This is a genomic window from Stenotrophomonas sp. 112478_Sma, assembly GCF_056479905.1.
Genome location: NZ_CM151072.1, coordinates 478,019 through 591,206, shown reverse-complemented (window position 1 = coordinate 591,206; position 113,188 = coordinate 478,019). Strand labels below are relative to the sequence as shown.

The 113,188-nt window shown below is 67.2% G+C and carries 101 protein-coding genes and 1 riboswitch (2 of these 102 cut by a window edge); of the genes, 45 read left to right on the top strand and 56 right to left on the bottom strand.

The features are described from left to right. On the bottom strand, nt 1-2,663 hold the 5' portion of the coding sequence (locus ACZK08_RS02660; protein WP_065182830.1) for an ESPR-type extended signal peptide-containing protein. It extends 5,794 nt beyond the left edge of the window; 2,663 of the gene's 8,457 nt are visible here — the first part of the coding sequence; it begins with the start codon at nt 2,661-2,663; the stop codon falls past the left edge of the window. Between the two features lie 441 nt (nt 2,664-3,104). Further along, on the bottom strand, nt 3,105-6,989 hold the full coding sequence (purL, locus tag ACZK08_RS02655) for a phosphoribosylformylglycinamidine synthase (RefSeq protein ID WP_065175848.1): 3,885 nt from the start codon (nt 6,987-6,989) through the stop codon (nt 3,105-3,107). 1,132 nt (nt 6,990-8,121) lie between these two features. Between purL and ACZK08_RS02650 the strand changes: the two genes are divergently transcribed. After that, entirely contained in the window at nt 8,122-10,221 is a 2,100-nt protein-coding gene (locus ACZK08_RS02650) for a glycosyl hydrolase family 18 protein (RefSeq protein WP_053516938.1), read from the top strand. A gap of 119 nt (nt 10,222-10,340) precedes the next feature. Here the strand turns inward: ACZK08_RS02650 and ACZK08_RS02645 are convergent, their stop codons facing one another. Continuing rightward, nucleotides 10,341-11,132 (bottom strand): DsbC family protein, encoded by a 792-nt coding sequence (locus ACZK08_RS02645; RefSeq protein WP_065182489.1) that lies wholly within the window; start codon nt 11,130-11,132, stop codon nt 10,341-10,343. A 101-nt stretch (nt 11,133-11,233) separates the two neighbouring features. Next, entirely contained in the window at nt 11,234-12,211 is a 978-nt protein-coding gene (gene xerD, locus ACZK08_RS02640) for a site-specific tyrosine recombinase XerD (protein ID WP_065182490.1), read from the bottom strand. Between the two features lie 56 nt (nt 12,212-12,267). Between xerD and ACZK08_RS02635 the strand changes: the two genes are divergently transcribed. Beyond that, nucleotides 12,268-12,759 (top strand): RDD family protein, encoded by a 492-nt coding sequence (locus tag ACZK08_RS02635; protein ID WP_065182491.1) that lies wholly within the window; start codon nt 12,268-12,270, stop codon nt 12,757-12,759. A 41-nt stretch (nt 12,760-12,800) separates the two neighbouring features. Here the strand turns inward: ACZK08_RS02635 and lptG are convergent, their stop codons facing one another. Together lptG and lptF are read right to left on the bottom strand one after the other, a co-directional pair. Continuing rightward, complete coding sequence (lptG, locus tag ACZK08_RS02630; RefSeq protein WP_065182492.1) at nt 12,801-13,907, bottom strand: LPS export ABC transporter permease LptG; 1,107 nt, start codon at nt 13,905-13,907, stop codon at nt 12,801-12,803. After that, nucleotides 13,904-14,986 (bottom strand): LPS export ABC transporter permease LptF, encoded by a 1,083-nt coding sequence (gene lptF, locus ACZK08_RS02625; protein ID WP_053516945.1) that lies wholly within the window; start codon nt 14,984-14,986, stop codon nt 13,904-13,906. Before lptF ends, lptG begins: the two co-directional genes overlap by 4 nt. A gap of 104 nt (nt 14,987-15,090) precedes the next feature. Between lptF and ACZK08_RS02620 the strand changes: the two genes are divergently transcribed. The 4 genes from ACZK08_RS02620 (at nt 15,091) to ACZK08_RS02605 (ending at nt 20,878) form a co-directional block, all read left to right on the top strand. Further along, the gene (locus ACZK08_RS02620) at nt 15,091-16,569 is read left to right on the top strand and encodes a leucyl aminopeptidase (protein ID WP_065182493.1); all 1,479 of its coding nucleotides are present in this window, start codon (nt 15,091-15,093) and stop codon (nt 16,567-16,569) included. Between the two features lie 82 nt (nt 16,570-16,651). Then, nucleotides 16,652-17,077: a DNA polymerase III subunit chi gene (locus ACZK08_RS02615; RefSeq protein ID WP_004154132.1), complete on the top strand. Its 426-nt coding sequence runs from the start codon at nt 16,652-16,654 to the stop codon at nt 17,075-17,077. 72 nt (nt 17,078-17,149) lie between these two features. Further along, nucleotides 17,150-19,993, top strand: a complete 2,844-nt coding sequence (locus ACZK08_RS02610) for a valine--tRNA ligase (protein WP_065182494.1) — start codon at nt 17,150-17,152, stop codon at nt 19,991-19,993. 63 nt (nt 19,994-20,056) lie between these two features. After that, complete coding sequence (locus ACZK08_RS02605; protein WP_065182495.1) at nt 20,057-20,878, top strand: EamA family transporter; 822 nt, start codon at nt 20,057-20,059, stop codon at nt 20,876-20,878. 75 nt (nt 20,879-20,953) lie between these two features. Here ACZK08_RS02605 and rimI read toward each other — a convergent pair whose 3' ends face one another. The 3 genes from rimI to pssA are packed head-to-tail and all read right to left on the bottom strand — an operon-like array spanning nt 20,954 to nt 22,715. Further along, nucleotides 20,954-21,451, bottom strand: coding sequence for a ribosomal protein S18-alanine N-acetyltransferase (gene rimI / locus ACZK08_RS02600; RefSeq protein ID WP_065182496.1), 498 nt, complete (start codon nt 21,449-21,451; stop codon nt 20,954-20,956). Beyond that, entirely contained in the window at nt 21,448-21,942 is a 495-nt protein-coding gene (locus ACZK08_RS02595; protein WP_065182497.1) for a hypothetical protein, read from the bottom strand. The genes rimI and ACZK08_RS02595 overlap by 4 nt, the downstream gene beginning before the upstream one ends. Then, nucleotides 21,939-22,715 (bottom strand): CDP-diacylglycerol--serine O-phosphatidyltransferase, encoded by a 777-nt coding sequence (gene pssA / locus ACZK08_RS02590; protein WP_053516952.1) that lies wholly within the window; start codon nt 22,713-22,715, stop codon nt 21,939-21,941. Before pssA ends, ACZK08_RS02595 begins: the two co-directional genes overlap by 4 nt. A gap of 80 nt (nt 22,716-22,795) precedes the next feature. Between pssA and ACZK08_RS02585 the strand changes: the two genes are divergently transcribed. From ACZK08_RS02585 to ACZK08_RS02575, 3 genes are all read left to right on the top strand, one after another. Next, nucleotides 22,796-23,173, top strand: a complete 378-nt coding sequence (locus tag ACZK08_RS02585) for a DUF4124 domain-containing protein (RefSeq protein WP_065182573.1) — start codon at nt 22,796-22,798, stop codon at nt 23,171-23,173. Between the two features lie 460 nt (nt 23,174-23,633). After that, nucleotides 23,634-25,325, top strand: coding sequence for a proline--tRNA ligase (locus ACZK08_RS02580; protein ID WP_053516953.1), 1,692 nt, complete (start codon nt 23,634-23,636; stop codon nt 25,323-25,325). 222 nt (nt 25,326-25,547) lie between these two features. Continuing rightward, nucleotides 25,548-25,928, top strand: a complete 381-nt coding sequence (locus ACZK08_RS02575) for an H-NS histone family protein (RefSeq protein WP_053516955.1) — start codon at nt 25,548-25,550, stop codon at nt 25,926-25,928. Nucleotides 25,929-25,982: 54 nt separating this feature from the next. Here ACZK08_RS02575 and ACZK08_RS02570 read toward each other — a convergent pair whose 3' ends face one another. Continuing rightward, nucleotides 25,983-27,242 carry a threonine/serine exporter family protein gene (locus ACZK08_RS02570; protein ID WP_065182498.1) on the bottom strand — a complete coding sequence of 420 codons (1,260 nt, stop codon included), beginning with the start codon at nt 27,240-27,242 and terminating at the stop codon, nt 25,983-25,985. A gap of 92 nt (nt 27,243-27,334) precedes the next feature. Between ACZK08_RS02570 and ACZK08_RS02565 the strand changes: the two genes are divergently transcribed. Genes ACZK08_RS02565 through ACZK08_RS02550 form a run of 4 tightly spaced genes read left to right on the top strand, consistent with a single transcriptional unit; the run spans nt 27,335 to nt 30,853 of the window. After that, nucleotides 27,335-28,456, top strand: coding sequence for an ABC transporter permease (locus tag ACZK08_RS02565; protein ID WP_053516957.1), 1,122 nt, complete (start codon nt 27,335-27,337; stop codon nt 28,454-28,456). 1 nt (nt 28,457) lies between these two features. Then, a complete protein-coding gene (locus ACZK08_RS02560; protein ID WP_053516958.1) occupies nt 28,458-29,285 on the top strand; it encodes an ABC transporter ATP-binding protein in 828 nt (275 codons plus the stop codon). A 3-nt stretch (nt 29,286-29,288) separates the two neighbouring features. Beyond that, nucleotides 29,289-30,215 (top strand): MlaD family protein, encoded by a 927-nt coding sequence (locus tag ACZK08_RS02555; RefSeq protein ID WP_053516959.1) that lies wholly within the window; start codon nt 29,289-29,291, stop codon nt 30,213-30,215. Continuing rightward, the gene (locus ACZK08_RS02550; RefSeq protein WP_065182499.1) at nt 30,212-30,853 is read left to right on the top strand and encodes an ABC-type transport auxiliary lipoprotein family protein; all 642 of its coding nucleotides are present in this window, start codon (nt 30,212-30,214) and stop codon (nt 30,851-30,853) included. The genes ACZK08_RS02555 and ACZK08_RS02550 overlap by 4 nt, the downstream gene beginning before the upstream one ends. Nucleotides 30,854-30,861: 8 nt before the next feature. Here the strand turns inward: ACZK08_RS02550 and ACZK08_RS02545 are convergent, their stop codons facing one another. From ACZK08_RS02545 to rfbB, 7 genes are all read right to left on the bottom strand, one after another. Next, nucleotides 30,862-31,449: an alpha-ketoglutarate-dependent dioxygenase AlkB family protein gene (locus ACZK08_RS02545; RefSeq protein WP_053516962.1), complete on the bottom strand. Its 588-nt coding sequence runs from the start codon at nt 31,447-31,449 to the stop codon at nt 30,862-30,864. Between the two features lie 48 nt (nt 31,450-31,497). Beyond that, the gene (locus tag ACZK08_RS02540) at nt 31,498-32,130 is read right to left on the bottom strand and encodes a CoA transferase subunit B (protein WP_065182500.1); all 633 of its coding nucleotides are present in this window, start codon (nt 32,128-32,130) and stop codon (nt 31,498-31,500) included. A gap of 1 nt (nt 32,131) precedes the next feature. Beyond that, nucleotides 32,132-32,863, bottom strand: coding sequence for a CoA transferase subunit A (locus ACZK08_RS02535; protein WP_053516964.1), 732 nt, complete (start codon nt 32,861-32,863; stop codon nt 32,132-32,134). 90 nt (nt 32,864-32,953) lie between these two features. Then, nucleotides 32,954-33,853 (bottom strand): dTDP-4-dehydrorhamnose reductase, encoded by a 900-nt coding sequence (rfbD, locus tag ACZK08_RS02530; protein ID WP_065182501.1) that lies wholly within the window; start codon nt 33,851-33,853, stop codon nt 32,954-32,956. Further along, nucleotides 33,850-34,407, bottom strand: a complete 558-nt coding sequence (gene rfbC / locus ACZK08_RS02525; RefSeq protein WP_053516966.1) for a dTDP-4-dehydrorhamnose 3,5-epimerase — start codon at nt 34,405-34,407, stop codon at nt 33,850-33,852. Before rfbC ends, rfbD begins: the two co-directional genes overlap by 4 nt. Further along, nucleotides 34,404-35,291 carry a glucose-1-phosphate thymidylyltransferase RfbA gene (gene rfbA / locus ACZK08_RS02520; RefSeq protein ID WP_053516968.1) on the bottom strand — a complete coding sequence of 296 codons (888 nt, stop codon included), beginning with the start codon at nt 35,289-35,291 and terminating at the stop codon, nt 34,404-34,406. The genes rfbC and rfbA overlap by 4 nt, the downstream gene beginning before the upstream one ends. Nucleotides 35,292-35,305: 14 nt before the next feature. After that, the gene (gene rfbB, locus ACZK08_RS02515) at nt 35,306-36,361 is read right to left on the bottom strand and encodes a dTDP-glucose 4,6-dehydratase (protein WP_065175347.1); all 1,056 of its coding nucleotides are present in this window, start codon (nt 36,359-36,361) and stop codon (nt 35,306-35,308) included. A gap of 259 nt (nt 36,362-36,620) precedes the next feature. Here rfbB and ACZK08_RS02510 point away from each other — a divergent pair, with 259 nt between their 5' ends. The 5 genes from ACZK08_RS02510 (at nt 36,621) to ACZK08_RS02490 (ending at nt 42,668) form a co-directional block, all read left to right on the top strand. After that, nucleotides 36,621-37,367: an electron transfer flavoprotein subunit beta/FixA family protein gene (locus tag ACZK08_RS02510; RefSeq protein WP_053516970.1), complete on the top strand. Its 747-nt coding sequence runs from the start codon at nt 36,621-36,623 to the stop codon at nt 37,365-37,367. Continuing rightward, nucleotides 37,367-38,308, top strand: a complete 942-nt coding sequence (locus ACZK08_RS02505; protein WP_065182502.1) for an electron transfer flavoprotein subunit alpha/FixB family protein — start codon at nt 37,367-37,369, stop codon at nt 38,306-38,308. Before ACZK08_RS02510 ends, ACZK08_RS02505 begins: the two co-directional genes overlap by 1 nt. Nucleotides 38,309-38,451: 143 nt before the next feature. Further along, complete coding sequence (locus ACZK08_RS02500; RefSeq protein WP_053516973.1) at nt 38,452-39,810, top strand: phosphohexomutase domain-containing protein; 1,359 nt, start codon at nt 38,452-38,454, stop codon at nt 39,808-39,810. Between the two features lie 14 nt (nt 39,811-39,824). Further along, nucleotides 39,825-41,234 carry a mannose-1-phosphate guanylyltransferase/mannose-6-phosphate isomerase gene (locus tag ACZK08_RS02495; protein ID WP_065175349.1) on the top strand — a complete coding sequence of 470 codons (1,410 nt, stop codon included), beginning with the start codon at nt 39,825-39,827 and terminating at the stop codon, nt 41,232-41,234. 36 nt (nt 41,235-41,270) lie between these two features. Next, on the top strand, nt 41,271-42,668 hold the full coding sequence (locus tag ACZK08_RS02490; protein WP_231107788.1) for a UbiA family prenyltransferase: 1,398 nt from the start codon (nt 41,271-41,273) through the stop codon (nt 42,666-42,668). Nucleotides 42,669-42,777: 109 nt separating this feature from the next. On the opposite strand, the gene ACZK08_RS02485 is transcribed toward ACZK08_RS02490, so the two are convergent. The 15 genes from ACZK08_RS02485 to ACZK08_RS02415 all read right to left on the bottom strand — a co-directional run bounded on the left by ACZK08_RS02485 (nt 42,778) and on the right by ACZK08_RS02415 (nt 61,820). After that, a complete protein-coding gene (locus ACZK08_RS02485; protein ID WP_065182503.1) occupies nt 42,778-43,914 on the bottom strand; it encodes a glycosyltransferase family 4 protein in 1,137 nt (378 codons plus the stop codon). Nucleotides 43,915-43,916: 2 nt separating this feature from the next. Then, nucleotides 43,917-44,264 (bottom strand): EamA family transporter, encoded by a 348-nt coding sequence (locus ACZK08_RS02480; RefSeq protein WP_065182504.1) that lies wholly within the window; start codon nt 44,262-44,264, stop codon nt 43,917-43,919. A gap of 61 nt (nt 44,265-44,325) precedes the next feature. After that, on the bottom strand, nt 44,326-46,524 hold the full coding sequence (locus tag ACZK08_RS02475) for a hypothetical protein (protein WP_065182505.1): 2,199 nt from the start codon (nt 46,522-46,524) through the stop codon (nt 44,326-44,328). A gap of 94 nt (nt 46,525-46,618) precedes the next feature. Continuing rightward, nucleotides 46,619-47,521, bottom strand: coding sequence for a GDP-mannose 4,6-dehydratase (locus ACZK08_RS02470; protein WP_053516979.1), 903 nt, complete (start codon nt 47,519-47,521; stop codon nt 46,619-46,621). Next, complete coding sequence (gmd, locus tag ACZK08_RS02465; protein WP_053516980.1) at nt 47,505-48,539, bottom strand: GDP-mannose 4,6-dehydratase; 1,035 nt, start codon at nt 48,537-48,539, stop codon at nt 47,505-47,507. Before gmd ends, ACZK08_RS02470 begins: the two co-directional genes overlap by 17 nt. After that, nucleotides 48,536-52,216, bottom strand: a complete 3,681-nt coding sequence (locus ACZK08_RS02460; protein WP_065182506.1) for a glycosyltransferase — start codon at nt 52,214-52,216, stop codon at nt 48,536-48,538. The genes gmd and ACZK08_RS02460 overlap by 4 nt, the downstream gene beginning before the upstream one ends. Beyond that, complete coding sequence (locus ACZK08_RS02455) at nt 52,213-53,634, bottom strand: FkbM family methyltransferase (RefSeq protein ID WP_053516982.1); 1,422 nt, start codon at nt 53,632-53,634, stop codon at nt 52,213-52,215. Before ACZK08_RS02455 ends, ACZK08_RS02460 begins: the two co-directional genes overlap by 4 nt. A 9-nt stretch (nt 53,635-53,643) precedes the next feature. Further along, entirely contained in the window at nt 53,644-54,906 is a 1,263-nt protein-coding gene (locus ACZK08_RS02450; protein ID WP_053516984.1) for an ABC transporter ATP-binding protein, read from the bottom strand. Further along, nucleotides 54,903-55,697: an ABC transporter permease gene (locus ACZK08_RS02445; RefSeq protein WP_111186692.1), complete on the bottom strand. Its 795-nt coding sequence runs from the start codon at nt 55,695-55,697 to the stop codon at nt 54,903-54,905. The genes ACZK08_RS02450 and ACZK08_RS02445 overlap by 4 nt, the downstream gene beginning before the upstream one ends. A 37-nt stretch (nt 55,698-55,734) precedes the next feature. After that, on the bottom strand, nt 55,735-57,033 hold the full coding sequence (locus ACZK08_RS02440; protein WP_231107784.1) for a glycosyltransferase family 4 protein: 1,299 nt from the start codon (nt 57,031-57,033) through the stop codon (nt 55,735-55,737). A gap of 8 nt (nt 57,034-57,041) precedes the next feature. Beyond that, entirely contained in the window at nt 57,042-58,214 is a 1,173-nt protein-coding gene (locus tag ACZK08_RS02435; protein ID WP_065182508.1) for a cystathionine gamma-synthase, read from the bottom strand. Nucleotides 58,215-58,337: 123 nt separating this feature from the next. Beyond that, complete coding sequence (locus ACZK08_RS02430; protein ID WP_053516986.1) at nt 58,338-59,708, bottom strand: pyridoxal-phosphate dependent enzyme; 1,371 nt, start codon at nt 59,706-59,708, stop codon at nt 58,338-58,340. Nucleotides 59,709-60,012: 304 nt separating this feature from the next. Continuing rightward, complete coding sequence (locus ACZK08_RS02425) at nt 60,013-60,249, bottom strand: HP1242/YdcH family protein (protein ID WP_053516987.1); 237 nt, start codon at nt 60,247-60,249, stop codon at nt 60,013-60,015. Between the two features lie 324 nt (nt 60,250-60,573). Further along, complete coding sequence (locus ACZK08_RS02420) at nt 60,574-61,458, bottom strand: OmpA family protein (RefSeq protein ID WP_065182509.1); 885 nt, start codon at nt 61,456-61,458, stop codon at nt 60,574-60,576. Then, complete coding sequence (locus ACZK08_RS02415; protein ID WP_053516990.1) at nt 61,455-61,820, bottom strand: DUF4398 domain-containing protein; 366 nt, start codon at nt 61,818-61,820, stop codon at nt 61,455-61,457. Before ACZK08_RS02415 ends, ACZK08_RS02420 begins: the two co-directional genes overlap by 4 nt. 121 nt (nt 61,821-61,941) lie before the next feature. On the opposite strand from ACZK08_RS02415, the gene ACZK08_RS02410 reads away from it, so the two are divergent. The 3 genes from ACZK08_RS02410 (at nt 61,942) to ACZK08_RS02400 (ending at nt 65,921) form a co-directional block, all read left to right on the top strand. Then, entirely contained in the window at nt 61,942-63,069 is a 1,128-nt protein-coding gene (locus tag ACZK08_RS02410) for a PilT/PilU family type 4a pilus ATPase (RefSeq protein WP_053516991.1), read from the top strand. Nucleotides 63,070-63,160: 91 nt separating this feature from the next. Beyond that, nucleotides 63,161-64,444, top strand: coding sequence for a putative DNA modification/repair radical SAM protein (locus tag ACZK08_RS02405; RefSeq protein WP_065182510.1), 1,284 nt, complete (start codon nt 63,161-63,163; stop codon nt 64,442-64,444). Further along, nucleotides 64,425-65,921 carry a UdgX family uracil-DNA binding protein gene (locus tag ACZK08_RS02400; RefSeq protein WP_065182511.1) on the top strand — a complete coding sequence of 499 codons (1,497 nt, stop codon included), beginning with the start codon at nt 64,425-64,427 and terminating at the stop codon, nt 65,919-65,921. Before ACZK08_RS02405 ends, ACZK08_RS02400 begins: the two co-directional genes overlap by 20 nt. Before the next feature lie 32 nt (nt 65,922-65,953). Here ACZK08_RS02400 and maiA read toward each other — a convergent pair whose 3' ends face one another. Both maiA and ACZK08_RS02390 read right to left on the bottom strand, forming a co-directional pair. After that, nucleotides 65,954-66,622: a maleylacetoacetate isomerase gene (maiA, locus tag ACZK08_RS02395; RefSeq protein WP_065182576.1), complete on the bottom strand. Its 669-nt coding sequence runs from the start codon at nt 66,620-66,622 to the stop codon at nt 65,954-65,956. A 14-nt stretch (nt 66,623-66,636) separates the two neighbouring features. After that, complete coding sequence (locus ACZK08_RS02390; protein WP_065182512.1) at nt 66,637-67,626, bottom strand: fumarylacetoacetate hydrolase family protein; 990 nt, start codon at nt 67,624-67,626, stop codon at nt 66,637-66,639. A gap of 927 nt (nt 67,627-68,553) precedes the next feature. On the opposite strand from ACZK08_RS02390, the gene ACZK08_RS02385 reads away from it, so the two are divergent. After that, the gene (locus ACZK08_RS02385) at nt 68,554-69,966 is read left to right on the top strand and encodes a DEAD/DEAH box helicase (protein ID WP_065175363.1); all 1,413 of its coding nucleotides are present in this window, start codon (nt 68,554-68,556) and stop codon (nt 69,964-69,966) included. A gap of 114 nt (nt 69,967-70,080) precedes the next feature. Here ACZK08_RS02385 and ACZK08_RS02380 read toward each other — a convergent pair whose 3' ends face one another. Continuing rightward, the gene (locus ACZK08_RS02380; protein WP_065182513.1) at nt 70,081-72,675 is read right to left on the bottom strand and encodes a M14 family zinc carboxypeptidase; all 2,595 of its coding nucleotides are present in this window, start codon (nt 72,673-72,675) and stop codon (nt 70,081-70,083) included. Nucleotides 72,676-72,748: 73 nt separating this feature from the next. Then, entirely contained in the window at nt 72,749-75,388 is a 2,640-nt protein-coding gene (locus ACZK08_RS02375; protein ID WP_065182514.1) for a TonB-dependent receptor plug domain-containing protein, read from the bottom strand. Between the two features lie 193 nt (nt 75,389-75,581). Between ACZK08_RS02375 and queD the strand changes: the two genes are divergently transcribed. Then, nucleotides 75,582-75,944, top strand: coding sequence for a 6-carboxytetrahydropterin synthase QueD (queD, locus tag ACZK08_RS02370; RefSeq protein ID WP_053518296.1), 363 nt, complete (start codon nt 75,582-75,584; stop codon nt 75,942-75,944). A 115-nt stretch (nt 75,945-76,059) separates the two neighbouring features. After that, nucleotides 76,060-76,413, top strand: a complete 354-nt coding sequence (locus tag ACZK08_RS02365) for a phasin family protein (protein ID WP_065182515.1) — start codon at nt 76,060-76,062, stop codon at nt 76,411-76,413. An 829-nt stretch (nt 76,414-77,242) separates the two neighbouring features. Here ACZK08_RS02365 and ACZK08_RS02360 read toward each other — a convergent pair. Together ACZK08_RS02360 and ACZK08_RS02355 are read right to left on the bottom strand one after the other, a co-directional pair. Next, nucleotides 77,243-78,718: a sensor histidine kinase gene (locus ACZK08_RS02360; protein WP_053518293.1), complete on the bottom strand. Its 1,476-nt coding sequence runs from the start codon at nt 78,716-78,718 to the stop codon at nt 77,243-77,245. Next, nucleotides 78,715-79,434 carry a response regulator transcription factor gene (locus ACZK08_RS02355; protein WP_065182516.1) on the bottom strand — a complete coding sequence of 240 codons (720 nt, stop codon included), beginning with the start codon at nt 79,432-79,434 and terminating at the stop codon, nt 78,715-78,717. Before ACZK08_RS02355 ends, ACZK08_RS02360 begins: the two co-directional genes overlap by 4 nt. Before the next feature lie 143 nt (nt 79,435-79,577). On the opposite strand from ACZK08_RS02355, the gene msrB (ACZK08_RS02350) reads away from it, so the two are divergent. The 4 genes from msrB (ACZK08_RS02350) (at nt 79,578) to ACZK08_RS02335 (ending at nt 84,274) form a co-directional block, all read left to right on the top strand. Beyond that, nucleotides 79,578-80,156, top strand: coding sequence for a peptide-methionine (R)-S-oxide reductase MsrB (gene msrB / locus ACZK08_RS02350; RefSeq protein ID WP_053518289.1), 579 nt, complete (start codon nt 79,578-79,580; stop codon nt 80,154-80,156). Then, a complete protein-coding gene (locus tag ACZK08_RS02345) occupies nt 80,156-81,925 on the top strand; it encodes a cytochrome c biogenesis protein DipZ (protein ID WP_065182517.1) in 1,770 nt (589 codons plus the stop codon). The genes msrB (ACZK08_RS02350) and ACZK08_RS02345 overlap by 1 nt, the downstream gene beginning before the upstream one ends. Before the next feature lie 14 nt (nt 81,926-81,939). Next, on the top strand, nt 81,940-82,677 hold the full coding sequence (msrA, locus tag ACZK08_RS02340) for a peptide-methionine (S)-S-oxide reductase MsrA (RefSeq protein ID WP_065182518.1): 738 nt from the start codon (nt 81,940-81,942) through the stop codon (nt 82,675-82,677). 154 nt (nt 82,678-82,831) lie between these two features. Then, complete coding sequence (locus tag ACZK08_RS02335) at nt 82,832-84,274, top strand: aminotransferase-like domain-containing protein (protein ID WP_065182519.1); 1,443 nt, start codon at nt 82,832-82,834, stop codon at nt 84,272-84,274. Between the two features lie 34 nt (nt 84,275-84,308). On the opposite strand, the gene bioD is transcribed toward ACZK08_RS02335, so the two are convergent. Then, nucleotides 84,309-84,995, bottom strand: a complete 687-nt coding sequence (gene bioD / locus ACZK08_RS02330) for a dethiobiotin synthase (RefSeq protein WP_065182520.1) — start codon at nt 84,993-84,995, stop codon at nt 84,309-84,311. A gap of 67 nt (nt 84,996-85,062) precedes the next feature. Between bioD and ACZK08_RS02325 the strand changes: the two genes are divergently transcribed. Together ACZK08_RS02325 and ACZK08_RS02320 are read left to right on the top strand one after the other, a co-directional pair. Next, nucleotides 85,063-85,545: a GAF domain-containing protein gene (locus tag ACZK08_RS02325; protein WP_053518280.1), complete on the top strand. Its 483-nt coding sequence runs from the start codon at nt 85,063-85,065 to the stop codon at nt 85,543-85,545. After that, nucleotides 85,542-85,904 (top strand): TfoX/Sxy family protein, encoded by a 363-nt coding sequence (locus ACZK08_RS02320; protein ID WP_065182521.1) that lies wholly within the window; start codon nt 85,542-85,544, stop codon nt 85,902-85,904. Before ACZK08_RS02325 ends, ACZK08_RS02320 begins: the two co-directional genes overlap by 4 nt. A 15-nt stretch (nt 85,905-85,919) precedes the next feature. Here ACZK08_RS02320 and ACZK08_RS02315 read toward each other — a convergent pair whose 3' ends face one another. Further along, nucleotides 85,920-86,498, bottom strand: a complete 579-nt coding sequence (locus tag ACZK08_RS02315; protein ID WP_065182522.1) for a histidine phosphatase family protein — start codon at nt 86,496-86,498, stop codon at nt 85,920-85,922. A gap of 152 nt (nt 86,499-86,650) precedes the next feature. Then, a riboswitch (cobalamin riboswitch) is annotated at nt 86,651-86,872 on the top strand. 116 nt (nt 86,873-86,988) lie between these two features. Between ACZK08_RS02315 and btuB the strand changes: the two genes are divergently transcribed. Continuing rightward, complete coding sequence (gene btuB / locus ACZK08_RS02310; protein WP_065182523.1) at nt 86,989-88,830, top strand: TonB-dependent vitamin B12 receptor; 1,842 nt, start codon at nt 86,989-86,991, stop codon at nt 88,828-88,830. 27 nt (nt 88,831-88,857) lie between these two features. On the opposite strand, the gene gph is transcribed toward btuB, so the two are convergent. Continuing rightward, nucleotides 88,858-89,526 carry a phosphoglycolate phosphatase gene (gene gph / locus ACZK08_RS02305; RefSeq protein ID WP_053518272.1) on the bottom strand — a complete coding sequence of 223 codons (669 nt, stop codon included), beginning with the start codon at nt 89,524-89,526 and terminating at the stop codon, nt 88,858-88,860. Between the two features lie 62 nt (nt 89,527-89,588). Further along, complete coding sequence (locus tag ACZK08_RS02300) at nt 89,589-90,518, bottom strand: LysR family transcriptional regulator (RefSeq protein WP_065175376.1); 930 nt, start codon at nt 90,516-90,518, stop codon at nt 89,589-89,591. Nucleotides 90,519-90,627: 109 nt separating this feature from the next. Here ACZK08_RS02300 and ACZK08_RS02295 point away from each other — a divergent pair, with 109 nt between their 5' ends. Next, on the top strand, nt 90,628-91,266 hold the full coding sequence (locus ACZK08_RS02295) for an NAD(P)-dependent oxidoreductase (protein ID WP_065175377.1): 639 nt from the start codon (nt 90,628-90,630) through the stop codon (nt 91,264-91,266). Nucleotides 91,267-91,313: 47 nt separating this feature from the next. After that, entirely contained in the window at nt 91,314-92,225 is a 912-nt protein-coding gene (locus ACZK08_RS02290; protein WP_065182524.1) for an MBL fold metallo-hydrolase, read from the top strand. Nucleotides 92,226-92,238: 13 nt separating this feature from the next. On the opposite strand, the gene dinB is transcribed toward ACZK08_RS02290, so the two are convergent. Beyond that, a complete protein-coding gene (gene dinB, locus ACZK08_RS02285) occupies nt 92,239-93,333 on the bottom strand; it encodes a DNA polymerase IV (RefSeq protein WP_065182525.1) in 1,095 nt (364 codons plus the stop codon). A 190-nt stretch (nt 93,334-93,523) separates the two neighbouring features. On the opposite strand from dinB, the gene fabA reads away from it, so the two are divergent. Then, nucleotides 93,524-94,039, top strand: a complete 516-nt coding sequence (fabA, locus tag ACZK08_RS02280; RefSeq protein ID WP_053518264.1) for a 3-hydroxyacyl-[acyl-carrier-protein] dehydratase FabA — start codon at nt 93,524-93,526, stop codon at nt 94,037-94,039. After that, entirely contained in the window at nt 94,039-95,247 is a 1,209-nt protein-coding gene (gene fabB / locus ACZK08_RS02275; RefSeq protein WP_065182526.1) for a beta-ketoacyl-ACP synthase I, read from the top strand. Before fabA ends, fabB begins: the two co-directional genes overlap by 1 nt. A gap of 313 nt (nt 95,248-95,560) precedes the next feature. On the opposite strand, the gene ACZK08_RS02270 is transcribed toward fabB, so the two are convergent. The 3 genes from ACZK08_RS02270 to ACZK08_RS02260 are packed head-to-tail and all read right to left on the bottom strand — an operon-like array spanning nt 95,561 to nt 98,009. Then, the gene (locus ACZK08_RS02270) at nt 95,561-96,250 is read right to left on the bottom strand and encodes an HAD family hydrolase (RefSeq protein WP_053518260.1); all 690 of its coding nucleotides are present in this window, start codon (nt 96,248-96,250) and stop codon (nt 95,561-95,563) included. Beyond that, nucleotides 96,247-96,948 (bottom strand): pseudouridine synthase, encoded by a 702-nt coding sequence (locus ACZK08_RS02265; protein WP_065175382.1) that lies wholly within the window; start codon nt 96,946-96,948, stop codon nt 96,247-96,249. The genes ACZK08_RS02270 and ACZK08_RS02265 overlap by 4 nt, the downstream gene beginning before the upstream one ends. Next, entirely contained in the window at nt 96,945-98,009 is a 1,065-nt protein-coding gene (locus tag ACZK08_RS02260; protein ID WP_065182527.1) for a class I SAM-dependent methyltransferase, read from the bottom strand. The genes ACZK08_RS02265 and ACZK08_RS02260 overlap by 4 nt, the downstream gene beginning before the upstream one ends. A 159-nt stretch (nt 98,010-98,168) precedes the next feature. On the opposite strand from ACZK08_RS02260, the gene ACZK08_RS02255 reads away from it, so the two are divergent. Continuing rightward, nucleotides 98,169-98,432: a hypothetical protein gene (locus tag ACZK08_RS02255; protein ID WP_053518254.1), complete on the top strand. Its 264-nt coding sequence runs from the start codon at nt 98,169-98,171 to the stop codon at nt 98,430-98,432. A 73-nt stretch (nt 98,433-98,505) separates the two neighbouring features. Here ACZK08_RS02255 and ACZK08_RS02250 read toward each other — a convergent pair whose 3' ends face one another. Next, nucleotides 98,506-98,799, bottom strand: coding sequence for a DUF3247 family protein (locus ACZK08_RS02250; protein ID WP_053518253.1), 294 nt, complete (start codon nt 98,797-98,799; stop codon nt 98,506-98,508). Nucleotides 98,800-98,843: 44 nt separating this feature from the next. Then, nucleotides 98,844-100,829: a hybrid sensor histidine kinase/response regulator gene (locus ACZK08_RS02245; RefSeq protein ID WP_065175384.1), complete on the bottom strand. Its 1,986-nt coding sequence runs from the start codon at nt 100,827-100,829 to the stop codon at nt 98,844-98,846. Between the two features lie 248 nt (nt 100,830-101,077). On the opposite strand from ACZK08_RS02245, the gene ACZK08_RS02240 reads away from it, so the two are divergent. Then, the gene (locus ACZK08_RS02240) at nt 101,078-101,644 is read left to right on the top strand and encodes a DUF3016 domain-containing protein (RefSeq protein WP_053518248.1); all 567 of its coding nucleotides are present in this window, start codon (nt 101,078-101,080) and stop codon (nt 101,642-101,644) included. A gap of 104 nt (nt 101,645-101,748) precedes the next feature. Here ACZK08_RS02240 and alr read toward each other — a convergent pair whose 3' ends face one another. Then, nucleotides 101,749-102,819, bottom strand: a complete 1,071-nt coding sequence (alr, locus tag ACZK08_RS02235) for an alanine racemase (protein ID WP_053518246.1) — start codon at nt 102,817-102,819, stop codon at nt 101,749-101,751. After that, on the bottom strand, nt 102,798-104,102 hold the full coding sequence (locus ACZK08_RS02230) for a D-amino acid dehydrogenase (protein WP_053518245.1): 1,305 nt from the start codon (nt 104,100-104,102) through the stop codon (nt 102,798-102,800). The genes alr and ACZK08_RS02230 overlap by 22 nt, the downstream gene beginning before the upstream one ends. Before the next feature lie 149 nt (nt 104,103-104,251). Between ACZK08_RS02230 and ACZK08_RS02225 the strand changes: the two genes are divergently transcribed. After that, the gene (locus tag ACZK08_RS02225; protein WP_053518243.1) at nt 104,252-104,731 is read left to right on the top strand and encodes a winged helix-turn-helix transcriptional regulator; all 480 of its coding nucleotides are present in this window, start codon (nt 104,252-104,254) and stop codon (nt 104,729-104,731) included. Between the two features lie 46 nt (nt 104,732-104,777). Here ACZK08_RS02225 and ACZK08_RS02220 read toward each other — a convergent pair whose 3' ends face one another. Both ACZK08_RS02220 and ACZK08_RS02215 read right to left on the bottom strand, forming a co-directional pair. After that, a complete protein-coding gene (locus ACZK08_RS02220) occupies nt 104,778-104,972 on the bottom strand; it encodes a lana protein (protein WP_065182528.1) in 195 nt (64 codons plus the stop codon). Nucleotides 104,973-105,112: 140 nt separating this feature from the next. Further along, nucleotides 105,113-105,487 carry a hypothetical protein gene (locus tag ACZK08_RS02215; RefSeq protein WP_053518240.1) on the bottom strand — a complete coding sequence of 125 codons (375 nt, stop codon included), beginning with the start codon at nt 105,485-105,487 and terminating at the stop codon, nt 105,113-105,115. A 140-nt stretch (nt 105,488-105,627) separates the two neighbouring features. On the opposite strand from ACZK08_RS02215, the gene msrB (ACZK08_RS02210) reads away from it, so the two are divergent. The 5 genes from msrB (ACZK08_RS02210) to ACZK08_RS02190 all read left to right on the top strand — a co-directional run bounded on the left by msrB (ACZK08_RS02210) (nt 105,628) and on the right by ACZK08_RS02190 (nt 108,897). After that, a complete protein-coding gene (gene msrB / locus ACZK08_RS02210) occupies nt 105,628-106,095 on the top strand; it encodes a peptide-methionine (R)-S-oxide reductase MsrB (protein WP_053518238.1) in 468 nt (155 codons plus the stop codon). Nucleotides 106,096-106,187: 92 nt separating this feature from the next. Further along, nucleotides 106,188-107,042, top strand: coding sequence for a flagellar motor stator protein MotA (gene motA / locus ACZK08_RS02205; protein ID WP_053518236.1), 855 nt, complete (start codon nt 106,188-106,190; stop codon nt 107,040-107,042). A gap of 3 nt (nt 107,043-107,045) precedes the next feature. Then, on the top strand, nt 107,046-107,984 hold the full coding sequence (gene motB / locus ACZK08_RS02200; RefSeq protein WP_053518234.1) for a flagellar motor protein MotB: 939 nt from the start codon (nt 107,046-107,048) through the stop codon (nt 107,982-107,984). Between the two features lie 126 nt (nt 107,985-108,110). Beyond that, nucleotides 108,111-108,608, top strand: coding sequence for a hypothetical protein (locus ACZK08_RS02195; protein WP_065182529.1), 498 nt, complete (start codon nt 108,111-108,113; stop codon nt 108,606-108,608). A 13-nt stretch (nt 108,609-108,621) separates the two neighbouring features. After that, complete coding sequence (locus tag ACZK08_RS02190; protein WP_065182530.1) at nt 108,622-108,897, top strand: DUF4031 domain-containing protein; 276 nt, start codon at nt 108,622-108,624, stop codon at nt 108,895-108,897. Between the two features lie 46 nt (nt 108,898-108,943). Here the strand turns inward: ACZK08_RS02190 and ACZK08_RS02185 are convergent, their stop codons facing one another. Continuing rightward, complete coding sequence (locus ACZK08_RS02185) at nt 108,944-109,486, bottom strand: DUF6630 family protein (protein ID WP_053520273.1); 543 nt, start codon at nt 109,484-109,486, stop codon at nt 108,944-108,946. Nucleotides 109,487-109,575: 89 nt separating this feature from the next. On the opposite strand from ACZK08_RS02185, the gene ACZK08_RS02180 reads away from it, so the two are divergent. Further along, nucleotides 109,576-109,824: a DUF3297 family protein gene (locus tag ACZK08_RS02180; protein WP_053520274.1), complete on the top strand. Its 249-nt coding sequence runs from the start codon at nt 109,576-109,578 to the stop codon at nt 109,822-109,824. A 62-nt stretch (nt 109,825-109,886) separates the two neighbouring features. On the opposite strand, the gene ACZK08_RS02175 is transcribed toward ACZK08_RS02180, so the two are convergent. From ACZK08_RS02175 to ACZK08_RS02165, 3 genes are all read right to left on the bottom strand, one after another. After that, nucleotides 109,887-111,530 (bottom strand): Na+/H+ antiporter, encoded by a 1,644-nt coding sequence (locus ACZK08_RS02175; RefSeq protein ID WP_053520275.1) that lies wholly within the window; start codon nt 111,528-111,530, stop codon nt 109,887-109,889. A 122-nt stretch (nt 111,531-111,652) separates the two neighbouring features. Next, a complete protein-coding gene (locus ACZK08_RS02170) occupies nt 111,653-112,441 on the bottom strand; it encodes a dioxygenase family protein (RefSeq protein WP_065182531.1) in 789 nt (262 codons plus the stop codon). Nucleotides 112,442-112,472: 31 nt separating this feature from the next. Continuing rightward, nucleotides 112,473-112,883: a DoxX family protein gene (locus tag ACZK08_RS02165; protein WP_065182532.1), complete on the bottom strand. Its 411-nt coding sequence runs from the start codon at nt 112,881-112,883 to the stop codon at nt 112,473-112,475. Nucleotides 112,884-112,977: 94 nt separating this feature from the next. On the opposite strand from ACZK08_RS02165, the gene ACZK08_RS02160 reads away from it, so the two are divergent. After that, nucleotides 112,978-113,188: the 5' portion of a LysR family transcriptional regulator gene (locus ACZK08_RS02160; protein ID WP_065182533.1), read on the top strand. 671 nt of this gene lie beyond the right edge of the window; only the first 211 of its 882 coding nucleotides appear in the window; it begins with the start codon at nt 112,978-112,980; the stop codon falls past the right edge of the window.

The following is a 113,188-nucleotide window of genomic DNA, read 5'->3' as shown; positions in this document are numbered from 1 at the left end:
AATGCGCTGGCGCCACTGGCGGTGGCCCAGCTGTAGCCGCCGACGGCGGTGCTGTCGTCGCTGCTGGCGAACGCACTGTCGCCCACGGCGACCGCGTAGCTTCCGGTCGCACGCGACTTGCCACCGGCAGCCACGCTGTTGTCGCCGGTGGCTTTGGCCGCGCTGCCGAAGGCATTGCCCGACGCACCCGTTGCCTGCGCACCATTGCCGACGGCGGTGGCATCGGCGCCGGCGGTGGTGCCGACACGTTCCGGTTGACCGTCATCGCCGATGATCGGCTGGTTGTACTGGTCGTAGGCCTGGCCCAGTCCACCGATGGCGACCCCGCCGTTGCCACTGGCACTGCTGTTGCGACCGATGGCGACGCTGTCATCGCCCACGGCGGAAGCACCCGCGCCCTGGGCGACGGCACCGGCGCCGATCGCGTTGCTGGACGAACCGGCGGCCACCGCACCCTCTCCCTCGGCAAACGCACCGGCATCGCTGCCGGCTTCCGGCTGGGCCTGGAAGTAATGGGCGGTGGTATCCGCGGTGCTGGCCACGGCGTCCAGCTGCGCCTTGTTCACTGCATCGGTGGCTTCACTGCCGGCAGCGACGCCGGTGATCTGCCGCTCGTTGCCGGCACTGCCCACGGCGACGCTGTTGTCACGGATGGCTTCAGAGTTCGCGCCCAGGGCGACACTGTTGGCGCCGCGCGCCGTGGCGTAGTAGCCGACCGCCGTGCTCTGCGCGCCGCTGGCCCAGGTCTGCGCGCCCAGCGCGCTGGCCCCTTCTCCGGGTGCGTAGGCGAAGTAGCCGATGGCCGTGGCTTCGGCGCCGGAGGCTTCGGTCAGGCTGCCGTTGGCCACGGTCCGGTCACCGCTGGCGATCGCGCCGGCACCCACAGCGGTGGCGGCTTCGCCGCTGGCCTGGGTCTGCACGAAGAAGCCCAGGCCGGGAATCAGGTCAGCCGGGCCACCCACGGCCACGCTGCTGGTGCCGGTCGCGTTGCTCTGGGTGCCGACTGCGGTGGCGTAGTCGCCGATGGCGTTGGCCACCGCGCCGAATGCGGAGGACTGCGCGCCGGCCGCATAGGCACCCACGCCATAGGCGGACGCAGCGAAGCCAGCCGCCTCTGCGCTGGCACCGACCGCAGTGCCGCCGACGCCAGCACTGGTCGCGCCGGTCTCCACCGGCACGCCGCCGTTGGTGATGAGCGGATTGCCGTTCTCGTCGACGGCGGCGCCACCCACCGCGACGCTGCCGGGTCCTGCAGCCTGCGCGTTGTTGCCGAACGCGGCGCTGTTCTGTCCGGCGGCCAGGGCGTTGTTGCCGACCGCCGTGGCGTTCTGCGCGACCGCGGTGGCGCCGGCGCCGACTGCGGTGGTGCCATCGCCAAGCGCGTTGGCCGCTTCACCGGCAGCCAGCGCGTCATCGCCTGCGGCCAGCGCACCGGCGTCGCTGTTGCTGCTGCCGGTGGCCTGGAAACGCTTGGCCGTGGCATCGGCCACGGCCGCGACGTCCCGGAGTTGGCCGACATTGGCCGCATCGGTGTCTTCGGTACCCGCCGCGACACTGGTGATCTGCCGGGTCAGACCGTACTCGGCCGCGCCCACCGATACCGTATCGACCCGGTCGGCCAGCGAGCCGGCGCCCAGCGCCACACTGCCGGTGGCAACCGCTGCCGAGTTCGAACCCAGCGCGGTGCTGTATTCACCCACGGCGGTGCTGAACGCACCGACCGCGATCGATGCTTCATTGGCGGCCGTTGCGCCACGACCCACGGCGGTACTGCCCGGGCCCATGGCCACGGCTCCGCCACCGACCGCCGTTGCGCCGTCCGCACTGGCCTCGGACAACGCGCCCAGTGCGGTCGCTGCGCCGTTCTCGCTGGCCGCAACAGCGCTGGCACCGACGGCGGTATCTCCCAGCCCGAGCGCAACGGCACTCTGGCCGACGACGACGCTGGCATCACCGATGGCCAACGCGTTCTGGCCGAACGCACTGGCGCCCAGACCGGCGGCCACGGCCTGTGTGCCGACGGCCGTAGTGGCGTTGGCCAGCGACTGGCTGCCGCTGCCGACCGCAATCGCGCCCTGCCCTTCGATCTTCGCCGCGTCGCTGTCATCACCGGCGCCGTCGGCCTTGAAGTAGCGACTGCTCTGGGCTGTCGCTTCGGCCAACGCCGCCTGCGTGGCCCGCGCCTGTGCATCCAGCTGCGCCTTGTTCACCGCATCGGTTGCCTCGGTGCCAGCGGCGACGTGGGTCACCTGCCGTTCCTTGCCCGCATCACCGACGGCAACGGTATTGGCACGCGTTGCTTTCGAGCCGGCGCCCAGCGCCACGCTGTTGGCACCGGTTGCACGGCTGCCGGTGCCCACGGCGACCGCATTGGTGCCGGTGGCCGAGGCGCTGCCATCCACCAGGCACTTGTCGACGATCGAGCTGTTGAGCACCACGCAGTTGGCGTTGCCGCCGATCTCCACCGACTGTGCAGAGGCGACGCCGGTCATGCCCAATCCCAGTGCCAGCGCCAGTGCGGCAGCCAGTACAAAGGGCCTGGCCTGTGTCGCATCGCGGCGTTGGTCGACGACCCCGCCGCAACTGTCGGACGAGGCCAGTTCCGAGGCCACGACCAACTGACCCAGTGCTTTGTTCCAGACCTTGCGATAAATCCGATTCATCGGTACGGCTCCTGATTGGACTGGTTTTGGGCAAAGCAACGCCACCGCCGGACCTTCTGGTCCAACGTCCCCTGGGGGCGTTTATTCGCGTGATTTACTGCGGGGTATTGCCGAACGGCGCGCAGCGACAGAAAACCGAGCGCGTGCGCCAAGCGGTTACTGCGGGATGAATGGTTCTGAAACGGGGTTCAAGTGTTAACGGCAACTTTCCATATCGTCAAGACTTTGACACAGCAAATCACATTGCCGTGAAGCAGTTCACTCTTTCACGCGTTTATCAACCGATTTTGTTAGTTGCACGTGACGATTGTCTGGCGCATGGAAATGCATGTAACTCATGGTCGCGACAGGAGTTTCATCCACGCAAAGAAAAACCCGCCGGCAATGCGGCGGGTTTTTCCATACGCATCGGCATCGACGCCTGCGCGAAGCGGTGCGCGATCAGCCGCACCACACCCGGGCATTGCGGAACATCCGCATCCACGGTGAATCACCCTGCCACTCGGCCGGCGCCCAGCTCAGATTGAGTGCGCGCGGGGTGCGCTCCGGATGCGGCATCATAATGGTGACGCGCCCGTCCGTGCTGGTCAGGCCAGTGATGCCATCCGGTGAGCCGTTCGGATTGAGCGGATACTGCTGGGCGATGGCACCGTTGCCATCGATGTAGCGCAGCGACACGCGCGCAGCGGCCTGGTCGACGGCGTTGTCGAACACCGCCTGGCCTTCGCCGTGCGCCACCGCCACCTGCAGGCGGGAACCGGCCATGCCACGCAGCAGGATCGACGGCGATTCCACTACTTCCAGCAGTGCGGTGCGGGCCTCGAACTGCTCGCTGGCATTGCGGCGGAACTGCGGCCAGTGTTCGGCGCCGGGGATGATGTCCTTCAGCTGGCTCATCATCTGGCAACCGTTGCATACGCCGAGGGCAAAGCTGTCCTGGCGCTCGAAGAACGCCGCAAAGGCATCGCGCAGCGCGCTGCGTTCCAGGATCGAGGTCGCCCAGCCACGGCCGGCACCCAGCACATCGCCGTAGCTGAAGCCGCCACAGGCGACCAGGCCGGTGAAGTCCTGCAGGGCCACGCGCCCCTCGATCAGGTCGCTCATGTGCACGTCGAACGCGCGGAAGCCTGCACGTTCGAAGGCGTTGGCCATCTCGATCTGGCCGTTGACGCCCTGTTCGCGCAGTACCGCCACGCGCGGACGCGCACCGGTGCTGATGAACGGCGCCGCCACATCCTCGTTGAGGTCGAAGCTCAGCTTCGGCTTCAGGCCCGGTGCGTTGAACGCGCGGGCGACATCGCGCTCGGCATCGGCGCTGGCCGGATTGTCGCGACGCTTCTGCATGGCATGGGTGACCGACCACCACGCATCGAACAGCTGCTCCCAGCGCCACTCGGCCAGGTTCTCGCCTGCCAGCGATACGCGCACCACCGGTGCGGTGGTCGGCCTGGCGATGCGCTGCGCGCATTCGGTAAGGGCGTGGCGCTCGACCAGGTCGGCAAAAGCGGCGCGATCTTCGCGGGCGATCTGCACCACCGCACCCAGTTCCTCATTGAACAGGCTGCGGAACGGGTCATCGCCCCACGCGTCGAGGGCGATATCCAGGCCCAGGCGCGAGGTGAACGCCATTTCGCACAGCGCGGCGAACGCGCCGCCGTCGCTGCGGTCATGGTACGCACGCAGCAGGCCGGACTGGCGCGCATCCCGGATCAGTTCGAAGAAGGCACGCAGGCGCTGCGGGTCGTCCAGGTCCGGCGCGGCACCGGCGAAGGCCGGCAGCTCGCCGTGGTCGGCGTGCACCTGCGCCAGGATCGAGCCGCCCAGGCGCTGCTTGCCAGCACCGAGACCGATCAGCCACAGCTCGCTGTCGACGTCGCGATCAAGCAGAGGCGTCAGCTGCTGGCGCACATCGGCAACCGGCGCGAACGCCGAGATCACCAGCGACACCGGCGACACGCTCTTGTGTGCCTCGCCCTGGTCATGCCACTGCGCCTGCATGGACAGCGAGTCCTTGCCGACCGGGATGCTGATGTCCAGCTGCGGGCACAGTTCCATGCCCACGGCCTTCACTGCGTCGTACAGCAGCGCGTCTTCGCCCGGATGGCCGGCAGCAGCCATCCAGTTCGCCGACAGCTTGATGCCATCCAGCGCATCCACCGGGGCCGCGCACAGGTTGGTCAGCGCTTCGCCCACGGCCATGCGTGCCGACGCCGCGGCGTCGAGCAGGGCCAGCGGCGTGCGCTCGCCGATCGACATCGCCTCACCGGCCACGCCATCGAAATCAGCCAGGGTGATGGCTACGTCGGCCACCGGCAGCTGCCACGGGCCGACCATCTGCTCGCGGGCGGTCAGGCCGCCAACGCTGCGGTCACCGATGGTGACCAGGAAGTTCTTCGAGGCGACGGTCGGGTGCGCCAGCACGCGCAGGCCGGCTTCCTGCAGATCCAGGCCACCGGTCTTCAGCGCCGGCCAGCGCGGTGCCGGCGGGTGCGCCGTGTCGCGGTGCATTTTCGGCGGCTTGCCGAACAGCACGTCCATCGGCAGGTCGATCGGTGCGTCGGCGGGAACATGGCCCGGCACCGCGCCGTACGCCACCACCAGATGCTCCTCGGCGGTCGCCACGCCCACGGCGGCGAACGGGCAGCGCTCGCGCGCACACAGCGCGGCAAACTCGGCCAGTCGCTCCTGCGCGACGCCAAGCACGTAGCGCTCCTGCGATTCGTTGCACCACAGCTGCATCGGCGACAACGACGGATCGTCGGTGGGCACCTTGCCCAGGTCGATGATGCCGCCCACGTTCGAATCGTGCAGCAGCTCGGGAATCGCGTTGGACAGACCACCGGCACCGACGTCATGGAAGAACTTGATCGGGTTGTCGGCACCCATCGCCACGCAGCGGTCGATGACCTCCTGGCAGCGGCGCTCCATCTCCGGGTTGTCGCGCTGCACGCTGGCGAAATCCAGGTCTTCGGCGCTTTCACCGGAGGCCACCGAGCTGGCCGCACCGCCACCCAGGCCGATCAGCATCGCCGGACCGCCGAGCACGATGACCGCATCACCGGCCTGCAGCGGGATCTTGTCGACCTGGATACGGTCGATCGCACCGAGGCCGCCGGCCAGCATGATCGGCTTGTCGTACGCACGGACCAGGTCAGCGCCTTCAGGCAGCTCGAAGCTGCGGAAGTAACCGAGCAGGTTCGGGCGGCCGAACTCATTGTTGAACGCAGCGCCGCCGAGCGGGCCGTCGGTCATGATCTCCAGCGCCGGCGCCATCCGCGGATTCAGCGCGCGCGGCGCTTCCCACGGCTGCGGCAGCTCGGGGATGCGCAGGTGCGAGACCGAGAAGCCGGTCAGGCCGGCCTTCGGCTTGCCGCCGCGGCCGGTTGCGCCTTCGTCGCGGATTTCGCCACCGGCACCGGTGGACGCCCCCGGGAACGGCGCGATCGCGGTCGGGTGATTGTGGGTTTCAACCTTGATCTGGAAGGCGCTGGGCACCTGCGGCTCGCGGCGGTACTCGCCACTGGCCGGATCCGGACGGTAACGCGACGCCGGATGGCCTTCGATCACCGCAGCGTTGTCGCTGTACGCGCTCAGGGTGTGCTGCGGCGTCTGCTGGTGGGTGTTCTTGATCATGCGGAACAGCGAGCGTTCCTGCGCCTGCCCGTCGATGGTCCAGCTGGCGTTGAAGATCTTGTGCCGGCAGTGTTCGGAATTGGCCTGCGCGAACATCATCAGTTCCACGTCAGACGGGGAGCGCCCCAGCGCGGTGAAGCGCTCGCGCAGGTAGTCGATCTCGTCCTGGGCCATGGCCAGGCCAAGGCGCTGGTTGGCGGCTTCCAGCTGCGCCACCGGAACGCGCTCCAGCTCACCGCGGGCCGGCGCCGAGAACAGGGCCTGGCCCTGCTCGACGTGGTCCAGCACCGACTGCGTCATCGGGTCGTGCAGCACCTTCACCAGCGACTGCTGGGTGGCGGCATCGTCCGGCCAGCCCAGCACGTCGATACGCAGGCCGCGCTCGACCCGGCTGACCGGCTGACCGGCCCCGCGGACCAGTTCGGTGGCCTTGCTCGACCACGGCGACAACGTTCCCAGACGCGGCACCACGATGCGGCTGACGGCCCCTTCGGCGACCGTCCCGGCCTGCGGCTGTGCTTCCAGGATGCGGCACAGAGTGGCCTGATCGGGCACGGCCGAGCCTTCCGGCTGCACGAAGTAGACGTGCCAGGCACCACTGATGCGCAGGGAGGGAGCGATGGACTGCAGGCGGGATTCAAGACGTTCGCGGCGGAACGGCGACAGGGCGGGCGCGCCCTCGAGGACCATCATGTCCGGGGAACCGTAGTTGGGAAACGGGCCCGATATTGTACCGGAAGCGGGGGATGGGCTTGGGCCGGGCTGCGCCCGGCACCCGCCGAAGCCAGGACAACGGCAACGGCCAAAGCGAAAGCTGGGTTCCGATGGGATGGCGGGGTGGGTCCGGTGGCGGGGGACGCCGTGAACCCGTCCCTGGGGGCTTGGCCGCGGCATCCATGCCGCGGACACCCCCGCCACCGGACCCACCCCGCCTTCGACGGATTTCCGCGATCTGTATTCGGTCCACGCCATGCGCGGATGCTCCGCGGCAGTGCCGGCCGAATGAAGAGCGAAGCGACCGGCTCTTGCTTTTGATTTTGTTCTGTCGTTCGTGGCTGGCTGCGCAGGAACCTGTCAGAGGCCGGGTGGGTGGGGTCAGGCGGGGTGTCCGCGGCATGGATGCCGCGGCCAAGCCCCCAGGGACGGGTTCACGGCGTCCCCGCCTGACCCCACCCACCCGGCCAACCCCCAGAAATCCGCTGTAAGCGCCCCCCCCCCCAGCCACGAGGGGGCTCCGCCGTTGGCCGCCGACCGCGCGCCAGCGCGTTCCGCCCGAATCCCGGAACCATGCGCTTGCTCGCGGATGCTTCGCGGCAGTGCCGGCCGCTGGCCGGCAACCAGGAAATTTCAGGATTCAGGCAATGAAGAGCGAAGCGACCGGCTCTTGCTTTTGATTTTGTTCTGTCTTTCGTGGCTGGCGGCGCAGGAACCTGTCCGTGGCCGGGTGGGTGGGCTGCGCAGGGGCGTAAGCGCCATGGATGGCGCGCCCGAGCCTACAGGGACGTATTCACGGCGTCCCCTGCGCAGCCCACCCACCCGGCCACCCCCCAGAAGTCCGCTGTAAGCGCCCCCAGCCACGAGGGGGCTCCGCCGTTGGCCGCCGACTGCGCGCCAGCGCGCTCCGCCCGAATCCCGGAACCATGCGCTTGCTCACGGATTGACCACGCAATTGATGACAACGTTGTCCCCACCTGGCGCCGGACTCTCTCCCCGGCCTCCCAGGTGCCTCCGTCCGGCCCCTCCCGTCGCCTTCCCCGGCGACGCCCGGACCTGCGTCACGCGCGGCGCCATCGGGGCCCGCGCGCCCTTTGATCGGAGACACACCATGTACGACCCGATTGTGCGCAGTGCCGAACGTTCCACCCGAAGCTGTCGTCCCCGCCGCCTGGCCTGGCTGCTTGCCCTGGCCGCCGGTGCCGCCAGCCTGCCGGGCCTGGCCCAGGCCGCCAGCTGTGCCGGCGTGGCCGAATGGGACCAGGCCAAGATCTATCGCGCCGGCGACACCCTGCAGAAGGGCGGCGTGCTGTACCGGGCAAACCAGGACATCTGGAATGCCCCGCCAGACCATCCGGCCGGTGCGCCCTACTACACCAACCTCGGTGCCTGCGATGGCGGCGGCGTCAACCAGCCTCCCGTGGTCAGCCTGACCTCACCGGCCAATGGCGCTACTTTCAGCGCCGGCAGCACCATCAACGTCACCGCCAACGCCAGCGACCCGGACGGCAGCGTCAGCAAGGTGGAATTCTTCCGCGACGGCAGCTCGATCGGCGTGGATACCAGCGCTCCCTACAGCGCCAGCTGGGCCAATGCCAGCGCCGGCAGCCACACCCTGCGCGCGGTGGCCACCGACAACAACAACGCCACCACCAGCACCCCGACCATCACCATCACCGTCAACGCCGCCAGCGGCGATACCACCGCACCCAGCGTGCCCGGCGGGCTGGCGGTGGGCACCCGTACCGCCAGCAGCATCGCGCTGAGCTGGAGTCCGTCCACCGACAACGCCGGTGGCAGCGGCGTGGCCGGTTATGATGTGTACCGCAACGGCAGCCTGGTCGGTTCTCCGTCCAGCACCAGCTACGTCGATGGCGGCCTGACCGCATCCACCACCTACCGCTACCGTGTGCGTGCCCGCGACAACGCCGGCAATGCGTCCGCCCAGGGCACGGAAATCAGCGCCACCACCCTGGCCGGCGACGGTGGCGGCACCGGCAAGCGGGTCATCGGCTACTTCACCCAGTGGGGCATCTACGGCCGCAACTACCGGGTGAAGAACATCGACAGCAGCGGTTCCGCCGCGCGGCTGACCCACATCAACTACGCCTTCGGCAACGTGCGCAACAACCGCTGCGAAGTGGGCGTGACCCAGCCGTCGGATCCGAACAGCGGCGCCGGTGGCGATGCGTTCGCCGACTACACCAAGGCCTTCAGCGCCGCCGAGAGCGTCAGTGGCAGCGCCGATACCTGGGACCAGCCGCTGCGCGGCAACTGGAACCAGCTCAAGCAGCTCAAGGCCAAGCATCCGGGTCTGAAGGTGCTGATCTCGCTGGGCGGCTGGACCTGGTCGCGTGGATTCTCCAGCGCGGCCCGTCCGGAGAACCGCCAGGCCTTCGTCGCCTCCTGCATCGACGCCTACATCAAGGGCAACCTGCCGGTGACCGACGGCGCCGGCGGCACGGGCGCAGCGCTGGGCGTATTCGACGGCATCGACATCGACTGGGAATACCCCGTGGCCTGCGGCATCGAGTGCGGCAAGCCCGAGGACAACGCCAACTTCACCGCACTCATGGCCGAGTTCCGCCGCCAGCTCGATGCGGTGCGTCCGGGCCTTCTGCTGACCGTGGCGGTGGGTGCCGGCATCGACAAGATACGCGTCACCGACCCGGCGGCCTATCACCCGTACCTGGACTACATCAACGTGATGACCTACGACTTCCACGGTGCGTGGGATGCAAGGACCAATCACCAGTCGGCACTGTTCGATTCGCCGAATGATCCGTCCACCGGCGACCAGAAGCTGTACAACAGCAACGACGCCATCGAGGCCTTCATCAGCCGGGGTGTGCCGGCCGCCAAGCTCAACCTGGGCATCGGCTACTACGGACGTGGCTGGACGGGCGTGGCCAATGCCAACAATGGCCTGTACCAGACCGCCTCAGGCGCCGCACCGGGCACCTATGAGGCCGGCATCGAGGACTGGAAGGTGCTGAAGAACCTGGCCTGGCCGGGCTACACCGACAACACCGCCGGCGCCACCTGGATCTACAACGGCAGCACGCTGTGGAGTTTCGACACTCCGGCCAACATCACCCGCAAGATGGGCTACGTGAAGACCCAGGGCCTGGGCGGCGCGTTCGTCTGGGAATTCAGTGGTGACGATGCGCAGGGCACGCTGACCAAGGCCGTCAGCGATGGTCTGAAGTAAGGAAAAGGCCGGGGGCGCCGTGCGCCCCCGGCCTTGACCGGATGAGGCATCCGCCGGGCATGGCCCGGCGCTGCCGTGGACGGGCGGGTAGCGCCGGGCCATGCCCGGCGATATCCCGGTCAGCGCTGGGCCGACAGCTTCTCCAGCGCCGCACGCAGCTGCGCCGGCGGCAGGTAGCCGCCCAGCTGGGTGCCATCGGGCGCGAAGATCGCCGGGGTACCGTTCACCCCCAGCTGCTGTCCGAGCGCGTACTGCATCGCCACCGGATTGGTGCAGTTCTTCGCCGGCACGGTTCCGCCACGCTTGGCATTGGTCAGCGCCTGGCGGCGATCGGCTGCGCACCAGACCGAAATCATGTCGGTGTAATCCTTGCTGCCCAGTCCCATGCGCGGGAAGGCCAGGTACTCGACGCTGATGCCGTTGCGGTTGAGTTCGGCGATGTCCTGGTGCAGCTTGCGGCAATAGCCGCACTCGATGTCGGTGAACACGCTGACCGTGTACTTGGCGTTGGGCGCGGCGAACACGATGCGGTCGCCGTGGTTGGCCTTGGCCAGCAGCGTGCGACGGTAACCGAGCAGGCCCTCGCTGTTGGCCGGCCCCTTGGCGCGGGTGTCATAGGGCTGCGACTGGAACAGGTAGCGGCCGTCGTCGGAGACATACAGCAGCTGACCGGAGACCACCACCTCGCGGAAACCGGGGAAGGGCGCGGCGCCGATGTAATCCACTTCGAAACCGGGGTTGAGCGCGGTCAGCGCGGCGCGCACTGCCTGCTCTGCCGGACCATTGGCAGCCGGGGTGGCCCGGGCGGAGGCGGCGGCAGGCGCCTTGGCCGCAGGGGCCGGCGGAGCCGGCTGGGCGCAGGCCGTCAGGCTGAGCGCGCCGAACACGGCGGCGATGGCGAATCGGAGCATGGAGCATTCCGCAGCAGAAGAGGACCACCGATTCTGACACAGCCGCCCGGGGCGGCGCCGTGGCCCGCTGACGGAAGCCGGACGGGGTTCATCCAGGTCGCTCAACCACGGGGATGGTGGCGGGCGTGCAGCTTCTGCAGGTGTTCACGCGCCACCAGCGTGTAGATCTGGGTGGTCGACAGCGAGCTGTGGCCAAGCAGCATCTGCAGCGCACGCAGGTCCGCGCCACGGTTGAGCAGATGGGTGGCGAAGCTGTGCCGCAGGCCATGCGGGCTGATGCGAGCCGGATCGATGCCGGCGACCTGCGCGTGGCGCTTGACCAGATGCCAGAACGCCTGCCGCGTGAGCGCGTGCAGCCGGGGCTCGATGAACAGCGGCGTCTGCCCATCGGCGAGTGCCTGCACCCTGCCCTTTCCCACCAGCTGCGGCCGTGAATCCTGCAGGTAACGCTCCAGCCAGTGCTGTGACTCCTCGCCCAGCGGCACCAGCCGCTCCTTGCTGCCCTTGCCGGTCACCCGCAGCACGCCCTGCCGCAGGTTCACCGCCGTTGCCGGCAGCAGTACCAGTTCGCTCACGCGCAGGCCCGCGGCATACATGAGCTCCAGCATGGCCCGATCGCGCAGCCCCAGCGGACTGCCGACATCCGGCGCGGCCAGCAACGCATCGATCTGGCTTTCGGCCAGCGCCTTGGGCAGCAGTCGTGGCAGCTTCGGCGGATCCAGCAGAGCGCCGGGGTCCTCGCTGCGCTCGCCGCGACGCACGCCATCGGCGAAGAACGCACGCAGCGCCGACAGCAGGCGCGCATTGCTCCGTGGCGACCAGCCATGGCGCGTGCGCCAGGCCAGGTAGTCGAACAAGCCGGCGCGTTCGACGCCGGCCAGGCCCCCTTCGCGGCCGTCCAGCCAGCGTGCCAACCCTTCCAGATCGCGACGGTAGCTGTCCAGGGTGGCCCTGGCCAGACCGTTCTCCGCCCAGATGGCATCAAGGAAGCGCTGGATGCGCATGCTGTCGTCGGCACGCAGTGCAGGCAGTTGCTGGACCAGCTGACGGCGCTCGGCGGGGGTGGAAATGACGGCCATGCGCGGAGGATACGAGGGTGACTGCGGACGCGGCCAGCTTTGCGTATGCTCGGCGCATGTCCAGCCCTGCCACCGACGTGTCTTCCACCGCCACGCGCGAGGCGCAGCGCCCCCGTGCGCTGCTGCTGTGGCGCGTGCTGGCGATGGTCTACGACGCGCTGCCCGTGCTCGCGCTGTGGATGCTGGCCGGCACGGCGTTCACCCTGGCCTACACCTTCAGTGGCCATGCACAGCGCGAGAACATCGCGCCCTTCAGTGCCTGGCAATGGCTGTTGTGGGCGGTGTGCTGGGTCGTCACCGGGGCCTATGCAACCGCCAGCTGGCGCCGGGGTGGGCAGACCCTTGGCATGCGGCCGTGGCGGCTGAAACTGGTGTCGGCCGACGGCACCGCGCTGCGGCGCGCGCAGCTGTGGCTGCGGTTTGCGGTGGCAACGCTGTCGCTGCTGCTGGGCGGGCTGGGCTTCTGGTGGGCCCTGCTGGATCGCCAACGCCTGGCGTGGCACGACCGTGCCAGTGGCACGCGTCTTATGCGGATGCCCAAGCGCTGAAGTGTCCTGCTGGCGCCGGGCATGGCCCGGCGTTGCCGGAATCAGCCCGATTTCCGCCGGAACAGCAGGCCTGACACCACCAGCATCACGATCGGCGGCAGCGCGTAGGCGATGCGGTAATCAAACTTCAGTGCGCCGGCCATGCGCCCGAAGAACAGCTGCAGCAGCCAGAAGCCCAACGCGAACAGGATGCCGAGGAACAGGCGCTTGCCCATGCCACCACTGCGCAGCGAACCAAACGCGAACGGCACGGCGGCCAGGCACAGCGCCAGTACGTTCACCGGATAGAACCAGCGGCTCCAGTACACATCCTCGAAATCACGCGCATCCAGGCCGTTGCGCTCGCGATAGGCGATGCTCGTGCTCAGTTCGGACACGCTCAGGTTGCGCGGCTTGGCGATACCGGTCGCCAGTGCCGCCGCGTCCAGCTTGGAATTCCAGGGCTCGCGCGCCACTTCCTCGCGCGTTGCCGAGCGCTCGCCGAAGGTATCGCGGCGCACGCCGGTCAATACCCAGCCGTCCTTGTCATGTTCGGCAGTGGCGGCGTGGGTCAGGGATGCGATCCGCCCGTCTTCGGCGATCCGGTACAGGCGGACGTCACGCAGGATCAATCGCGTTCCCGTGTTGCCGAGCAGCTGTTCCTCACCGCTCTGCGCGTTGAGGAAGGTATCGCCTTCGCGTGCCCACATGCCGGAATAACGGGCCACGGCCATGTCCTGGCCCCATTTGGCACTCATCTTCAGCGAATCGGCACGGTTCTGCCCCCACGGGCCCAGCGTCTCGGCGCTGAACACCATCACTGCGGTCAGCAACGACAGGGCAATCGCCACCGACACGCTCAGGCGTTTGCGGGACAGGCCCAGCGCACGCAGCGCGGTCAGTTCGGAGGTCGCCGCCAGCTGGCCCAGCCCCATCAGCGCGCCGATCACCGCCGCGGTCGGGAAGAAGGTGTAGGCGCGGCGTGGCACCGTATACAGCACCCACGCCGCGGCGTGTCCCAGGGTGTAGCCGTTCTTGCCGATGTCCTTGAACTCGCCGGAGAAGGCCATCACCACGTCCAGGCCGGTCAGCACCGCCCAGGTCAACAGCACGGTGCCGAACACCGCCCGCCCCAGGTAGAAATCGAACCGCATCGGTCGCAGCATCATGCGCGGGCCCCCTTGGGCAGGCTCATGCGTCCATCACGCGCATACATCCAGACCGCGAACGCCAGCAGTGGCAGGGTCAGCCACCACAGGCCCAGCATCGCCGGCAGCTTGCCACTGGCGATCCAGCCGGCGCCGATGAACGTCAGGTTGGTGCCGACCATGTAGGCCAGCAGGGCCAGCATCATGCGCCCGTAGCGCTGCTGGCGCGGCGAGCTGCGCCCCAGCGGCACGGTCAGCAGCGCGAACGCCAGGGCGATCAGCGGCGGGGCCAGCCGGCGATGCAGTTCGGCCTGGGCCTGGGTGCGGCCGTCGCCCAGCAGCTGCAGGGTCGACATCAGTTCCGGATCGTCATCCTTGCGGGTCTGCGCACCGTCAGGCAGGGCCACATCGTTGCGGGCGAAGGTGGCCAGCCGGTAATCCAGCGCACCGGCCAGCGGACCCTCGACCTGGTGGCCCTTGTCCAGTTCCAGGAAGCGCTGCCGCTCGCCCTCGAAGTACATGCGGCCGCTGGCGGCAGAGACCACTTCCAGCCGGTCGTCCTTGGCACGCTGCAGGAACACCTTGCCCAGCTGGGTGCCATCGGGCGAAATCGAGGACAGGTAGACCACGCCGCCGTTGGGCAGCGGGGTGAAGCGCCCGGGTTCCAGGCCTGCCATCAGTACGCTGCGGTTGGCGTCCTGGATCATCTGCTCGGCGGTGCGTGAGGCCCACGGCCCCAGCCACAGCGAACAGGCGCCCACCACCGCCACCACCGGCACCACCAGCATCAGCAGCGGCCGCAGCAGGCGCCTGGGGCCCACGCCGATGGCAGTGATCACCGCCATTTCGGAGTCGCGGTAGAGGCGGGCGATCGCCAGTAGCAGGCCCAGCATCAACGCCAGCGGCAGGATCAGCGGCATGTAGACGATGAACTGCAGCGCCAGCTGCGAGAACAGCAGCCTGGCCGGCAGGCGCCCGTCGGCGATGTTGCCGAGGATGTCCACCAGCACGCCGCCCACGCTGACCACCAGCAGGACGATCAGGGTGGCCAGGAAACTCTGGACGAAATCGCCCAGCAGGTAGCGGTCGAGCTTCAACATGGGGCGGTGGTTTAAACTCTGGGGTTCGTTCGCGGTGCCGCCCAGTCTAGCGTCTGGGCGTAAACGGTCCGCGATTGTACGGACTTGCCAATGGAATCTGCTCAATGGCTCTCGAATTCACCCTGAACCACCTCGCCCCGGCCGCCGCCCCCGTTGACTGCCTGGTGGTCGGCGCATACGCCGACCATACCCTGACTCCGGCCGCACAGGCGCTGGATGCCGCCAGCGGCGGCCGCCTGTCGGCCCTCGCCCAGCGCGGCGACCTGTCCGGCAAGACCGGTGCCACCAGCCTGCTGCACGACCTGCCGGGCGTGGCAGCGCCGCGCGTGCTGGTGGTCGGGCTGGGTGAAGCCGCCCGCTTCGGCGTGCCGCAGTACCTGAAGGCCGTAGGCGACGCCGTTCGCGCGCTGAAGGCAGGCGCCACCCGCAGCGCGCTGTTCACCCTGTCTGAAGTGGCTGTGAAGGAGCGCGATGCGGCTTGGGCGATCCGCCAGGCAGTGATCGCCGCCGATCACGCGGCGTACCGCTACACCGCCACGCTGGGCAAGAAGAAGGCCGATGATGCCGGGCTGGCCCAGCTGGCCATCGCCGGTGACGACGCGCAGGCCCTGGCCCAAGGCCAGGCCATCGCTGCCGGTGTCGAGTTCGCCCGCGAGCTGGGCAACCTGCCGCCGAACTACTGCACCCCGGCCTACCTGGCCGAAGTCGGCGTGAAGTTCGCCAGCGAGCATGACGGCGCCGAGGCCGAGATCCTCGACGAGACCCAGATGGAAGCCCTGGGCATGGGCTCGCTGCTGGCCGTGGCCCGTGGTTCGGCCAATCGCCCGCGCCTGGTCGTACTGAAATGGAACGGTGCCGGCGACGCCAAGCCCTATGTGCTGGTCGGCAAGGGCATCACCTTCGATACCGGTGGCGTCAACCTGAAGACCCAGGGCGGCATCGAGGAAATGAAGTACGACATGTGCGGCGGCGCCAACGTCATCGGCACCTTCGTCGCTGCGGTCAAGGCCAGGCTGCCGGTGAACCTGGTGGTGGTGGTGCCGGCCGTGGAGAACGCCATCGATGGCAACGCCTACCGCCCGTCCGACGTCATCACCTCGATGTCAGGCAAGACCATCGAAGTCGGCAACACCGACGCCGAAGGCCGCCTGATCCTGTGCGATGCGCTGACCTACGCGCAGCGCTTCGAGCCGGCCGCGCTGGTCGACGTCGCCACCCTGACCGGCGCCTGCATGGTCGCCCTCGGTCACCAGACCGCGGGCCTGATGAGCAAGCACGACGACCTGGCCAACGAGCTGTTGGCCGCCGGCGAGCACGTGTTCGACCGCGCCTGGCGCCTGCCGCTCTGGGATGAGTACCAGCCGATGCTGGATTCGACCTTCGCCGACGTCTACAACATCGGCGGCCGCTGGGCTGGCGCCATCACCGCCGGCTGCTTCCTGTCGCGCTTCGCCGAAGGCCAGCGCTGGGCTCACCTGGACATCGCCGGCGTCGCCAGCGACGAGGGCAAGCGTGGCATGGCCACCGGCCGCCCGGTCGGCCTGCTGAGCCAGTGGCTGCTGGACCAGGCCGCCCGCGCCTGATGCTGTACCAGACCCTGGCCGGCCACCGCCGGTCAGGGCCTCGCCCGGCCAGACCGGGCCCCCGCCTGTTCCGGACCCTGCCATGCCCCGCGCCGACTTCTACCTGATCGCCAAGCCCCGTTTCCTGACCGAGCCGTTGCGCCTGGTCTGCGAGCTGGCACGCAAGGCCAACGATGCCGGCCTGTTCACCCTGGTGCTGGCGCGCGACCAGGCCCAGGCCGAGGAACTGGACGAACTGCTGTGGGCGTTCGATGACGATGCCTACATCCCGCATCAGATCGCCGGCGAGGACATGGACGAGGAAGAAGCGCTGGTGCTGATCGCCGTGCCCGGCACCGAGGCGCCGGCCCGCCCGCTGGTGATCAACCTGCGCGACGACCCCTGGCTGGGCCAGTGCGAGCGCGTGCTGGAAGTGGTCCCGGCCGACCCTGAAGCGCGCGAACCGCTGCGCGAACGCTGGCGCCAGTACAAGGCCGCCGGTTACGACCTGAACAAGCACGACATGTGAGCGCCCCGCGGCCCCCTTGATGGGCCACCCCTGCGCCCTGATCCTTCAACGATTACCTCCTGGTTCCCCCGCATGACCCAACTCGCCTCCAGCTACGACCCGAAGTCCTTCGAGACCGACCTCTACGAGGCCTGGGAGAAGGCCGGCCACTTCAAGCCGTCCGGCCAGGGCGAGCCGTACACCATCCTGCTGCCACCGCCGAATGTGACGGGCACGCTGCACATGGGACACGCCTTCCAGCAGACCCTGATGGATGCGCTGGTGCGTTACCACCGCATGCGCGGCTACGACACGCTGTGGCAGGTCGGCACCGACCACGCCGGCATCGCCACCGAGATGGTGGTCAGCCGCAACCTGGCGCTGGAAGGCAAGGGCGAAACCCGTGACTCGCTGGGCCGCGAAGGCTTCATCGGCAAGGTCTGGGAGTGGAAGCAGCAGTCCGGCGACACCATCGAACGACAGATGCGCCGCCTCGGCACGTCGGCCGACTGGTCGCGCAGCACCTTCACCATGGACCCGCAGCCCTCGGCGGCGGTGATCGAGGCCTTCGTGCGCTGGCATGAGCAGGGCCTGATCTACCGCGGCCAGCGTCTGGTCAACTGGGATCCGGTGCTGAAAACCGCCATCTCCGACCTGGAAGTGGAGAGCGCCGAAGAAGACGGTTTCCTGTGGTCGATCGCCTATCAGCTCGATGACGGCCTCAGCTACGAGCACGTCGAGCGCGACGCCGACGGTAACGAAACCCTGCGCGAGACCCGCGATTACCTGGTGGTGGCCACCACCCGCCCGGAGACCCTGCTGGGCGACACCGCCGTGATGGTGCATCCGGAAGACGAGCGGTACGCGCACCTGATCGGCAAGACCGTGGTGCTGCCGCTGACCGGCCGCCGCGTGCCGGTGATCGCCGATGATTACGTGGACCGCGCGTTCGGTACCGGCGTGGTCAAGGTCACGCCCGCGCATGACTTCAACGATTACCAGGTCGGGGTGCGCCACAGCCTGCCGATGATCAACCTGTTCACTCCGGTGGCGGCGCTGAATGAGAACGCCCCGGAACGCTTCCAGGGCCTGGACCGCTATGAAGCACGCAAGGCCGTGCTGTCCGAGCTGGAAGACCTGGGCATCCTGGTCGAGACCAAGGCGCACAAGCTGCAGGTGCCGCGCGGCGACCGCACCGGCCAGGTGATCGAGCCGTACCTGACCGACCAGTGGTTCGTGAAGATGGACGAGCTGGCCAAGCGCGGCCTGGAGCTGGTCGAAGGTACCGATGGGAAGCCGGGCAGCATCTCCTTCGTGCCGCCGAACTGGATCAACACCTACCGTCACTGGATGGCCAACATCCAGGATTGGTGCATCAGCCGCCAGCTGTGGTGGGGCCACCGCATTCCGGCGTGGTTCGACGCTGCCACCGGCACCTGCTACGTCGGTCGCAGCGAGGATGAGGTGCGGGCAAAGCACGAGCTCGGCAGCGATGTCGTGCTGAACCAGGAAAGCGACGTGCTGGAAACGTGGTTCTCCTCCCAGCTGTGGCCGTTCTCCACCCTGGGCTGGCCGAACGAACAGGCCATGGCCGAGCGTGGCTTCGACCGCTACCTGCCGTCGTCGGTGCTGGTCACCGGCTTCGACATCATCTTCTTCTGGGTGGCCCGCATGATCATGGCCACCGACAACCTGACCGGAAAGATTCCGTTCAAGGACGTCTACTTCACCGGCCTGATCCGCGACGGACAAGGCCAGAAGATGTCCAAGAGCAAGGGCAACGTGCTCGACCCGCTGGACATCATCGATGGCATCAGCATCGATGACCTGGTCGCCAAGCGCACCGGCGGCCTGATGCAGCCGAAGATGGTGGAGAAGATCGAGAAGGCCACGCGCAGGGAGTTCCCGGACGGCATCGCCGCCCACGGGGCCGACGCGCTGCGCTTCACCATCGCGGCGCTGGCCACCCATGGCCGCGACATCAAGTTCGACATGAACCGTGCCGAAGGCTACAAGAACTTCTGCAACAAGCTGTGGAATGCCAGCCGCTTCGCGCTGATGAACACCGAAGGTGCGGCGTTCAGCGGCGTGCCGGCACCGCGTACCGATGCCGAGCGCTGGATCCTTGCACGCCTGGCGGCCACCACCGCTGAAGCGCAGGGCCACTTCGCCGCCTACCGCTTCGACCTGCTGGCGCAGTGCCTGTACGAGTTCGCGTGGAATGCGTTCTGCGACTGGTTCCTCGAACTGAGCAAGCCGGCGCTGAGCGGCAGCGACGCAGCGGATGCCGAAAGCACCCGCCACACCCTGCTGTATGTGCTGGAAGCCCTGCTGCGCCTGCTGCACCCGTTGACGCCGTTCATCACCGAACAGCTGTGGCAGCAGCTCGCCCCGCGCCTGGGCCTGGCCGAAACCACGCTGTCGCTGCGCCCCTACCCGACCGCAGCCGAGTTCCAGGGCGATTTCGCCCAGGCCGAGGCCGACGTCGAATGGCTCAAGGCGGTGATCAGCGCGGTGCGCCGCGTGCGCAGCGAACTGAACGTCGCACCGTCCAGGCTGGTGCCCCTGCGCCTGCAGGCCGGCCAGCAGCAGGATCGTGCCCGCGTCGAACGCTTCAGTGCGTCGCTGTCGTTCCTGCTGAAGCTGGACAGCGTGCAGTGGCTGGGCGAAGGCGAAAGCGCTCCGCCTGCGGCCGCCGCCATCGTCGGTGAGTTGAAGCTGCTGGTGCCGCTGGAAGGCCTGGTCGATCTGGATGCCGAACGTGCACGCCTGGACAAGGAGATCAAGCGCGTGGAAGGCGAGCAGGAGAAGAGCGAAACCAAGCTGGCCCGGTTCACCGACAAGGTGCCGGCTGCGGTGGTCGAGCAGGAGCGCGTGCGCCTGGCCGACTGGAACACCCAGCTGGCCGGCCTGCGCGAACAACGCGCGAAGCTGTAACAGCCGACCGGCGGGTGCGGATCCAGGTCCGCACCCGCCCAGGTCTTTTGGCATCATCAGAGGATGCCGCTTTCGATCTTCCTGCTGGTTCTCGCCGCTGCCGCGCTGCATGCCAGCTGGAACGCCATCGTCAAGCGTGGCGCCGACAAGCTCCTCGGCACCGTGCTCGTCACCGGCGGCGCCGCACTGCTGTCCGCCGCGCTGCTGCCTCTCCTTCCTCTGCCGGACGTGACCAGCTGGCCGTGGCTGGCGGCCTCGGTACTGCTGCAGGTGGTCTATTACGCGCTGGTCGCGCGCTGCTATCAGCAGGTGGACATGAGCCTGGCGTATCCGCTCATGCGCGGTTGCGCACCGATCCTGGTCGCGCTGGCTGGCACCGTGCTCGGCGAATCACTGCCCGCAGCGGCGTGGCTGGGCGTGGCGCTGGTCAGCAGCGGCATCCTGGCCATGGCACTGGGCGCGCGCGCAGGCCAGCTCGGCCTGCCGCTGCTGACGGCGACGATGATCGCAACCTACACCCTGGTCGATGCGCACGGCGCGCGCCTGTCGGGCAGCCCGCTGGCCTACACGTTGTGGCTGTTCCTGCTGTCGGGCATCCCGCTGCCGCTGTGGGCGCTGTACACCCGCCGCAGCGCGGTGCTGACCTATGCGCGCCAGCATTGGCCGCTGGGCCTGGCCGGCGGCGTGGGCACCACCGCGTCCTACGCGATGGCACTGTGGGCGATGACCCAGGTACCGGTCGCGATGGTGTCGGCCCTGCGCGAGTCATCGATCCTGTTCGCCCTGCTGATCTCGGCATTCCTGCTGCGCGAACGGATACCGCGCGTGCGCTGGCTGGCGGCGTCGCTGATCGTCAGCGGAGTGATGGCCCTGCGGCTGGCGTGAGCCACACGTGCCCGCCAAGGTTGGCACCTGCCGCCAGCGCCCGGCCGTACCGGCGGGCAACGCGGCGCATCCCGGTTACAGCGGCGGCATCGTCTGCAGGTCGCCATCGACCAGCTCGATCGCCATCACCACCGCGTCCTCGCGTCCCTGCGCGGCCGGGTAATAGCGCGGACGCCGGCCGATCTCGTTGAACCCTTCGCTGTGATACAGCGCCAGCGCCGGCGCATTGGACGGGCGCACTTCCAGGAACACACGCTGGGCACCGCGATCACCAGCCAGCTGCACCAGCGCACGCAGCAGCTGCCGCCCCAGCCCGCGTGACTGAACCAGCGGATCGATGCAGATGTTCAGCACATGCGCCTCGTCGGCAGCGATGCTCAGCACGCCGTAGCCGAGCAGCTGGCCATCGCGCTCCATTGCCAGACCGGGATAACCCGCACGCAGGCAATCGATGAAAATGCCGCGGGTCCACGGGAAGGGATAGCCACGCACCTCGATCGCCATCACCTCGGCAAGATCGCTCTCGCGCAGCGCCCGCAGGCGCACCGGACCGGGCTGGCTGACCGCACTCACGGCGCGCCCCGCTTGCGCAGGGCGCGCAGCTGCGGCCACAGCGCGCGCTTGGCGGCTGGATCACGGCGCAGCTGCTCCAACGGCCAGCTGTCCATCAGCGCCTGCGTCGCGGCATCGTTCGGATTGCAGCCGGACGCGCGCAGCAGCGCGATCTGCAGGCGATCAGGCAGACGTACCGCCGGCTGCCGGGTGGTGCCCGCCGAGGCTGCGCGTGCCGCCTGCGGTTCGGTTGCCGACACCACGGCGGGCGCGGTGCGAGGCGGCGGCGACGGACTCCGCGGCTGGCGCGGTGCCGGCTCCACCGCTGCCGGTTCGGGCTGGCGTGACGGAGACTGCGCTGCCGGGCTGGCCGCATCGGCGTCGGCCACGCTCAGCTGCAATGCAGCGTCCAGCTCCGCGGCGAGCTGGCCGTCGTGATAGACGGTATAGCCCATCGCCTGCAGCCAGGCCTGCTGAGCCGGTGACCACAGCACGGGCAGATCCTGGCTCACGCGGCCTCGGACTTCTTGCGCAGGCGCTGCACCGCCCACATCACCGGGCCGGACAGGGCATACAGGATGCCCACGGCGAACAGGACGCGCGGCAGGTCGATCACCGCGATCGCGATGGCCATCGGTACCAGTGCCAGGACCAGGAACGGCACCCGGTCGGAACGGGAATCCTTGGCGGCACCGCCCTTGAAGCTCCAGAAGCGGATGCGGCTGACCATCAGCAGCGCAGCGACCAGCGTCACCGCCAGCGCCACATAGCGCAGCTGATTGCCATCCCAGCCCAGGTTGCCATCGGCGAAGGCCCAGACGAACGACATCATCAGCCCGGCAGCGGCCGGGCTGGCCAGGCCGACGAACCAGCGCTTGTCCACCACCGCGACCTGGGTATTGAAGCGGGCCAGACGCAGCGCCGCGCATGCGGCGTACAGGAAGGCCACGGCCCAGCCGACACGGCCCAGCAGGGGATCATCGAATTTCAGCCAGGACAGCGACCAGTGGTACATCACCAGTGCCGGCGCCATGCCGAAGCTGACCAGGTCGGCCAGCGAGTCGTACTGCACGCCGAACTCGCTGCTGGTGCCGGTCAGGCGCGCGACACGGCCATCCAGGCCGTCCATCACCGCCGCCACGAACACCGCGATGCTGGCATTGACGAAATCCCCGTTGGCAGCGGCGATGATCGCGTAGAAGCCCGCGAACAGGCCCGCAGTGGTGAACAGGTTGGGCAGCAGGTAAATCGTGCGCGAACGCGGCGGCGGTGTGATCGGGTCCATGGAATCCAGTTTAATCGACTTGCCAGCGGTCGGTGCCAATGCTGCAATCGGCGTTCTACGCCCATTCCGCGGAGTTTGCCATGCGTGCCCTGTCCTGCCTGGGATGCCTGCTGCTGTTGGCCAGTACCAGTGCCATGGCCGGCCCCGTCTACAAGTGGAAGGACGCCAACGGCGTCACCCAGTATTCGGAAACCCCACCAGCAGGCAGGACCTACGAGACCCGGGCGCAGGCGCGCTCGGCGCCATCGGCTGACAGCGCCGAACGCCCGGCCGCACCCGTACCGGAGCAGTGCAGCACCGCCCGTGCCAACCTGGCCCTGCTGGAGGGCTCCGGCCAGGTGATGCAGGACACCGACGGCGACGGCAAGGGCGACACCGTACTGACCGCGGAGCAGCGCACCGCGCAGAAGGGACTGGCTGAAGCCAGCATCAAGGCCTACTGCCCGGCAGCCAGCTAAGGGGTTGGCAGGGCTGCGCCCTGCACCTGCTTCAGGCAACGGCAACGTCAAATGCCAAAGCGGCTCTGGTTTTCTGCTGGTCTGGCGGGGCGGTGTGGGCTGGCAGGACACGCCGTAAACCCATCCATGGGGCTACATGGAATCAAAAATGGGGTCAGATCCGTTTCCGCAGGAAAACGGATCTGACCCCAAGGCATGTCCTGACAGGTCGCAGAGATCTGTCGAAGGCGGGGTGGGTCCGGTGGCAGGGGTGTGAGCGGCATGGATGCCGCGACCAAGCCCCCATGGACGGGTTTACGGCGTCCCCTGCCACCGGATCCACCCCGCCATCCCACGCGAAGCCCGCTGTTGCTGTGGCAGTTGAAGTTGCCTGAAGCAGGTGCAGGGCGCAGCCCTGCCGATACCCTCCCCCCGCCCGGGCTGGCAGAATAGGGATCTCTGCCGTAGACCGAAGCCGACGATGCGCCTCTCCCAGTTCCACCTGCACACCACCAAGGAAACCCCCAGCGACGCGGAGCTGACCAGCCACCGCCTGATGCTGCGTGCGGGCATGATCCGCAAGCTCGCCTCCGGCCTGTACACCTGGTCGCCGCTGGGACTGCGCGTGCTGCGCAAGGTCGAACGCATCGTACGGGAGGAAATGGATCGCGCCGGCGCCGTGGAGTTCCAGATTCCGACCATCCAGCCCAAGGAGCTGTGGGAGCAGACCGGCCGCTGGCAGAAGTTCGGGCCGCAGCTGCTGAAGATCAAGGATCGCAAGGACCAGGTGTTCTGCTACAGCCCGACCGCCGAGGAAGCCGCATGCGACTTCGCGCGCAGCGAACTGTCCAGCTACAAGCAGCTGCCGGTGAACTTCTATCAGATCCAGACCAAGTTCCGCGATGAGATCCGCCCGCGCTTCGGCGTGATGCGTGCACGCGAATTCCTGATGAAGGACGCCTATTCGTTCCACCTGCACGATGAGTGCCTGGTGCGCGAGTACGAGAACATGAAGGCCGCCTACAGCCGCATCTTCACCCGGCTGGGCCTGGACTTCCGCATGGTGCAGGCCGATTCCGGCGCGATCGGTGGCGACGCGTCGCAGGAATTCCATGTGATCGCCGATTCGGGCGAGGACGCGCTGGTGTTCTCCACCGGCTCGGACTACGCGGCCAACATGGAAGCGGCGATCGCCGCGGAACCGGCACCGCGCGCGGCAGCCGGCGAGACGATGCGCAAGGTCGAGACCCCCACCCAGAAGACCTGCGAGGACGTTGCCGCCCTGCTCGGCATCGCCCTGCAGCGCACGGTGAAGTCGGTGGCGCTGATGACCGCCGAAGGGTTCGTGCTGGTGCTGGTCCGTGGCGACCACGAGGTCAACGAGATCAAGCTGGGCAAGGTTGCCGGCCTGGAAGAGCAGCGCTTTGCCAGCGAAGCGGAGATCGCCGAGTACCTGGGCAGCGTGCCCGGCTTCCTCGGCCCGGTTTCACCGGCCAAGGCGATCCGCGTGGTGGCCGACCGCGAAGTGGCGGCGATGTCCGATTTCGTGGTCGGTGCCAATGAAGCGGGCTTCCACCTGGCTGGAGTCAACTGGGGCCGCGACCTGCCGGAACCGGAAGTGGTCGATATCCGCAACGTGCGTGCCGGTGACCGTGCGCTGGACGGCGGCGAGTTGAAGATCGCCCGTGGCATCGAAGTCGGCCACGTGTTCCAGCTTGGCCGCAAGTACGCCGAAGCGCTGGACGCGACCGTACTGGACGAGAACGGCAAGGCCGCAGTGATGGCAATGGGCTGCTACGGGATCGGCATCTCGCGCGTGGTCGCTGCCGCGATCGAACAGAATCATGACGATGCCGGCATCATCTGGCCGGACGCGATGGCGCCGTGGCAGGTGGTGGTGTGCGTCATCAACCCCAAGGGCGATGCCGCTGTGGCCGAAGCCGCTGCCGGCCTGCTGCAGGAACTGCGCGATGCCGGTCTCGATGCCGCGCTGGATGATCGCGGGCTGCGCCCGGGTGCGATGTTTGCCGACATGGAGTTGATCGGCATCCCGCATCGCGTGGTGGTCAGCGAGCGCGGCCTGGCGGCCGGCACGTACGAGTACCGCTCGCGACGTGCCAGCGAAGCCGAAAGCCTGGATAAGGCTACCCTGCTGCAACGCCTGCAGGGTTGAGTGACCGGACCGGGGCATGCCCCGGTCTTTTTCTTTGTACCGGCGGTGGGCCGGTGAATATGCAGCTGGACATAATCCGGTCAAAATGGTCACGATGCAGTCTGTCCATCGCCATACCCTGACCTGCATGATTTGTACTGGATTTAATTCATCATTATCCTGTGCGCCGACGCCACGGACCGGCTCGTCCCTGTCCCTTATTAGTTTCCGGAGTAACCGTAGATGAGCATCGACCTGACCGGCCTGTCGGCACGCGAGCTGGGCGCATTGATCCGCACCGCGAAAAAGCAGCAGACCATCGTCGCCAAGCGTCGCCCGATCGCCAAGGTGCGGGCCCAGCTGAGCAAGCTGGCCAAGACCGAGGGTTACACCATCGAGGAGTTGTTCGGTACCGCTACCACGGCTGCCAAGCCACGCGCCCGCAAGGCAGCGGCGCCGTCCAAGACCGCCGGCCGCAAGCTCGGCAAGGTCGCCCCGAAGTACCGGAACCCGGCCAACCCGAAGGAAACCTGGACCGGCCGTGGCAAGCAGCCGCGCTGGATGGCCGAGCTGACCGCCAAGGGCAGCAAGAAGCCGGAAGATTTCCTGATCAAGAAGGCCTGAGGCCGGATCGGAAAGAATGAAGAACGCCGGCGCAAGTCGGCGTTCTTCATTCCATCACAACGTCTTGCGCGCCGGCATCAAGAGGTTGCCGAACAGCAGGCCCGCCACCAGCGCCATCACCACGTTGAGCACGGTCAGGAACACGCTCTGGCCGGCACCGACATCCTGCTGCTGGACGAGCGTCAGCACGCCACGCAGGCTGGTGCTGCCAGGGACCATCATGATGATGCCCGGCAGGCGGATGATCGCACCCGGACGCCCGGCCAGCCGACCGAACAGGTTGCCGCCGGCGGTCAGCACCATCGCCGACAGGAAGATGCCTGCCGGTGCCCCCCAGGCGTGCCCGCCAAACTTGGAAATGGCATAGCCGGCCACGGACGCGGCAATCACCCAGGGATAATCGCGACGGCTGGCCTTGAACAGCATCGCGAAGGCGAAGGCCGCGGTCAGCAGCGACCCCCACTCCACCCACGGTCCCTGCGGTCGCGAGGCACGGATCACCGGGTCCAGGCCCAGCACATCGGCCAGGGTCACCGCGATCATCGCGCCGACGCTCAGTTTCATGATCGTGGTCAGCGCACCGGCAAACCGCGCGGTGCCTGACACCCAGTGCTGGCTGGCCAGTTCGTTGACCGCATTGGTCAGCGACATGCCGGGCAGCAGCACCACCAGCGAGGCGATGATCACCGTGTTGAGGTTGAGCGCGCCGACAAACGAAGCGATCAGGGTGGCAACCAGGCCGGCCAGCAGCGCGGCCAGCGCCTCGGCGGCCTCGCGGGTCGCCGGGCGACGGTCGGTGACCATGCCGAGCAAGCCGATCATCAGGCCGATGACACCGGCGGTGGCGATGTCCAGCCAGGGCAGCTTCCACATGCCGGCGACACCGGCCGCGCCGAGCGTGAACGAGAGGATGGTGCGGAGCTTGCCGCGACGGCCGGGATCCTTGTCCAGCTGACGCAGCGCGGTGTGCCCCTGCGCGATGCTCATCCGCCCGTTGGCCACTTCCTCGGCGATCCGGTCGGCGACACTGAGCTTGTGCAGGTCGTTCTCGCCCGGTGCCAGGCGGATCACGCGGGTGATGTCGCTGGAGCCGATCGCCTGGGCCGGGTCGCTGAAGCTGAGGATGATGCCGGTGGGGTTAGACCACGGTTCACAATCGAGATCGAGCTGTTTTGCCAGTGCGACCACGGCCGTTTCCAGACGCTGGGCCGTGGTGCCGTAGCTGTGGAGGCGGCCGGCGATCTCGGAAACGAAGGCCACGCGCTGCGCGTAGGTGGCCTGGGGCGTGGGGATCGTGTGAGCGTCTGCGGACATGCGCCGTAGTATTACCTAGGCCGGGCCCCGCCGGAGGAATTCATCCTGGTTCAACGCGAAGCACAATACAGAACGGTTATGCTGCGACCCGAATGGCCCACGTGACCCAGAACCTCGCCCCCCAGCTCGAACAGGACGCCCACGACCCCGGGCTGATCCGCCTGTCCGGCCACTGGACCTTGAAGACCGCGCTGGCCGCGGCCGAGGTGCTGCGCGCCGTTCCCGACAAACTGACCGGCATTGACGCCACGGGCATCGAGCAGCTCGATTCGGCCGGCGTACTGCAGCTGTTGCGCGTGGCCCATCGCGCCGACCTCGGCGAGGATGCGCTGCAGTTCCGGCCGGATCACCAGGCACTGGTGTGCACCATCGAGGAAGTGGCCGACGACCGGCCCAAGCCCAAGCGCGACTTCGGCGTGCTGGCCGCGCTGGAACGGCTGGGCGTCAGCATGCATGGCACCGGCCACAACATCGTGGCCCTGGCCAGCTTCCTCGGCGAGGCGATGGTCAAGACCGCTCGCCTGGTCAAGCAGCCGCGGCGCTTCCGCCTCACCGCCACCGTGCATCAGATGGAGCAGGTGGGCCTGGACGCCGTGCCGCTGGTGGCGCTGCTGTCCTACCTGGTCGGTGCGGTGATCGCGTTCCTGGGCTCGACCATCCTGCGCGACTTCGGCGCGGAGATCTACGTGGTCGAGCTGGTCAACATCGCCTTCCTGCGCGAGTTCGCCGTGCTGCTGACCGCGATCGTGCTGGCCGGCCGCACGGCAAGCGCGTTCACCGCGCAGATCGGCGCGATGAAGGCCCGCGAGGAGATCGATGCGATGCGCACGCTGGGCCTGGACCCGATCGACCTGCTGGTACTGCCGCGCCTGTTCGCGCTGCTGGTGACCCTGCCGCTGCTGACCTTCATCGCGATGATTGCCGGCCTGGCCGGCGGCATCACGGTCGGCGCGTTCGATCTGGACATTCCGCCGCAGATGTACATCGCGCGGATGCACGACACGATGGAGGTGCGGCACATGCTGGTCGGCCTGTCCAAGGCGCCCGTCTTCGCGGTGGTGATCGGCCTGATCGGCTGCCTGGAGGGCCTGAAGGTCACCGGCACCGCGCAGTCGGTCGGCGAGCGCACCACATCCAGCGTGGTGCAGACCATCTCGCTGGTGATCATCATCGACGCCTTTGCGGCGTTGTGGTTCATGCATATGGACTGGTGACATGAACACGACCTCCGGTTCCGGCACCTTCGAGATGCGTGATGACGATGGCCATGACCTGGCCATCCGCGTGCGCGGGCTGGTCAACCGCTTCGGCAGCCAGACCGTCCATGAGGACCTCGACCTGGACGTGCGGCGCGGCGAGATCCTCGGCGTCGTCGGCGGCTCGGGCACCGGCAAGTCCGTGCTGATGCGCTCGATCCTGGGCCTGCGCGTGCCGGATGAAGGACAGATCGAAGTGCTCGGCCGCGATGCGCGTGCCGACGATGCCGAAAGCCGGCTGCATATCGAGCGCAACACCGGCGTGCTGTTCCAGGATGGCGCGCTGTTCTCCTCGCTGACCGTCGGCGAGAACGTGCAGGTTCCGCTGAAGGAGCATCATCGCGACCTTCCCGAACGCTGGCACTACGAGCTGGCACTGCTGAAGGTGAAGCTGGCCGGCCTGCCCGCCGATGCGATCAACAAGCTGCCCTCGCAGCTGTCCGGCGGCATGCGCAAGCGTGCCGGCCTGGCCCGCGCGCTGGCACTGGACCCGCCGCTGCTGTTCCTGGACGAACCGACCGCCGGCCTGGACCCGATCGGCGCGGCGGCCTTCGACCGGCTGATCAAGACCCTGCAGGAAGCGCTGGGCCTGACCGTGTTCCTGATCACCCATGACCTGGACACGCTTTACGCCATCTGCGACCGCGTCGCCGTGCTGGCCGACCACAAGGTGATCGCCAACGCACCGCTTGCGGAAATCGAGAAACTGGATCATCCGTGGATCCAGGAATACTTCCACGGACCACGTGCGCGTGCCGCGCGTGGTGAACAGATCGAGAGTGCCTGAGCCATGGAAACCAAAGCCAACTACGTGCTGATCGGCGCGTTCACCCTGATCACCGGCCTGGCCCTGCTGGCCTTCGGCCTGTGGGCGGCCAAGTACTCATCCGACCGCACCTGGCAGGAATACCGCGTGGTGTTCCGCGAGGCGGTGACCGGCCTGTCGGTCGGCAGCCCGGTGCAGTACAACGGCATCGCGGTCGGCTCGATCATCGAGCTGAACCTGGTACCGGACGATCCGCGCCAGGTGGTGGCGCGCATCCGCCTGAACTCCACCACGCCGGTGAAGACCGATACCCGTGCCAAGCTGGCGATCACCAGCCTGACCGGTCCGTCGATCATCCAGCTCAGCGGCGGCACGCCGCAGTCGCCGGCACTGACCACGGTCAACAAGGACCCGGCGCCGATCATCCCGACCACGCCTTCGGCACTGCAGAACATCACCGATGTGGCCAACCGCATCGTCGAGCGCATGGACCAGATCCTCAGCGATCGCAACGTGGCGTCGATCAACGCGACCCTGGCCAACCTGGAAACCATCAGCGGCGGACTGGCCGACCGCGACCAGGGCACACAGGCGCTGCTGCTCAGCGCGCGCGATGCCGCACGCAGCCTGGACACCACGCTGAAGACCACCAACGGCACCATCGAGCGCCTCGACAGGAACCTGGTGCAGCAGCTGCCGGGCATCATCGACAAGCTCGACGCTACCCTGGTCAAGCTCGATTCGGCTGCCGGCAATGCCGATTCGATCCTTGGCGAGAACCGCGCCGCGATCAACAGCTTCGCCAATGACGGGCTCGGCCAGCTGGGCCCGACCCTGACCGAACTGCGTGGCCTGATCCGCGACCTGCGCCGGGTCAGCGACCGCCTCGAGAACAACCCCGCGCGCTATCTGCTCGGCCGCGATGCCCCGAAGGAGTTCGAACCCAAATGAGCCCGATCCTCTTCCCGCGCCTGCTGCTGCCAGGCCTGGCCCTGGCGCTGCTGTCGGGCTGCTCGATCCTCGGCAGCGGCGACAAGAATCCCGTCACCCTGTACTCGCCTGCCGTGCAGGTGAAGGTCGATCCCAGCTGGCCCCAGGTCGCCTGGCAGCTGGTGCTGGCCAAACCCAGCGCGGCGCGCATGGTCGACAGCCCGCGCATCAACGTGCGTCCCACGCCATCGGAGCTGGAGATCTACAGGGGCGCCAGCTGGGCCCAGCCGGCCACCGACATGATCGAGGACACGCTGCTGCGCGGTTTCGAGGACTCCGGCCGCATCAACGGCGTGGCCCGCACCGCCGCCGGTATCCGCGCCGATTACAAGCTGTCCACGGACATCCGTCGTTTCGAATCGGACTACCAGGGCCAGACCACGCCGACGGTGGTGATCGAACTCAATGCCAAGCTGATCCACGTGGCCGACCAGCGCGTGGTCGCTGATCGCACCTTCCGTCAGGCGCAGCCCGTTGGCAGTACCGATGTGCCGGCGGTTGCGGCGGCGTTCGAACGTGGCCTGCAGCAGATCGCGCAGGACGTGGTCGGCTGGACGCTGGTCAGTGGGCAGAACGACAGCGCCGCAGCACCGCGCTGATCCCTCGCTCAGCGCGGCGTGATCCAACGGAATGTCAGGTTGATCCGCTCGCCCTGGGCCCGCGCCATCTTCGGCAACGCGTGCTGATAGAAGCGCTGGGTGCTGCCGGCCATCAACAGCAGATCGCCATGGCCCAGCAGGAACTCCGCCTTGCGTGCCGGCTCGTCGCGTCGTCGCAGCAGGAAACGCCGCGCCGCACCCAGGCTCAGTGAAGCGATCACCGGCGCCGGTCCCAGTTCGGGTTCGTCGTCGCTGTGCCACCCCATGTAATCGCCACCATCGCGGTATCGATTGAGCAGCACGCTGTTGAACCGGCCGATACCCTCTTCCTGCAATCGCACGCGCAGCGCCTGCAAAGCCGGCAGCCAGGGCCGCGGGACGAACTCGGCGCCGGAATACCGGTAGCGCGCCTGCGGATCGCCGATCCAACTGCTCAGCCGCGGCGAATCCACCCAGTGACCGAACATCCGGATGCGGTGCACATCCCAGGCCACCTGTTCGCCCAGTGTCCGCTGCAGCGCATCCGCCCGATCCGGCAGCAGCCAGCCCGGAACATGACGGACGTCGGCATCGGGCAGCTCGTGTGGAAACAGCATCGGGATCGCCAGGCAGTGTCGGGGCGGCACGAGGCCGCCCCGCCGGACTCAGGCACGCCGGAACGGCACGCCGGTCTTTTCCTTCAGTTCGTCCTCGCCAACCCCCGGCGCGGTCTCCACCAGCAGCAGACCGGCATCGGTCACGTCGAACACAGCCAGATCGGTGATGATGCGGTCGACCACGCCCACGCCGGTCAACGGCAGCGTGCATTCGGCCAGCACCTTGTGCTCGCCGTTCTTCGCGGTGTGCTCCATCAGCACCACCACGCGCTGCACGCCGGCCACCAGGTCCATCGCGCCGCCCATGCCCTTGACCATCTTGCCGGGCACCATCCAGTTCGCCAGATCGCCCTTGTCGGTCACCTGCATCGCGCCAAGAATGGCCAGGTTGATGTGGCCGCCACGGATCATGGCGAAACTGTCATGGCTGCCGAAGTAGCTGGCACCGGCGCGCGCGGTCACGGTCTGCTTGCCGGCGTTGATCAGGTCGGCATCGACCTCGGCTTCGGTCGGGAACGGGCCGATGCCAAGCAGGCCGTTCTCGGATTGCAGCCACACGTCCACGCCTTCGGGAATGTGGTTGGCGACCAGGGTCGGCAGGCCGATGCCCAGGTTCACATAGGCACCGTCGGTCAGTTCACGGGCGGCGCGGGCCGCCATCTCATCGCGGGTCCACGCCATGTCAGTTGCCCTCCGCACGCACGGTGCGCTGCTCGATTCGCTTTTCAGGATGCGCGTTGTGCACGATGCGATGAACATAGATCCCCGGCAGATGCACCTGGTCCGGATCAATCGCACCGACCGGCACCACCTCTTCCACTTCGGCGATGCACACCTTGCCGGCCATCGCGCAGGCCGGATTGAAATTGCGCGCGGTCTTGCGGAACACCAGGTTGCCGGCTTCGTCGGCCTTCCACGCCTTCACCAGGGCAACGTCGGCACGCAGCGCGGTTTCCAGCACATAGTGCCTGCCGTCGAATTCGCGGGTCTCCTTGCCTTCGGCCACCACCGTGCCGTAGCCGGTGGCAGTGAAGAAGGCAGGAATTCCGGCGCCGCCGGCACGCAGGCGCTCGGCCAGGGTGCCCTGTGGATTGAATTCCAGCTCCAGCTCACCGGCCAGGAACTGGCGCTCGAACTCCTTGTTCTCGCCCACGTACGACGAAATCATCCTGCTGATCTGGCGTGTTTCCAGCAGCTGGCCCAGGCCGAAGCCATCGACACCGGCGTTGTTGGAGATCACGGTCAGGCCCTTGACTCCACTGTCGCGCAAGGCTGCGATCAGTGCCTCGGGTATGCCACACAGGCCGAAGCCGCCGACGGCCAGTGTCTGGCCATCGGCGACCACGCCCTCCAGCGCCTGGGCCGCGCTGGCATAGCGCTTGCTGCGCTTGCCGCCGGTATTGGACTTGTCCATCGCTTTGCTGTCCCACACGGTAAGGATGCCCGCATTCTAGCGGCACACCCGCGTCCGGCTGGGATGCGCCGCAGCAATTGCGGCGTGCCCTCAGCCGCGCGCGATCGCGGCCATGACCTGCTTCAGGCCGTCCTGCCACGGCGGCAGCACGATGCCCAGCGCCCGCTGCAGGGCCCTGTTGTCCAGCACCGACCAGGCCGGCCGCCGCGCCGGGTTCGGATATTCGGCACCCGGAATCGCTTCAACCACCGGCACCCTGTGCAGGACACCGGTTGCCAGCGCTTCGGCGAAGATCGCTTCAGCGAAGCCGTGCCAGCTGGTCTGGCCACTGGCGGTGAGGTGCCAGGTGCCGGAGAGCGCGGCAGGATGCTGCAGCGCGAGCGCGGTGACATCGGCGATCAGCGCAGCCGGCGTCGGCGTGCCGATCTGGTCGGCCACCACACGCAGATGGTCGCGCTCTGCGCCGAGGCGCAGCATCGTGCGCAGGAAGTTCGCGCCGTGCTCGGCATACACCCATGCGGTACGGAAGATCAGGTGGCGGCCACCGGCAGCGCGCACGGCGTCTTCGCCATCGCGCTTGCTGGTGCCATACACACCCAGCGGCGCGGTCGGCTCGTCCTCGCGATAGGGCGCGGAACCTTCGCCGTCGAACACGTAGTCGGTGGAGTAATGCACGAACGGCACGCCCTGCGCCTGGCACCAGCGCGCGATCACGCCCGGGGCCTGCGCATTGGCGGCGAAGGCGGCCTCGATGTCCCGCTCGGCGCGATCCACGGCGGTATAGGCCGCCGCATTGACCACCACCGATGGCTGCACGCGATCCAGCAGCGCCGGCAGGCTCCCGGGCTGGCCGAAGTCCGCCGTCTCGCAGGGGCTGCCATCAGGCAGCCGGCCACTGCGGGTGGTGGCGACCACCGGCCCCAACGGCGCCAGCGCGCGCAGCAGCTCCTGGCCGACCTGGCCGTTGCCACCCAGCACGAGAACCGTCATGGCGCGAAGACCGGCAGACGTTCCTCGGCGATGTCCTTCAGGAACGGCGCATGTTCGTCCTTGGGCGAGAGCGTCGGTGCGCCCACCGGCCAGTCCACTGCGATGTCCGCGTCGTTCCAGCGCACTCCAGCATCGGCTTCCTTCACGTACACATCGGTACACAGGTAGTGGAACAGCGCGGTGTCGGACAGCACGGCAAATCCGTGCGCGAAGCCTTCCGGAATCCAGAACTGGCGCTTGTTCTGCGCGCTCAGCACCACTGCTTCCCACTGGCCGAAGGTGGGCGATCCGCGGCGGATATCGACGGCCACGTCGTACACCTCGCCTTCCAGCACGCTCACCAGCTTGCCCTGCGGTCGCGGCCACTGGTAATGCAGGCCGCGCAGCACGCCCTTGCTCGATGAGGAGACATTGCTCTGCACGAAGCGGTCGGGCAGGCCCAGCTGGCCGAATCGCGCCGCATTCCAGCCTTCGAAGAAGAAGCCGCGCTCGTCACCAAACACCGCCGGTTCAATCACCACGCATCCCGGCAACCGGGTTTCAATCACTTTCACGGAACCACTCCACGCAATGCGAGTGTGTGCAGGTACTGGCCGTAGCCATTCTTGATCAACGGGGCAGCCAGCGCTTCCAGCTGCTCGGCATTGATCCAGCCCTGCCCGAACGCCACTTCTTCCGGACAGCAGACCTGCAGGCCCTGGCGCGTCTGGATGGTCTCGATGAAGTTGGACGCTTCCAGCAGCGACTGGTGAGTGCCGGTATCCAGCCATGCATAGCCACGCCCCAGCGCCTCCAGATGCAGGCTGCCCGCACCGAGATAGCGCTGATTGAGATCGGTGATTTCCAGCTCGCCGCGCGGCGAAGGCCTCAGCTCGGCCGCATAATCGCTGGCGTTGCCATCATAGAAATACAGGCCGGTGACCGCGTAGTTGGAACGCGGGTTCTGCGGCTTTTCGACCAGGCCGACAACCCGGCCGTCCTTGTCGAATTCGGCCACGCCGTAACGCTCGGGATCGTTGACCCAGTAGCCGAACACGGTCGCGCCATCGGTGCGGGCGTCGGCCCGCCGGAGCACGTCGCGCAGGCCGTGGCCATGGAAGATGTTGTCGCCGAGGACCAGGCAGCTGGGCTTGCCGGCGACGAACTCGCGGCCGATCAGGTACGCCTGCGCCAGCCCATCCGGACTGGGCTGCACGGCGTACTGGATGTCCATGCCCCACTGCGAGCCATCACCCAGCAGCTGCTGGAACAGGGCCTGCTCATGCGGGGTGTTGATGATCAGCACTTCCCGGATGCCGGCCAGCATCAGCACGCTGAGCGGGTAGTAGATCATCGGCTTGTCGTACACGGGCAACAGCTGCTTGCTGACGCCCTTGGTGATCGGATACAGCCGGGTGCCGGTTCCGCCGGCGAGGATGATGCCCTTGCGCTGGGTCATGACGTCTCCTGGGTTCAGGCCGTAGTGCCGATGCGCTGCAGGCGGTAGCTGCCGTCAAGCACGCCCTCGACCCAGTCCTGGTTCTCCAGGTACCAGTCAACAGTGAAGGCGATGCCCTGCTCGAACGTGTGCGCCGGCTGCCAGCCCAATTCGTTCTTCAGCTTGCTGGCATCGATCGCATAGCGACGGTCATGGCCGGGGCGATCGGCAACATGGGTGATCTGGCTGCTGCGCGGCTGCCCGTCAGCGCGCGGACGGCGCTGGTCCAGCAGGGCGCAGATCGCATGCACCACCTCGATGTTCTGCCGTTCCGAATTGCCGCCCACATTGTAGGTCTCGCCCACCCGGCCCTTGGCCAGCACGGTGCGGATCGCCTCGCAGTGATCTGACACGAACAGCCAGTCACGCACCTGCCTGCCGTCGCCGTAGACCGGCAGCGGTTCGCCGGCCAGCGCCTTGGCGATCACCAGCGGGATGAGCTTTTCCGGGAAGTGGTAGGGGCCGTAGTTGTTGGAGCAGTTGGTGGTCAGCACCGGCAGCCCGTAGGTGTGGTGGAACGCACGCACCAGGTGATCGGACGCGGCCTTGGACGCCGAGTACGGCGAGTTCGGCGCGTACGGGGTGGTCTCGCTGAACGCGCCGGTCTCGCCCAGCGTGCCGTACACCTCGTCGGTGGACACATGCAGGAAGCGGAACGCTGCGCCGCGCTCGGCCGGCAACGCCTTCCAGTAGTCGCGCACCGCTTCGAGCAGGCCCAGGGTCCCCACCACATTGGTCTGGATGAAGGCCCCGGGGCCATCGATGGAGCGGTCGACGTGGCTCTCGGCCGCGAAGTTCAGCACCGCATCGGGCTGATGCTCGGCGAGCAGGCGGGCGACCCGCTCACGGTCGCCGATGTCCCCGTGCACGAACACGTGGTCCGGATTACCTTCCAGGCTGGACAGCGTCTGCAGGTTGCCGGCGTAGGTCAGTGCATCGAGGTTGACGACCTTGACGCCACGGGCCACGGCCTCGAGGACGAAATTGCCGCCAATGAACCCGGCGCCGCCGGTGACAATCCAAGTTGGCACTACCCGTTACTCCTGTTCGATCAAGGCTCCCGCGCCGCCTGGCAGTCGGGTGCAGCGCAGCAGGATACATCGGGCCCACCTTTACCACTGCCTCTGACGGGTGAACAGAGCCCCTTCCCTGAGAGAGCATTAGTGCGCCGCAGCACAACCATACGCATTCGCATGGTTGCCCCAAGCCAGCTAGAATCGGGATCCCACCCCCGAACCGGTTGCTGTCAGGACCGGACGTTCTCCCTGTTACTGAAGGACCCCGTACCAGATGAAAATCCTCGTCGCATACAAGCGCGTGGTGGACTACAACGTCCGCATTCAGGTCAAGCCGGACGGTTCCGGCGTGGTCACCGATGGCGTCAAGCTGTCTCCCAATCCTTTCGATGAAATCGCCCTGGAAGAAGCCCTGCGCCTGCGCGACAAGGGCATCGCCACGGAGGTGGTGGTGGCCACCATCGCCCCGGCCGACGCCCAGGCGCATCTGCGCAACGGCCTGGCCATGGGCGCCAACCGTGCCGTGCACGTGGTCACCGACCAGGCCATCCAGCCGCTGACCGCCGCGCGCACCCTGCTCAAGCTGGTCGAGAAGGAGCAGCCGGACCTGGTGATCCTCGGCAAGCAGGCCATCGACGATGACGCCAACCAGACCGGGCAGATGCTGGCCACGCTCTGGGGCCGCCCGCAGGCGACCTTCGCCAGCAAGCTGGACATCGCCGATGGCAAGGCCACGGTGACCCGTGAGGTCGACGCCGGCCTGGAAACACTGGAAGTGGATCTGCCGGCGGTCGTCACCACCGACCTGCGTCTGAACGAGCCGCGCTTCATCAAGCTGCCGGACATCATGAAGGCCAAGGCCAAGCCGCTGGAAACCCTGCAGCTGGCCGACCTCGGCGTTGAAGCCGCCGACACCTTCAAGACCACCCGGTACGCTGCGCCGTCCAAGCGCAGCAAGGGTGTAATGGTCAAGGACGCGGCCGAACTGGTGGCCGCACTCAAGCAGAAGGGGTTGCTGTAATGAGCAAGATTCTCGTCATCGCCGAGCACCACGACGGCAAGCTCAACGCCGCCACCGCCAAGACCGTCAGCGCCGCCGCTGCCATCAGCGGTGCCAGCATCGACGTGCTGGTGCTGGCCGCCGATCCGACGGCCGTCGCCGCCGAGGCCGCCAGGATCGCCGGCGTCGCCAAGGTCCTGACCGTGGCCAACGCCGCCAACGCACAGGCCCTGGCCCAGGTGCTGGCGCCGCAGATCGCACAGCTGGCCAAGGGCTACAGCCACGTGTTCGGCCCGTCCACCACCTTCGGCAAGGACCTGATGCCGTGCGTGGCCGCCCTGCTGGGTGTCAACCAGGTCTCCGACCTGATGGCCGTGGAAGGCAGCCACACCTTCAAGCGCCCGATCTACGCCGGCAACGCCATCATCACTGTGGAAGCCCCGGCCGACCAGGTCGTGGTCGCCACCGTGCGTGCCGCGTCGTGGCCGGAAGCCGCGCAGGGCGGCAGCGCTGCCATCGAAGCGGCCAGCGTCGATGCGGCACTGCCGACCCACACCCGCTTCGTCGGCCTGGCCGCCGGTGCCAGCGACCGTCCGGACCTGCAGAGCGCCAAGCGCGTGGTCTCCGGTGGCCGTGGTGTCGGCTCGGAAGAGAACTTCAAGGTCGTCTTCCAGCTGGCCGACAAGCTCGGCGCCGCCGTCGGCGCCTCGCGCGCCGCCGTCGATGCCGGCTACGTGCCCAGCGACCTGCAGGTCGGCCAGACCGGCAAGATCATCGCGCCGGAGCTGTACGTGGCCGTCGGCATCAGCGGTGCGATCCAGCACCTGACCGGCATCAAGGATGCCGGCACGATCGTGGCGATCAACAAGGACGGCGATGCGCCGATCTTCGAGATTGCCGATATCGGCCTGGTCGGGGATCTGTTCACGATCCTGCCCGAACTCGAGGCCGCGCTGGGCTGAGCGCCCGCCCGGGGTGCCGCGTAATCAACAGGTTACGCGGCATTCCCTTCCTTCTGGGGCCCGCAGGGACGCTGGCCTGGCTCACCCGTCCTTGCAGTGCCTGTCGCTATAATCCGGGGTCAACCCGTGTAAGGACTGCATTGATGACGCTCCCGTGTTTCAAGGCCTATGACATCCGTGGCCGCGTTCCGGATGAACTGGATGAACGCCTTGCCCGCCGCATCGGCGCCGGCACTGCCGCGTTGCTGGGCCCGGGACCGGTGGTGGTGGGACACGATATCCGCCTGAGCAGCCCTGCCCTCCTGCAGGCCGCCATCGAAGGCCTGACCGCCAGCGGCCGCGATGTCATCGACATCGGCATGTGCGGTACCGAGGAGGTCTATTTCCAGACCTTCCACCGCAAGGCCGCCGGCGGCATCATGGTCACCGCCAGCCACAACCCGATGGACTACAACGGGATGAAGCTGGTGCGCGAGGAGTCCAAGCCCATCAGCGGCGATACCGGCCTGTTCGACATCCGCGACTTCGCCGCCTCGGAGGCGCCGCTGGGAACCGGCCAGGGCGAGGTCCGCCAGGACACCGACAAGTCCGCCTACATCCAGCACCTGCTCGGCTACGTCGACGTGGCCGGCCTGAAGCCGCTGAAGATCGTCACCAACCCCGGCAACGGTGGCGCTGGCCTGGTGATCGACGAACTGGCGCCGCACCTGCCGTTCGAGTTCATCCGCATCCAGCACGAGGCCGATGGCAGTTTCCCGAATGGCATCCCCAATCCGCTGCTGCCGGAGAACCGTGCGGCAACGCGCGATGCCGTGCGCGCGCACGGTGCCGATTTCGGCATCGCCTGGGACGGCGATTTCGATCGCTGCTTCTTCTTCGACGCCGACGGCAACTTCATCGAGGGCTACTACCTGGTCGGGCTGCTGGCGACGGCGCTGCTGGCCCGCCAGGCGGGCGGCAAGATCATCCACGACCCGCGCCTGACCTGGAACACCGTGGAAATGGTCGAGCAGGCCGGCGGCGTGCCGATCATGAGCAAGACCGGGCATGCGTTCATCAAGGAGCGCATGCGTGCCGAAGATGCCATCTACGGCGGCGAGATGAGCGCCCACCATTACTTCCGCGAGTTCGCCTACTGCGACTCGGGCATGATCCCGTGGCTGCTGATCGCGCAGCTGGTTTCCACGACCGGCAAGTCACTGGGCGAGCTGGTGGCCGATCGCATGAAGGCCTATCCGTGCAGCGGCGAGATCAACTTCCGTGTTGACGATGCCAAGGCGACCGTGGCGCGTGTGCTGGCGCATTTCCAGCAACAGCAGCCGGTACTGGACCATACCGATGGAGTCAGTGCGGATTTCGCCGACTGGCGCTTCAACCTGCGCAGCTCCAACACCGAGCCGCTGCTGCGCCTGAACATCGAAACCCGTGGCGATGACGCCCTGCTGCGCGAACGCATCGCCGAGCTGACCGCCCTGATCGGCGGCACGCCGGCAAACCATTAACCGAAGGACGCACCATGAATCCCATCGTTCCCGTCATTCTTTCCGGCGGCTCTGGCACGCGTCTGTGGCCGCTGTCGCGCGAAGCGTATCCGAAGCAGTTCCTGCCGCTGGTCGGCAACGACACGATGCTGCAGGCGACCTGGAAGCGCGTTGCGTCGATTGCCGGCGCGGCACCGATCGTGGTCGCCAACCAGGAACACCGTTTCATGGCGGCCGAGCAGCTGCGCGAATGCAAGGTGCTGCCGCAGGCGCTGATCCTCGAGCCGGTCGGCCGCAACACCGCGCCGGCGATCGCCATCGCCGCGCTGCAGGCACTGTCGGCCGGCGATGACGCGCTGCTGCTGGTGCTGCCGTCGGACCACGTGGTCCGCAACGAGGCGGCGTTCCATGCCGCGGTCAAGCAGGCCGCCGTCGCGGCCGAATCCGGCAAGCTGGTCACCTTCGGCATCGTGCCGACGGCGCCGGAGACCGGCTACGGCTACATCAAGGCCGCCACCGGTGAAGGCGTGCGTGCCGTCGACCGCTTCGTCGAGAAGCCCGACCTGGCTACCGCCGAACAGTACGTGGCATCCGGCGAGTACTTCTGGAACAGCGGCATGTTCCTGTTCAAGGCCTCGCGCTACCTGAAGGAACTGGAGACGCTGCAGCCGGCGATCCTCGCCGCCTGCCGCAATGCGCTCGACAAGGCCGCACGCGACAACGACTTCATCCGCCTCGACGCCGAGGCCTTCGCTGCCAGCCCGAACGACTCGATCGACTACGCGGTGATGGAAAAGACCGCCGATGCCGCCGTGGTGCCGCTCGACGCGGAATGGAATGACGTCGGCTCGTGGTCGGCATTGTGGGAAGTGTCCGACAAGGATGCCGACGGCAACGCCTGCCATGGCGATGTCATCGCCCTGGACTGCAAGGACAGCTATGCCTATGGCAACCGCCTGATCGCGATGGTCGGCCTGCAGGACGTGGTGGTCGTGGAGACCGACGACGCCGTGTTCGTCGGCCACAAGGACCGCGTGCAGGACGTCAAGGAGATTGTCGGCCGGATCAAGCGCGAGGGCCGCAGTGAAGCTGCCGCGCACCGCAAGGTGTACCGTCCGTGGGGCGCCTACGATTCCATCGACAACGGCGACCGCTTCCAGGTCAAGCGCATCACCGTCAAGCCGGGCGCGACCCTGAGCCTGCAGATGCATCACCACCGCGCCGAGCACTGGATCGTGGTCAGCGGCACGGCCGAGGTGACCCGGGGCGACGAGGTCATCCTGCTGTCGGAAAACCAGAGCACGTACATCCCGTTGGGCGTCACCCATCGCCTGAAGAACCCGGGCAAGCTGCCGCTGGAGTTGATCGAAGTGCAGTCGGGCAGCTACCTGGGCGAGGACGATATCGTTCGTTTCGAAGACCAGTACGGCCGCGCGGGAGGCTGATCGGTGAGTGCTTCGGGTGCCGGCCGTTCGAGGCCGTTGTGTGTTGATCTGGACGGCACCCTGCTGCGCAGCGACCTGTTGTACGAGACCTTCCTGAGGATGCTGGCACGGCAGCCCTGGATGCTGTTCGTGCTGCCGTTCTGGCTGCTGCGTGGCAAGGCGCACCTGAAGCACCAGCTGGCGGTGCACGGTGCCGGCGATCCGGCACTGCTGCCGTATGACCCGCGCGTGGTCGAACTGCTGCGGACCAGCAGTGATCGCAGGCGGGTCCTGTGCACGGCATCGGACGCGGCACTGGTGGAGCCGATCGCGCGCCATCTGGGCGTGTTCGACGACGTGTTCTGCAGCGATGGACACACCAATCTTGCCGGCCATCGCAAGGCCGATCTGCTGGTGGAGCAGTTCGGCGAGCGCGGTTTCGACTACATGGGCAACGCGCGGGTCGATCTGGCCATCTGGAAGCACTCGCATTCGGCCTGGGTGGTCAACGCCAGTGCCGGTGTCGCCCGCGCTGCGGCGCACTGTTCGGAGCTTGCCGCCCACTGGCCCCGCGAAGGCGGCGGCCCACGCGCCTGGCTCAAGGCGATGCGTGTCCACCAGTGGCTGAAGAACGTGCTGGTATTCGTGCCATTGCTGGCGAGTCATCGTTTCCTGGAGCTGGAGACCACGCTCAACGCGGTGCTGGCGTTCATGGCCTTCGGGCTGTGCGCATCCGGCGTGTATCTGTTCAATGATCTGCTGGACCTCGACTCGGACCGGCAGCATCCGCGCAAGCGCAAGCGCCCGTTCGCCTGTGGCCGGCTGGATCTGCGTTCGGGGCTGCTGGCCACGCCGGTACTGACCCTGGCCGGCTTCCTGCTGGCGGCCATTGTCGCCCCTGGATTCCTGCTGGTACTGGCCATCTATTTCTGCCTCACCCTGGCCTATTCCCTGCGGATGAAGCAGGTGGTGATGATCGATGTGGTGATGCTGGCCGCGCTCTACACCATCCGCATCGTCGGCGGTGCCGCGGCAATCGACGTCACGCTTTCGTTCTGGCTGCTGACCTTCTCGATGTTCATCTTCCTCAGCCTGGCCATGCTCAAGCGCTACACCGAACTGCGCATGACGCTGGCCAGCGGCAAGGAGAAGCCCAGCGGGCGTGGCTACCACGTCGAGGACCTGGGACTGGTACAGGCCCTGGGTACCGCGTCGGGCATGGCGTCGGTACTGGTGCTGTGCCTGTACATCAACGCGCCGGAAAGCCAGGAGCTCTACGGGCATCCGCTGTTCCTGTGGCTGCTGTGCCCGGTCCTGCTCTACTGGATCTGCCGGACCTGGCTGCTTGCCCACCGTGGACAGATGCATGACGACCCGGTCGTGTTCGCAGTGAAGGATCCCGGCAGCCTGATCACGGTGCTGGTGGGTGGCCTGTCGGTACTGGCGGCAATCTGAATCAGGCACATGACCGCTGCGCCACCGGCGCGCAGCCTGTCATTCAAGCACGGGGAATGACGGTTCCATCGCTGCCCGCAGGCAGCGGTGGCAATCCAGCCAGGCGGGATCAGGCCGGACGCTCGGGCCCGGTGCGATCCAGCAGCATGGCTTCCTGCAGGTCGTAGAAGCGCCGCAGCGGATAGGCCTGCAGTGCGCGTGCGCGTACCTCGGCACGGCTTGCCGCATCGCGGCTGGCCATCAGGCGCAGCATCGCTGCCGCCAGTGCCGGCGCATCGCCGACCGGCACCACTTCGCCATTGCCGGTGTTCTGCACGATGGTGCGCACGCCCGGCAGGTTCGACGCGATCACCCGTGAACCACTGAGCATTGCCTCCAGCTGCACCATGCCGAACGCTTCATAGCGGTTGACGCTGGGCAGTACCAGCACATCGAGCTGCGCATAGAACGCCTGCAGTTCCTGTTCGCTGACGCGACCGCGCACGTCCACCGCATCCCCCAGCGCGGCGATGCTGCCGTGGATGGCATCCATGATGCCGCCGCCGGCGATGTTGTGGGTATCGCCGACCAGCACCAGGCGGACACGGTCGCCATGCAGGGCATGGACCTGGCTGAAGGCGTCCAGCAGGACAGGCAGGCCTTTCTCGGCGACGAAGCGGCCCACGAAACCAAAGCGGAACACCCCGTCGGTGCTCGCCGGGCGATCCTGCCAGGGCATCGCCTTCATCGGTGCCAGCACTTCATGCTGCTTGTGGCGGATGCCGGACAGCCAGGCCGAGGAGCTGGCGTAATCGTGGGTAAGCACCCCGACATCACGGGCGCGCCGCGTGGCCAGCCAGCAGGACACACGGGTCACGTTCACCGCCAGCCGGTCCAGCAGTCCACCGACCACGGCCATGTCGCACTGGTAGTTCACCACCAGCTTGCGGGCGGGGACCAGCAATGACAGCAGGCCCGATTCCAGCATCGGCATATGCAGGTTGACCACATCATGCTGCCGCGCCAGTCGGCGGAACCAGGTGATGAACTTCCAGCTCAGGACGCCTTTGTGCATGCGGGCGAACACCGGTGCGCGCACCACGCGCACGCCGTTGATGGTCTCTTCCACCGGCAGGGATGCATCGTGCTGGGTGGTGAGCACGGTGACCTCGTGGCGATGGGACAGGTCCTCGGCGAGCATCCGCGCGAATTCAGTCACCCCGCTCATATAGGGCGTGTAGTAGGTCAGGACGATCAGGATCTTCATGCTCAGCTCGCGCTCACCAGGACCACGCCCAGCACGATCAGGCCGATGCCGGCCATCCGCAGTGGACCGATGTGCTCGCCCAGGAACAGCACGGCAAGCACCGGTGTCACTACGTAGGTCAGGGCGATCATCGGCTGCAGCTTGGTCAGTGGCATGTACTTGAGCAGCACCACCCACGACACCAGCGGGATCATCTGCAGGATGAAGCCGGTCACCAGTGGCAGGTTGAACGCGGACGTCAGCATCGGCAGGATGCCGTCGGAATAGGTGACACGCCCTGCCCCGACCTTCAGCAGGACGGTTCCACAGGCGCCGAGGATGACCAGGCCGAAGACGATCAGGAGTTGCATGGGAGACCTCTTGCGCCGTGGCCGTGGCCCGACGCTGTTCGATGGATGATTGCGAAGACCGTCATTCTGCCGGCTCGGCGGGCACGCCGCAGCTGATGCGGGCGTGGGACACGCTGGCGAACAGAGGCCGGGGATCGGTTGATAGACCCAACGCCTGCGGCGACGCAACCGGCCAATCCGGCGCGAGGACGACCACCGAGCTGCCGCCGGCCAACGACAAACTGACCTCGCCCTGGTGCCCGTCGACGGTTGCTGCTTCCACACCGTTGACGGTCACATGGATACGTCCCTCGGCGGGTGGCTGCAGCAGATCCAGATCAACCTGCAGTCGTGCGTCCGCACATCCTTTGGGCACGAAGGTTTCAAGGCTGAAGGCGCCGCGGGTCCAGCAGTGATCCTGTTCGCAGGTGTGCCAGCCCGTACCCGCCTGGGCCAGCGGCAACTGACCGGACTGCAGCGAGAACAATGCGAATGTGGGATCTTCCAGGAGCGGGGCAGTACCCGGCGGCAGCGCTGGGCCCGTTCCGGGCTGCCTGAGTACCAGCAGCCAATCGGGTGATTCGGCAGCGCGCAGGCTGTCATTGAACAGGGCATCGCTGTACCCCACCGGAGCGTCGCCACGGTCGGCAATGCGCGCGCGCACCCCGCGCCGATGCAGCTCCAGCACAGCAAAGTCCTGCTTGACGTAGCGCTCCGGCCCGTTGACCCCGGACGTGTCGATGACAACCTCATCTCCCTTCTGCGGCAGCCTGATCGCTTCCGAGAGGGCATGGGTGATACCCGAAGGCACATGCGAGACCAGGATCGATCGCGAACGCACGGCGTAGGCCGCCGACAGCGCCCCCAGCGTCGCCATCAGCAGCAGTACCACACCTGTGCGGCCGCGACGGCGCGCATGGCGCAGCAGAAGCCAGCTCAACAGCGCCACCCATGCCGGCCCGAGCACCTGCACCAGCTTGTGCTCGCCGTACTGATAGCCATGGCTCTGCACATAGGCAACCAGCACCATGCTGGCTGCCAGCAAGCCGACGAAGAACCGCCAGCGTCCCTCCCGGATGGAAAGCCATGCAGTGGACACCATCAGCACCAGCCCGAGCATGATGGCTTCCGGATTCACGGCAGGTTCGCCGGTCATCAACAGGCCGGCGAAGGGAGCCGACAGCCACCAACCCCAGAAGGGCTGCCGGATGTACCAGCTGGGCCACGACGACTGCGCGACGATGCCACTGACCTGGGCATAGGATGCCATCAGCTCGGGCAGCATCCGGTTGAGGACGATCGCGCAGGCCAGCATCGCCAGCAGGCCGCCCAGCAGGAACACCCGCCAGGAACGCAGCCACATGGCCGTCACCAGTACGGCCAGGGCCACGATCATGCACGCATGCACCGCCGCTTCGCCGTATGCCATGCCGGTACAGCCCGCGGCTGCACCCAGCATGATCCACTTTGCACCCAGCGACTGCATCGGCGTAAGTGCCCATAGCACGATCATCATCAGCAGGGCGCCCGCCATCGCCGTACCGATGTTCTCGTTGACCACCGCAAGCATCATGCCGGTACCCAGCATGCACAGCACCGCCAGCAGGAAGGCCACCGCGGTTCCCCGCGGCCAGCGACGCGCGCCGCCGAAGCGGCCTGCCATCGAGGGCAGCATGCCGAGCACCGGGAACAGTGCGGCGGTGCCGATCATCGCCCGCACCTGGTTTGGGCCTGCCTCCGGCACGAAGCTGGACGCCAGTGCCAACAGGCTGTACGCCCCATTGCGCTGCACGATGCAGCCGTTGCCGATGAACTGCATGCCCTGACCGCATTGCCCCAGCGCCCACTCGCGGGCCACCGTGGCCTGCTCGACCCAGAGCGGGTGTTGCATGGCCCATTTGGCACCGCCGTAGAAGAACACCAGATCATGATTGGTGCCTTCAAGCATCCACAGATGCCGGGAGGCGAACATGAGATTCCACCATGCGACCAGCAGAACGCCCGCAAGCAGACTGATCGTGAACGCCCAGATCGACGCATGGGCGAGCGGATCGGCGAAGCCACGGCGAAGCGCCACGAGGGCTCCCACGGCCCCGCTGATCAGGAAACAGGGAAACACCACGTAGCCGGGCAGCCACGCATTGGCATTCATCAACAGAGCCAGTACGCACACGCTCGCAAGCAGCAACGCCTGGACCGGCCCGATCCGCCGCAGATGCGGGCTCACGCGGATGCCGGCGACGGCCAGCAGAGTCGAGCTGCCGATGACAGCAAGACACATCGCCAATACCGGCGCAATCAGTTGCCAGACATAATGCACTGCGTGTTCTCCCTGCACTGAAGGCGGGATCCGCCGAAGCGGACCCCGCGCTCTTTCAGGCCTCCGCGCGGGCCTGGTACATCCAACGAAGCGTCTCGCCCAGATCGAAGTCCGGCAATGAGCCGACCGCGGCCCGCAGCTTGCCGTTGTCACCACGCAGCGACTTGACCTCGTTGGCGCGGACGAAGGCGGGATTCACTTTCACTTCGATGTCGCGGCCGGAGATGCCACGCATGCGTTCGATGACCTCATGCAGCGAATGCTCCTGGCCGGAGCAGACGTTGTAGGTCTGGCCATTGCCCGGCAGTGCCAGCAGGCCTTCGTAGGCAGCGGCCACGCCCCGCACGTCATTGAAATCGCGCGAGACATCGGTGTTGCCCAGCTCGATCACATCGGCACCGCGGCGGAAGTGCGCCACGATCTTCGGAATCAGGAACTTCTCGTCCTGGCCCACGCCGGTGTAGTTGAATGGACGCACCAGGGTCAGCGGAAGCTGATCGATCCACAGCGCCGCCATGGCCTCCATCGCCATCTTGCTGACCGCGTAGTCGTTCTGCGGCGAAAGTGGCGCCTGCTCGTCGAGCACGCCGGACGCGTTGCCGTAGACATTGGCACTGCTGGCCAGCAGTACATTGCTCGGCGCCTCGTCCAGAGACGCCAGCGCTTCCAGCAGATTGCGCGTACCCACCACGTTGACCCGGTAGATCTCGTCGGCATCACCGTGGGCGACGAACGAGATCGCAGCCAGATGGACCACGCGCTGCGGACGCACTCTGGCGACGTGCTGCTTGAGCGCAGCACGGTCGAGCAGATTGACCGACGTTGCGGTGTCGCCGGAATGCAGATCATGCACATCGCAACCGGCAGCACGCAGGCGCTCGATCACGTAGCGCCCGGTGAACCCGGACGCCCCCGTGACCAGCACGCGCTGGCCTGACAACTCAGAACGAGAAGCCACGCTCGTTCCTCTTGAGGTCAGCCTCGACCATCATCTGGCACAGCTGTTCCAGGCTGGTCTGCGGCTTCCAGCCAAGGATGCGCTCGGCCTTTTCCGGGTTGCCGATCAGCAGATCGACTTCGGCCGGGCGGTGGAACTTCGGATTGATGCGCATCACGGTCTTGCCGGTGGCGGTGTCCACCGCGACTTCGTCCACGTCCTTGCCCTTGAACTCGACATCGATGCCGGCGCCCTTGAACGCCATCGCCACGAAGTCGCGCACGGTCTCGGTACGGTTGGTGGCCAGCACGAAGGTGTCCGGCTGCTCGGCCTGCAGCATGCGCCACATGCCTTCCACGTATTCCTTGGCGAAGCCCCAGTCACGCTTGGCGTCCAGGTTGCCCAGTTCCAGGACGTCCAGCTGGCCCAGCTTGATCTTGGCAACCGAGTCGGTGATCTTGCGGGTCACGAACTCGCGCCCGCGCAGCGGGCTTTCGTGGTTGAACAGGATGCCGCTGGAACCGAAGATGTCGTAGCTCTCGCGGTAGTTGACGGTGATCCAGTGCGCGTAGAGCTTGGCCACGCCGTACGGGCTGCGCGGGTAGAACGGGGTGTCCTCCACCTGCGGCACGGCCTGCACCTTGCCGAACATTTCCGAGGTCGACGCCTGGTAGAAGCGGATCTTCGGATTGACCAGGCGGATCGCTTCCAGCAGGTTCAGTGCACCCACGCCGGTGATCTGCGCGGTGGTGGTCGGCTGGTCGAAGCTGACGCCGACGAAGCTCTGTGCGGCCAGGTTGTAGATCTCGTCCGGCTGGATCTTCTGCACCATCGCCAGCGACGTGCCGAGGTCGGTCAGGTCGTACTCCACCAGGTGCAGGTTCGGGTGGTTGGTCACGCCCAGCTCATCCAGGCGCCAGAAATTGACCGAGCTGGTGCGGCGGTAGGTGCCGTGGACTTCATAGCCCTTCTCCAGCAGCAGCTGGGTGAGATAGGCGCCGTCCTGACCCGTGATGCCTGTGATGATTGCCTTCTTCATTGCTTCTCGTCCTGATGATTGAGTGAATTTGCAGCCAGAGCCTGCCGACGCGTGCGGAGGATCTGTCGAGCCATGGAGTCCAGACGGCGGGCCAGCGCAGGATACCGGTGTTCGGCGCGCCATTGTGCGGCACGCTGCTGCACATCGGCCAACACTGGATCGCCGTCGCGGCTGGCACGCAGCAGTTGCCGCAGACCGGCCGCAAGATCGGGCGGGGCGGTCCCGGGCAGACGGTGAACGACGTCGCCGACGTTGTCGAAGATCGCCAGCGGCGTGACGGCCACCGGGCGGCCTGAGGCCAGCCCGTAGCGGACTGCCGCGCTGGAGGATTCGCCGGTGCCCTGGTATGGGAACACCACCACATCGGCCTGCACCAGCTCCTGCATGCTCTCCTGGTCACGCAGGAAACGGGTCACCATCCGCACACGCGACTGCAGGCCATGCTGCACGACCCGGGCCACCGCCTGGTCGATCTGCTGCCGCGAGACATCCACCGGATACTCGGCATTGATCATCGCCAGTTCGACGTCCACGCCCTGGGCGACCATCAACGCAACAGCGTCGATCAGTTCCAGCAACCCCTTGTGCGGCAGGAAGAAACCGTAGGAAACGACGCGCAGGCGTGCGCCCGTGTTTGCCGCCGCCGGCTCAGCCGGTTCCAGGATGCCGTGCGGGAACATCGCGGTGTTGCGCTCCACGCCGATGTCCTTGAGACGGTTGAGGTCGTGTATGGAGTGCACCAGCACGCGATCGCAGCCGGCCAGTGCCGGCCCCAGGTCGCGCAGCCGCTTGCGCGGATTCTCCGCGGCATCAACGGTTGCATGCATCATCACGATCAGGCCCCTGCCGGCCGCCTGCTGCCGCTCAAGGAAGGCCGAGAAAGCGGGGAAGTCAAAGAAGCCGTACTGGAACTGGATGATCAGCGTGTCCAGCTTCAGACGCTCGATCTGCTGTTCCAGCCGCTCAAGCATGTCGCCTTCGCCCTGCCGCCAGCAGCGGACAACCTCTGGCCCATCTCGGAACGTGCGGTCATCGGCCTCGGCCGCCAGGATCGCCACCGGTGTTCCGCCGCTCTCCACGAGATAGCTTGCGTAACTGGCCACGCCGCAGCGCGTATTCCAGGTCGTGATCCAGCCGACGCGCGCATCGGGCAGCGTCGGCTGCGCCGCGAACGCGCGTACGTCCTGCTCCAGTCTCCGCGCGGCATCGGACCACGTGAAGCGCGACTTCAGAAGTCGCCGCGCGGCCTCGACCTTGTCCCGCACACGCGCCGGATCGGCGCCGTGCACCTCACGCATTGCGGCGGCCAGCGCGTCGACATCGGGTTCGGCCCAGACCGAATTGCGCAGATTGAAGTGGGTCTGCGCCGGAACGAAGCGGTAATCCACCATCCAGGCGGTTTCTTCGCTGCAGAAATCCAGCTGCCCCCCCCAGTTGGTGGTGATCACCGGCAGGCCGCCCAGCATCGCTTCGGCCAATGGCAGGCCAAAGCCTTCAGCCCGGCTCGGCGCCAGCAGCGCGTTGCAGCTCGCGTACAGATGCTTGAGCTGGGCGTCGCTCACGTCCTCCTCGATGATGTGCACGTCCGGATAATCCGGGTTGTCGCGGCGTGCGTCAGCCAGCCAGCGATGCACTTCATTGTGTGGATTGGCGAAGGTCTTGATGACGAGGCTGACATCGTCGGCGGCGCTGAACGCCTTGCCATAGGCCAGAAGCATCGCGTCCACGCCCTTGCGCGGGAAGCACGAGGACACGTGGAGGAAGCGGAACCCCCTGCCCGGCACCGGATACGTCGCATCGGCAACAATCTGCTCCCAGTGATCCACGCCGTTCCAGCAGACGCCAAGGGGAACCGACACGCCGTTATCCACCATGATCTTCTCGACATGATGCGAAACGCAGGAGATCCCCTGCAGGCTGTCATTGAACTCCTCGACCCACTCCTGCGGAAAACCGCTCTCCTCCCAGGGATAGGCGTGCAGCAGGTTCATCCTTGCGCGTGCATCGGCAACCCGTGGCGGATACAGCAGTCGGCTGGTCACATCGGCCTGGTCGGCCGGGATCGCGGCCACGGCAGCATGCAGCGCCGCCACGCGCGGATTGCGCGCAAGGAACTGCGGTGACGGATCGAAATCACCCGGGCCCTCGGTCGAATGCAGACCCACGCGGTGGCCACGATCGGCCAATGCTTCCGCGAGGCAACGGTTCACCAGGGCCAGGCTGTAGCTGCTGTCGAATGGCCCTTCCACGCGCCAGGACAGCGACGCGGGCAGCTCACCGCCGCGTGCGAGCGCCTCGTTGGCCGCCATTCCGGAGGAGATCAGCGCTGCCGCCTGCTGCAGTTCGAAGGGTTCCGGCTCGCAGCCGACGTCCAGCCCACCCACCGCCTGGACCAGGGTGCGGTAGCCGGCGTCGAGTGCAGGCGACGCGGCGACCCAGCGGCGATCGCGTGGCGCACGACGCGATGCGACCGCTTCCATGGCCTGCAGCGCGGCCTTGGCCGAATTGTCCCACGAGAACTTCGCCGCCTGTCGGGGAGCATGGGCACGCAGGGAATCGGCGAATGCGGTGTCAGTCAGGACGTTCTGCATGGAGCGGGCGATCGAAGCAGGCTCCGTTGGATCGAACAACGCATCTTCACGACCGATCACCTCGGGGATGCTGGTCGTGCCTGAGCCAATGGTCGGTGCTCCGCAGGACATGGCCTCCAGCGCGGGCAGGCCAAAGCCTTCATGCAACGAGGGGAACACGAAGGCCGCCGTCGCGCTGTACAGCGCGATCAGCTCTTCGTCGGTGATATAGCCGGTGAACACCACCTGGTTGCTGACGCCGAGCTGCGCTGCCAGCACATCGAAATTGCGGCGGTCGTGCTCGGACACTTTGCCGGCGATGACCAGCTGCGTCGACGCACGTACGGCCGGATCCATCAGGGAGAATGCCCGCAGCAGACCCTCTGCATTCTTGCGCGGCTCCATTGCCCCGCTGTACATCACGTAGCGGCCACGCAGGCCGAAGCGCTCGCGGAACAGGGTCTGCTCGCGTTCGCCGATGGCCATCGGCACGAAGTGCGGCGAGATTGCCGAGGAGATGTTGACCACACGCGCCGGATCGATATCCAACGCCTGCAATGCCTCCTGCCGGGCATGCTGGGAGATCGACAGCAGCAGGTCGGCGCGCTTGAGCGACTCGACCTTGTCCATGTACCAGGACCGTACCCAGTCCGATGCCAGATAGACGTCGGGATTGAGCAGCGGAATCAGGTCATAAAGGGTCAGCGCAGTCGCCGCCCGTACGCCCGGCAACTTGCCGATCGAGCCGACCGCACCGCCCTGGGAACCTTCGAACAGGCTGGATACGTGGATGAAGTCGGGCTGGAGCCCATCCAGGAACGCTTCCCACATCAGCTCGGATGCACCACGCCGCCACGCATCCGCGGCGTTCGGCCAGCCTACCCGGCTGAAGGTATCGAACTGACGGATCCGTTCCTGCGGGACCAGGCCATCCAGGGCCTGGCGGATGTCGCCGATGCCATCGGGGAAGGTGCCGTTGACCGCCACCCAGATCTCATGGTCGCCCGCATTGCGGGCCATCGCTTGCGCCAGCGAGGTCGAATAGCGCCCGATGCCCCGGAATCGGCTCTCGGTCTGTGCACCCTGCAGGTCAATCAGCACTCTCATCGGGCAGCCCTTTCATTCCTTGAACGCTTCAGGTCTTCCAGCACGCGCCGGGCCCGTCGATCCAGATGGACGACAGTGACTTCGTGCTCGTTGCCCTCCATTGCAGCCAATCGCGCCCGCTCGATCTCGAACAGCTGTTCGCTGATGGCGATCTTCTGCAGGCGCTGGTGAAGGAAGGGAATGCGCGTAACCAGGGGCTTGGCCAGGCGGCGCAGCCACGGTGCGGCCATGGCGACCTTCAGCGCGCGCACGACCGCCGGCCGCAGCGCACGTTTCATGCGGCCCAGCACGCTGGACGACAGGCGTCGGCGCACGGCCCGGAACGGCCGCGTGAGCTGCCACGAACGGCTGCGTTCGATCGCATCCAGCTGCGCGCGCAGCTGCTCATGCGCCAACCACCAACGATGGGCCTCGTGCTTGCCCTTGGTGACCTGCTCAGTCAGCTCGTGCAGTTCGGTCAGCGCCTTCCTGTCGAGCAGGCTGCGCTCACGCTCATGCTTGCTCACCAGTTCCCGCTGGGCCACTGCCATCGCACGGACCGCGCCTTCGTGCTCGCTGCGCAGCCTTTCCATTGCCCGGGCGTTGTGCTCGGTTGCCTCGGCGGATTCTTCCTGCGCCCGCTGCAGTGCCGCGTCCAGATCCTGGATCCGCTCGTTCAGTTCGACCTCGCGTCGATCCGCCAGCGTCTGCAGTTCGTGATAGGCCAGGTTGATCTGCGAGCAGAACTGCGAGCCCGAACTCAGACTGAAATCATCGAACACATTGGGTCCGCTCTCGAATGCCGCATCCAGTTCGGGATGCTGCGCACTGGCGTAGAACCGGTTGAGGCCGTCGAAATAGACGAACCGGTACCCCTTGTCGAGCAGGATCGGTTCCCAGTTCTGGTGGGATTGTTCCGAACTCAGCGGACGCGTGCTTTCCACCACCACCAGCCAGGGCAAGCGGGTATCGCGCTGCCAGCCGCGCAGCACCAGTTCCTCGGCGCCCTCGACGTCGACCTTCAACCAGTGGATGTCGGTGGCTGGCACCTGCTCCAGCACGGTGTCCAGCGTCAGCGCCGGCACACGCACGTCGGAGACGTTGAAGCCCGCCTCCCGATGTTCGGCAGCGATGGCCGGATCCGTGGTGCTCAGGCCGGTATCGGCGATGTTGAAGAACTGCAGTATCCCGGGTTGATCGCTTACGGCAACCTGCAGCACCACCTCATCCGGCCGGCGATCGCGCAGCAGGTTGGCATACTGCGGCGTGGGCTCCACGTGCACGCCGCGCCAGCCATGCTCGTAGAACATCCGGCTTACCGAGTCGGTGTCGGGGCTCTGTGCGCCCACATCGACATAGCAGCCATTGACCACATGTGACAGCGCGCGCCAGAGCATGACGTCTTCGAAATTCTGCGCGTAGGAAATCAGCTTTGACATGGTTGTCCGTCAGTCCGCCTGCACACCATCGGCCGATGCGCGGCTGCGTTCGACGCTGAAGGCAGCATCGAGCCAGTTCGATCCGATGAACGTGGTCCTGTCGGCATTCATCACGTCGAACACCAGCAGGTTGTCCACCCACTCGAAGTTGTCGACCATGTGCGTTTCGGTGCTGACCAGCGCCGGCGACACCGAGTAGGAACCCGGGCCCAGCGTACAGGTGAAGTCCAGGTGGTAGACCACCTGTTCTCCGCCCCGCACATCACGCTGGACCTGACCGGTATGCCAGGTATTGCTGCCCCAGATGATGTGGCCCTGCTTGTCGCGCAGCATGAACCCCAGTACCAGGCTGGGCAGGTCGGCACTGACCTGTGCCTTCAGTTCAAGCCGGAGCTTCTGGCCAACGGTTGCCAGCTTGACCTCCTGGCTGCTTTCGCCATCGAGCAGTCGCAGCGATTCCACGCGGGCCTGGCCGGTCCCGCTCCGGGTAGTCACCCAGCCGGATTTGCCACGGCGCTGCTCGACCGCAAGCGTCTCGTTTTCCTTCTTCGCGATCAGCGCGTTGTAGAAATCGATGACCTCGTCCGGCTCGCCATCCTTCAGCACTCGTCCCTTGTCCAGCAGGATCGCGCGGTCGCACAGTGCCTTCACGTCGCTGAGGCTGTGCGAGACCAGCATGATCGACGTGCCCTCCTCGCGGAAGCGACGCATGCGGTCGAAGCTCTTGTGCTGGAAGTAGCTGTCGCCGACCGACAGGGCCTCGTCGACGATCAGCAGGTCCGGGGTGAATGCAGTGGCGACGGCAAACGCCACGCGCACCTGCATGCCGCTGGAATAGGTACGCACGGGCTGGTCGAAATACTCGCCAACTTCGGCGAAGGCCTCGATCTCCGGCATCGCGGCTTCGATCTGCTCCTGCGAGTAGCCCATCAGGCCTGCGGAGTGGAACGCGTTCTGGCGACCGGTGAGGTCGGGGTTGAAGCCCATGCCCAGCTCGAGAATCGCCGCAACGCGGCCGGTCCGCGTCACCTGGCCCTCGGTGGGCTGGGCGGTTCCGGTGATGAGCTTGAGCAGGGTGCTCTTGCCCGCGCCGTTCTGGCCGATCACGCCCACGGCTTCGCCGGGCGCGATGGTGAAAGACACATTGCGCAGCACCCAGTTCTCTTCCTTGGGCCGCGTCGGCACACCGAACCAGCGGGCCGCGCGCAGCCACTCACTCGTCCAGACACGATACGCCTTGCCGACGTTGTCGACCTTCAGTTCACCACTCATAGCGCATCCACCATTTCCGGGCTGGCACGACGGAACATCACCAGCGAAGCCAATGCCAGCACCACCGTGGCGATCATCAGCCACAACAGGTCACCCCAGACCGGCGGCTTGTCGAACAGCAGCACGTTCTGGTAGCTGGTAACCAGCGGCAGCAACGGGTTGAGCCGGAAGATCGCCTGCACGCGCTCGGGCAGGATGGTGATGTGGTAGACGATGGGAGTCAGCCAGAACAATGCCTGCAGGACCACCGGAACCACTTGGCCGATATCGCGCATGAACACGTTGAGCACGCCCAGCAGCAGGCCCAGCGCCATCGAGAAACTCAGCGTCAGCAGCATCAGCGCCGGCAGCCACAGGGCCTCGGCCGTGGGCATGTGGCCCATCACCGCGAACACCGCGAAGATCGCCACCAGCAGCAGCACGTTGTTGACCAGCATAGTGCCACCGGCGATGAACGGCAGGCAGATGCGGGGGAACGACATCTTCTTCATCAGGTTGCCGCTGTCGACGAACAGGTTCACCGACTTGCCGATGGTCTCGGAGAACATCGTCCAGCACAGGGTGCCGGACATCAGGTACAGCGCGTAACCGTACTTGTCATCGATGCCCGGCAGCTTGGCGGCCAGCACCTCGGACAGGATCGTGGCGAAGATCAGCACCTGCATCAGCGGGTGGATGATCATCCACAAGGCGCCCAGGCGGCTGCGGATGAAGCGCAGCCGCAGCTCGTTCTTGATCGAGGAAAAAATGAAATAGCGGTAGTTCCACAGGGCTTTCAGCATACCCAGCATGTCGAATCCTCGTGCCCGGTGGGGGTGGTTCTTGGGTTCATCGGTCGTGTCGTTCCAAAGACTGCAATCGAGCGCGCATGGCCGTTGCGGCGGCCTGCAGGCTCATGGTTTCCAGGATGTCGCTGCGTGCCTGCACGCCGATCCGCTGCGCCAGGCCCGGTTCACGGGCGAGCCGGCGCATCCACGCTGCCGCGGCCGGCACGTCGGCCTCGGCCCAGGTGCCGCCATCAGCGAAGGGATACTCCCCCGGGCGGATCGGCACCGTGCGGAACGGCACCAGGCAGCTGTTGCCCTCGTTCATGAAATCGAGATTGCCCGACCAGGCGGTGGCGATCACCGGCTTGCCACGGGCCATGCTCTCGGCCAGTCCGAGCCCCAGCCCTTCCGCGCGGTGCAGCGAGACATAGGCATCGGCAGTTTCCTGCAATGCGTGCAGCTGCGCATCGTCGAGCACCTGGTCGCGTACCAGGATGCGCGGATCGCCGGCAGCCTGCTGCATCAGCTCGCGCAGCCGCTGCGGATGGCGGAAGCCGTTGCTGCACTTCATCACCAGCTGCACGTTGTCCGGTGCGCCATCGAAGGCCGCGCGGAACGCCGCCAGCACCGCCCACGGATTCTTGCGGTGGATCGACGAATTGAAGTCGAAGCTGCACAGGAACACGAACGCGTCGTCGTCCAGGCCGAAGCTGGACCGGGACAGGTCCGCGCCGGGCTGCGGCACGATCGGATGCGGAATGCGCACCACCGGCTTGCCGGTCGCGCGCCGGAAGGCATCCTCGACGAAGCGGGTGGAGACCCAGACTTCGTCGACCTGCTCCAGCGTTCGCTGCCATGCGGCCGGCACGGTATCCAGTTCCCAGAACCAGAACGCGATGGTGTAGGTATCGCGCGGCAGGCGGGGCGCCAGTTCACCGAACAGGTCCGGATTCACGAATACCAGGTTGAAGGGATAGGGCGCGCCCCGTCCGAGCTGGCCGGACAGGCTGTGGTCATTGCACGCGTGCGGGATGCGGAGGGCGGCATCGTTCACCGCAACCGGATATCCCTCACTCAGCAGGGCACGGGCATACATCCGTGCCGCCTGACCCAGGCCGAACTGGCCGTGGATGTAGCCGTACAGATTGACGCCCGGCCCCAGGGTGGGATCGGTCGGCGGGAAGACCAGCGCTTCACCGCGCGCGTCGCCAGCGGCCGGTGCGGGCAGCGCGGGGAAACGCGCCTGCTCCAGTCCGCGGGCAAGCCACCAACGGCGCAGCCCGCCCAGCCGGGCGCGCAGGGCGTGGACGATGCGACGTGGCGCCCGCCTCCCTCCCCTGCTTTCGTCGTTGCTGGCCATGGTGCGGCTCAACCCAGCGCCCGTTCCAGGTCCTGCTGCAGGTCGCCCAGGTCTTCCACCCCCACGCTCAGGCGCACCAGCGCATCGCTGATGCCCAGCTGCTCGCGGCGCGCGACCGGGATCGACGCATGGGTCATCACGGCAGGATGGTTGACCAGGCTCTCCACGCCGCCGAGCGATTCGGCCAGGGTGAACAGCTCGGTCTTCTCGCAGAAGCGCTTGGCCGCCTCGAAACCGCCCTTGAGGACGATCGAGACGATGCCGCCGTAGCCGCCCATCTGGCGGGTCGCCAGGTCGTGCTGCGGGTGCGAGGCCAGGCCGGGGTAGATCACCTTGTCCACCGCCGGGTGCTTTTCCAGCCATTGGGCCAGGGCCAGCGCATTGGCGCAGTGCGCCTTCATGCGCAGCGGCAGGGTCTTCAGGCCACGCAGGGCCAGGAAGCTGTCGAACGGCCCCTGCACGCCCCCCACCGAGTTCTGCAGGAACGCCATCTGCTCGGCCAGTTCGGCGTTGTCGCCGACCACGACCATGCCGCCGACCATGTCCGAATGCCCGTTGAGGTACTTGGTGGCCGAGTGCAGGACCAGGTCCGCCCCCAGTTCCAGCGGACGCTGCAGCATCGGTGAGGCGAATGTGTTGTCCACCACCACGATCAGGCCATGGCGCTTGGCGATGGCGGCGACCGCAGCGATGTCCACGATCTTCAGCATCGGGTTGGTCGGGGTTTCGATCCATACCATGCGCGTGGCCGGCGTGATCGCAGCCTCGAACGCGGCCAGGTCGGTCAGATCGACGAAGCTGAAGTCCAGCCCGGCGGTACGACGGCGCACGCGCTCGAACAGGCGGAAGCTGCCGCCATAGATGTCATCCATCGCCACCACGTGGCTGCCGGCGTCCAGCAGTTCGATCACGGTCGAGCTGGCGGCCATGCCGGAAGCAAAGGCGAAACCGCGGGTTCCCCCCTCCAGCGAGGCGACGCAGCGCTCATAGGCAAAGCGGGTCGGATTGTGCGTACGCGAGTATTCGAAGCCCTGGTGCTCGCCCGGGCTGGACTGCGCATAGGTCGAGGTGGCGTAGATCGGCGGCATCACCGCACCGGTGCTCGGATCGGGCGACTGGCCGCCGTGGATGGCCAGGGTGGCCAGGGCGAGCGCGCGATCCTGGGAAGAAGCGTTGGACATGTTGATTCCTGATGGGCACCGGTGGACGGTGCCGTCGAAGGAGCGGAAGTCTATCAGCGCGGCCTTAACAACCTTTGACGCGAATAAACGTGAATTCAGCTGCGATCGTCTGTGATCTTCGCGTTACTGAACGCGACGCCGCAGGTAGTTGAGCAGATCGATCCGGGTGATCAGGCCGAGGAAGGCATTGCCGTCCATGACGATCGCCACCTGGCCACGATCGAACACGGGCAGCAGGGCTTCGATCGGCGACTTCACGTCCAGCCGGTCCAGCTTGCTGACCATGGCCGTGGCCACCGGATCCCGGAAGCGCGCCTCGTCGCCGTAGACATGCAGCAGTACGTCGCTTTCATCGACGATGCCGACCAGCTGGTCGCCCTCCATCACCGGGAGCTGCGAGACGTCGTACAGCTTCATCCGCTGGTAGGCGGTGGTCAACAGATCATTCGGGCCGATCACGACGGTGTCGCGCTGGCCGTACGGGCGCAGGATCAGGTCGCGCAGGTCGCCGTGCTGCGGGCGCTCGAGGAAGCCGTTGTCCAGCATCCAGTAGTCGTTGTACATCTTCGACAGGTACTTGTTGCCGGTGTCGCACACCAGCACCAGCACCTTCTTCGGCGTGGTCTGCTCGCGGCAGTACTTCAGTGCGGCGGCGAGCAGGGTACCCGTGGAGGAGCCACCGAGGATGCCTTCCTTGCCCAGCAGTTCGCGTGCGGTGTGGAAGCTCTCGGCGTCGCTGATGGCATAGGCCTTGGTGACACGGCTGAAATCGGAGATCGAGGGCAGGAAATCCTCGCCGATGCCTTCCACCAGCCAGCTGCCCGACTTGTCATTGAGCACGCCATCGTTGATGTACTCGGCCAGGATCGACCCGACCGGGTCGGCCAGCACCAGCTCGGTCTTCGGCGACAGCGTGGCGAAGGCGCGCGACAGGCCGGTCATGGTGCCCGAGCTGCCGCAGCCGAACACGATGGCGTCCAGATCGCCGCCCATCTGCTCCAGGATCTCCGGGCCGGTGCCGAATTCGTGGGCGGCCGGATTGTCGGGGTTGCCGAACTGGTTGATGAAGTAGGCGCCCGGCGTCTGCTCGGCAATGGTCTTTGCCAGATCCTGGTAGTACTCCGGGTGGCCCTTGGCCACGTCCGAGCGGGTCAGACGCACTTCAGCGCCCATCGCCTTCAGATTGAAGATCTTTTCCCGGCTCATCTTGTCGGGAACGACCAGGATCAACTTGTAGCCCTTCTGCTGGGCGACCAGGGCCAGGCCCAGTCCGGTGTTGCCCGCGGTGCCCTCGACCAGCGTCGCGCCCGGCTTCAGGTCCCCGCGCTTCTCCGCTGCCTCGATCATCGACAGGCCGATGCGATCCTTGATCGATCCACCCGGGTTGGCGTTCTCGAGCTTCAGATAGAGCTCGCAGACACCGGTGTCCAGGCGCTGGGCCTTGACGATCGGGGTCTGGCCAATGAGTTCGAGGACGGAAGAATGGATGGGCATTCGCAGGACTTTCGGTTCGCGCCACACAGGGCCGGACAGATGATTATCCGACGGATGGCGCTGAAAGTCAGGTCAGTCCGGGCATGGGCGCGACGCTGCCGGAAAAGGGATGCGGACGGCCCCGGATCGACGAGGAGACCGGTACCGTCCGCATCGATGAGACAGGGACGTGCGGGCCAAGGCACCACCGCCTGTGGTGCCTTGGCGCGGCCGCCGTCATCGGCGGTACCGCGACGCCAGGGCGCGAGCGCCTGGCCGGGCCTTCTGTGGCCGGATCACGCCGTTCCGGGCGTGACGAGGTGCGTCACAGCGTGGCGGACGTCGTTGGGAGCGGTGTTTCGTACATTCGCAGAAGTCGTTGCTTGGCCAGCAGCTTCTCACGCTTCATGCGACCCAGGGTGACATCATCGATCGGGAGTACACCCAACTCCGCGTCCATGCACTTCTTGTTCAACTTGCGGTGCTGGTCATGGAGTGCCCTGAACTCCGGATCACGCGCGCGACGTGCGTCGATCTCGCTCTGGGGCTGATCTTCAAACATGATGGACCTCCTTCGACAGATACGCGAACGCCCCGGCCGCAAGGCACGGGGCGTTGTTCATGGAGGAGCGCCGTTCGATGGCTGCATGGGTGCGCACAACGACCTGCGGCACTGGCCTGCGCACGTCGGTCTGCTGCGGTTCGCGCCCTGCTTGCATCGGCCCGGCCCTCCCATCGTCCGGTCCGCGGCATTGCGTCCCGGACGATTGACCCTACGCCTGCTCCGGGCGGGGTACAAGACCCCTGCGACAAAAAGACCGAACCCCGCCGGGGCGGGGTTCAGGCTGAATGCTCAACGCAACGAAAAACAAACAATATCAATCAATTACGGGGCGATGATGACCTCGGCCGAGCGCGCCCGGGTCGACGCCGCCTTCTTGCCGCTGATCTGGATGCGGTTGCTGGCGACACCGCCCGCCACCAGTGCATCACGCAGGGCCTCGGCGCGCTTCTGCCCGACGCCGTTGGCGCTGTCGTAGGCCTCGATGCGCAGCCGGCCCTTCTTGCCGATGTTCAGGTACTCGGCCAACGCCTTGGCCTGGTTGCGCGCCCCGGCGGACAGACTGGAGCCGCCCGCTCCGAAAGCATCACCGGCGAAGGTGAAGACCTCGCCGCGTCCGTCGAACTTCGAGCCCGGCAGCTTCTGCCCGGACACCAGCTCGGCCTCCTCGCGGGCCAGTTTCGCCGCATTCTGCTGGGCCGCGCTCAATCGCTGCTGCTGCTTGCCGGCCACGCTGGTCAGGGCGTTCTCGGCGTCCTGCCGTGCCAGCGTCTCGGCCTCGGCAGCCTGACGCAGGCGTTCAGCTTCCTCGGCCTGCATCTGCGCCTGCATGCGCAGCTGTTCGGCCTCCTGGCGGGCGCGGGCGGCATCGCGGCGGCTCGCCTCGATCAGCAGGTCACTGCGGGTCCGCTCGAGCCGATCGACCTCACGGGCGGCCAGGGCCGCGCGTACGGCGGTCTCGGCGATCTCGACCCGGCGCTGGGCCAGGTAGGTCGCCAACTCCTGGTCGCGGCGCTTGGCCTTGTCCAGGGTGGCAATGGCCTGCTGGGCCTGCATGCGCTCGAAGGCGCCCAGTTCGGCGGTGTCCGGATTGGCCTGGATGGCCATCAGGCGCTGGCTCAGCTGGGCCACCACGGGGTTGTCGGCCGCCAGGGCAAGGGTCGGCAGAGCCAGCAGTACGGCCAGGGTTACGGCGTTCACGGGTTTCACCGGCGGTCCTCCCCGGTCGAGAGCTGGCGCTGCAGCTGGTTGACCTCGTTGCGGCGCAGCTGCAGCTGCGCGGTGGCAGTGGCCTCCTCGCTGCGGGCGCGGGCCAGGTCGGCATCGGCCGCCGCGCGCAGGGCCATGGCCGGGGCGTTCTTGCGTTCGCGGCGATCGCCAGCGGCGCGCTGCGCCTGCTCCAGGCCCTGCCGGGCCAGATCGATCAGGTCCGGGGCGTACTGGTCGGCATCGGCCTGGGTGGCCTTGTCCACCGCCTGCCGGGCCTGGGCCAGTTCCAGCGCACCGTCCTGCGCCCAGGCGGGGGCAGACAGTGCGAATGCAAACGCCATCACATACAGGCCGTGGCGCATTCGTGCGAAGCTAGGTCGTTTCATTGGGGAGGCCGTACCGGTTGTCGGTTCACGGCCATTGTCGTCAAGCCAGCGCCGTGCTTGCAACGGGCGCCGGCAGTTTCGTTGGGGAAAATTCGCGATGGATATCGGCTACTTCCTGAAGCTGATGACCGAAAAGAACGCCTCGGACATGTTCCTGACCACCGGAGCACCGGTCTACATCAAGATCGAGGGGAAGCTTTACCCGCTGGGCAACACCGGCCTGCCGCCCGGCATGGTCAAGAAGATCGCCTATTCGCTGATGGACGAGGGCCAGGTGCCGCAGTTCGAGCGCGAGCTGGAGCTCAACATGGCCATCGCCCTGGCCGATGCCGGCCGTTTCCGGGTGAACGTGTTCAAGCAGCGGGGCGAGGTCGGCATGGTCATCCGCGCCATCCGCAGCCGGATCCCGAGCATCGAGGAGCTGAACCTGCCGCAGGTGCTGAAGGACGTCATCATGACCCCGCGCGGGCTGGTGCTGGTGGTGGGGTCCACCGGTTCCGGCAAATCGACCTCGCTGGCGTCGATGATCGACCATCGCAACAGCACCACGACCGGACACATCCTCACCATCGAGGATCCGATCGAGTACCTGCACAAGCACAAGATGTCCATCGTCAACCAGCGTGAAGTGGGGCTGGACACCCATGCCTTCCACAATGCGCTGAAGAACGCGATGCGCGAGGCACCGGACGTCATCCTGATCGGCGAGATCCTGGATGCCGAGACGATGGAAGCGGCCATCGCCTTCGCCGAGACCGGCCATCTGTGCCTGGCCACGCTGCATTCCAACAATGCCGACCAGACCATCGAGCGGATCCTCAACTTCTTCCCGGAAAGCGCGCACAAGAACGTGCTGATGAACCTGGCGCTGAACCTGCGTGCGGTGATCAGCCAGCGCCTGGTGAAGAACAAGGACGGCCGCCGTCTTCCAGCCACCGAGGTGCTGATCAACACCCCGATGATCCGCGACCTGCTGCGACGCGGCCAGGTGCACGAGATCAAGGCAGCGATGGAAGCCTCGCTGGAAGAAGGCATGGAGAGCTTCGACCAATGCCTGTTCCGGCTCGCCAAGTCCGGCGTGATCGAGCAGGAGGAAGCCTTGCGCGCTGCCGATTCGCGCGACGGCCTGGCGCTGAAGTTCCGCCTCTCCGAAGGCAGCAGCGGCGAGCACGACCCGTACGCCGACTATTCAGCAGGCCAGCCGAGCATCACCCACGGCTTCTGATCCACCCCCGCCGGGCCATGCCCGGCGGCAGATCCTGAAGAGTTCAGGGGCTGTCTCACCCAATGAGACAGCCCCTGCGTAGCGTGCCGCCATGGACACCCTCCGCAAGCTGGCCATTCTTGCCGACGCCGCCAAATACGACGCCTCCTGTGCTTCCAGCGGGTCCGGCAAGCGCGACTCCCGGACCAGCGGTGGCATCGGCAGCACCGAGGGCATGGGCATCTGCCACAGCTACACGCCGGACGGCCGCTGCGTGTCCCTGTTGAAGATCCTGCTCACCAACTTCTGCGTCTACGACTGTGCGTACTGCATCAACCGCGTCTCCAGCAACGTGCCACGCGCGCGTTTCAGTGTGGATGAGGTGGTCGCGCTGACCCTGGACTTCTACAAGCGCAACTACATCGAGGGCCTGTTCCTTTCCAGCGGAATCATCCGCAATGCGGATTACACGATGGAGCGCCTGGTGGAAGTCGCCCGCCGGCTGCGCGAGGAACATCGCTTCGCCGGCTACATCCACCTCAAGACCATTCCCGAAGCATCGCCGGAACTGCTGGCAGCGGCCGGCCGGCACGCCGACCGTCTCTCGATCAATGTCGAACTGCCCACCGAGGCCGGATTGACGAAACTGGCTCCGGAGAAGACCGTCGGCTCGATCCGCGGCGCCATGGGCGAGCTGCGCTGGCGCATCGAGGAGGCCAAGGAGGCCGGCAAGGCATCGCGCGCGATCACCGCGGGCGCGCCGCGCCGGACGCGAGCGAAAGCCCCGCGCTTCGCACCGGCGGGGCAGAGCACGCAGATGATCGTTGGTGCCGATGGCGCCAGCGACAGGCAGATCCTCTGCAGTGCCGACAATCTGTACGGAAGTTACCGGATGCGCCGCGTCTACTACTCGGCCTTCAGCCCCATTCCCGACGCCAGTCTGCAGTTGCCGGTACAGCCGCCGCCACTGCAGCGCGAGCATCGGCTGTACCAGGCAGACTGGCTGCTGCGCTTCTATGGCTACGGCGTGGAAGAGATCACCGACACCGCGCAGGGGGGCATGCTGGATCTGGACATCGATCCGAAGATGGCCTGGGCGATCCGCCATCCCGAGCGCTTCCCGGTCGACCTCAATCGTGCGCCGAAGGAACTGCTGCTGCGGGTTCCCGGGCTCGGCGTACGCAATGTGAAACGCGTGTTGATGGCGCGCCGCCATGGCCGGCTGCGGGTGGCGGACATTGCGAGGCTGAAGGCACCGATGGGCAAGCTGCTGCCGTTCGTGCTGCTGGCTGACCACCAGCCACGCAAGGCGCTGGAGGATCCTGTGGCATTGCGTGCGCGTTTGGCGCCGCCGCCCCGCCAGGGATCGCTGTTCGATGCACCGCCGGCGGCCTGACGCCCAGCGCTGGTCGCTGCGGGTCGATCCCCCATGGTCGCTCGATGCCTGGCGGGGTGCAGCCCGCGAAGCGCTGCTGCGCGGGCTGTCGCCCGAGCAGCTGGACTGGTTGGAAAGCACCGCCGGGTCGTTGCTGGATGCTCCAGCAGCGACCCAGGCCCCGCTTCTGGAAACGCCCTCCGTGCCACATGTGCCGAGTGCGTTCCTTGAGCTGGCCTCCACCTGCCTGTGCCATGCCGATGCGCAGCCGATGCCACTGCTGTACCGGCTGCTGTGGCGGATCGTGCACGGCGAGCGCGCGCTGCTCTCCAATCCAACCGACGCCGATGTGCTGCGCGCGATGACGATGGCGCAGGCGGTCCGCCGCGACACGCACAAGATGAAGGCGTTCGTGCGCTTCCGCGAGATCCCCGGCGAGCAGGATGCCTTCATCGCATGGTTCGAGCCGCAGCATCGGATCGTCGACCGGGTCGCGGCGTTCTTCGCACGCCGCTTCGCTGGCATGCGCTGGGCCATCCTCACCCCCTACCGGAGCGTGCACTGGGATGGCCAGGCGCTGTCCTTCGGCGCTGGCGGGCACCGCGAGCAGGCGCCGGCGGAGGACGCACGCGAGACGCTCTGGCAGACCTACTACGCAAGCATCTTCAATCCCGCACGCCTCAACACGCGGATGATGCAGCAGGAGATGCCTGCCCGGTACTGGCGGCACCTGCCCGAGGCGCAGCTGCTGCCCGGGCTGATCCGCGATGCTGGCGACCGCGTGCAGGCCATGCACGATCGCCCGGCGCAGCCACCCCAGCGGCGGATCCCGTCGCGGCAGGCGACATCCCCGGTCCCCTCACCCTCCAGTGATCTGTCCACCCTGCAGCGCCAGGCAGCGGGCTGCCGGCAGTGCCCCCTGTGGGAGTCCACCACCCAGGTAGTGTTCGGTGAAGGGCCTGGCGATGCACGGGTGATGCTGGTCGGCGAACAGCCGGGCGACACCGAGGACCTGTGCGGACGCCCCTTCGCGGGACCTGCCGGCGCGCTGCTGGACCGTGCCCTCTCCGAGCTGGGTATCGCCCGCTCCGCGCTGTACCTGACCAACGCAGTGAAGCATTTCCACCACGAGAGGCGCGGCAAGGTGCGCCTGCACAAACGTCCGCAGGGCCGCCATGTGCAGGCCTGCCGTCCGTGGCTGCTGGGCGAGATCGAGCGGGTGCGGCCGGAGATCATCGTGTGCCTGGGCGCAACGGCGGCGTCGGCAGTGTTCGGCAGCCATTTCAGCCTGACACGTGATCGCGCCCGTTGGCACACCCTGCCGGATGGCACCCGTGGCTCTGCCACGGTGCATCCCGCATGGGTGTTGCGGCAGGCCGACGAGGTCCGTCGAGAAGACGCCTACCGGCTGTTCCGCGATGACCTGCGGCAGTTGCTCATCGGGGATGCGGAATCCACCGGGCGTCGCCCCGCGCTGCCACCGACCAGCGAGGGGTAGCGCCGGACCATGCCCGGCGATCGCAGCGGCAATCAGGCCGCGTCGACCTGGTTTTCCGGGCGCGCACGCTCGAATGCGTCCAGCGCCTGACAGGCGGTTTCGATGCGGCGCAGGGTCGGATACGGCGACAGATCCAGACCAAAGCGATGTGCGTTGTACACCTGCGGCAGCAGGCAGATGTCGGCCAGGCCGGGCCGGTCGCCATGGCAGAAAGTGCCGGTGTCGCTGCTCCCGGCCAGCAGGGTTTCCAGGGCCGCAAAGCCTTCGGCGATCCACTGCAGCGTCCACTGGGTGCGGACATCGGCGGACACGTGCAGGCTGCGTTCCAGGTACTGCATCACCCGCAGGTTGTTCAGCGGATGGATGTCGCAGGCCACCAGCTGCGCCAGCGCACGCACGCGGGCGCGGCCGGCCGCATCGGCCGGCAGCAGCGGCGTCTGCGGAAAACGTTCGTCCAGATACTCCAGGATCGCCAGCGACTGGGTCAGCACCTGCCCATCGTGCAGCAGGGTCGGCACCCGCTCCTGCGGATTGAGTGCGCGATAGGCTTCGCCGTGCTGTTCACCACCGTCACGCAGCAGATGAACCGGTCGCGCCTCCCAGCGCAGGCCCTTCAGCTCCAGGCCGATGCGCACGCGGTAGGCGGCGCTGGATCGCCAGTAGGTGTACAGCACGATGCCGTCGTCGACCGGGATTTCCATCGCCGCCTCCATCCTCAGGGCCTGGCCGCCTGCTCGATGCGCTGCTCGATCGCACCGAAGATGCTGTTGCCGGCGGCGTCGAACATTTCAATCCGCACCACGTCGCCGAACGACATGAACGGTGTGCTCGGCTTGCCGTCACGCAGGGTTTCCACGGTGCGCTGCTCGGCAAAGCACGACGCGCCCTTGCTAGTGTCCTCGTTGGCGATGGTGCCGGAGCCGACGATGGTCGCCGCGCCGAGCGGCCGGGTCCTGGCCGCATGCGCCACCAGCTGGGCGAAGTTGAACTGCATGTCCACGCCTGCTTCCGGCGCACCGAACCACGCACCATTGATGTGGGTGACCAGCGGCAGGTGCACCTTGTTGTCCTGCCAGGCCTCACCCAGTTCGTCAGGGGTGACGAACACCGGCGACAGTGCCGAGCGCGGCTTGGACTGCAGGAAACCGAAGCCCTTGGCCAGCTCGCCCGGAATCAGGTTGCGCAGCGAAACGTCGTTGACCAGACCCACCAGCTGGATGTGGCCGGCGGCCTGTTCCGGAGTGACCGCCATCGGCACGTCGTCGGTGATGACCACCAGTTCGGCTTCCAGATCGATGCCGTACTCCTCGCTGACCACCTTCACCGCGTCGCGCGGGCCGTAGAAACCGGCACTGGTGGCCTGGTACATCAGCGGGTCGGTGTAGAAGCTTTCCGGAACCTCGGCCCCGCGGGCGCGGCGGACGCGCTCGACGTGCGGCAGGTAGGCGCTGCCATCGACGAATTCATAGGCGCGCGGCAGGGGCGCCGCCAGCGTCTGCGGGTCCAGGTCGAACACGCCATCGGCGTCACCGGCGTTCAGTGATTCGTAGAGCGCGTTCAGGCGCGGTGCGACACGGCTCCAGTCCTCCAGGGCCTGCTGCAGGGTGGCCGCGATGCCGGTGGCGCGGACGCCGTGGCGCAGATCACGCGAGACGACGATCAGGGTGCCGTCGCGGCCGCCTTCCTTCAAAGAACCAAGCTTCATGGGTGGGTGTCCGGAGTCATGGGCAAACAAGTTTCAAGTGTAATCAAATATGGGGCGGCGCCAAGCTGCAGCGCCGCATCGCTCCACCCTACCGTAGCGGGGGTCAGGCAGGGCTGCGCCCTGCACCTGCTTCAAGCCAGGGCAACGTCAATGGCAACAGCCAGCTCTGGGTTGTCTGCGGATTTGGCGGGGCGGTGAGGGCGGGCAGGACACGCCGTAAACCCATCCCTGGGGGCTCGATGGCGCCATCCATGGCGCCAACGGTCCTGCCTGCCCACACCGCCCCACCTTTCACAGTTTCCCGGTGACGGTCGGTAGATCCACGCCAAACGTGGATGAAATCTTCCGGATATCGAAATCCAAACTGGGGTCAGATCCGTTTTCCTGCGGAAAACGGATCTGACCCCCCAAGAGCCCCCCAAGAACCATTCCGCCAGTTCGCAGGAAACTGTCGAAGGCGGGGTGGGTCCGGTTGCGGGAGTGTCCGCGGCATGGATGCCGCGGCCAAGCCCCCAGGGACGGGTTTACGGCGTCTCCCGCAACCGGACCCACCCCGCCTACCTTCAGGAAGCCCGCTTTTGACGTTGACGTTGACGTGGCTTCGGCCTCTGCGGGTGCAGGGCGCAGCCCTGCAGAGAGAACCCTTACCTGAACAGGCCTTTTTGCGTGAAGTCTCAAACATCGTTTAGACTTGCGGAGTCTGCAGCGGCCGTCCGTTTCCCTCCGGGATCGCCGGCGACCAGGGTCCGCCCTCTTCGCCCGCCCCCACTCCGACGCCGTTCGTCACGCATTCCAGCCTGCGCTTCGTGCCGGCTGCACCCAATTCTCGCAGCGCGGTTCACGGGAACGCTCCGAGTCAGCCGATCAGTTTGATCTGCCCCCGTCTGTCCATTCGGACAGGCGTTTCTTGTACTTGGAGCACACTCGATGTCTTTTGAATCGCTGGGCCTGGCGCCCTTCCTGCTGCGTGCGCTGGCCGAGCAGGGCTACGAAAACCCGACCCCGATCCAGCAGCAGGCGATCCCGCTGGCGCTGGCCGGTCGCGACCTGCTGGCCGGCGCACAGACCGGCACCGGCAAGACCGCAGCCTTCGGCCTGCCGCTGCTACAGCATCTGGGCACCGCGCCGCAGGAAGTGCGTGGCGGTGGCCCGCGCAAGCCGCGCGCACTGATCCTGGCCCCGACCCGCGAGCTGGCCACCCAGGTGCATGACAGCCTGCGCGGCTACAGCAAGTATCTGCGCATCCCCAGCGCCTGCATCTACGGCGGCGTCGGCATGGGCAACCAGCTGGACATCCTGCGCCGTGGCGTGGACCTGCTGGTGGCCTGCCCGGGCCGCCTGATCGATCACCTGGAGCGTCGCAGCATCGACCTGTCCGGCATCGAACTGCTGGTGCTGGACGAAGCCGACCGCATGCTGGACATGGGCTTCCTGCCGTCGATCAAGCGCATCCTGGCCAAGCTGCCCAAGCAGAACCGTCAGACCCTGCTGTTCTCGGCCACGTTCGAGGACAACATCCGCCAGCTGGCGCTGGAGTTCATGCGCAACCCGGAACAGATCCAGGTGACGCCGAAGAACACCGTGGCCGAGACCATCACCCATCGCGTGCATCCGGTCGACGCCGGCCGCAAGCGCGACCTGCTGCTGCACCTGCTGGCACAGGACAGCCGTGAGCAGACCCTGGTGTTCGCCCGGACCAAGCACGGCAGCGACAAGCTGGCCGCGTTCCTGGAGAAGTCGGGCATCAAGACCGCGGCGATCCATGGCAACAAGAGCCAGGGCCAGCGCCTGCGTGCGCTGGGTGACTTCAAGGCCGGTCGCGTGACCGTGCTGGTGGCCACCGACATCGCGGCACGCGGCATCGACATCAACGAGCTGCCGAAGGTGATCAACTTCGACCTGCCGATGGTCGCCGAGGATTACGTGCACCGCATCGGCCGCACCGGCCGCAACGGCTCCACCGGCCAGGCGATCTCGCTGGTGGCGCAGGACGAGGTCAAGCTGCTGCGCGCAATCGTGCGCCTGCTCGGACGCGACATGGACATCCGCGATGTGCCGGGCTTCGAACTGCAGGTGCCGATCCGCTGGGGCAACAGTGCGCCGGGCAAGGCCGAGCACGACACCGGCGAGCGCGCCCCGCGCAAGAGCCACGCGCGACGTCCGCACGGCGATGCGCCGCGCCATGCCCACGCCGGCCCGAAGAAGGCCGGTGGTGGCCGTCGTGAGGGTGGTGGCAACGGCCAGCAGCGTGCCGGCGCTGGTCAGGGCCAGCGTCGTGGCGGAGGCGGCAACGGCGGTGGTCGTGGCCGCGGCCAGGGCGGCGGCGGTCGCGCCGGCTGATCCTGACTGACAGGAATGAGGGCGTCCCGCTGCGCGGGAGGCCTTACATCGGGGACGGCGCTGGCGCGCCGTCCCTTTTTTGTTGCCCGCGCATCAATCAAGGCGCCAGACGCCTCACCCGCGTGCTTTCGCCGGATTCGCCAGATTCCCGAAGAAGATCGCATTGATCAGCAGTCGATCCGTGCCATGCCAGTACTTGCGGTGTGCCGGATCATCGGCGAACAGCACCACGTTGCCCTTTCCCTGGGCCGACACCAGCAGCCACGCACTGCCTGCCACCCGCGCACGATTGCGCTCGGACAGGTAACCGTTGACCCGTGGTGACGCGTCGATGCGCACCACCGTCGAGAACGGATTCGCACTCGGCTGCAGCGTCACGCTGTTTTCCTTGTTCACCGCCAGCTGCCGGCCCGGCACGCCGAACGCCAGGGGATGGCTGGTATCTACATCGGCGCTGAGGATGTTGCCGCTCACCCGCTCGATCGCAGCGATGTCGCGCTGGTCACCGAAGGCGCGACGGGATTCGTCGCCGGCCTCTTCGTCCTTGCCGGTCTTCTCGCCATCGGCGAGCTTCTGTTCGATTGCCCACTTCGACGCGCTGCCATAGGTCACCAGTGAGCCGCCGGCCTGCACCCAGCGCTTCAGTGCGGCCACTGCGGTCGCATCGACACTGCTGTAGGTGCCACCGGACAACACGAGCGTGGTGTAGCGATCCAGCGGAACCTTGCCCAGCTGCTGCGGATCCAGCTTGCTGGCCGGCAGGTGCAGGTGCTGGTCCAGCAGGAACCAGGCCGATCCGATCTCGGTGGCCGCCACGCCTTCGCCCATCACCAGCGCCACGGCCGGCTTGCGCAGTGCCTTCACGCCATCGCTGCCGAGATCGATGCCCTCGCGGCTGCGGCCACTCGACAACGCATGCACCTGTACGCCCGAAGCACGTGCCGCCGCGGCCACCGCGTCGAGCAGGGCCGCTCCCTGCAGTGGCTGGCCGGCAACGGGAATGACGATGCTGCCGGCCGCGAAATCCACGTCGCCCTGTGCGGTTCCGGCGGTGAACGGCTGGAATGCAGCGCGCGCGGCCAATCCCCTGCCCTGCAGCTCGGCCAACGCACGGCTGGCGTTGTAGTCACGCCAGTCGATGGCATAGGCGAACCCCGCCTGGCCGCCGACGACCGCGCCCTGCAGCGGCGGCAGCTCGCTCACCTGTGCACCGCCGTCGATGCGGCTGCGGCTGCCGGCGAAGGCCACGCCGTAGGCCGGCGCGATGGCGTAGCTGGTGCTGCCATAGAACACGTCGCCCTTGATCGGCGGCGTCTCGGCGAAGATCGAGTGCACCAGGCGGAACTGCGCCTGCTGCACGGGCACGACATAGGCACTGCCTGCCTGGAAGCGCTTCCCCTCGACGGTGACATCGCGATCCAGCGCGCGTACCTCGATCCGGTGCAGCAGCAGCAGTTCAAGCAGGCGCCGGGTCAACGCCGGATCATGCGCGTCGCCGAACACGAAGGTCTTCTGCGGCTGCTGCGCGGCCTGCTTCAATGCGCTCTGGAAGAAGGTCTTCTGCAGGTCGAACAGGCCACTGCGCTCGGCCACCGCACCGCGCACCGTGCCCAGGCCGGTGGCGACCTGATTGCGGATGGTGAACGGGAAGGTCAGCAGCCCGTTCACCGACTCCTGCACCCGTCCCCGCGAACTGGCCTGCTCGACGGTGACACCGACCGCGCCATGGAAGTCCGGATAGGTCGAGCCATACACCGGCGAGAAGTTGTCGAAGTTCTCCCCCGTGTAGTACAGCGACCCCAGTGCGTCCAGCGCCTGTGCGTGGTACGTGGCCAGCGTCCTGTTGAACTCGTAGGAGGCAGCCGGGATCAACGGGCTGTGCATGCTCTTCGGCGAAGGCTCGAAGTAGTACGTGCTGTCCTTGCCCATCTCGTGGAAGTCGATCTGCACGTTCGGGTACCACTGGTGGAAGGCGGCCACCTTTGGCCGCGAATCCTGCTGGGTCAGCGCCAGCCAGTCGCGGTTGAGATCGGTGAAGTAATGGTTGGTACGGCCCTGCGGGAACGGCTCGACATGCTCTTTGTCGGCCGGATCGGCCGAGGCCGGGTCCGATGCCCAGGCGTTGTGCCAGTTGGCGGCACGGTCGCGTCCGTCCGGATTCTGCGCCGGGTCGAACAGCACTACGGCCTGCTGCAGCCATTGCTGGGTTTCATTGCTGCGATTGGCCACCAGGTAATACGCGGTGAGCATCGCCGCTTCGCCGCTGGAGGTTTCATTGCCGTGCACGCTGTAGCCCAGCCAGACCACCACCGGGCTGTCACCGGCTGCGCTGCGCGGTTGTGCCGGATCGACCAGGGTCGCGTGCTGCTGGCGGATCTGTTCCAACCGCGCCTGGTTGCTGGCCGCGGTGATGGTGGCAATCAGCAGGGGGCGGCCTTCATAGCTGCGTCCAATGTGCTGGACGCGGATCCTGTCCGAATGCCTGGCCAGTTCCTCGAAATAGGCGACCAACTGGTCGTGGCGGGTGTAGCGGCTGCCGATCGGATAGCCGAGGAACTGCTCCGGCGTGGGAATGGCGCTGTCGAACGCGCCGGCCTCGCTGGCCTGCGGGAAGAAATAGGCGCTCTGCGCCTGCGCGGACAACGCGGGGAACACTGCGCTGGCAGCGGCGATCAGCAACGGAAGAACGGCACGGCGGTGGAAGGACACGGTGACTCCCCGGAAACAGGACGGCAGAGGGCAACGTGGCCGGTCACGGCAGGTGACCGGCCACGGCGGTGGATCAGAAGCGGTAGTCGAAGCCCAGCGTGAAGTAGCGACCCCGCAGGTCGTACTGGGTGAAGTCATACGGCGCACGGATGCCCGGGAACGACGCATCGTAGGGCGGCGTCTTGTCACCCAGGTTCTGCACCTTGGCGTACAGGGTCAGGCTGTCGATGCCGGTGTACCCCAGGTACAGGTCGTACTGGCTGTAGCTGCCGACACGCTGCTGCACGGCCTTGGCGGCGGTACTGGCTTCCTGCCGGTAGCTGCTGGTGTAGTACCAGGTCACCGCCGCGTTGAAGTCGCCGTACTTCCAGTCCAGCGTGGTGGTGGCCTTGTCCTTGGGCAGGGTGGCGCCGAGGTTGCTGCCAGCGTAGTCGACCAGGGGCCCGCCGACCACGGTGGGACGGCGGTAGTCACGGACGTGGGTGTAGGCCGAAGACAGGGTGAAATCTCCCAGGCGCGCCGTCGGAATGCGCTGGCGCAGTTCCACGTCGATGCCCGATGTCTTCAGCTCGCTCAGGTTCTGGTAGCGGTTGTAGACGGCCTGCAGCTTGCCGCGCTCATCGCGCTGCACGGCACCGGCGACGTTGTCGTTGATCAGCGTCTGCGTGTTGTTGGTGCCGACCAGGTTGTCGAGCTGGATACGGTAGTAGTCGACACTCAGATTGGTGTTCGCCCACGGTGACAGCACCACGCCGAAGTTCACGCTCTTGGTGCGCTCCGGCTTCAGGTCACTGTTGCCCACGGTGAAGAACGTCGGGCTCTGCCGCGAGCCCGGCACATCCGGGTCGCGCGGATCGACCACGCTGCCGTAGGAGATGCTGGTGCTGTTGGAGTTCTCCGACAGCGAGGGCGCACGGAAGCCCTTCGAGGCCGACGCGCGCACCAGCAGGAAGTCCAGCGGTTGCCAGCGCAGTCCGAGCTTCGGCGAGAACGCATCGCCGAAGTCATCGTAGTGATCGGCACGCGCAGCGGCGGACAGTTCCAGGGTCGAGGCCAGCGGCACGTTCACTTCCGCGTACGCAGCGCTGACCTGGCGCTCGCCGTGCACCTCGGCGATGGCCGGACGCACCTGCAGGCCGGCATCGATCTGCCAGGGGTTGTTCGAATCGAGCTTCTCGCGGCGCCACTCGGCGCCAGCGGCAAAGCCGATGTCACCGGCCCAGGTGCGGCCCAGGCTGCCCGAGATCTTCGCATCGACACCCTGCAGCTTCGATTCGGCCGGACGCAGCGTGGCGATGTTGATCGCATCACGCACCGACTGCGGGGTGGCCGCCGGGTCGAGCAGATTGTAGCTGCCGCTGGCCAGCGCATCGGCCAGCGCCCAGCGGTTGGCGAAGCCGCCCGAGACGGTCTCACGCTCGCTGCTGCGCGCACCGAACGCCGCCACTTCCCAGTCCCAGTTGGCGGTGGTGCCGCGCAGGCCGAACACGCCGCGATAGGCGGTGGAGCGGTTGGTCTTGATGGTGCCGCCGAGATCGAAGAACGTGTACTCGATTGGCACGGCACGCCCGTAGGGATTGTACGGATTGCCCGCCGGCAGCTGCGACGACACCGGCTCGGCCAGGCCGGTCTCGGCATTCAGGGCGAAGCGGCCGCTTTCCAGGGTGAAGAACGGGCTGCTGCCGAACCAGGCCGCGCTCTTGATCTGGCTGTACAGCACTTCACCGAACGCTTCGACGTTGTCGCCCAGGCGGAAGGTGCCGTTGGCATAGGCCTGGTAGCGCTTCGTGGATGGAATCAGCGTGGTGTACGGCGCTTGGTTGAAGCCGCAGGTGTCGCCAGCCAGGCCGTCGATCGGAGCGCTCGCAACGCGCGTGGTCCCGGTGGGGCAGTTGCCGTTGGCGTCGAGCATCGGCACCGACACGCCATTGATCAGATAGCGCGCACCCTTGGCTGACCAGCCGTTCCAGCGCCCACCCGGCAGGTCGGTGTAGATGCCGCTCTTGGTCAGATCGCGCTCGTCCTGGTCCAGGCGGTCGCGGTTGTAGCCCTGCAGACTGAACAGGATGTTGTAGCCATCGCTGTCCAGATCACCGAGGCCACCCACGAACTTCAGGTTCTGCTCGCGCAGGCCCCCTTGGTCGGCGCCTCCGAAGCTGCCACCGATCTCGGCACCTTCGAAGTTCTGGCGGGTGATGATGTTGACCACGCCGGCCACGGCATCGGAGCCATACACGGCCGAAGCACCATCCTTGAGCACTTCGATGCGCTCGACCGCAACCAGCGGCAGGGCATTGAGGTCGACGAAGGTATCGGACAGGCCACCGGCCGGGAAGCCGTAGTTCGCCACGCGACGGCCGTTGAGCAGCACCAGCGTGTTCTTCGGTGACAGGCCGCGCAGGCCGATGCTGGCCGAGCCGGAGGCCCAGCCGTTGTTGGTGGTCTCGTTGTTGGCATTGCCGGTGTTGGCGGAGATCGAGCGCAGCACATCGGCGACGGTGGCCTTGCCGGTCTGTTCCAGCTGCTGGCGGCCGATTACCTGCACCGGATTGGACGCCTCGGTATCGGCTCGCTTGATGTTGGAACCGGTGACGCGGACGGCGGCCAGGGTACTGGCTTCGCCACTGGCGGCAGCGGTGGTTTCGGCGGCGGCGGACAATGGCGCGGCCAGAGCGGCGGCCAGGGCCGCCACGAGCAGGGTGTGCTGGGGCATGACGATGTGTGGGGTGGTGGTAGGGCGACGAAGTTCCGCAGTAATCCATGACTGGCCGGGGTCCGACCAATAACATCTCTTCATACGGATATAAGAGAAGCTAACATCTCTTCATCCGGATGGAAATAGTCACTCCGCTTCGGGGCCGGCGCGATCCCGGTCGGATGCGACAGCAGCGGCGTACAATCCGCTCATGGAAATCTTCAAAGTCTTCATGCTTGAGGCGGCCCACCGCCTCCCGAACGTACCGCCGGGGCACAAGTGCGCGCGCCTGCATGGCCACTCCTTCCGGGTGGAACTGAAGGTCGAGGGCGAACCCGGCGCGCAGACCGGCTGGATCATGGATTTCGGGGACGTGAAGGCGGCCTTCCAGCCGATCTACGAACGCCTGGACCATCACTACCTCAATGACATCCCCGGCCTGGAAAACCCGACCAGCGAGAACCTGGCGGTGTGGATCTGGAACGAACTCAAGCCCGCGCTGCCGGCGCTGAGCGAGATCACGGTCCACGAGACCTGCACCTCCGGCTGCCGGTACCGGGGCCCCGGCACCTGAACAACTCATTGATATCTAAAGGTTTCTAAAGGCGCCTTGGGCGCCTTTATGATTTTTGTTGCAATGCGGCATCATCGGCGTATGCTGCAACGCATCAAGTCCTTTCCTGACGCCCATGACCGCCGCCTTCAGCGATCGCTTCAGTGATGCCACCCGCCAGCTGGCCGCCGCCGCAACGCGCGCGAACCGGTTGGCGCTGGAGAACGCTGAAAGCATGTTCGGCGTGCAGCTGAAGGCACTGGAACGCAACCTGACCGCGACCGGCGGCTGGCTCGGCGAGCTGGCGCGAAGCGAAGATCCGGCCGGATTGCTGTCGCAGGGCGCTCAGCTGTGGCAGGACAACCTGCAGCGGTTTGGGCAGGCCCAGCAGGACGTGGTCGGTTTTGGCCTGCTGGCTGGACGCTCCTGGTCCGAGCTGGTGCAGGGATACAACGAATCAACAGCGGACGCGACCGGCCACACGCCCTGACGCGACGCTTTCGCTCATTGCATGGGTCCCTCCCCCCATGCAATCCGGACCCGGCAGATCCCTCCCTCTGCCGGGTCTTTTTTTATTCCTCGCCTGCGTGCAGATGCGCGTCTTCGCCCGAGCAGATCGCGAGCGCAAAGGCGCTCGCGTCGGCCCGCAGCATGTGGGCAAATGTCCCCGGCGCATTTTCGCACCTCTGCGCACCGATAACCCCTGCACGCCGGGTGGATGCCCTTGCGTGCGAAGTAAAGGAGGAGGTGACGGCCACCGGCCGCCGCCGGGGGACATTCGCACGCAAGGACATCCACCCGGCGCCACAGGAAAGACGAACACACGCACAGGCAGCCTCAACCCGAGCGATCCCATGCCAGCGCGGGTACCACACCCGGACGTGCCCCACCTGCCTGCCAGGCACGGTGCCGTCATCCGCACACCGCTGCGTGCCGATAACCCCTCAACGCCGGGTGGATGCCCTTGCGTGCGAAGTAAAGGAGGAGGTGACGGCCACCGGCCGGCGCCGGGGGACATTCGCACGCAAGGGCATCCGCCCGGCGCCACAGGAAAAACGAACACACGCACAGGCAGCCTCAACCGAGCGATCCCATGCCAGTGCGGATACCACACCCGGACGTGTCCCACCTGCCCACCAGCACGGTGCCGTCATCCGCACACCGCTGCGTGCCGATAACCCCTCAACGCCGGTTGGATGCCCTTACACCGGCCGGCGCCGGGGGACATTCGCACGCAAGGGCATCCACCCGGCGCCACACGGAAAAACGCACATACCTGCGCGAAGGGGCAAACACCGCCACCCGGAAACCAGCTGCGCCTAGGCCACCGCCGCCGACTCCGCCCGCGGCAGCTCGAACACGAACGTCGCCCCTGCCTCACTGTCGCGCAGCGCGATGCTGCGGCCATGCAGCTGCACGATACGCTGCACGATCAGCAGCCCCAGGCCACCGTTCTCGCCCCGTCGCGCCCCCAACGCAGCAGGCGCCTGGAACAGCTGCGCACGCACCGCAGCAGCAACGCCGGGACCGTCATCAGAGACGATCACCTCCACGCTGTCAGCCACCGCGCGCAGCCGCACCTCGATCCGCCCTCCCTCCGGCGCATGGCGCAGGGCGTTGTCGAGCAGGTTGGTCAGCACCCGCTCCACCAGACCCAGGTCCGCACGTACCAGCGGCAACCCCTGCGGGAAATCCGCGTGCAACTGCTGGCCGCGCGCCTGCGCCGCCAGCTCGAACTTCTGCAGCACGTCCTGCAGCAGCTCGGGCAGCGCGAACACCTCCCACTCCAGCCGCACCTCGCCGTGTTCCAGGCGTGCCAGCTCGAACAGCGCGCGCGCCAATCGCCCGACCTTCGCACTCTGCGCCAGGGCAATACCCAGATAGCGCCGGCGCTCCTCCGGCGACAGCGTCGCGTCCTTCAACGCCATCGTCTCAAGGTAGCCATGCAGTGAAGACAGCGGCGTGCGCAGATCGTGCGAAATGTTGGCCACCAGCTCGCGCCGCTGCAGGTCCTGCTGGCGCAGCTGCTGCCACTGCTCCCCCAACCGCTGCGCCATCTGCGCATGCGCATGTTCGAGGATGACCAGTTCATCGCGCTCGCCCGGCCGCAGCGGGCCGGGCGGCGGCAGCGGCGTCGGCGCATCGATGTCGAATGCCTGGATGCGACGTGTCAGGCGGCGCAGCGGCCGGGTCACCCAGTAGAACGCCACCAGCCCGGCCAGCAGGCCCAGGCTGCCCACCAGCATCACCGACCACAAGGTCGTGTTCCACTGGTTGCTGGCGGCGAGGTCGTCGGCGAGCATCTGCCGGTGCTCGCCCACCAGCACCACGTAGACGTAGCCGGCCTGCCGCCCCTGCACCACCAGCGGCGCCACGCTGAACACCTTGCGACCCTCGCTACTGCGCGGATCGTCGCCCAGGATCGGCAGCGGCGCGCCCGCCAGCAGCCGGCGCAGCGGTGCCACGTCCACGCGGTTGCGCATCAGGTGCCCGCTGGGTGCGTCGTGGCCGAGAATGCGACCCTGGTCGTCCAGCAGGTACACCTCGACGCTGGGGTTGACCGCCATCAGTTGCCCGAACAGCGCACGCACCGCCGCATCGCGCATGCCGCTGGTATCCATCAGCTCACTGCGCTGCGCGATGTGCTCGGCCAGCCCCAGCGACAGCCGCTGCACGACTTCCTGCTCGTGCCGTGTGTTCGAGCGCATCTGCAGCGCCAGCAGCGCCATGCAGCACGTCAGCATCAGCGCCGCGATCACCGCGGCCAGCTTCTGCCACAGGTTCGGCCGGATCATGCCGCCGCTCCGGCCGGGTCCACCAGCTTGTAGCCCCGGCCCCAGACCGTCAGCAACCGCCGCGGGTTGGCCGGATCGGTTTCGATCTTGCTGCGCAGGCGGTTGATATGGGTATTGACCGTATGCTCATAGCCATCGTGCTGGTAGCCCCAGACCTGGTTGAGCAGTTCCATCCGCGCGAACACCTGGCCGGGATGGCGCGCGAAGAACAGCAGCAGGTCGAACTCGCGCGGCGTCAGTTCCAGCGGCCTGCCATCCACGTCGGCAGTACGCGCGACCGGATCCAGCTGCAGTCCTCCCAGCTCGATGGCGCCGGCATCGATGCGCGCGTTCTGCGCCATGGCCTCGGCGCGACGCAGCAGGGCACGCACGCGCGCGACCAGCTCCGGCATGGAGAATGGCTTGGCCAGATAATCGTCGGCGCCGAGTTCCAGGCCGACGATACGCTGGGTTTCGCTGCCGCGTGCACTGATGATGATGATCGGGACATAGCGCGCCATCGCCCGTGCGCGCTGGCAGACCTGCAGGCCATCGACACCGGGCAGCATCACGTCCAGCACCAGCGCGTCCCACGGGCCTTCCTGTTCGAGCAGGCGCAGCCCGCCATCACCGCTGTCGGCGTGGGCGACCTCATACCCCTCATCGCCCAGGTGCATGCGCAGCAGGTCGGCGATGTGGGCATCGTCTTCAACGATCAGGACACGTTTCGGGGACATCGGCAGCTCGGGCCAGGGGGGAGGCTGAGCGCATTGTGGCGCGGGATCGCCGCCGATACCTCACGAAAAATTGAATCCTGCGTGAGGATTCGTTGACCGGAGCAGGCGCAGCATGGCCCCGTCGCCCCTTCCCGGAGTCCGCCATGCCCCTCACCCGCCGCCATCTGCTGGGTCTGGGCGGTATCGCCACCACCGCCGGCCTGCTCGGTCTCGGGGCCTGCAGCCGCGCCGCGCCAGCGGCAGCAGAAACGCGCCCTGCGCGACAGTTCGAGATCATGCGCAGTGATGCTGACTGGCGCCAGCGGCTGACCCCGGCCCAGTACGCAGTGCTGCGCCAGCAGGCGACCGAACGCCCTTGGAGCAGCCCGCTCAACAAGGAACACCGGCAAGGCACGTTCACCTGTGCCGGCTGTGCGCTGCCGCTGTTCTCTTCGTCCACCAAGTTCGAGAGCGGTACTGGCTGGCCCAGCTTCTGGGCACCGTTGCACAACGCTATCGGTGAGGACCGCGACGTCACCTTTGGCATGCTGCGGGTGGAAGTGCATTGCCGCCGCTGCGGCGGCCATCTGGGCCATGTCTTCAACGACGGCCCACGCCCTACCGGCCTGCGCTACTGCATGAATGGCGCGGCGCTGGCCTTCCAGCCCGGACCTGCCGCGCATGACAGCGATGCGGGCTGGCGCGTGCCGGTGGGATCGTCCCCTGCTTCTGGAGCCCGATGATGCTGCTGTTGCTGCTTGCCTATCTTGGCGGTGTGCTGACCCTGCTCAGCCCCTGCATCCTGCCGGTGCTGCCGTTCGTATTCGCGCGTGCTGACCGCCCGTTCCTGCGCAGCACCCTGCCGCTGCTGCTGGGCATGGCGCTGACCTTCACCCTCGTCGCCAGCCTGGCGGCGGTCGGCAGCCAGTGGGTGGCGCAGGCCAACCAGATCGGTCGCTGGATCGCCCTGCTGCTGATGGCGCTGTTCGCGGTGGCATTGCTGTGGCCCGCACTGGCAGACCATCTGCTGGCGCCGTTGCAGCGTGTCGGCGCGCGGTTGAGCGCACGCGCGGACGCTGCCGATGCCGCCGGGCGCGGCGGTGCCTGGACGTCGCTGCTGATCGGCATCGCCACCGGCCTGCTGTGGGCCCCGTGCGCGGGCCCGATCCTTGGCCTGGTACTGACCGGGGCTGCGCTGCATGGCGCCAGCGCCAGCACCAGTACGCTGCTGCTTGCCTACGCGCTGGGTGCGGTCACCGCGCTGGCATTGGCGGTCTGGATCGGCGGCCGGGTGTTCCGCGCCCTGCAGGCACGGCTGGGGCTGGGCAATCTGCTCCGCCGCGTGCTCGGCGTCGCTGCGCTGCTGGCGGTCGTGGCCATTGCCCTGGGCTGGGACACCGGCCTGCTGACCCGGCTGTCCACCGTCAGCACCGCGCGTATCGAGCAGGGCCTGCTCGATGCGGTACCCGGCGCGCAGCCTTCCGCTCCACCGATGATGATGATGGGCCCGGCCACTGCAGGCAGCGAGGCACCGCTGCCGGTGGAAGGCACGCTGCCCGCCCTGGACGGCGCCACCGGCTGGCTCAACAGCCCACCGCTGGACGCCGCCCAGCTGCGCGGCAAGGTGGTTCTGATCGACTTCTGGACCTATTCCTGCATCAACTGCCTGCGTGCGATGCCGTTCGTGCACGAGTGGCAGCGGCGCTACCGCGATCACGGCCTGGTGGTGATCGGTGTGCACACCCCCGAGTTCGCCTTCGAACGCGACCCGCGCAACGTCATGAAGGCCGTGCAGCAGTTGAAGGTCGACTATCCCGTCGCGCTGGACAACCAGTACGCGATCTGGCGTGCGTTCAACAACCGCTACTGGCCCGCCCACTACTTCGTCGATGCGCAGGGCAACATCCGCGGCCATCAGTTCGGCGAAGGCAACTATGCGCGCTCGGAGCAGGTGATCCGCCGCCTGCTGGCCGAAGCCGGCCAGACCCGGCTGCCACCGCCGGCCGATCCGGCCGCAGCGGACCTGCAGGGCGTGGCCGCGCAGGCGGACATGGGCAACCTGCGCTCGCCGGAGACCTACCTGGGGCATGCGCGCGCCGAGCAGTTCGCCTCGCCAGGCGGGCAACGTGTGGATACGGCATTCGACTACGCGCTGCCACCCGCGCTGGCGCTGAACCAGTGGGGCCTGTCCGGCCGCTGGATCATCGACGACGAGGCGGCACGGCTGCAGCAGCCCGGAGGACGCATCGCCTTCCAGTTCCATGCCCGCGATCTGCATCTGGTGCTCGCGCCACGCCAGGACGGCACGCCGGTGCGCTTCCGCGTCTGGCTGGATGGTCGACCGTTGCCCGCGGCCGACGCCGGCAGCGACGTTGGCAGCGATGGCAGCGGCGTGATCGACGAACACCGTCTGTACCAGCTGGTGCGCCAGCGCGGCGCCGTCGCGCCACACCGCTTCGAGATCGAATTCCTCGATGCCGGCGCCCAGGCCTACGCCTTCACCTTCGGTTGATCCGGGAGGACACGATGAAGATTTCGTTCGAACAGGGGATCGCCGCCGGCATTGCCGGGCTGGTCGCTACCGCATTGATTGCCGGGGTACTGCTGGTTGATCACGGTGCCATCGCCGCGCCGCTCGAGCGCAGCGCACAGGTGCAGGTGTTGCCTGCGCCCACCGGTGAAGCCACATTCCGCGATGACGGCACGCACGCCAGCGTAGTGTTTGCCGGCGGCTGCTTCTGGGGCGTGCAGGGCGTGTTCCAGCACGTCAAGGGCGTGAGCAACGCAGTCTCGGGCTACGTCGGCGGCAGCGCGGCGGATGCGCGCTATGAGCGTGTCAGCAGCGGACGCACCGGCCACGCCGAGGCGGTGAAGGTCGACTACGACCCGCGCCAGGTGAGCTACGGCCAGCTGATGCAGGTGTTCTTCTCGGTGGTGCATGACCCGACCCAGCTCGACCGGCAAGGCCCGGACCATGGCAGCCAGTACCGCTCGGCGATCTTCGTCGATGATCCCCGCCAGCAGGCGGCCAGCCGTGCCTACATCACCCAGTTGGGCCAGGCCGGAAGCTATCGCGCGCCCATCGTCACCCAGGTGGGGAGCGGCCAGCGCTTCTATCCGGCCGAGAGCTACCACCAGAACTACATGAGCAACTATCCGCAGGCGGCCTACATTCGCTACTACGATGCTCCGAAGCTGGCGGCACTGGGCAGGCAATTCCCTGCCCTGTATCGCCGGGAGCCGGTGCTGGTGCCGATGCGTTGAGTGCATGGTGCGCCAGCCCATGCAAGAAAAAGTGGCGCGCGGCCATCCAGCCGCGCGCCCTTGAAATATCGGCGGGCACCGATCAGGCCCTGCCGACGAGGACATGCTAGGCTCGGAATCCTCATGGGTACAGCACCAGATGCGGCCGGAACCGATGGATACAGATCAACGCAGCAGCGCGTTCGCTCCTCGCTACCAGCGGCTGTCCGATGAGCTGGCCGAGGCCATCCAGGGAGGGCGCCTGCCGGTCGGCAGCCGCCTGCCATCGCTGCGGCAGATGGCAGCACAGCGTCAGCTCAGCCTCAATACGGTGATCGCCGCCTACCGCCAGCTGGAAGACGCCGGCCTGGTGGTTCCGCGGCCAAAGGCAGGTTTCGAAGTGGCGCCGCGACTGTCAGTGCCGCAACGGTCGCTGCGCGATGCGCCGTCGGCCCCCACCGCGCCGCTGCAGCAGGTGCTGATGGCACGCGTGCTGGAGGCGCAACGCCGTTCCGGGGTGATCGACCTCGCCTTCGCCGGGCCACGCGGGCGCCAGTTCTATCCTGGCGCCCAGCTGGCCCGGCACACCGCCCAGGTATTGCGCCACGGCCAGCAGACGGTCGAAACCTACGCACGCCCCAATGGCTCGCCGCGGCTGCTGGCGCAGATCGTGCGGCGCGGCCCGCGCATGGGCCTGCACACGCACAGCGATCGCCTGCTGCTGACCCACGGTGCGATGGAGGCGCTGCAGCTGGCACTGCGTGCGGTGACCCAGCCCGGCGATTCAGTGGGTATCGAAGCACCGTCGTACTTCAACCTGTATCCGCTGCTGGCCAACCTGGGCCTGCAGGCCATCGAACTGCCGACGCATCCGCAACAGGGCCTGGACGTCGATGCGTTGGAGGCGATGCTGGAGCACACACCGCTGGCCGCGCTGGTGCTGATGCCGACCGTGCACAATCCATTGGGCTGCACCATGCCGGTGGCGGCCAAGCAGCGTCTGGCCGAGCTGGTCAACGCGCGGCAGCTGCCGCTGATCGAGGATGCCGTGTACGCGGAACTGCAGTTCTGCGAGCCACCTGCGCCGCTGCTGAAGGCCTTTGACCGCGACGGCTGGGTGATGGTGGTCGGCGGTTTCTCGAAGACGCTGGCCCCGGACTATCGCATCGGCTGGCTCGACGGCGGGCGCTTCGCTGAACGCATCGCCCTGCTGAAGTTCCAGTCCACGGGCGGCGAGCCGCAGTTGCTGGGTGATGCCGTGGCCGCGTACCTGGAAGGGAGCGGATACGAACATCACCTGCACCGCATGCGGCGCCTGTATCGCGAGCAGGTGGGACGGCTGCGCCAGCTGGTGGCCGAGCATTTCCCGCCCGGCACACGCGCCACGGAACCACAGGGTGGCTTCCTGCTGTGGCTGGAACTGCCGGGCGTGGACACCCGCGCACTGTTCGAGCGGGCGCTGGAAGAGGGCATCGTGTTCATGCCCGGCCAGGTGTATTCGCGCGGTCCGCGCTACCGGCACTGCCTGCGGCTGTCGTGCTGCCAGACCTTCGACGCACGTTTCATCGCTGCCGTGGAGCGCCTGGGCGCCCTCGCGCGGGAGCTCGCGGCCGGTTGATCGCAGCGGGTCGCAGGCTCCGCTCTACGGGAACTCAGCCCTCATGCAGGTGCATCGCCAGGGCCTGAGCATCGGCGCCCGGCAGGTGCGGCAGCCGTCCCCAGCATGGCATCGGCAACCGCTGCACCAGCGTGGCCACGTTCTCGTCCTGGCGCTGCATGGCCGGATCGATGTGATTGCCGATCCAGCCCAGGCACTCCACGCCGCTGGCCTGCAAGGAGTGCGCGGTCAATCTCGCGTGGTTGACGCAGCCCAGCCGCAGGCCGACCACCAGCACGACCGGCAGACGCAGTGCCCGCATGATGTCGAGCTGGTCCAGGTGGACGGAGACCGGCGCCAGCCATCCCCCTACGCCTTCCACCACCACCACGTCGGCGGTGGCACGCAGGCGCTCGAACGCGGCGACGATCGGTGCCAGGGCGATGTCCACCCCGTCCTCGGCCGCCGCCAGTTCGGGAGCGATCGGCTGCCGCAGGGCATAGGGATTCACGTCGACGTAGTCCGGCACCGGCCGACTGGCCGCCTGCAGCGCCAACGCATCCTCGTTGCGCAGGCCCTGCCCCAGATCCTGGCTGCCACTGGCCACAGGCTTCATTCCGACCGCTCGCAGGCCACGCCGGCGCAGGGCGTGCAGCAGCGCGGTGCTGGCCGCCGTCTTGCCGATCTCGGTATCGGTGCCGGTGACGAACAGCGCGGATGGCAGGGCAGCGGGCAACGGCATCAAAGGCTCCAGCGGGGCAACAGAGCGTGCATTATCGCTGGCCCGGCACGCTTGCTAGACTGCGGTCATGTTCGCCAATGCCTCGCTCACCGGCAGCAAGCCGGAACAATACGCCCAGTTGCTTGAACAGGCCCGTGGCCTGGTCCATGGAGAGTCCGACCGCATCGCCAACGCGGCCAATCTCTCGGCGCTGGTCTTCCACGCCCTGCCCGACCTGAACTGGGTGGGCTTCTATCTCTACGATGGCCAGGAGCTGGTGGTCGGCCCGTTCCAGGGGCTGCCGGCCTGCGTGCGCATTCCGCTGGACAAGGGCGTGTGTGGTGCCGCGGCCCGCCAGCGCGTGACCCAGCGCGTCGACGATGTCGATGCCTTTCCGGGCCACATCGCCTGCGACTCGGCCTCCCGCTCGGAACTGGTCGTTCCGCTGCTGCGCGGCGATGAACTGATCGGAGTCTTCGACATCGACAGCCCGAAGACCGGTCGCTTCGATGCCGATGACCAGGCCGGACTGGAAGCCATCGCGCGCGTCTTCGTCGAGGCGTTGGGATGAGTGCGCCGAAGCTGCGCAACATCGGTCCGAAAAGTGCGGCGTGGCTGCGCCAGGTCGGTCTGCGCAGCCGTGACGATCTGGCCGCCGTCGGCGCGGTGGGTGCCTTCGTCAAGGTCAAGCGCGCCGGCTTCAAGCCCAGCCTGAACCTGCTCTACTCGCTGGAAGGGGCCCTGCTGGACTGCCATTGGCAGGAACTGGGCGAGCCGCAGCGCGAGGCGCTGGTGCAGGACTACGAAGCGCGCATCGCCGCGCACCCGCTGAAGGCGGCCGGCCCGGCCTCGGGGCCGGTGCACGAGCAGCGTTTCGACGCAGACGACGACGCAGAAGAAGACGTGACCGGAAGCGCCGACGAGGACTGATCGGCGCCGGCCGGATCAGGGCTGCTGCAACTCCAGCAGCTCGCCCATCAGGCCAGCCTCGCCACGCTCCAGCCTGACCCGCAGGCGCGTACCGTGGTCGATGCGCAGCGCCCAGCACAGCGACATCGGCAGGCCGCAGACCTGTGACAGCACCATGCGCAGCGGGCCACCGTGGCTGACCACGACGGTCGGCAGCGGGTCGTCATCGTCGAGCAGGCGGTCGAGCGCACGCGCGATGCGCCGCTCGAAGTGCCCCCAGCTTTCGCCGTTGGGCGGCGGATACGCATGCGGATCAGCATGGAATGCCGCCAGCGCCTGCTCCGGCAGGTCGAACAGTGCCTGCCCGTCCCAGTCGCCGAAGTCGAGTTCTTCCCACTCCTCGTCCGCATCCACGTCCAGCCCGCGCGGGGTGGCCAGCGCCATCGCTGTGTGCAGTGACCGCAGGCGGGGCGAGCTGATCACCCGCTCCCAGGGCTGCGTGGCGTAGGCCTCCACCAGTTCCTGTGGCAGGCGGGCCAGCTGCGGTGGATCGCTGCGGCCATCGAGGTACTCGTCGCGACCGTTGCCGGCGTGGCGGACCAGGTCGAGGATCATGCATGCGTCCTGTGCAGGCAACGCGGGGACAGCGGAAAACGGGCGGACATCGGCAACGGCACCACGGGATCAAGCAGCAATTCTAGTGGCTGGGGATCATCAGCTCCACAGACATTGCCGCATATACGCCGCACCGGGCATGCCGATGCCGTAGACTGCGCGCACTTCCAGGTGACCTGCGGCATGGCCGGCAGGTTGAAACGGGAAGCCGGTGACGCGTGAACCCACGCCATGCCGGCGCTGCCCCCGCAACGGTAAGCACGTCAGTTCCAGGCAATACCGCCACTGTGCCAACAGCATGGGAAGGCGCCTGGACGGTGGCCTCGCGCCGCCTGGCGGCAAGCCCGGAGACCGGCCCGGAAGCCTCAGGTCGCGATGCGGTGGGCATGGCGCTGGATGTCCGCAGCAATGCCTGCGGCATCGGCGCTTGCCTGCCTCCGCGGCTCCTCCCCTTCGCCACGCGGGCGTGCGTGGCACCTGGAGTCCCCCGATGAAGCTGCAGTCCCGATTGCTTTCCCTGGCCGTATTGGCCGCCCTGCCCGCGTTGGCCCAGGCCGATGATGGCGCCCGCGCGCTCGATCCCATCCTGGTCACGGCCACCCGCACCCCCATCGCCCTGCAGGACAGCATCGCGCCTGCGCAGGTGATCGACCGGACGCAGATCGAGTCCAGCCAGGCCACTTCGCTGCAGGACCTGCTGCGTGGCCGCGCCGGCATCAACCTCACCAACGCCGGCGGCCTGGGCAAGCAGAGCTCGCTGTTCCTGCGCGGCACCAACTCCGGCCACACGGTGGTGCTGGTCGACGGCGTGCGCATCAACAGCGCCGATCTCGGCCTGGCGATGATCCAGGACCTGCCGCTGGCGCAGATCGAACGCGTGGAGATCGTGCGCGGCCCGCAGTCCAGCCTGTATGGCGCCGACGCCATCGGCGGTGTGATCCAGATCTTCACCCGCCGCAACCAGGGCGACTTCGCGCCACATCTGCAGCTGGGCGGTGGCAGCAATGGCCTGCGTGAGGCCAGCGGCGGCATCGGTGGCAGCAGCGAACGCGGCTGGTTCGGCGCCGACATCGCCTACCAGCATTCCGATGGCATCGATGCCTGCCGGGGCTCGGCCACGCTGTTCACCGGCTGCTTCGCCAACGAGCCCGACCGCGACGGCTACCGCAACCTCTCCAAGAGCCTGCGCGGCGGCTACAACTTCAACGAGCAGTGGACGGTGGAGGGCAGCGCGCTGCGCGCCGACGGCCAGAACCACTACGACGGCTACTACAACTACTCCGAGACGCGCCAGCAGGTACTGTCCGGCAAGGTCCGCTACACGCCGGCCGAACGGCTGGTGCTGACCGCCAACGTCGGTCGCAGTGACAACGAATCGGACAACGTCGGCGCGGACGGCGTGCATGGCAGCGCGCAGACGCATCGTGACAGCGCGTCGCTGCAGGGCGACTTCGGCGTGGCCGAAGGCCAGCTGCTGAGTGCCGGTGTGGACTGGAGTGAGGACAACCTGGACGGCAGCAGTGCCGGCTATCGTGTCGACAGCCGTCGCAACACCGGTGTGTTCATGCAGTACCAGGGGCGCTTCGGCCGGCACCAGCTGCAGGCCAGCGCGCGCAACGACGACAACCAGCAGTTCGGCAACCATGCCACCGGCAGCATCGGCTGGGCGATGGAGCTGGATCACGGCCTGCGCATCAACGCCAGCTACGGCACGGCCTTCAAGGCACCCACCTTCAGCGACCTGTATGACCCGTGGAGCGGCGTGCCGACACTGGATCCTGAGAAGTCGAAGAGCGCCAACCTGGGCATTTCGCAGCAGGGCCAGGGCTGGCGCTGGGGCCTGGATGTGTACGAGACCCGCATCGATGACCTGATCACCTACGATGCAGCCACCTTCAGGATGCAGCAGGTGGAGAAGGCGCGCATCCGTGGTGCCGAACTGACCGGCAGCGTCGTGCTGGCCGGCTTCGACATCGCTGCACAGCTGAGCTACACCGACCCGCGCAACCGCACGAACGGCAGCAGCCAGTTCGACAACTGGCTGCCGCGCCGTGCACAGCAGACGGCACGGCTGGATGTGGATCGCCGCTTCGGCGCATTCCGTGCCGGCCTGACCGTACAGGGTGCGGGCAAGCGCTATGACGATGCCGCCAACACGGTGAAGGTCGGCGGCTATGGCACGTTGGATCTGCGCGCCGAGTACGCGCTCACGCCATCGTGGTCGCTGCTGGCCCGGGCAACCAATGTGTTCGACCGCAGGTACGAGACCGTGGCGTGGTTCAACCAGCCGGGCCGCGAGTATCAGCTGAGCGTGCGCTACCAGCCGAAATGAGCAGGCGCGCCGGGCGCAGGCCCGGCGCTATACCGGGATGCGCGCGGCCAGGCCCGGCAGTTCGCGCAGATCGTCGATCACCGCCACCGCAGCTGCGGTGGCCAGGTCCAGGCCACGCGGATAACCGTAGCGCACCAGCACGATCGGCATTCCCGCGTCTTCCGCCGCGCGGTAGTCGGTCAACGAATCACCCACCATCAGGCATGCATCCACCGGCACGCCGAAGTGTGCCGCGATGTGCCGCAGTGGTTCGCCGCTGGGCTTGCGCTGCGGCAGCGAATCGCCGCCCAGCACCAGCGCGAACGCATCGCCGATGCCCAGATGCTGCAGCAGCGGCGGCACCAGCGCTGCAGGCTTGTTGGTGCAGATGGCCAGCGGCACAGCGCGTTCCCGCAGCTGCGCCAGTGCTTCGGCCACACCGTCGAACAGGCGTGGGCTGCGCAGCAGGCACTCACGGTAATGCACCATGAACACCGGCATGACCTCGGCCAGATCGACCTGCCGCCCTGCGGCGTGCACGGCCTGCTCGACCAGCCGGCGGACACCGTCGCCAATCCAGCCCAGCACGGTGGCTTCCGGCACACGGGCCAGGCCGATGTCCTCCAGCGTGCGGTTCAGGGCTTCGGCGATATCGGCGGCGCTGTCGACCAGCGTGCCATCGAGGTCGAACACGACCAGCGGATAGGGATACGACACGCAACGCACCTGTACGACGTGGGGCTGCTCATTGTATGCCGTGTGCGCATCGCACCGGGATGTCATGCAGGTTCCACACGCGCCGGTCGCCAGTCCAGGTCCTGGAAGGCCGGGCTGGCGAAGCACTCGCCCAGGAAGTCGAGGAACCGCCGCATGATCGCCGACTGCTGGCGACGCGATGCGTACACCGCATGAATGCCCAGCTCGTCCAGGGTATACGCCGGCAGCAGTTCCACCAGCTCGCCACTGCGCAGCAACGGCGCCACCTGGTAGGTGGGCAGCATCGCGATGCCCGCGCTGGCGCGAACGGCTTCCAGCAGCAATGACGCTTCGTTGGCGCTGATGTTGCCGCCCACCGCCACCGACTGCGAACGTCCGTCGCGGTGCAGGTGCCACAGGCTCTTGCCCACGTAGTGATGGGTCAGGCAGTTGTGTGCGGCCAGATGTTCCGGGGCGGTCGGCGTGCCGCGCACCTCCAGGTAACCGGGCGTGGCGCACAGCACCGAGCGGCATGTGGCCAGACGTCGCGCGATCAGGCTGGGGTCGATCTGCCGGGCGATGCGTACCGCCAGATCCACCCGCTCCTCGACCAGATTCACCGTGCGATCGACCAGCAGCAGTTCGATGCGCGCCGCCGGATGGCGCTTGACGAAGTCGGCGACGGCGCGCGCCAGATGGCTCTGCCCGAACGAGACGCTGGCGGTCACCCGCAGCGTGCCATGCGGTTCGGGATCGTCGCTGGCCAGTTCGCCCTGCAGCGCCTCGCCGATCTCCAGCATCTGCCGGAAGCGCGCCAGCGCCGCCTCCCCCGGGCCGGTCAGGCTGACCCGGCGCGTGGTCCGGTGCAGCAGGCGCGCCCCCAGCCAGGCCTCCACCTCGGCGAGGTAACGGGTGACCATCGCCCGCGACATGTCCAGCACCTCAGCGGCGGCCGTGAGGCTGCCGCGCTCGGCCACCTCGATGAACACGGTCATGGCGGTCAGTCGATCCATCTGCTCGATCCATGCAACAAACAAGCGCGTTATACGCTGTTTTTCGGACAATTGCAGCGTCCTACAGTGGCCCCGTCGTCTTCCCCTCCCCTTTGTTATGGAGTTCGCCATGAAAATCGCCCTCGTCGGTGCCACCGGCAACATCGGCCGCCAGATCGCGCGCCACGCGCTGGCCGCCGGCCACGAATTGACCCTGATCGTGCGCAGCACGCAGGACCTGCCGGCGGAGCTGGCCGGTGCCCATCCGGTGATCGCCGCGCTGGATGATCCCGACGCGCTGGCCGCGGCCATCGCCGGCCACGACGTGCTGGCCAGCGCCTACGGGCCACGTCCGGGCGATGACATCAGCCGCGTCGGCGAAGTGGCCGGACAGCTGGCAGCCGCGGCACGCAAGGCCGGGGTGCCGCGCCTGGTCGTGGTCGGCGGTGCCGGCAGCCTGGAAGTGGCACCGGGTGTGCAGCTGGTCGATACGCCGGATTTCCCGGAGGCGTACAAGCCTTATGCCCTGGCCCACCGCGAAGCACTCAAGCGCCTGCAGGCGGTAGACGACCTCGACTGGACGTTCTTCTCGCCGGCCGCGGAAATCGGACCGGGCGAAGAGCGTGGCCAGTACCGCGTGCAGGCCAAGGCCTTCCTCGCCGACGCCAGCGGCCACAGCCGCATCAGCTACGCCGACTATGGCGCTGCCTTCGTGGCGGAACTCGAGGCGCATGCCTACCCGAAGCAGATCATCACTGCGGCGTACTGATCGACCTACATGCCGGGCATGGCCCGGCGCTGCACAAGGAGTTCCGCATGCGTTCCGTTGCCCTGCTGCTTCCGCTTGCACTGGTCACCAGCTTCGCCAGCGCCCCGCTGCTGGCCGCACCGGCTGCCCCGGCGCCGGCCACGGCGGCGAAATCACAGCTGCACCTGCAGTACTTCCATCCTGGCCCGCAGGCGATGTTCTCCGTGTCATCGGTGCTGATCGAAGGCCGCCACGATGCGATCCTGGTCGACGCGCAGTTCGCGGCCAGCGACGCGCGCAGGCTGGTCGAGCTGGTCCGTGCCAGCGGCAAGCAACTGACCACGATCTACATCAGTCATGGCGATCCGGATTACTACTTCGGCCTGGCCACGCTGCAGGACGCCTTCCCGCACGCACGCATCGTCGCCACGGCGCAGACCGTGGCCCACATCCAGCAGACCCACGCCGGCAAGCGTGCCTACTGGGGCCCGAAGATGGGGGCCGACGCACCGGCGCGCATCGTTGTGCCGCAGGTGCTGGAGGGCGACGCGCTGCTGCTGGAAGGGCAGCGCCTGCCCTTGATCGGACTCGATGGCCCTACGCCGGACCGCAGCGTGCTGTGGGTGCCTTCACTGCGCGCGATCGTCGGTGGCATCCCCGTGGTCGCCGGCGAGCATGTGTGGATGGCCGACACGCAGACCCCGAAGTCGCATGCCGACTGGCTGCAGACCCTGCAGCGACTGCAGGCACTGAAGCCGCAGGTGGTGGTACCGGGCCATTACGCGCAAGGGGCGGCGCTGGATGCCAGTGCGCTGCGCTTCACCGCCGGGTACATCCGTGCGTTCGATGCGGAAGCGGCCAAAGCGAAGGACAGCCAGGCGCTGGTGAAGGCGATGCAGGCGCGTTACCCGCGGCTGGAGGGCGTGGAATCGCTGCAGCTGAGCGCGAAGGTGGCCAAGGGTGAAATGCAGTGGCCGTGAGGCAGGACCGCGGTCAGGGGCGCTGCGGATCGTTCGACGCCTGCTCGAACAACTCCCCCTGCACCACCGGTTCCTTGTCGCGGAAACCGCCCAGGCCGACGCCCACCAGGCGATAGCGCGTGTCGGCCGGCAGGTCCACGCGCGCGCGCAGCGCCAGCGCGGCATCGCGCAGCTCCTCCATCGATTCCGGCGGGCGGTCCGGGGTGAAGCTGCGGGTAAGGATGCGGAACTGCGCCGTCTTCAGCTTCAGCACCACGGTGTGGCCCACGCGTTCCGTCCGGCGCGTGGCATTCCAGGTCTTCTCTGCCAGCTGCACGATGGCCTCGCCCAGGTCTTCAAGCAGCAGGTCCTCGGCAAAGGTGTCCTCGGAAGAGATCGACTGCACCGGCTGGTCCGGCTCCACCGGCCGTTCATCGACGCCGCGTGCACGGTTGTAGAGGCTGCGGCCGAAGCTGCCGAACGCGTCCTCCAGATCCGCCAGCGCCCATTGCCGCAGGTCACCGCAGGTGATGATGCCGCGCGCCGTCAGTTTGCCTTCCATCACCTTGCCCACGCCGGGCACGCGGCTGACCGGCAGCGGCGCCAGGAATGCGTCCACCCGTTGCGGTGGAATCACGAACTGGCCGTCGGGCTTGCGCCAGTCCGAGGCGATCTTGGCCAGGAACTTGTTCGGCGCGATGCCCGCTGAAGCGGTCAGCTGGGTCTCGTCGCGGATCTGTGCGCGGATCGTGCGTGCGATCTCGGTTGCCAGCTCGATGCCACTTTTCGGCTCGGTCACGTCCAGATAGGCCTCATCCAGCGACAGCGGCTCGACCAGGTCGGTATGGCGCAGGAAAATCTCGCGCACCTGGCGCGACACGGCCTTGTAACGCGCGAAGTCCGGCGGCACGAAGATCGCGTCCGGGCACAGGCGCTCGGCACGCATCGCCGGCATCGCCGAACGCACGCCGAACACGCGCGCTTCGTAGGACGCCGCGCATACCACCGAGCGCGCACCGCGCCACGCCACCACCACCGGCTTGCCGCGCAGTGAGGGATCGTCGCGCTGCTCCACCGACGCGTAGAAGGCGTCCATGTCGACGTGGATGATCTTGCGCAGTCGGGTCATGTCAGGTGTACGGGGCGGGTTCGGCGTGGGTGGGCCACACGCCGAGGTATGGTCGTTGCACATCAACAGGATGCGCGTATTCCATTGAAAACACTACGGTTGCGTACGGTTGAAATGTTTGATCGGCAGCGCTTCCAAGGGCATTCTCGAGCACTTGTATCCCTGTTCGTCGCTTCCAGGATTGCGTTTCATGACTCGTCTCCACGCGTTCAACCGCGACCAGCTGCTGGCCAGCGCTCGCGGTGAACTGTTCGGCGCCGCCGCCGGCCGTCTGCCCAACGACCCGATGCTGATGTTCGACCGCATCACCGACATTCGCGAGGACGGCGGCCCGCATGGCAAGGGCATGGTACGCGCCGAACTGGATATCCGCCCGGACCTGTGGTTCTTCGGCTGCCACTTCATCGGCGACCCGGTGATGCCCGGCTGCCTGGGCCTGGATGCGATGTGGCAGCTGACCGGCTTCTACCTGACCTGGCTGGGTGCTCCCGGCAAGGGCCGCGCCCTGGGCTGCGGCGAGGTCAAGTTCACCGGCCAGGTACTGCCGGACGCCAAGCGCGTGCGCTACGAGATCGACATCACGCGCGTCATCAACCGCAAGCTGGTGATGGCCCAGTCCGACGCCCGCATGTATGTGGACGATCGCGAGATCTACAACGCTCGCGACCTGCGCGTGGGCCTGTTCACCGAAACCGGGAGCTTCTGATGCGTCGTGTCGTCATCACCGGCATGGGCATCACGTCCTGCCTCGGCAATGATCTGGATACCGTCTCTTCCGCACTGCGCGAGGGGCGTGCCGGCATCACCGCATTGGCCGACCACGCCGAAGCGGGCCTGCGCAGCCAGATCGGCGGCCGTGTCGACCTCGACCTGGACGCCCTGATCGACCGCAAGCAGAAGCGCTTCATGAGCGATGCAGCAGCGTTCGCCTACATCGCCATGCGCGATGCCATCGCCGATGCCGGGCTGGACGAGGCGCAGGTCAGTGGCCTGCGCACCGGCCTGATCGCCGGCTCCGGCGGCGGCTCCAGCGAGTGGCAGATCGGCGCGGTCGATCTGCTGCGTGCACGTGGCGTGCGCAAGGTCGGCCCGTACATGGTGCCGCGCACGATGTGCTCCACCGTGTCGGCGTGCCTGGCCACCGCGTTCCAGATCAAGGGTGTGAGCTACTCGCTGTCGGCGGCCTGCGCGACGTCGGCGCACTGCATCGGCGCCGCCGCGGACATGATCCGGCACGGCGCGCAGGACATCATGTTCGCCGGCGGTGGTGAAGACCTGCACTGGTCGATGAGCGTGATGTTCGATGCGATGGGCGCGCTGTCGACCAGCTTCAACGACACCCCGGCCAGCGCGTCGCGCCCCTACGACAAGGACCGCGACGGCTTCGTCATCGCCGGTGGTGGCGGCATGCTGGTGCTGGAAGACTACGATCATGCGGTTGCGCGCGGCGCACGCATTTATGCCGAGCTGATCGGTTATGGCGTGACATCCGATGGTGCGGACATGGTGGCACCGTCCGGCGAGGGCGCGGTGCGCTGCATGAAGATGGCACTGCAGAACGTGGACCGCCCGCTGGACTACCTCAACACGCACGGTACCTCGACCCCGCTGGGCGATGTCACCGAACTCAACGCGATCCGCGAGGTGTTCGGCGAGGCCGTGCCGCCGCTGTCCTCGACCAAGGCGCTGTCCGGCCATTCGCTGGGCGCGGCCAGCGTGCACGAAGCCATCTACTGCCTGCTGATGATGCGCGATGGCTTTGTTGCCGGCTCGGCCAACATCAGCGAGCTGGACCCGGCGGTGGAAGGCTTCCCGATCCTGCGCGAAAGCCGCGCACAGGTGCTGGACACGGTGATGTCCAACAGTTTCGGCTTCGGCGGCACCAACGCGGCCCTGGTGTTCGGCCGGGTCTGATCGCCCGCCATTGGCCTGCACGGTCGCCGGGCATGGCCCGGCGCTACCGCGTAGTCGGCAGCACCGCCTCAGGTAGCGCCGGGCCATGCCCGGCGCAAAGGCAGCAGCAGGGCGTGCGCGTCGCGCAGCGAGCCGACGATGCAATGGCCGATTCTGGTAGCGCCGGGCCATGCCCGGCGCAAAGGCAGCGCGCGCCTACGCCAAGCGCGGCAGCAGCGGCAGCAGCAGGGCGTGCGCGTCGCGCAGCGAGCCGACGATGCGATGGCCGATTCTGGTAGCGCCGGGCCATGCCCGGCGCAAAGGCAGCGCGCGCCTACGCCGGGCGCGGCAGTAGCGGCAGCAGCAGGGCGTGCGCGTCGCGCAGCGAGCCGACGATGCGATGGCCGAGCGCGCGCAGTTCCTCATCGGGATGCACCAGGTCCGGCACCTGGATCACGGTCATGCCTGCGGCCAACGCCGCACGGGTCCCCGCAGGTGAGTCCTCCAGCGCCAGGCAGCGCTCCGGCGCCTGCCCCAGCCGCTGTGCGGCCAGCAGGTAGATGTCCGGCGCCGGCTTCGGCCGCGCCACGTCGCCACTGGTGATCACTGCATCGAAGTACGGCAGCAGACCGGCGGCGCCCAGCTTGCGGTTGGCCCGCGGCTGACGCGTGGTGGTCGCCACCGCACGCGGAATCGCATGCGCCTTCAGCAGTTCCAGCAGCTCCAGGATGCCCGGCCGCAGGGGCAGGCCGGTCTGCGTGCGTTGCTCGTACAGATCATGGCAGCGCAGCGCCATCGCCTCGATCACGCTGTCCTCCACGCCCTGCTGGCGCAGCAGCGCTTGGCTGTCGCGGTCGCCAAGGCCGACCATGCGCACGAAGAAGGATGCATCCAGCGGCAGGCCGAACGCTTCGGCAGCCTCACTCCAGCAGGCGATGGACACCCGCTCGCTGTCGATCATCAGGCCGTCCATGTCGAAGATGACGGCGTCGGGAAGAAACGGCAGCGCAGCGATGACAGTCATGGAGCGAACAGCGTATCCAGGTCGGTGGAGGTCAGCAGCCGCCATTGCCCCTCGGCCAGCCCCTCCAGGTCCAGGCCACCGACGCGGCTGCGGTGCAGTGCCTGCACATGGTTGCCGGTAGCGGCGAACATGCGGCGCACCTGATGGTAGCGGCCTTCATGCAGTACCAGGCGTGCCTTGCGTGGACCCAGCACCTCCAGTTCAGCCGGCAGCAGGGCGGTCTTCTCCGACTCCAGCATCAGCGTGCCGCTGGCGAACAGGGCCACTTCGTCGCCGCGCAGGTCTTGGGCCAGCTCCACCTCGTAGACCTTGGGCAGTTTCGACTTCGGCGAGATGATCCGGTGCAGCAGGCCGCCATCATCGGTCAACAGCAGCAGGCCGCTGGTGTCGCGGTCCAGCCGGCCGACCGTGGACAGCACCGGGTCGCGGTCGCGGAAACGCGGCGGCAGCAGATCGTAGATCAGGCGGCCGGTGTCCTTGGTCGAGCAGGTGTAACCGGCCGGCTTGTGCAGCGCGATCGACAACCCCGGCGGCGGATCCAGCGGCTCGCCGTCGACCCGCACGGCCTCGTGCGGCACCTGGTCGTCGGCATACAGCACCTCGCCGTCGGCGTCGGTGATACGGCCTTCGCGGAACATCCACTGCACCTGCTTGCGGCTGCCATAGCCCAGGTTGGCGATGTGCTTGACCAGCTTCATCGGCCCTTCCCCTTCACCGCTTCGACCAGCTTGAACCCGTCACGCTCGGCGACCACGCGCACCGCGCCGAAGCTGTCGTTGAGCGTGTGTTCGTACGGCAGGTGGCGGTTGGCCACCACATACAGGCGACCACCCGGGCGCAGCGCCTGCGCCGCCACGGCGATGAAGCGCTGGCCGATATCCGGCCGGTCCGCGCGCGACGGGGTATGGAACGGCGGATTGCTGATGATGACGTCGTACCCCGGCTCGATGCCGGCGGTGACGTCCCGCCACAGGAAGCGCAGCGGCAGCGGGCGCGGCGGTGGTGCAAGATTCAGCTCGGCCAGTGCCAGGGCCCGCTGCTCGGCTTCGTACAGATCCAGCGCGGTGATCTTCGGGCAACGCTCCAGCAGCTCGCGCGACAGGTAGCCATAGCCGGCCCCGAGGTCGGCCGCGCGTCCGGCCAGATCGGCCGGAAGGTGCTCGGCCAGCAGCGCCGAAGCCGGGTCGATGCGGTCCCAGGCGAACACGCCCGGGCGGCTGAGGAAGCGGCCACCCACGATCGGCCGCACCGCATCCAGCGCGCTCCAGCGCTTGGCCAGATCGGCATCGTGCTGGCCCTGCAGTGGCGGGGTCCAGTACACCCGGCAATGGTTCTTGGTCAGGCTGCCGCCGAGGCCGGCCAGCTGCTTGAGGTCGCCTTCGCCGGAGCGCGCGCCCTCGTTGTTGGACTGGCAGGCGACGATGCGGCCCCCTTCTGCGGCCAATGCCAGGGCACGGGCGAACAGCGCGCGGGCCTCCTCGCGCTGGCGCGGCGGCAGCACCAGCACCAGCGGGTAGCGGCCCCGGCCCGCGACATCGTCAAGCTGGCCGCTGACGGTCCAGCCGGCGGCCTGCTGCAGGGGCTGCGCGAACGGCGCAAAACTCTGCTCGCAGTGCACCTCGCGCCCGCCGGCCTGCTCACGCAGTGGCCAGCCGTCGCGGGCACGCAGGAACGCAGCCGGCCCGTCCGGCCAGCGCAGCGCGCCCTGGGAGAACGGCAGGAACAGGGTCTGCAGGGGGGCGTCGTCGCTGGCGGCCATCGGCGCGGTTACTTGAAGCGTGAGGGCCGTCCATTGTACCGGCTCGCGCGGTCCGGCCCGGCAGGCCACTTTGCGAAACTTCAACGGGGCATTGATGCCCCAGCAACATCGGACCCTTCAGGGTAGAGGTCCCCCGAGACTTCCAGCAGGAGAATCCGCATGCGTGCCTTGTTCGTCGGTGGCGTGGTCGACAACAGCGAAATGGACCTGGAAGGCAGCCATCCTCCCGTGCACTACCCCGAGGACACCGGCGGTGGACATTCACGCTACCGGCTGCACCAGGTCGGCCACGGCGCCGATGGCAGCGTGGCATACGCGGTATACGGCGCACCGGACCTGGCCGACGACGAGGTGGCGCGGGTGGCGGAGGAGCGCGCCTATGCCCGGCGGTTCGAGGCAACGCCGACGGTGTTCGAGCACTGACGTGCCTGTCGCGCCCGAGCCCAGGCCCGGGCGTGCGGACCGCAGCCGGGCGTGAGCCCGGCCCCCTGCCGGATCACGTCGTTCTGGGTGGCAGCTGGCGGATGCTGGCGATCTCGTCGAGCCAGACGTGATGCTGCTGCACCGGCGTGTCGTAGTCGTCCAGGCGCAGCTGGCCGTTGCTGCCTTCATCGCCGGCGTCGTTGCGGTACTGCTGCACCGTTGGGCGCACGGCGACCGTGCCCAGCAGGCGGCGGCCATCAAGCAGGGTCAGTTCGACCTGCGTTTCGCCGTCGAGCTGCGGCAGCAGGGCCTCCAGGCGCGCGATCTGGGCCGGGTCGGTATGGATGCGTGGAGCAATACGGGACATCGGAGAACCTCCTGCGTGCAGGGTCGCCGATCCACCGTGAATGCTCAGTGCAGCGCGCTGTCGGCGCGCGGCACCTGCACCTTGCGCACCGCAGCCACCAGCTGGGCCACCGAGTACGGCTTGGCCACATGCTCCTGGAAGCCCGAGGCCAGCGCGCGCCGACGGTCATCCGCACGCGCCAGCGCGGTCACGGCCACCGCCGGCAGGGTCGCCGCATCCACGCCCATGTCTTCGCGCAGGGTGCGCACCAACCCATAACCATCCATACCCGGCATGCCGATGTCGGTCAGCATCACGTGGTACTGCAGGTGGCCGGCATCGGCCAGCAGCGCCAACGCTTCGCCGGCCGAACTGGCAGCTGACACCGTCGCGCCCTGCTCTTCCAGCATGCGCCGCAGGTACTCCAGCACTTCCGGCTGGTCTTCCACGGCCAGTACGTGCATGCCCCGCAGCGGATAGGGCTCGACGACCACCGGCTCCAGAATCGGCCCGCTGATCACCTCGCGCAGCGGCCGCCGCTCGGCATCGGGCAGATGCTGCGGCAGGCGTACGGTGAACGTGGCACCGTGGCCATGGCCTTCGCTGGCCGCAGTGACCGTGCCGCCGTGAAGCTCGACCAGCTGCTGCACGATCGCCAGGCCCAGGCCGAGCCCACCATGGCGGCGGGTGGTGGTGCCGTCGGCCTGCCGGAAGCGGCTGAACAGATGATTGAGGAACTCCGGAGCAATACCATCACCGGTATCGCGCACGGTGATCTCCCAGTGCTTGCCGTCGGCCCGCAGCTGCATCTCGATGCGGCCCTCGGCCGGCGTGAACTTGATGGCGTTCGACAACAGGTTCCAGAACACCTGCTGCAACCGCGTCGCATCCCCCAGCACCAGGCTGGGCTGCTCAGGCAGCCGCAACTGCACGTCCAGTGCCTTACCCTCGGCCACCAGCTCCTGCGCGCCGATCGCCTCGCCCAGCAGTTCGCGCAGGTCCAGCACTTCCACTTCCAGCTGCACCTTGCCCAGCAGCATGCTGCTGAGGTCGAGCATGTCCGAGATCAGCCGCTTCTGTGCACCGGCGCTGTTGGCGATCACGCCCAGCCCCTTGTACAGCGGGCTGGTGTTGTCGACACGCTGCAGCAACAGCTCGCTCCAGCCAAGGATGGTGGTCAGCGGCGTGCGCAGTTCGTGCGACAGGGTCGCCAGGAATTCATCCTTCAGGCGCGCCATGTTCTCGGCGGCACTGCGTGCGGCGCGCTCGGACTGCAGCAGCTCTTCACGGGCCAGTTCGATCTCGCGGCGCTCGGTCACGTCCGGACTGCTGCCGGCCAGGCCGATGAATCGACCCATCCGCGAGAATCGCGGACGCGCGTTCATTTCCAGCCATCGCCACTGTCCGTCCGCACGCCGTGCGCGGACGAGGGCATGCATGGAGCGTTGCGCCTTCAACGCTTCCTGCAGTTCGTACTCGAACACCGACGCATCATCCGGATGCACCAGGCCGCGCCAGACATCCTCCGGCACACGCGTCTCGTCGCCACCAAAGAACTCACTGAAGGCGCTGTTGACGAAGCGCGCATGTCCGCGCTCATCCAGCACCCAGACCGGCATCGGCAGGCCATCGGCCAACGCGCTGAACCGGGCCTCGCTCTCGCCCAGCTCCAGCTCCATCTGCTTGCGTGCGGTGATGTCGAAGAACAGGATCCCGACCTTGTCCTCGCCGGGGCGGCCCACACGGACCGCGTCCACCGCGAACGAGCGCCCCAGCGCCCGTGCTTCCATCTCGAACTGCGCCGGCCGTCCGCTGCGCGCCACCTCGCCGTAGATGCGGTACCAGTCGCTCTCGTGGTTCGGTTCCAGCGCGCTCATGCACTTGCCGCGGGCGTCCTTGAGACCGGTGTGGCGCTCGAAAGCGTCATTCACCTCAAGGAAGCGGTAATCCACTGCGCGATCGGCGTCGAACATGACCTGGATCACACAAAAGCCGGCGTTGATGCGTTCAAGCACACCGCGATGCAGGTCGGGTTCGGGCGCCGGAACCATCAAGGGCGGGCGCTCCGCGAGGGGCGGCAGTGTGGACAAGGGCGTCTGGGGCGTACCGGATGGAGGCACAGCATCTTCCAAAGGACGTATTCACAGCGTCAAGCGCCGTCAGTCATGGTTGACGACCATGAATTGGCGACAACCGCCGACGCTGTTGACGCATTCGGCCATTGCTGGGCCCCGCCGGCAGGATCACACTCGATGCGAGATCAACATCCGCCCCCATTCCGGGGACGCAGGAGACCGCCATGAACCGCTCTCTGTCCGCCACCCTGCTGCTGGCCGCGGCCCTTGCCGCGGGTGCAGCGAACGCCGCGCCGCGCACCGTCACCAGCCCGGATGCGCCGCGCACGCTGCAGGCCGACGGCCCGGTCAACGTGCAGTGGAACGATCCGGCGACATTCACCGAGATCCGCCAGAGCCACAACCGCTTCGAGGCCGAACGCGGCGACTGGGTGCAGCAGCTGGCGCGCTACCTGCAGACCAGCGCCGCCAAGCCGCTGCAGGCCGGGCAGACGTTGGACATCACCCTGGTCGACATCAAGCGCGCGGGCGACTACGAACCGTGGCATGGCCCGCGCGCCAATGACATCCGCGTGATGCGCGACATCTATCCGCCGCGCATCACCCTGCAGTACACGCTGAAGGACGCCAGCGGCCGCATCGTCGACGAGGGCGAGGCCAAGCTGACCGACACCGGCTACCTGCACACCCTCGGGCTGCGCAGCGACAGCGATCCGCTGCGCTACGAGAAGCGGCTGATCGATGACTGGGTGAAGCGGCAGTTGACCGCCCAGGCCACCGCCGCGCGTTGACCGGCACCCGCCGGGCATGGCCCGGCGCTACCTGTGCATTTCCGACACCCGCCGGGCATGGCGCTTTGGACATCCGGTAGCGCCGGGCCATGCCCGGCGGCGCATCAATCGCGGTAGACGCGGGCGACCCGCTTGACCGCGCAGGGCAGCTGGTAGGCGCTCACCCCGCAACGTGGCGCCAGTTCCGAAAGCGTCGGGGCCTGCCCCCACAGTTCCACCACACTGCCAACGCCGGCCTGTGCATGTGCGGTCAGGTCCACCGTCAGCATGTCCATCGAAACCCGACCGATCAGCACGCCAGGCTGGCCGTCGATCAGTACCGGGGTGCCGTTCGGCGCGAACTGGGGATAGCCGTCGGCATAGCCCAGGGCCACCACGCCCACGCGTGTACGCGCCTTGGCCACGAAGCGCGCGCCATATCCCACCGGCTCACCGGCTTCGATCCAGCGCTCGGCAATCACCTTGGACTGCATGGTCATCACCGGGCGCAGCCGCGCGGTCAGATCCGTGTCGTCCGGCATCGGGTTGGCGCCGTACAGCATCAACCCCGGGCGCACCCAGTCGCTGCGCACGTCGGGCCATCCCAGCAGGGCCGGCGAATTGCACACGCTGGTCTCACCCTGCAGGCCCTCGATTGCACGTGCGAAGGTGGCGGCCTGCTCGTGGGTACGTTCGCTGTCCAGTTCATCGGCACGCGCCAGATGGGTCATCAGCACGATCCGCTCCACCTGCGGCATCGCCTGCAGGCGCGCGTGTGCGGCGCGGAAGGTCTCCACGTCCAGACCCAGGCGATGCATGCCGCTGTCCAGCTTCAGCCAGACCGTCAACGGATGCGGGCTGTCGAAGGCAGCCAGCGCTTCCAGCTGCCACGGCGAGCCGACCGAGAACCACAGCGAATGCTCGGCCACCAGCGCCATCTCGCTGGCTTCGAAAATGCCTTCCAACAGCAGGATGGGCGCGCGGATACCGGCCTTGCGCAGCTCCAGCGCCTCTTCGATGGTCGCCACCCCGAAGCCGTCGGCCTCGTCTTCCAGAGCCTGCGCGCAGCGCACGGCGCCATGGCCATAGGCATCGGCCTTGATGATCGCCAGCGCCTTGCCGCCCCCCAGCTCGCGGGCGAGCCGGTAGTTGCTGCGCAGCGCGTGCAGATCGATCAGCGCGCGGGCAGGACGCATGTGCGGCTCTCATGTTGCGGGGCATGGCCGAACTGGCCGTAGCGGAAGATGTCCAGGCCTTCGGTGCTGATCTGTGGCTGGCGTGCACTCATCAGGTCGGCCAGGTAGCGGCCTGAACCGCACGCCATGGTCCAGCCCAGGGTGCCGTGACCGGTATTGAGATACAGGTTGCGGAAGGGCGTGGCGCCGATCACCGGCGTGCCATCCGGCGTGGCCGGGCGCAGGCCGGTCCAGAACTGCGCGCGCGACAGGTCCCCGCCCTTCGGGTACAGGTCACGAACCACCAGCTCCAGGGTCTCGCGGCGACGCGGTGACAGCGACAGGTCGAAACCGGCCACTTCGGCCATGCCACCGACACGGATGCGGTTGTCGAAGCGGGTTACAGCAACCTTGTAGCTCTCATCGAGGATGGTCGAGGTCGGAGCCATGGCCGGATCGGTGATCGGCAGGGTCAACGAATACCCCTTCAACGGGTACACCGGCAGGCGCATGCCCAGCGGCGCGACCAGCGCCGGCGAGTAACTGCCCAGCGCGACCACATAGCGGTCGGCAGTCTCCAGCTTGCCGGCGATGCGCACGCCGGTGATGCGCTCTCCATCCGACTCGATGGCGCTGATGTCCTGGTCGAAGCGGAACTCGACACCGGCATCGGTGCACATCTGCGCCAGGCGGCGGGTGAACAGCTGGCAGTCGCCGGTCTGGTCACGCGGCAGGCGCAGCGCACCGACCAGGCCATCAACATGGGCCAGCGCCGGCTCCGCGGCGATGATGCCGGCGCGATCCAGCACTTCGTACGGCACGCCATAGCGGGCCAGGATCTCGATGTCCTGTGCCGAGGCATCCAGCTGCTGCTGGGTGCGGAACAGCTGGGTGGTCCCCAGGTCGCGCCCCTCGAACTCGATGCCGATCTGCGCGCGCAGCTCGTTCAGGCAATCGCGGCTGTACTCGGACATGCGCACCATGCGCGCCTTGTTGATCGCATAGCGCTCGTGGGTGCAGTTGCGCAGCATCTGCCACAGCCAGCGGTACTGGGCCAGATCCATGCCGGGACGGATCGCCAGCGGCGCATGCTTCTCGAACAGCCACCCGATCGCCTTCTTCGGCACGCCGGGCGCGGCCCAGGGCGAGGTGTAGCCGAATGACAGCTGGCCGGCATTGGCGAAACTGGTCTCCAGCGCGGGGCCGGGCTGGCGGTCGACGACCGTGACATCAAACCCGGCCTGTCGTAGATACCAGGCACTGGTGGTGCCGATCACGCCGCTGCCGAGAACTAGGACTCGCATGGAAATTCTCCAACCCGATCATTCCCTGCGTTTGAGCACGCCAGGGCCATAATCGGGGAAGTATATTCTTCCATTCATAGGCGATTTGCCTGTTTTTCACGCTGCGGGCAAGATGTTTCCCCGTGATTCACTTCCCCAGGTTGACGCCCATGGCCGCCCGCCCCCGCGAACTGGACAAGATCGACCGCAGGATCCTGCGCATCCTCCAGGCCGAAGGCCGCATTTCCTTTACCGAGCTGGGCGAGCGCGTGGGCCTGTCGACCACCCCGTGCACCGAGCGCGTGCGCCGGCTGGAGCGCGAGGGCGTGATCACCGGCTATCACGCCCACCTCGATCCCACGGCGCTGAAAGCCAGCCTTCTGGTGTTCGTGGAGATCAGCCTGGCCTACAAGTCCGGCGACATCTTCGAGGAGTTCCGGCGCGCGGCGCTGAAGCTGCCCAACGTGCTCGAGTGCCATCTGGTGTCCGGCGACTTCGACTACCTGCTGAAGGCGCGGATCAGCGAGATGGCCTCCTACCGCAAACTGCTGGGCAGCACCCTGCTGACCCTGCCGCACGTGCGCGAATCGAAGAGCTACATCGTCATGGAAGAGGTCAAGGAGACGCTCAGCCTGCCGATTCCCGAATGAAGGGCCAGAGCCCGCGCTGCGGGTTCCGGCCCTGTTCCAGGGGGCGTCAGCGCTGCTGCGGGTGCTTCATCGAGCCCTGCTGCTGACCTGTCTCCTGCTGTTTGCCGCCCTTCTGCGGCCGCTGCGGGTCCATCTGCTGCTGTTGCTGCTGTTGCTGCTGCGGTTTATGGCTCTGCGCTTCCTTGCCGGGATGACGGTTCTGCGGGTTCTTCATGATCGCGATCCAAAGGACGAAGGACATGCGACGGCGGGATGCCGGCGCAGGGCCACGGTGGTCCTGCGACGGTTAATCACAGGCGAAAAAGCCGTGAGCGGCGGCAGTGTGTTTTCAGGCGTTCAGCCGGCGCGGTCACCACCCGCCGCGGGCGGTGGCGGACTGCCCTATGGCTTGACCTGCTGGCCACTGCCGGCCGGCACACTGTCGTAGTAGCGGCCGGTACGGGAGTCGAACACACGGTTCGGGCCGACCGGCTTGACGCCGGGAACGATGCGCCCGTTGCGGTCATAGACCTTGTCCGGCAGCTTCGGCGCCGGCGTCGGCACCACCTGCGCCGGGCCGGTGGACTTGATCGGCTGCGTCGGCTGCGGTGACGGCAGGACCTGCGGCTGCGGTCTTGCCGGCTGTGGGGGCGGCGTCACCGGCGCTGGCGCCACGGTGGTGGTGCTGCGGGTGGTGGTCGGCGATGTGGTGGGCACCTGGGCCTGTGCCGACAGGGGCAGCAGAGCCGACAGCACCCAGACGGAAAGGGTCTTCATGGCACGCTCCAGCAGGAATCCTCCCCACCATGCGCCCGCGCCCGTGTGCCGCCCATGAACGCAGCTCACACTTGCAAGACGGCGGTCACACCCCCACGTCTGCAGGCATCCCCAGGCCATCGACCCCACGGAGAGCCAGCATGAGTGCCTTCGACCTGACGCCCCCTACCGCCTCCCAGACCGACACCCTGGTTGCCGGCCTCAGCAGCGAAGAACGCCGCGTGCTGCTGCAGCACGGCACCGAAGCACCGTTCTGTGGCGTGTTCCTGGACAACAAGCGTGAGGGTGTCTACTGCTGCCGGCTGTGTGGGCTGCCCCTGTTCCGCTCCAGCACCAAGTTCGATTCCGGCACCGGTTGGCCGAGCTTCTTCGCCCCCTACGACGCGGCACACGTGCGTGAGATCCGCGATACCAGCCACGGCATGATCCGCACCGAGATCACCTGCGCCCGCTGTGGCAGCCACCTCGGCCACGTGTTCCCGGACGGGCCGCCGCCCACCCATGAGCGCCACTGCCTGAACTCCGTCTCACTTTCGTTTGCCGGCAACGGCGAGGCCTGGCCCAACCCGTTGCAGCGTGGCGGTGCGGAAAGCGGCGTGGCGGGCTGAGACAACCCCGCCGACCGGTTTCACAGAATTCCCTCTTCAGAAATCCGCAGGGTGGGCCGACAAGGAGATATCCCCCCTCCCTGCGTTGCCCCATGCTCATCATCGTTGGATTCCTGGTCGTCATCATCAGCGTGATCGGGGGCTACCTCGGTGCCCACGGCCGCCTGGGGGCTCTCTGGCAGCCCTACGAGCTGGTCATCATCGGCGGTGCCGCGCTGGGTGCGTTCCTGGTCGGCACCCCGGCCAAGACGGTCAAGCAGACGCTGCAGGCCATCGTCGGCGTGTTCAAGGGCCCGCGCTACAAGCAGCAGGACTACATCGACGTCCTCAGCCTGCTCTACGAACTGCTCAACAAGGCGCGCCGGGAAGGCTTCATGGCGCTGGAGGACCATGTCGAACGCCCGGCCGAGAGCGCCGTGTTCGGCAACTATCCGAAGGTGCAGGCCGACCACCACCTGATCGATTTCATCACCGACTGCCTGCGCCTGATGATCGGCAGCAACATCGAGCCGCATGAACTGGAGCCGCTGCTCGAACTGGAGCTGGAAAAGCACCACGCCGAAGCGATGGCCCCGTCGCAGGTGCTGACCAAGGTGGCCGACGGATTGCCCGGTTTCGGCATCGTCGCGGCGGTGCTGGGCATCGTCATCACCATGGGCTCGATCGGCGGCGACATCGTCGAGGTCGGCGGCCATGTCGCCGGTGCGCTGGTCGGCACCTTCCTGGGCATCCTGCTCGGTTACGGGTTCGTCGGCCCGATGGCAGCGGCGATGGAAGCACGTGCCGAGCAGGACAGCCGCATCTACGAATCGGTGAAGACCGCACTGCTGGCCTGCCTGCGCGGTTACAACCCGAAGATCGCGCTGGAATTCGCCCGCAAGACGTTGCCGTCGAACGTGCGCCCGGCCTTCTCCGATTTCGAGCAGCACCTGAAGACGGTCAAGTAAGCCATGGCCGAGAGCAAACCCACCGTCATCGTCCGCAAGGTCAGGAAGGCCGGCCATGCCGCCCACCATGGCGGCTCGTGGAAGGTGGCCTATGCCGACTTCGTGACCGCGATGATGGCCTTCTTCCTGGTGCTGTGGCTGATGGCCACCACCAGCAAGAACGATCGTGCGGCCATTTCCGAATATTTCCGCAACCCCAGCCCGCTCAGTGGCCAGAGCGCCACGCCGGCCCCGGGCATGGCCGGGCCCGGCGGTGCCAGCACGTCGATGATCAAGCTCGGCGGCGCCACCGACATCTCGCGTGGCAGCAGCAACGATCCCTTCCAGAACCAGCAGGAAGCCGTGCCGCACCCGGTGGACCAGCAGCAGCGCGACAAGCAGCAGCTGGAACAGCTGATGAAGGAACTGCAGGAAGCGATCAGCCGCAGCCAGGCGCTGGAGCCGTTCAAGGACCAGCTGCTGCTGGACCTGACCCCGGAAGGCCTGCGCATCCAGATCGTGGACAAGCAGAACCGGCCCATGTTCGACCTCGGCAGTGCCACGCTCAAGCCCTACACGCAGCAGATCCTGCATGAGCTGGCCGAGTACCTGAACCACGTGCCGAACCGGATCAGCCTGACCGGCCACACCGACATCACCGCCTACACCGCCGCCCGCGGCTACGGCAACTGGGAACTGAGCGCCGACCGCGCCAATGCGGCCCGCCGCGCCCTGATCGATGGCGGACTGGAGGACAGCAAGATCACCCGCGTGGTCGGCCTGTCCTCCTCGGTGCTGTTCGACCGGGCAGACCCGCAGAACCCGATCAACCGCCGCATCAGCATCGTGGTGATGACCCGCGCCGCCGAGCAGGCCGCGCTGGCCGGCGCCGGTCCACAGGTGGGTCTGTCGGCGCCGGTCATCGACGCGGACGTACAGGCGGCGCAGGGTGAGGCAAAGTAGACGGTGGGTGCGGACCTTGGTCCGCACATCCGGGAAAGCATGCGGACCAAGGTCCGCACCCACCAGGGGCATGGCCCGGCGCACCCGGTACAATGGGGGTCTTTCCGTTTTCAGGTGACACCCCCGATGTCCAAGTCTTCCAAGGCCAAGCGCGACCAGCGCAAGAAGCAGCAGGCCAAGCGCCCGTTCCTCCGTCTGAACGCCCAGCAGCAGGTGCAGAACCACGCCGTGCTGACCAGCGAGGACGGCCAGGTGGTCGCCGCCATCGGCCTGCAGGGTCGCGAGTGGCTGCTGGCCATCGGCGGTCAGACCATGGGCAATGCCGAGAACCCGGTGCCGATGCTGGCCATGCTCAAGCACCTGGCCAACGTGCAGGAGAAGGAAGGCCGCAAGGTCAGCCTGGAGTATTCCGAACTGCTGCAGAAGCTGCTGGATACCCTGGCCGCCGAAGCGGGCCAGACCGCCGACGAGTACCTGGACGCGCTGGTCGCCGAGTTCGAAGGCGTGGAAGCTGAGGGCGAGAGCGCTGAAGGCGATGTGGCCGAAGAAGCCAGCGCTGCCGAAGGTACCGCTGACGCCGAGGCTGCTCCGGCCGCCGACGCCGACGGCAAGCCGCAGGCCTGATCCGGCCGCGGCGGTGACGGTCTACGTCGATGACGCAGTGCATGCCTGGCGCGACCAGCGCTGGGCGCATCTGATGGCCGACACCCTGGTCGAGCTGCACGCCATGGCGGCGCAGCTCGGCATCCCCCGCCGGGCCTTCCAGAACAAGGCCAGCGGCGCGCACTACGACGTCACCACCGAGCTGCGCGCACAGGCGATCGCACTGGGTGCCGTGGCGATTTCACGGCACACGGACCGCGCACAGGTGAAAGCGGTGATCGCCAACGCGCGGGCGCAGTACCGGCCGTAGGCCGCAGCGCCCCCGCCGGGCATGGCCCGGCGAACCGGGATGACGCTCAGAACGGGTCGCTGCCCAGGCGGATTTCCACGTTCAGCAGCGAGCACAGCGCCAGCATGGCGTCGTCGTCACGGGTCAGTGCCATCCAGCCGGTGAAACCCGCGCTGCCGGCATCCACGCTCCACAGCGTGTAGTTGTGCTCGCGCAGGCGGTCGAAGGCGGTGGACATCAGCTGCACGCCATCCAGGTCTTCGGTGAAATCCTCATCGTCCAGGTCGCCGCCCCAGTCAAGCTGCAGGTTGAAGCGCGCGGACAGCTCGTTCACCGCCGATATCAGCGTTTCCAGGTCATCCCGCTCCACCTCGAAGCCGGATTGCCAACCGATCGCGGACAGCAGTGGCGGCAGCCAATCGGCGTCTGCCTCCAGCGGTTCGCCGGCTTCGGCCAGCAGCTCGCGCCAGCGGTTGAACTGCTGCAGCGCCAGCTCCTCGTCGCCCGGGTTGATCAGTACCAGCAGGTTCCAGACCCGCGCTTCGAAGCCATCCTCATCGAAATCATGGACGTCCTCCTCGAAGTCGAAGTAGTCGCTGTTGTCGGGCATGGCGGGAACTCCTCGGGGCAGGCCGGCATTCTACGGTTTATCCTGTATCGCTGAAGCCGGCCTTGGTGGCCGTCACTGTGAATGATGCGATGAGCGATACCCCTCCCGACCACCTGGCGATCAATCCGGCCAGCCCCTTCCATGATGCGCAGGCGCTGGAGCGCGGCGTCGGCGTGCGCTTCAACGACGTCGAGCGCGACAACGTCGAGGAATACTCGGTCAGCGAAGGCTGGATCCGCGTGCAGGCCGGCAAGGCCCGTGACCGTCGCGGCAACCCGATGACGATCAAGGTCAAAGGCAAGGTCGAGGCCTACTTCCTCGACCAGAAGCCGGCCTGACGGAGCCCGGGGTCAGATCCCTTTCCGCGGGAAAGGGATCCGACCCCGATGCACAGGGCCGGTCACTCGCGCTTGCGCGACTCCAGCAGATCCAGGTTGCGGATCAGGCGCCTCGAGATCTCGTCGGAGATCACTCCGCGCCGGGTGAGGCGGAACAGTTCCTCGCGCTCGGCAGTGAGGCCGGCGCTGCGCAACTGGCGATAGCCCTCCTCCATCCGCTTCACCTTCTCCGGATCCACGTCCGGGTTCTCGCGATCCAGGTGCCGCTGATACAGCAGGCTGACCCGCGAGGCCGCGTCGTTGTACAACTGCACGTTCTCGGTGTTCTGGTTCAGCACCAGCTGCTGCCGCTTGCGCTCCACCCCGGCCAGCGCCGCCTTCGAGGACAACCGGCGGGCCAGATCCTCTTCCTTGCGCTCACCGGAGTCGGCCGGCAACTGCAGGCCCTTCAGCAGCTGCGGCAGCGCCACGCTGGCGCCGACCAGCGAGAACAGGATCACCGCTGCAGCCAGGAAGATCACCAGGTCGCGTGCGGGGAACGGGCTGCCATCGGGCAGGAACAGTGGCAGCGTCAGCACGCCGGCCAGGGTGATCGCACCGCGCACGCCCGCCACAGAGGTGGCCACCACGATGCGCCAGTTCGGCGCCTCGCCCCGCTCCAGGCCACGCCGACGCGCACGCAGCAGGTTCCAGCGCAGTGACAGCCACACCCACAGCAGGCGCAGGGCGATCAGGCTGGCATTGATCACCAGCACGTACACCAGCAGCCACCACGCGCTCTGGTGACCGGTCTCGTTCATCGTGGTGGTTGCACGCTCGACGATGCCCGGCAACTGCTCGCCCAGCAGCACGAACATGATGCCGTTGAAGCTGAACTGCAGCATGTTCCACACGCCCGCGCGCTGCACGCGCATGCTGCCGGAAACACGGCCGGTCATTTCCACGTAGCTCATCGAGATGCCGGCCGCGACCGCCGCGAGGATGCCCGAGGCATTGATCTCTTCGGCCAGCAGGTAGGCCGCGAACGGGATCAGCAGGTTGACCAGCATCGCCGCACCCGGCTCTTCACCGAAACGGCGCCACAACCAACGCTGGAAGGTCGACACGCCCAGCGTCACCGCCACGCCCACCGCCAGGCCCGCCACCGCCACCCACAGGAAGGTCAGCGAAGCGGTGGCCAGCGAGAAGGTACCGGTCATCACCGCCGCCACCGCGAAGCGGAAGCAGACCAGACCGGAGGCGTCGTTGAGCAGTGATTCGCCCTCGAGGATGTGCATCAGCCGCTTGGGAATGGGGGCCTTGGAGGCGATCGCTCCAACGGCCACCGGATCGGTCGGCGAAACAATCGCCGCCAGCGCGAAGCACACCGCCAGCGGCATCACCGGGATCATCCAGTGGATCAGCAGGCCGGCGCCGATGACGGTGAACACCACCAGGCCGAACGCCAGCTCGAGAATCGCGCCCTTGTCGCGGAACAGGCCCTGCTTGGGGATGCGCCAGCCGTCAAGGAACAGCAGGGGCGGCAGGAACAGCAGGAAGAACACTTCCGGCTCCAGCGCATGGCCGCGGTTGAACACGCCCGCAATGACCGCGCCCAGACCGATCTGCACCAGTGGCAGCGGCAGTGAGAACGGCAGGACGCGGACGAGGTATCCGCTGGCGACGACCGCCACCAGCATCGCCAGCACGACTTCAATGGTATGCATGCTTCTTCCAGGAAGCGGCGCGCGGGGGGGGGGGGGCATGAAGCCAGCGCCGGAAACCCGGAAAAAACTACCACAGGCGACCACGGCTGCGACAACCGCGGCGACGCTGCGTCAGCACAGGCTCATGCCCCGTCGAAGCGGTAGATGTCCATCGCCAGGAAGCCGCCATCGACGCCGGCATCGATGCGACGTGCGCCGAAGCGGTCGTCACCGGCCGCACCCATCGCGAAGAACAGCGGCAACAGGTGTTCATCGGTGGGATGGGCGCGTTCGGCGAACGGTGCCTGCCGGCGGTAGTCCAACAGCGCCGGGCGGTCATCGGCCGCCAGCCGCTGCTCCACCCACTCGATGAACGGCCGCACATAGGGCGCTTCCTTGCCGTCCTGGTAGTCGCCCCAGTCGTGCAGGTTGTGGGTGATGCTGCCCGAGCCGACCAGCAGCACGCCCTGTTCGCGCAGAGGTGCCAGCGCGCGGCCCAGCGCAAACTGGTGCGCAGGCCCCAGCAACGGCTGGATCGATACCGGCACCACGGGAATGTCGGCCTGCGGACGCAGCAGGCGCAGCGGCACCCAGGCGCCGTGGTCGAGACCACGCTGGGTATCGATGGCCACCGGCAGGCCTGCCGCGGCGATGCGCCCGGCTACGTCTTCGGCCAGCGCAGGATCGCCCGGTGCCGGGTACTGCAGTTCAAACAGCGCGCGCGGGAAGCCGCCGAAGTCATGGACGGTCGGCGGTTGTGGGTGGGCGCCGACCAACGGCTGCCGCCCCAGCCAGTGGGCCGAGGCGATGACGATGGCGCGCGGCGTGGGCAGGTCGCGGGCCAGTTCGGCCAGGCGCACGCCCACCTCGCCCGGCTGCAGCGCAGTCATCGGGGAGCCGTGCGAGATGTACAGCGAAGGCAGGCGGGACATGGAATTCTCCGTTTGCAGTATCAGCCAGCGCTCAACGCGAACGCAGGGTCCAGCGACCGTCACCGACCAGGAACAGCACCACCAGCGCCAGCGCCCAGAAGGCCGGGTACTCCCAGCCACCGCCAGCATTGGCAAAGCCGAAGCCGTTCGCGCCGTGCACGGTGACGATGGTGCCCAGCAACAGGGGCACGCCGGCCAGCCCGAACCAGCGCGCGTAGACACCGAGCAGCAGGGCTGCGGAAATCACCAGTTCTGCCGCGAGGGTGAGGTAACCCAGCACACCCGGCAGACCGAGCGACTCGAAGAACGCCGCGGTACCGGCTGGGGTGAACACCAGCAGCTTGGTCAACGCGTGGACCAGGAACAGGACGCCCAGGGCCAGGCGCAGCAGCGTCGCGCCATAGGGCGCCAGGGGCGGAGCGGAAGCAGCAGAGGTCGTCATGGCGGGGCCTCGAAGGGAAGAAGCACAGCTTATTGCGCCGACCCATGCCAATAAATACGATGATTCGACCGTATTTATTTCATAAGGCGCAACAATGGACACTCTGGACGCCATGCGTGTGTTCGTGGCCGTGGTCGAGCGCAACGGCTTCAGTGCGGCCGCCCAGGCACTGGATCTGTCCACCGCCGGCGTCACCCGGCAGGTTGCGGCGCTGGAGAAGCGCCTGTCGACGCGGCTGCTCCACCGCACCACCCGCCGGGTCAGCCCCACCAGTGCCGGCGCCGCGTACTACGCGCAGTGCGTGC

What these genes read in the sequence shown, in the direction of transcription:
- ACZK08_RS02265 (WP_065175382.1), bottom strand. Translation starts at nt 96,948, where the DNA reads ATGAAGCTGGTCAAGCACATCGCCAACCTGGGCTATGGCAGCCGCAAG.
- ACZK08_RS02320 (WP_065182521.1), top strand. Translation starts at nt 85,542, where the DNA reads ATGAGTGCGCCGAAGCTGCGCAACATCGGTCCGAAAAGTGCGGCGTGG.
- motB (WP_053518234.1), top strand. Translation starts at nt 107,046, where the DNA reads ATGGCCGAGAGCAAACCCACCGTCATCGTCCGCAAGGTCAGGAAGGCC.
- motA (WP_053518236.1), top strand. Translation starts at nt 106,188, where the DNA reads ATGCTCATCATCGTTGGATTCCTGGTCGTCATCATCAGCGTGATCGGG.
- ACZK08_RS02435 (WP_065182508.1), bottom strand. Translation starts at nt 58,214, where the DNA reads ATGTCCAACGCTTCTTCCCAGGATCGCGCGCTCGCCCTGGCCACCCTG.
- ACZK08_RS02540 (WP_065182500.1), bottom strand. Translation starts at nt 32,130, where the DNA reads ATGGCGTGGACCCGCGATGAGATGGCGGCCCGCGCCGCCCGTGAACTG.
- fabA (WP_053518264.1), top strand. Translation starts at nt 93,524, where the DNA reads ATGACTCGTCTCCACGCGTTCAACCGCGACCAGCTGCTGGCCAGCGCT.
- ACZK08_RS02180 (WP_053520274.1), top strand. Translation starts at nt 109,576, where the DNA reads ATGAGCGATACCCCTCCCGACCACCTGGCGATCAATCCGGCCAGCCCC.
- ACZK08_RS02645 (WP_065182489.1), bottom strand. Translation starts at nt 11,132, where the DNA reads ATGCTCCGATTCGCCATCGCCGCCGTGTTCGGCGCGCTCAGCCTGACG.
- msrA (WP_065182518.1), top strand. Translation starts at nt 81,940, where the DNA reads ATGAAGATTTCGTTCGAACAGGGGATCGCCGCCGGCATTGCCGGGCTG.
- ACZK08_RS02360 (WP_053518293.1), bottom strand. Translation starts at nt 78,718, where the DNA reads ATGATCCGGCCGAACCTGTGGCAGAAGCTGGCCGCGGTGATCGCGGCG.
- bioD (WP_065182520.1), bottom strand. Translation starts at nt 84,995, where the DNA reads ATGCCGTTGCCCGCTGCCCTGCCATCCGCGCTGTTCGTCACCGGCACC.
- ACZK08_RS02295 (WP_065175377.1), top strand. Translation starts at nt 90,628, where the DNA reads ATGAAAATCGCCCTCGTCGGTGCCACCGGCAACATCGGCCGCCAGATC.
- msrB (WP_053518289.1), top strand. Translation starts at nt 79,578, where the DNA reads ATGCCCCTCACCCGCCGCCATCTGCTGGGTCTGGGCGGTATCGCCACC.
- ACZK08_RS02290 (WP_065182524.1), top strand. Translation starts at nt 91,314, where the DNA reads ATGCGTTCCGTTGCCCTGCTGCTTCCGCTTGCACTGGTCACCAGCTTC.
- ACZK08_RS02450 (WP_053516984.1), bottom strand. Translation starts at nt 54,906, where the DNA reads ATGAGTGGTGAACTGAAGGTCGACAACGTCGGCAAGGCGTATCGTGTC.
- rfbA (WP_053516968.1), bottom strand. Translation starts at nt 35,291, where the DNA reads ATGACCCAGCGCAAGGGCATCATCCTCGCCGGCGGAACCGGCACCCGG.
- ACZK08_RS02495 (WP_065175349.1), top strand. Translation starts at nt 39,825, where the DNA reads ATGAATCCCATCGTTCCCGTCATTCTTTCCGGCGGCTCTGGCACGCGT.
- ACZK08_RS02440 (WP_231107784.1), bottom strand. Translation starts at nt 57,033, where the DNA reads ATGGCCAGCAACGACGAAAGCAGGGGAGGGAGGCGGGCGCCACGTCGC.
- ACZK08_RS02195 (WP_065182529.1), top strand. Translation starts at nt 108,111, where the DNA reads ATGTCCAAGTCTTCCAAGGCCAAGCGCGACCAGCGCAAGAAGCAGCAG.
- ACZK08_RS02620 (WP_065182493.1), top strand. Translation starts at nt 15,091, where the DNA reads ATGGCTCTCGAATTCACCCTGAACCACCTCGCCCCGGCCGCCGCCCCC.
- ACZK08_RS02390 (WP_065182512.1), bottom strand. Translation starts at nt 67,626, where the DNA reads ATGAAGCTTGGTTCTTTGAAGGAAGGCGGCCGCGACGGCACCCTGATC.
- ACZK08_RS02400 (WP_065182511.1), top strand. Translation starts at nt 64,425, where the DNA reads ATGCACCGCCGGCGGCCTGACGCCCAGCGCTGGTCGCTGCGGGTCGAT.
- ACZK08_RS02555 (WP_053516959.1), top strand. Translation starts at nt 29,289, where the DNA reads ATGGAAACCAAAGCCAACTACGTGCTGATCGGCGCGTTCACCCTGATC.
- ACZK08_RS02165 (WP_065182532.1), bottom strand. Translation starts at nt 112,883, where the DNA reads ATGACGACCTCTGCTGCTTCCGCTCCGCCCCTGGCGCCCTATGGCGCG.
- ACZK08_RS02550 (WP_065182499.1), top strand. Translation starts at nt 30,212, where the DNA reads ATGAGCCCGATCCTCTTCCCGCGCCTGCTGCTGCCAGGCCTGGCCCTG.
- ACZK08_RS02185 (WP_053520273.1), bottom strand. Translation starts at nt 109,486, where the DNA reads ATGCCCGACAACAGCGACTACTTCGACTTCGAGGAGGACGTCCATGAT.
- queD (WP_053518296.1), top strand. Translation starts at nt 75,582, where the DNA reads ATGGAAATCTTCAAAGTCTTCATGCTTGAGGCGGCCCACCGCCTCCCG.
- ACZK08_RS02315 (WP_065182522.1), bottom strand. Translation starts at nt 86,498, where the DNA reads ATGATCCTCGACCTGGTCCGCCACGCCGGCAACGGTCGCGACGAGTAC.
- ACZK08_RS02445 (WP_111186692.1), bottom strand. Translation starts at nt 55,697, where the DNA reads ATGCTGGGTATGCTGAAAGCCCTGTGGAACTACCGCTATTTCATTTTT.
- xerD (WP_065182490.1), bottom strand. Translation starts at nt 12,211, where the DNA reads ATGGCCGTCATTTCCACCCCCGCCGAGCGCCGTCAGCTGGTCCAGCAA.
- gmd (WP_053516980.1), bottom strand. Translation starts at nt 48,539, where the DNA reads ATGAAGAAGGCAATCATCACAGGCATCACGGGTCAGGACGGCGCCTAT.
- ACZK08_RS02215 (WP_053518240.1), bottom strand. Translation starts at nt 105,487, where the DNA reads ATGAAGACCCTTTCCGTCTGGGTGCTGTCGGCTCTGCTGCCCCTGTCG.
- ACZK08_RS02545 (WP_053516962.1), bottom strand. Translation starts at nt 31,449, where the DNA reads ATGCTGTTTCCACACGAGCTGCCCGATGCCGACGTCCGTCATGTTCCG.
- ACZK08_RS02615 (WP_004154132.1), top strand. Translation starts at nt 16,652, where the DNA reads ATGCCCCGCGCCGACTTCTACCTGATCGCCAAGCCCCGTTTCCTGACC.
- ACZK08_RS02425 (WP_053516987.1), bottom strand. Translation starts at nt 60,249, where the DNA reads ATGTTTGAAGATCAGCCCCAGAGCGAGATCGACGCACGTCGCGCGCGT.
- ACZK08_RS02650 (WP_053516938.1), top strand. Translation starts at nt 8,122, where the DNA reads ATGTACGACCCGATTGTGCGCAGTGCCGAACGTTCCACCCGAAGCTGT.
- alr (WP_053518246.1), bottom strand. Translation starts at nt 102,819, where the DNA reads ATGCGTCCTGCCCGCGCGCTGATCGATCTGCACGCGCTGCGCAGCAAC.
- ACZK08_RS02535 (WP_053516964.1), bottom strand. Translation starts at nt 32,863, where the DNA reads ATGGACAAGTCCAATACCGGCGGCAAGCGCAGCAAGCGCTATGCCAGC.
- fabB (WP_065182526.1), top strand. Translation starts at nt 94,039, where the DNA reads ATGCGTCGTGTCGTCATCACCGGCATGGGCATCACGTCCTGCCTCGGC.
- purL (WP_065175848.1), bottom strand. Translation starts at nt 6,989, where the DNA reads ATGATGGTCCTCGAGGGCGCGCCCGCCCTGTCGCCGTTCCGCCGCGAA.
- ACZK08_RS02410 (WP_053516991.1), top strand. Translation starts at nt 61,942, where the DNA reads ATGGATATCGGCTACTTCCTGAAGCTGATGACCGAAAAGAACGCCTCG.
- ACZK08_RS02635 (WP_065182491.1), top strand. Translation starts at nt 12,268, where the DNA reads ATGTCCAGCCCTGCCACCGACGTGTCTTCCACCGCCACGCGCGAGGCG.
- ACZK08_RS02325 (WP_053518280.1), top strand. Translation starts at nt 85,063, where the DNA reads ATGTTCGCCAATGCCTCGCTCACCGGCAGCAAGCCGGAACAATACGCC.
- ACZK08_RS02565 (WP_053516957.1), top strand. Translation starts at nt 27,335, where the DNA reads ATGGCCCACGTGACCCAGAACCTCGCCCCCCAGCTCGAACAGGACGCC.
- pssA (WP_053516952.1), bottom strand. Translation starts at nt 22,715, where the DNA reads ATGGACCCGATCACACCGCCGCCGCGTTCGCGCACGATTTACCTGCTG.
- ACZK08_RS02345 (WP_065182517.1), top strand. Translation starts at nt 80,156, where the DNA reads ATGCTGCTGTTGCTGCTTGCCTATCTTGGCGGTGTGCTGACCCTGCTC.
- ACZK08_RS02170 (WP_065182531.1), bottom strand. Translation starts at nt 112,441, where the DNA reads ATGTCCCGCCTGCCTTCGCTGTACATCTCGCACGGCTCCCCGATGACT.
- ACZK08_RS02605 (WP_065182495.1), top strand. Translation starts at nt 20,057, where the DNA reads ATGCCGCTTTCGATCTTCCTGCTGGTTCTCGCCGCTGCCGCGCTGCAT.
- ACZK08_RS02460 (WP_065182506.1), bottom strand. Translation starts at nt 52,216, where the DNA reads ATGAGAGTGCTGATTGACCTGCAGGGTGCACAGACCGAGAGCCGATTC.
- ACZK08_RS02175 (WP_053520275.1), bottom strand. Translation starts at nt 111,530, where the DNA reads ATGCATACCATTGAAGTCGTGCTGGCGATGCTGGTGGCGGTCGTCGCC.
- lptG (WP_065182492.1), bottom strand. Translation starts at nt 13,907, where the DNA reads ATGATGCTGCGACCGATGCGGTTCGATTTCTACCTGGGGCGGGCGGTG.
- ACZK08_RS02255 (WP_053518254.1), top strand. Translation starts at nt 98,169, where the DNA reads ATGCGTGCCTTGTTCGTCGGTGGCGTGGTCGACAACAGCGAAATGGAC.
- ACZK08_RS02580 (WP_053516953.1), top strand. Translation starts at nt 23,634, where the DNA reads ATGCGCCTCTCCCAGTTCCACCTGCACACCACCAAGGAAACCCCCAGC.
- ACZK08_RS02500 (WP_053516973.1), top strand. Translation starts at nt 38,452, where the DNA reads ATGACGCTCCCGTGTTTCAAGGCCTATGACATCCGTGGCCGCGTTCCG.
- ACZK08_RS02260 (WP_065182527.1), bottom strand. Translation starts at nt 98,009, where the DNA reads ATGGCCGCCAGCGACGACGCCCCCCTGCAGACCCTGTTCCTGCCGTTC.
- ACZK08_RS02610 (WP_065182494.1), top strand. Translation starts at nt 17,150, where the DNA reads ATGACCCAACTCGCCTCCAGCTACGACCCGAAGTCCTTCGAGACCGAC.
- ACZK08_RS02355 (WP_065182516.1), bottom strand. Translation starts at nt 79,434, where the DNA reads ATGTCCCCGAAACGTGTCCTGATCGTTGAAGACGATGCCCACATCGCC.
- ACZK08_RS02485 (WP_065182503.1), bottom strand. Translation starts at nt 43,914, where the DNA reads ATGAAGATCCTGATCGTCCTGACCTACTACACGCCCTATATGAGCGGG.
- ACZK08_RS02575 (WP_053516955.1), top strand. Translation starts at nt 25,548, where the DNA reads ATGAGCATCGACCTGACCGGCCTGTCGGCACGCGAGCTGGGCGCATTG.
- ACZK08_RS02505 (WP_065182502.1), top strand. Translation starts at nt 37,367, where the DNA reads ATGAGCAAGATTCTCGTCATCGCCGAGCACCACGACGGCAAGCTCAAC.
- ACZK08_RS02225 (WP_053518243.1), top strand. Translation starts at nt 104,252, where the DNA reads ATGGCCGCCCGCCCCCGCGAACTGGACAAGATCGACCGCAGGATCCTG.
- ACZK08_RS02510 (WP_053516970.1), top strand. Translation starts at nt 36,621, where the DNA reads ATGAAAATCCTCGTCGCATACAAGCGCGTGGTGGACTACAACGTCCGC.
- btuB (WP_065182523.1), top strand. Translation starts at nt 86,989, where the DNA reads ATGAAGCTGCAGTCCCGATTGCTTTCCCTGGCCGTATTGGCCGCCCTG.
- ACZK08_RS02230 (WP_053518245.1), bottom strand. Translation starts at nt 104,102, where the DNA reads ATGCGAGTCCTAGTTCTCGGCAGCGGCGTGATCGGCACCACCAGTGCC.
- msrB (WP_053518238.1), top strand. Translation starts at nt 105,628, where the DNA reads ATGAGTGCCTTCGACCTGACGCCCCCTACCGCCTCCCAGACCGACACC.
- ACZK08_RS02570 (WP_065182498.1), bottom strand. Translation starts at nt 27,242, where the DNA reads ATGTCCGCAGACGCTCACACGATCCCCACGCCCCAGGCCACCTACGCG.
- ACZK08_RS02455 (WP_053516982.1), bottom strand. Translation starts at nt 53,634, where the DNA reads ATGTCAAAGCTGATTTCCTACGCGCAGAATTTCGAAGACGTCATGCTC.
- ACZK08_RS02585 (WP_065182573.1), top strand. Translation starts at nt 22,796, where the DNA reads ATGCGTGCCCTGTCCTGCCTGGGATGCCTGCTGCTGTTGGCCAGTACC.
- ACZK08_RS02405 (WP_065182510.1), top strand. Translation starts at nt 63,161, where the DNA reads ATGGACACCCTCCGCAAGCTGGCCATTCTTGCCGACGCCGCCAAATAC.
- ACZK08_RS02250 (WP_053518253.1), bottom strand. Translation starts at nt 98,799, where the DNA reads ATGTCCCGTATTGCTCCACGCATCCATACCGACCCGGCCCAGATCGCG.
- ACZK08_RS02300 (WP_065175376.1), bottom strand. Translation starts at nt 90,518, where the DNA reads ATGGATCGACTGACCGCCATGACCGTGTTCATCGAGGTGGCCGAGCGC.
- ACZK08_RS02475 (WP_065182505.1), bottom strand. Translation starts at nt 46,524, where the DNA reads ATGTGTCTTGCTGTCATCGGCAGCTCGACTCTGCTGGCCGTCGCCGGC.
- ACZK08_RS02240 (WP_053518248.1), top strand. Translation starts at nt 101,078, where the DNA reads ATGAACCGCTCTCTGTCCGCCACCCTGCTGCTGGCCGCGGCCCTTGCC.
- ACZK08_RS02375 (WP_065182514.1), bottom strand. Translation starts at nt 75,388, where the DNA reads ATGCCCCAGCACACCCTGCTCGTGGCGGCCCTGGCCGCCGCTCTGGCC.
- maiA (WP_065182576.1), bottom strand. Translation starts at nt 66,622, where the DNA reads ATGGAAATCCCGGTCGACGACGGCATCGTGCTGTACACCTACTGGCGA.
- ACZK08_RS02245 (WP_065175384.1), bottom strand. Translation starts at nt 100,829, where the DNA reads ATGGTTCCGGCGCCCGAACCCGACCTGCATCGCGGTGTGCTTGAACGC.
- ACZK08_RS02430 (WP_053516986.1), bottom strand. Translation starts at nt 59,708, where the DNA reads ATGCCCATCCATTCTTCCGTCCTCGAACTCATTGGCCAGACCCCGATC.
- ACZK08_RS02365 (WP_065182515.1), top strand. Translation starts at nt 76,060, where the DNA reads ATGACCGCCGCCTTCAGCGATCGCTTCAGTGATGCCACCCGCCAGCTG.
- lptF (WP_053516945.1), bottom strand. Translation starts at nt 14,986, where the DNA reads ATGTTGAAGCTCGACCGCTACCTGCTGGGCGATTTCGTCCAGAGTTTC.
- ACZK08_RS02385 (WP_065175363.1), top strand. Translation starts at nt 68,554, where the DNA reads ATGTCTTTTGAATCGCTGGGCCTGGCGCCCTTCCTGCTGCGTGCGCTG.
- ACZK08_RS02220 (WP_065182528.1), bottom strand. Translation starts at nt 104,972, where the DNA reads ATGTCCTTCGTCCTTTGGATCGCGATCATGAAGAACCCGCAGAACCGT.
- ACZK08_RS02560 (WP_053516958.1), top strand. Translation starts at nt 28,458, where the DNA reads ATGAACACGACCTCCGGTTCCGGCACCTTCGAGATGCGTGATGACGAT.
- ACZK08_RS02270 (WP_053518260.1), bottom strand. Translation starts at nt 96,250, where the DNA reads ATGACTGTCATCGCTGCGCTGCCGTTTCTTCCCGACGCCGTCATCTTC.
- dinB (WP_065182525.1), bottom strand. Translation starts at nt 93,333, where the DNA reads ATGACCCGACTGCGCAAGATCATCCACGTCGACATGGACGCCTTCTAC.
- ACZK08_RS02335 (WP_065182519.1), top strand. Translation starts at nt 82,832, where the DNA reads ATGGATACAGATCAACGCAGCAGCGCGTTCGCTCCTCGCTACCAGCGG.
- rfbD (WP_065182501.1), bottom strand. Translation starts at nt 33,853, where the DNA reads ATGACGGTTCTCGTGCTGGGTGGCAACGGCCAGGTCGGCCAGGAGCTG.
- ACZK08_RS02415 (WP_053516990.1), bottom strand. Translation starts at nt 61,820, where the DNA reads ATGCGCCACGGCCTGTATGTGATGGCGTTTGCATTCGCACTGTCTGCC.
- ACZK08_RS02480 (WP_065182504.1), bottom strand. Translation starts at nt 44,264, where the DNA reads ATGCAACTCCTGATCGTCTTCGGCCTGGTCATCCTCGGCGCCTGTGGA.